The organism is Niveispirillum irakense DSM 11586 (genome assembly GCF_000429645.1).
In the GTDB taxonomy this organism is placed as follows: domain Bacteria; phylum Pseudomonadota; class Alphaproteobacteria; order Azospirillales; family Azospirillaceae; genus Niveispirillum; species Niveispirillum irakense.
Window position 1 is genome coordinate 287,141 of sequence record NZ_KE386934.1, and the last position, 112,995, is coordinate 400,135.

Annotated in this window: 113 protein-coding genes and 5 tRNA genes (2 of these 118 only partly in view); 41 read left to right on the top strand and 77 right to left on the bottom strand. The window is 62.8% G+C overall.

The window, feature by feature from the left end:
* Together zapE and G473_RS0120265 are read left to right on the top strand one after the other, a co-directional pair.
* Positions 1-638, top strand: the 3' portion of a protein-coding gene (gene zapE / locus G473_RS0120260; RefSeq protein ID WP_029014599.1) for a cell division protein ZapE. The gene continues 487 nt to the left of window position 1, outside the view; only the last 638 of its 1,125 coding nucleotides appear in the window; its start codon lies beyond the left edge, outside the window; the stop codon is at positions 636-638.
* A gap of 11 nt (positions 639-649) precedes the next feature.
* Positions 650-862: a ribbon-helix-helix domain-containing protein gene (locus G473_RS0120265; RefSeq protein WP_029014600.1), complete on the top strand. Its 213-nt coding sequence runs from the start codon at positions 650-652 to the stop codon at positions 860-862.
* 6 nt (positions 863-868) lie between these two features.
* On the opposite strand, the gene G473_RS0120270 is transcribed toward G473_RS0120265, so the two are convergent.
* Positions 869-1,057 (bottom strand): DUF1192 domain-containing protein, encoded by a 189-nt coding sequence (locus G473_RS0120270; RefSeq protein ID WP_029014601.1) that lies wholly within the window; start codon positions 1,055-1,057, stop codon positions 869-871.
* A gap of 111 nt (positions 1,058-1,168) precedes the next feature.
* Between G473_RS0120270 and G473_RS0120275 the strand changes: the two genes are divergently transcribed.
* From G473_RS0120275 to G473_RS0120290, 4 genes are all read left to right on the top strand, one after another.
* Complete coding sequence (locus G473_RS0120275; RefSeq protein ID WP_029014602.1) at positions 1,169-2,170, top strand: NAD(P)H-quinone oxidoreductase; 1,002 nt, start codon at positions 1,169-1,171, stop codon at positions 2,168-2,170.
* A gap of 210 nt (positions 2,171-2,380) precedes the next feature.
* Entirely contained in the window at positions 2,381-2,992 is a 612-nt protein-coding gene (locus tag G473_RS28105) for a DUF1013 domain-containing protein (protein WP_051330520.1), read from the top strand.
* A 163-nt stretch (positions 2,993-3,155) separates the two neighbouring features.
* The gene (locus G473_RS0120285; RefSeq protein WP_051330521.1) at positions 3,156-3,848 is read left to right on the top strand and encodes a tellurite resistance TerB family protein; all 693 of its coding nucleotides are present in this window, start codon (positions 3,156-3,158) and stop codon (positions 3,846-3,848) included.
* A gap of 45 nt (positions 3,849-3,893) precedes the next feature.
* Positions 3,894-4,907, top strand: coding sequence for a TIGR00266 family protein (locus tag G473_RS0120290; RefSeq protein ID WP_029014604.1), 1,014 nt, complete (start codon positions 3,894-3,896; stop codon positions 4,905-4,907).
* Between the two features lie 55 nt (positions 4,908-4,962).
* Here the strand turns inward: G473_RS0120290 and G473_RS29595 are convergent, their stop codons facing one another.
* The 12 genes from G473_RS29595 to G473_RS0120350 all read right to left on the bottom strand — a co-directional run bounded on the left by G473_RS29595 (position 4,963) and on the right by G473_RS0120350 (position 19,414).
* Positions 4,963-5,394 carry a hypothetical protein gene (locus G473_RS29595; RefSeq protein ID WP_051330522.1) on the bottom strand — a complete coding sequence of 144 codons (432 nt, stop codon included), beginning with the start codon at positions 5,392-5,394 and terminating at the stop codon, positions 4,963-4,965.
* Positions 5,395-5,429: 35 nt separating this feature from the next.
* Complete coding sequence (locus G473_RS0120300; protein WP_029014605.1) at positions 5,430-8,567, bottom strand: efflux RND transporter permease subunit; 3,138 nt, start codon at positions 8,565-8,567, stop codon at positions 5,430-5,432.
* A gap of 12 nt (positions 8,568-8,579) precedes the next feature.
* Complete coding sequence (locus tag G473_RS28115) at positions 8,580-10,235, bottom strand: efflux RND transporter periplasmic adaptor subunit (RefSeq protein ID WP_051330523.1); 1,656 nt, start codon at positions 10,233-10,235, stop codon at positions 8,580-8,582.
* 93 nt (positions 10,236-10,328) lie between these two features.
* Positions 10,329-10,781: a hypothetical protein gene (locus tag G473_RS0120310; protein ID WP_029014606.1), complete on the bottom strand. Its 453-nt coding sequence runs from the start codon at positions 10,779-10,781 to the stop codon at positions 10,329-10,331.
* A gap of 146 nt (positions 10,782-10,927) precedes the next feature.
* On the bottom strand, positions 10,928-11,131 hold the full coding sequence (locus G473_RS0120315) for a hypothetical protein (RefSeq protein WP_029014607.1): 204 nt from the start codon (positions 11,129-11,131) through the stop codon (positions 10,928-10,930).
* 144 nt (positions 11,132-11,275) lie between these two features.
* Positions 11,276-11,351: transfer RNA gene (locus G473_RS0120320), tRNA-Glu, on the bottom strand.
* Positions 11,352-11,468: 117 nt separating this feature from the next.
* The gene (locus G473_RS0120325) at positions 11,469-12,998 is read right to left on the bottom strand and encodes a hypothetical protein (protein ID WP_029014608.1); all 1,530 of its coding nucleotides are present in this window, start codon (positions 12,996-12,998) and stop codon (positions 11,469-11,471) included.
* 190 nt (positions 12,999-13,188) lie between these two features.
* Positions 13,189-14,982 (bottom strand): single-stranded-DNA-specific exonuclease RecJ, encoded by a 1,794-nt coding sequence (gene recJ, locus G473_RS0120330; protein WP_029014609.1) that lies wholly within the window; start codon positions 14,980-14,982, stop codon positions 13,189-13,191.
* Positions 14,983-15,190: 208 nt separating this feature from the next.
* Positions 15,191-16,165, bottom strand: coding sequence for a class II fructose-bisphosphatase (gene glpX / locus G473_RS0120335; protein WP_035708792.1), 975 nt, complete (start codon positions 16,163-16,165; stop codon positions 15,191-15,193).
* Positions 16,166-16,256: 91 nt separating this feature from the next.
* A complete protein-coding gene (locus tag G473_RS0120340; RefSeq protein WP_035708795.1) occupies positions 16,257-17,555 on the bottom strand; it encodes a homoserine dehydrogenase in 1,299 nt (432 codons plus the stop codon).
* An 11-nt stretch (positions 17,556-17,566) separates the two neighbouring features.
* Positions 17,567-18,796 carry an LL-diaminopimelate aminotransferase gene (locus G473_RS28120; RefSeq protein ID WP_035708466.1) on the bottom strand — a complete coding sequence of 410 codons (1,230 nt, stop codon included), beginning with the start codon at positions 18,794-18,796 and terminating at the stop codon, positions 17,567-17,569.
* Positions 18,797-18,958: 162 nt separating this feature from the next.
* Positions 18,959-19,414 (bottom strand): hypothetical protein, encoded by a 456-nt coding sequence (locus tag G473_RS0120350; protein ID WP_029014612.1) that lies wholly within the window; start codon positions 19,412-19,414, stop codon positions 18,959-18,961.
* A 131-nt stretch (positions 19,415-19,545) separates the two neighbouring features.
* On the opposite strand from G473_RS0120350, the gene G473_RS0120355 reads away from it, so the two are divergent.
* Entirely contained in the window at positions 19,546-21,342 is a 1,797-nt protein-coding gene (locus tag G473_RS0120355) for a PHA/PHB synthase family protein (RefSeq protein ID WP_029014613.1), read from the top strand.
* Between the two features lie 67 nt (positions 21,343-21,409).
* Here the strand turns inward: G473_RS0120355 and G473_RS0120360 are convergent, their stop codons facing one another.
* The 10 genes from G473_RS0120360 to G473_RS30030 form a co-directional block, all read right to left on the bottom strand.
* Positions 21,410-23,155, bottom strand: a complete 1,746-nt coding sequence (locus G473_RS0120360; RefSeq protein WP_029014614.1) for a cation:proton antiporter domain-containing protein — start codon at positions 23,153-23,155, stop codon at positions 21,410-21,412.
* A gap of 98 nt (positions 23,156-23,253) precedes the next feature.
* Positions 23,254-23,688: a hypothetical protein gene (locus G473_RS29600; RefSeq protein WP_051330524.1), complete on the bottom strand. Its 435-nt coding sequence runs from the start codon at positions 23,686-23,688 to the stop codon at positions 23,254-23,256.
* Between the two features lie 13 nt (positions 23,689-23,701).
* Positions 23,702-24,541 carry a TIGR02587 family membrane protein gene (locus G473_RS0120370; protein ID WP_029014615.1) on the bottom strand — a complete coding sequence of 280 codons (840 nt, stop codon included), beginning with the start codon at positions 24,539-24,541 and terminating at the stop codon, positions 23,702-23,704.
* Between the two features lie 46 nt (positions 24,542-24,587).
* A complete protein-coding gene (locus G473_RS0120375; RefSeq protein WP_161631022.1) occupies positions 24,588-25,421 on the bottom strand; it encodes a tetratricopeptide repeat protein in 834 nt (277 codons plus the stop codon).
* Between the two features lie 359 nt (positions 25,422-25,780).
* Positions 25,781-27,484 (bottom strand): ArnT family glycosyltransferase, encoded by a 1,704-nt coding sequence (locus G473_RS0120380; RefSeq protein WP_051330525.1) that lies wholly within the window; start codon positions 27,482-27,484, stop codon positions 25,781-25,783.
* The gene (locus G473_RS0120385) at positions 27,481-27,819 is read right to left on the bottom strand and encodes a lipid-A-disaccharide synthase N-terminal domain-containing protein (RefSeq protein WP_029014618.1); all 339 of its coding nucleotides are present in this window, start codon (positions 27,817-27,819) and stop codon (positions 27,481-27,483) included. Before G473_RS0120385 ends, G473_RS0120380 begins: the two co-directional genes overlap by 4 nt.
* Positions 27,816-28,550 (bottom strand): glycosyltransferase family 2 protein, encoded by a 735-nt coding sequence (locus tag G473_RS0120390; RefSeq protein ID WP_029014619.1) that lies wholly within the window; start codon positions 28,548-28,550, stop codon positions 27,816-27,818. Before G473_RS0120390 ends, G473_RS0120385 begins: the two co-directional genes overlap by 4 nt.
* A gap of 104 nt (positions 28,551-28,654) precedes the next feature.
* Complete coding sequence (gene pncA / locus G473_RS0120395; protein WP_035708470.1) at positions 28,655-29,299, bottom strand: bifunctional nicotinamidase/pyrazinamidase; 645 nt, start codon at positions 29,297-29,299, stop codon at positions 28,655-28,657.
* Between the two features lie 36 nt (positions 29,300-29,335).
* Positions 29,336-29,836, bottom strand: coding sequence for a nucleoside deaminase (locus G473_RS0120400; RefSeq protein ID WP_084438419.1), 501 nt, complete (start codon positions 29,834-29,836; stop codon positions 29,336-29,338).
* 102 nt (positions 29,837-29,938) lie between these two features.
* Entirely contained in the window at positions 29,939-30,091 is a 153-nt protein-coding gene (locus tag G473_RS30030) for a DUF3309 family protein (protein WP_035708472.1), read from the bottom strand.
* Positions 30,092-30,329: 238 nt separating this feature from the next.
* Here G473_RS30030 and G473_RS0120410 point away from each other — a divergent pair, with 238 nt between their 5' ends.
* Entirely contained in the window at positions 30,330-30,734 is a 405-nt protein-coding gene (locus G473_RS0120410) for a GreA/GreB family elongation factor (RefSeq protein WP_029014622.1), read from the top strand.
* A 55-nt stretch (positions 30,735-30,789) separates the two neighbouring features.
* On the opposite strand, the gene G473_RS0120415 is transcribed toward G473_RS0120410, so the two are convergent.
* Positions 30,790-31,293, bottom strand: coding sequence for a hypothetical protein (locus tag G473_RS0120415; protein WP_029014623.1), 504 nt, complete (start codon positions 31,291-31,293; stop codon positions 30,790-30,792).
* 221 nt (positions 31,294-31,514) lie between these two features.
* Between G473_RS0120415 and G473_RS0120420 the strand changes: the two genes are divergently transcribed.
* The 5 genes from G473_RS0120420 to G473_RS0120440 all read left to right on the top strand — a co-directional run bounded on the left by G473_RS0120420 (position 31,515) and on the right by G473_RS0120440 (position 36,099).
* Positions 31,515-33,074: a helicase HerA domain-containing protein gene (locus G473_RS0120420; protein ID WP_029014624.1), complete on the top strand. Its 1,560-nt coding sequence runs from the start codon at positions 31,515-31,517 to the stop codon at positions 33,072-33,074.
* Positions 33,075-33,174: 100 nt separating this feature from the next.
* Positions 33,175-34,869, top strand: a complete 1,695-nt coding sequence (locus tag G473_RS0120425) for an AMP-binding protein (RefSeq protein WP_029014625.1) — start codon at positions 33,175-33,177, stop codon at positions 34,867-34,869.
* A gap of 149 nt (positions 34,870-35,018) precedes the next feature.
* Positions 35,019-35,225 (top strand): cold-shock protein, encoded by a 207-nt coding sequence (locus G473_RS0120430; RefSeq protein WP_029014626.1) that lies wholly within the window; start codon positions 35,019-35,021, stop codon positions 35,223-35,225.
* Positions 35,226-35,357: 132 nt separating this feature from the next.
* Entirely contained in the window at positions 35,358-35,642 is a 285-nt protein-coding gene (gene infA / locus G473_RS0120435) for a translation initiation factor IF-1 (protein WP_029014627.1), read from the top strand.
* Between the two features lie 193 nt (positions 35,643-35,835).
* On the top strand, positions 35,836-36,099 hold the full coding sequence (locus G473_RS0120440; RefSeq protein ID WP_029014628.1) for a hypothetical protein: 264 nt from the start codon (positions 35,836-35,838) through the stop codon (positions 36,097-36,099).
* Positions 36,100-36,121: 22 nt separating this feature from the next.
* Here the strand turns inward: G473_RS0120440 and G473_RS0120445 are convergent, their stop codons facing one another.
* The gene (locus tag G473_RS0120445; protein WP_029014629.1) at positions 36,122-36,439 is read right to left on the bottom strand and encodes a hypothetical protein; all 318 of its coding nucleotides are present in this window, start codon (positions 36,437-36,439) and stop codon (positions 36,122-36,124) included.
* Positions 36,440-36,653: 214 nt separating this feature from the next.
* Between G473_RS0120445 and G473_RS0120450 the strand changes: the two genes are divergently transcribed.
* On the top strand, positions 36,654-37,109 hold the full coding sequence (locus G473_RS0120450; protein WP_029014630.1) for a type III secretion system chaperone: 456 nt from the start codon (positions 36,654-36,656) through the stop codon (positions 37,107-37,109).
* A gap of 197 nt (positions 37,110-37,306) precedes the next feature.
* Here G473_RS0120450 and G473_RS0120455 read toward each other — a convergent pair whose 3' ends face one another.
* From G473_RS0120455 to G473_RS28135, 3 genes are all read right to left on the bottom strand, one after another.
* Positions 37,307-38,290, bottom strand: coding sequence for a LysM peptidoglycan-binding domain-containing protein (locus G473_RS0120455; protein WP_029014631.1), 984 nt, complete (start codon positions 38,288-38,290; stop codon positions 37,307-37,309).
* A 48-nt stretch (positions 38,291-38,338) separates the two neighbouring features.
* A complete protein-coding gene (locus G473_RS0120460; RefSeq protein WP_051330526.1) occupies positions 38,339-39,037 on the bottom strand; it encodes a cytochrome b/b6 domain-containing protein in 699 nt (232 codons plus the stop codon).
* 74 nt (positions 39,038-39,111) lie between these two features.
* The gene (locus tag G473_RS28135) at positions 39,112-39,576 is read right to left on the bottom strand and encodes a c-type cytochrome (protein WP_084438421.1); all 465 of its coding nucleotides are present in this window, start codon (positions 39,574-39,576) and stop codon (positions 39,112-39,114) included.
* A 247-nt stretch (positions 39,577-39,823) separates the two neighbouring features.
* On the opposite strand from G473_RS28135, the gene G473_RS0120470 reads away from it, so the two are divergent.
* On the top strand, positions 39,824-40,423 hold the full coding sequence (locus G473_RS0120470; RefSeq protein ID WP_029014633.1) for an LOG family protein: 600 nt from the start codon (positions 39,824-39,826) through the stop codon (positions 40,421-40,423).
* Positions 40,424-40,569: 146 nt separating this feature from the next.
* Complete coding sequence (locus tag G473_RS0120475; protein WP_029014634.1) at positions 40,570-41,787, top strand: NADP-dependent isocitrate dehydrogenase; 1,218 nt, start codon at positions 40,570-40,572, stop codon at positions 41,785-41,787.
* 93 nt (positions 41,788-41,880) lie between these two features.
* Here the strand turns inward: G473_RS0120475 and G473_RS29605 are convergent, their stop codons facing one another.
* The 3 genes from G473_RS29605 to G473_RS0120490 all read right to left on the bottom strand — a co-directional run bounded on the left by G473_RS29605 (position 41,881) and on the right by G473_RS0120490 (position 46,153).
* Complete coding sequence (locus G473_RS29605) at positions 41,881-43,845, bottom strand: methyl-accepting chemotaxis protein (RefSeq protein ID WP_161631023.1); 1,965 nt, start codon at positions 43,843-43,845, stop codon at positions 41,881-41,883.
* 222 nt (positions 43,846-44,067) lie between these two features.
* Positions 44,068-44,442: a GcrA family cell cycle regulator gene (locus G473_RS0120485; RefSeq protein WP_029014635.1), complete on the bottom strand. Its 375-nt coding sequence runs from the start codon at positions 44,440-44,442 to the stop codon at positions 44,068-44,070.
* A gap of 262 nt (positions 44,443-44,704) precedes the next feature.
* Complete coding sequence (locus G473_RS0120490) at positions 44,705-46,153, bottom strand: NADP-dependent isocitrate dehydrogenase (RefSeq protein ID WP_029014636.1); 1,449 nt, start codon at positions 46,151-46,153, stop codon at positions 44,705-44,707.
* A gap of 493 nt (positions 46,154-46,646) precedes the next feature.
* Between G473_RS0120490 and G473_RS28145 the strand changes: the two genes are divergently transcribed.
* The gene (locus G473_RS28145) at positions 46,647-48,041 is read left to right on the top strand and encodes a methyl-accepting chemotaxis protein (RefSeq protein WP_161631024.1); all 1,395 of its coding nucleotides are present in this window, start codon (positions 46,647-46,649) and stop codon (positions 48,039-48,041) included.
* Positions 48,042-48,076: 35 nt separating this feature from the next.
* Here G473_RS28145 and G473_RS0120500 read toward each other — a convergent pair whose 3' ends face one another.
* Complete coding sequence (locus G473_RS0120500) at positions 48,077-49,303, bottom strand: bifunctional alpha/beta hydrolase/OsmC family protein (RefSeq protein WP_029014637.1); 1,227 nt, start codon at positions 49,301-49,303, stop codon at positions 48,077-48,079.
* A 114-nt stretch (positions 49,304-49,417) separates the two neighbouring features.
* Between G473_RS0120500 and G473_RS28150 the strand changes: the two genes are divergently transcribed.
* The 3 genes from G473_RS28150 (at position 49,418) to G473_RS0120515 (ending at position 51,966) form a co-directional block, all read left to right on the top strand.
* Positions 49,418-50,074, top strand: coding sequence for an NUDIX domain-containing protein (locus tag G473_RS28150; protein ID WP_051330530.1), 657 nt, complete (start codon positions 49,418-49,420; stop codon positions 50,072-50,074).
* Between the two features lie 95 nt (positions 50,075-50,169).
* Positions 50,170-51,171, top strand: coding sequence for a cysteine synthase A (locus tag G473_RS0120510; protein WP_029014638.1), 1,002 nt, complete (start codon positions 50,170-50,172; stop codon positions 51,169-51,171).
* Positions 51,172-51,237: 66 nt separating this feature from the next.
* Positions 51,238-51,966, top strand: coding sequence for an alanyl-tRNA editing protein (locus G473_RS0120515; protein WP_029014639.1), 729 nt, complete (start codon positions 51,238-51,240; stop codon positions 51,964-51,966).
* A gap of 65 nt (positions 51,967-52,031) precedes the next feature.
* On the opposite strand, the gene G473_RS0120520 is transcribed toward G473_RS0120515, so the two are convergent.
* The 5 genes from G473_RS0120520 to G473_RS0120540 form a co-directional block, all read right to left on the bottom strand.
* Positions 52,032-54,716, bottom strand: coding sequence for a valine--tRNA ligase (locus G473_RS0120520; RefSeq protein ID WP_029014640.1), 2,685 nt, complete (start codon positions 54,714-54,716; stop codon positions 52,032-52,034).
* A gap of 102 nt (positions 54,717-54,818) precedes the next feature.
* A complete protein-coding gene (locus G473_RS30035) occupies positions 54,819-55,388 on the bottom strand; it encodes a DUF2497 domain-containing protein (protein ID WP_245580211.1) in 570 nt (189 codons plus the stop codon).
* Between the two features lie 162 nt (positions 55,389-55,550).
* Positions 55,551-56,957, bottom strand: a complete 1,407-nt coding sequence (locus G473_RS0120530) for a TolC family outer membrane protein (RefSeq protein ID WP_035708478.1) — start codon at positions 56,955-56,957, stop codon at positions 55,551-55,553.
* Positions 56,958-56,959: 2 nt separating this feature from the next.
* Positions 56,960-57,271, bottom strand: coding sequence for a rhodanese-like domain-containing protein (locus G473_RS0120535; RefSeq protein WP_035708481.1), 312 nt, complete (start codon positions 57,269-57,271; stop codon positions 56,960-56,962).
* A 39-nt stretch (positions 57,272-57,310) separates the two neighbouring features.
* A complete protein-coding gene (locus G473_RS0120540) occupies positions 57,311-57,976 on the bottom strand; it encodes a protein-L-isoaspartate O-methyltransferase family protein (RefSeq protein WP_029014644.1) in 666 nt (221 codons plus the stop codon).
* A 214-nt stretch (positions 57,977-58,190) separates the two neighbouring features.
* Here G473_RS0120540 and G473_RS0120545 point away from each other — a divergent pair.
* Positions 58,191-58,264, top strand: a tRNA-Cys gene (locus tag G473_RS0120545).
* A gap of 61 nt (positions 58,265-58,325) precedes the next feature.
* On the opposite strand, the gene G473_RS0120550 is transcribed toward G473_RS0120545, so the two are convergent.
* Positions 58,326-58,949: an NUDIX domain-containing protein gene (locus G473_RS0120550; RefSeq protein ID WP_029014645.1), complete on the bottom strand. Its 624-nt coding sequence runs from the start codon at positions 58,947-58,949 to the stop codon at positions 58,326-58,328.
* A gap of 183 nt (positions 58,950-59,132) precedes the next feature.
* On the opposite strand from G473_RS0120550, the gene G473_RS0120555 reads away from it, so the two are divergent.
* Together G473_RS0120555 and G473_RS0120560 are read left to right on the top strand one after the other, a co-directional pair.
* A tRNA-Asn gene (locus G473_RS0120555) sits at positions 59,133-59,207 on the top strand.
* 75 nt (positions 59,208-59,282) lie between these two features.
* Positions 59,283-59,357, top strand: a tRNA-Asn gene (locus G473_RS0120560).
* Positions 59,358-59,445: 88 nt separating this feature from the next.
* Here the strand turns inward: G473_RS0120560 and G473_RS0120565 are convergent.
* The 6 genes from G473_RS0120565 to G473_RS0120590 form a co-directional block, all read right to left on the bottom strand.
* Positions 59,446-60,636: a vWA domain-containing protein gene (locus G473_RS0120565; protein ID WP_029014646.1), complete on the bottom strand. Its 1,191-nt coding sequence runs from the start codon at positions 60,634-60,636 to the stop codon at positions 59,446-59,448.
* A gap of 69 nt (positions 60,637-60,705) precedes the next feature.
* A complete protein-coding gene (locus G473_RS0120570) occupies positions 60,706-62,415 on the bottom strand; it encodes a hypothetical protein (protein WP_029014647.1) in 1,710 nt (569 codons plus the stop codon).
* A 210-nt stretch (positions 62,416-62,625) separates the two neighbouring features.
* A complete protein-coding gene (locus G473_RS0120575; RefSeq protein ID WP_084438427.1) occupies positions 62,626-63,261 on the bottom strand; it encodes a LysE family translocator in 636 nt (211 codons plus the stop codon).
* Positions 63,254-64,036: a PhzF family phenazine biosynthesis protein gene (locus G473_RS0120580; protein ID WP_029014649.1), complete on the bottom strand. Its 783-nt coding sequence runs from the start codon at positions 64,034-64,036 to the stop codon at positions 63,254-63,256. The genes G473_RS0120575 and G473_RS0120580 overlap by 8 nt, the downstream gene beginning before the upstream one ends.
* Positions 64,037-64,048: 12 nt before the next feature.
* Entirely contained in the window at positions 64,049-64,480 is a 432-nt protein-coding gene (locus G473_RS0120585) for a GNAT family N-acetyltransferase (protein WP_035708484.1), read from the bottom strand.
* Between the two features lie 13 nt (positions 64,481-64,493).
* The gene (locus G473_RS0120590) at positions 64,494-65,108 is read right to left on the bottom strand and encodes a LysE family translocator (RefSeq protein ID WP_035708487.1); all 615 of its coding nucleotides are present in this window, start codon (positions 65,106-65,108) and stop codon (positions 64,494-64,496) included.
* A gap of 179 nt (positions 65,109-65,287) precedes the next feature.
* On the opposite strand from G473_RS0120590, the gene G473_RS0120595 reads away from it, so the two are divergent.
* Positions 65,288-66,703, top strand: coding sequence for an aminotransferase-like domain-containing protein (locus tag G473_RS0120595; protein ID WP_029014652.1), 1,416 nt, complete (start codon positions 65,288-65,290; stop codon positions 66,701-66,703).
* Between the two features lie 17 nt (positions 66,704-66,720).
* Here G473_RS0120595 and G473_RS0120600 read toward each other — a convergent pair whose 3' ends face one another.
* From G473_RS0120600 to fabI, 21 genes are all read right to left on the bottom strand, one after another.
* Positions 66,721-67,155: a DUF3293 domain-containing protein gene (locus tag G473_RS0120600; RefSeq protein WP_029014653.1), complete on the bottom strand. Its 435-nt coding sequence runs from the start codon at positions 67,153-67,155 to the stop codon at positions 66,721-66,723.
* Positions 67,152-67,952: a bifunctional hydroxymethylpyrimidine kinase/phosphomethylpyrimidine kinase gene (thiD, locus tag G473_RS0120605; protein WP_029014654.1), complete on the bottom strand. Its 801-nt coding sequence runs from the start codon at positions 67,950-67,952 to the stop codon at positions 67,152-67,154. Before thiD ends, G473_RS0120600 begins: the two co-directional genes overlap by 4 nt.
* Before the next feature lie 5 nt (positions 67,953-67,957).
* Entirely contained in the window at positions 67,958-69,328 is a 1,371-nt protein-coding gene (gene glmM / locus G473_RS0120610; protein WP_029014655.1) for a phosphoglucosamine mutase, read from the bottom strand.
* 78 nt (positions 69,329-69,406) lie between these two features.
* Positions 69,407-70,462: a dihydropteroate synthase gene (gene folP, locus G473_RS28155; protein WP_051330532.1), complete on the bottom strand. Its 1,056-nt coding sequence runs from the start codon at positions 70,460-70,462 to the stop codon at positions 69,407-69,409.
* Positions 70,463-70,549: 87 nt separating this feature from the next.
* Positions 70,550-71,077, bottom strand: coding sequence for a hypothetical protein (locus G473_RS28160; protein ID WP_051330533.1), 528 nt, complete (start codon positions 71,075-71,077; stop codon positions 70,550-70,552).
* A gap of 145 nt (positions 71,078-71,222) precedes the next feature.
* Entirely contained in the window at positions 71,223-73,148 is a 1,926-nt protein-coding gene (gene ftsH, locus G473_RS0120625) for an ATP-dependent zinc metalloprotease FtsH (protein ID WP_029014656.1), read from the bottom strand.
* 105 nt (positions 73,149-73,253) lie between these two features.
* Entirely contained in the window at positions 73,254-74,594 is a 1,341-nt protein-coding gene (gene tilS / locus G473_RS28165; protein WP_084438429.1) for a tRNA lysidine(34) synthetase TilS, read from the bottom strand.
* Positions 74,585-75,523: a tol-pal system protein YbgF gene (ybgF, locus tag G473_RS28170; protein WP_051330535.1), complete on the bottom strand. Its 939-nt coding sequence runs from the start codon at positions 75,521-75,523 to the stop codon at positions 74,585-74,587. The genes tilS and ybgF overlap by 10 nt, the downstream gene beginning before the upstream one ends.
* A gap of 173 nt (positions 75,524-75,696) precedes the next feature.
* Positions 75,697-76,197 carry a peptidoglycan-associated lipoprotein Pal gene (gene pal, locus G473_RS0120640; RefSeq protein ID WP_029014657.1) on the bottom strand — a complete coding sequence of 167 codons (501 nt, stop codon included), beginning with the start codon at positions 76,195-76,197 and terminating at the stop codon, positions 75,697-75,699.
* A gap of 157 nt (positions 76,198-76,354) precedes the next feature.
* Positions 76,355-77,671 (bottom strand): Tol-Pal system beta propeller repeat protein TolB, encoded by a 1,317-nt coding sequence (gene tolB, locus G473_RS0120645; protein ID WP_051330590.1) that lies wholly within the window; start codon positions 77,669-77,671, stop codon positions 76,355-76,357.
* A 41-nt stretch (positions 77,672-77,712) separates the two neighbouring features.
* Entirely contained in the window at positions 77,713-78,684 is a 972-nt protein-coding gene (locus tag G473_RS28175) for an energy transducer TonB (RefSeq protein WP_051330536.1), read from the bottom strand.
* 25 nt (positions 78,685-78,709) lie between these two features.
* Positions 78,710-79,168 carry an ExbD/TolR family protein gene (locus tag G473_RS0120655; RefSeq protein WP_029014659.1) on the bottom strand — a complete coding sequence of 153 codons (459 nt, stop codon included), beginning with the start codon at positions 79,166-79,168 and terminating at the stop codon, positions 78,710-78,712.
* A gap of 1 nt (position 79,169) precedes the next feature.
* Complete coding sequence (gene tolQ / locus G473_RS0120660) at positions 79,170-79,901, bottom strand: protein TolQ (RefSeq protein WP_029014660.1); 732 nt, start codon at positions 79,899-79,901, stop codon at positions 79,170-79,172.
* 5 nt (positions 79,902-79,906) lie between these two features.
* A complete protein-coding gene (locus tag G473_RS0120665; protein WP_084438513.1) occupies positions 79,907-80,422 on the bottom strand; it encodes a YbgC/FadM family acyl-CoA thioesterase in 516 nt (171 codons plus the stop codon).
* Positions 80,415-81,479: a Holliday junction branch migration DNA helicase RuvB gene (gene ruvB, locus G473_RS0120670; RefSeq protein ID WP_029014662.1), complete on the bottom strand. Its 1,065-nt coding sequence runs from the start codon at positions 81,477-81,479 to the stop codon at positions 80,415-80,417. The genes G473_RS0120665 and ruvB overlap by 8 nt, the downstream gene beginning before the upstream one ends.
* 47 nt (positions 81,480-81,526) lie before the next feature.
* Positions 81,527-82,144 carry a Holliday junction branch migration protein RuvA gene (gene ruvA, locus G473_RS0120675; RefSeq protein WP_029014663.1) on the bottom strand — a complete coding sequence of 206 codons (618 nt, stop codon included), beginning with the start codon at positions 82,142-82,144 and terminating at the stop codon, positions 81,527-81,529.
* A gap of 112 nt (positions 82,145-82,256) precedes the next feature.
* On the bottom strand, positions 82,257-82,784 hold the full coding sequence (gene ruvC / locus G473_RS0120680; RefSeq protein WP_029014664.1) for a crossover junction endodeoxyribonuclease RuvC: 528 nt from the start codon (positions 82,782-82,784) through the stop codon (positions 82,257-82,259).
* A gap of 192 nt (positions 82,785-82,976) precedes the next feature.
* Complete coding sequence (locus G473_RS0120685; protein ID WP_029014665.1) at positions 82,977-83,729, bottom strand: YebC/PmpR family DNA-binding transcriptional regulator; 753 nt, start codon at positions 83,727-83,729, stop codon at positions 82,977-82,979.
* Between the two features lie 123 nt (positions 83,730-83,852).
* Entirely contained in the window at positions 83,853-84,836 is a 984-nt protein-coding gene (locus G473_RS0120690) for an NAD-dependent epimerase/dehydratase family protein (RefSeq protein ID WP_029014666.1), read from the bottom strand.
* 91 nt (positions 84,837-84,927) lie between these two features.
* Complete coding sequence (locus G473_RS0120695; protein ID WP_035708833.1) at positions 84,928-85,473, bottom strand: helix-turn-helix domain-containing protein; 546 nt, start codon at positions 85,471-85,473, stop codon at positions 84,928-84,930.
* Positions 85,474-85,480: 7 nt separating this feature from the next.
* Positions 85,481-86,251, bottom strand: coding sequence for an enoyl-ACP reductase FabI (fabI, locus tag G473_RS0120700; RefSeq protein WP_154667497.1), 771 nt, complete (start codon positions 86,249-86,251; stop codon positions 85,481-85,483).
* 187 nt (positions 86,252-86,438) lie between these two features.
* On the opposite strand from fabI, the gene G473_RS0120705 reads away from it, so the two are divergent.
* On the top strand, positions 86,439-87,554 hold the full coding sequence (locus G473_RS0120705; protein ID WP_029014669.1) for a polymer-forming cytoskeletal protein: 1,116 nt from the start codon (positions 86,439-86,441) through the stop codon (positions 87,552-87,554).
* Between the two features lie 61 nt (positions 87,555-87,615).
* Here G473_RS0120705 and G473_RS0120710 read toward each other — a convergent pair whose 3' ends face one another.
* Both G473_RS0120710 and G473_RS0120715 read right to left on the bottom strand, forming a co-directional pair.
* The gene (locus G473_RS0120710; protein ID WP_029014670.1) at positions 87,616-88,107 is read right to left on the bottom strand and encodes a YajQ family cyclic di-GMP-binding protein; all 492 of its coding nucleotides are present in this window, start codon (positions 88,105-88,107) and stop codon (positions 87,616-87,618) included.
* 118 nt (positions 88,108-88,225) lie between these two features.
* Positions 88,226-88,441: a hypothetical protein gene (locus G473_RS0120715; protein WP_029014671.1), complete on the bottom strand. Its 216-nt coding sequence runs from the start codon at positions 88,439-88,441 to the stop codon at positions 88,226-88,228.
* Between the two features lie 254 nt (positions 88,442-88,695).
* Between G473_RS0120715 and G473_RS0120720 the strand changes: the two genes are divergently transcribed.
* Positions 88,696-90,048, top strand: coding sequence for a TldD/PmbA family protein (locus tag G473_RS0120720; RefSeq protein WP_029014672.1), 1,353 nt, complete (start codon positions 88,696-88,698; stop codon positions 90,046-90,048).
* Between the two features lie 19 nt (positions 90,049-90,067).
* Here G473_RS0120720 and G473_RS0120725 read toward each other — a convergent pair whose 3' ends face one another.
* A complete protein-coding gene (locus G473_RS0120725; protein ID WP_029014673.1) occupies positions 90,068-90,469 on the bottom strand; it encodes a DUF1465 family protein in 402 nt (133 codons plus the stop codon).
* Between the two features lie 323 nt (positions 90,470-90,792).
* On the opposite strand from G473_RS0120725, the gene G473_RS0120730 reads away from it, so the two are divergent.
* Positions 90,793-91,251, top strand: coding sequence for an Hsp20 family protein (locus G473_RS0120730; RefSeq protein WP_029014674.1), 459 nt, complete (start codon positions 90,793-90,795; stop codon positions 91,249-91,251).
* 203 nt (positions 91,252-91,454) lie between these two features.
* Here the strand turns inward: G473_RS0120730 and G473_RS0120735 are convergent, their stop codons facing one another.
* Entirely contained in the window at positions 91,455-93,392 is a 1,938-nt protein-coding gene (locus G473_RS0120735) for a propionyl-CoA synthetase (protein ID WP_029014675.1), read from the bottom strand.
* 201 nt (positions 93,393-93,593) lie between these two features.
* Here G473_RS0120735 and G473_RS0120740 point away from each other — a divergent pair, with 201 nt between their 5' ends.
* Positions 93,594-93,941 (top strand): hypothetical protein, encoded by a 348-nt coding sequence (locus tag G473_RS0120740; protein WP_029014676.1) that lies wholly within the window; start codon positions 93,594-93,596, stop codon positions 93,939-93,941.
* Between the two features lie 64 nt (positions 93,942-94,005).
* On the opposite strand, the gene G473_RS0120745 is transcribed toward G473_RS0120740, so the two are convergent.
* Positions 94,006-94,743 (bottom strand): hypothetical protein, encoded by a 738-nt coding sequence (locus tag G473_RS0120745; protein ID WP_029014677.1) that lies wholly within the window; start codon positions 94,741-94,743, stop codon positions 94,006-94,008.
* 130 nt (positions 94,744-94,873) lie between these two features.
* On the opposite strand from G473_RS0120745, the gene G473_RS0120750 reads away from it, so the two are divergent.
* Positions 94,874-95,524, top strand: a complete 651-nt coding sequence (locus G473_RS0120750; RefSeq protein ID WP_029014678.1) for a DsbA family oxidoreductase — start codon at positions 94,874-94,876, stop codon at positions 95,522-95,524.
* 196 nt (positions 95,525-95,720) lie between these two features.
* Here the strand turns inward: G473_RS0120750 and G473_RS0120755 are convergent, their stop codons facing one another.
* Entirely contained in the window at positions 95,721-97,130 is a 1,410-nt protein-coding gene (locus tag G473_RS0120755; protein ID WP_210163373.1) for a class II 3-deoxy-7-phosphoheptulonate synthase, read from the bottom strand.
* Between the two features lie 241 nt (positions 97,131-97,371).
* Between G473_RS0120755 and G473_RS0120760 the strand changes: the two genes are divergently transcribed.
* On the top strand, positions 97,372-98,733 hold the full coding sequence (locus G473_RS0120760) for an AmpG family muropeptide MFS transporter (protein ID WP_029014680.1): 1,362 nt from the start codon (positions 97,372-97,374) through the stop codon (positions 98,731-98,733).
* Between the two features lie 8 nt (positions 98,734-98,741).
* Here G473_RS0120760 and G473_RS30905 read toward each other — a convergent pair whose 3' ends face one another.
* Positions 98,742-99,968, bottom strand: a complete 1,227-nt coding sequence (locus G473_RS30905; protein WP_210163374.1) for a hypothetical protein — start codon at positions 99,966-99,968, stop codon at positions 98,742-98,744.
* A gap of 179 nt (positions 99,969-100,147) precedes the next feature.
* Here G473_RS30905 and G473_RS0120770 point away from each other — a divergent pair, with 179 nt between their 5' ends.
* The 4 genes from G473_RS0120770 (at position 100,148) to G473_RS0120785 (ending at position 101,620) form a co-directional block, all read left to right on the top strand.
* On the top strand, positions 100,148-100,354 hold the full coding sequence (locus G473_RS0120770) for a hypothetical protein (protein WP_029014682.1): 207 nt from the start codon (positions 100,148-100,150) through the stop codon (positions 100,352-100,354).
* A 66-nt stretch (positions 100,355-100,420) separates the two neighbouring features.
* Positions 100,421-100,495: transfer RNA gene (locus tag G473_RS0120775), tRNA-Met, on the top strand.
* A gap of 156 nt (positions 100,496-100,651) precedes the next feature.
* Entirely contained in the window at positions 100,652-101,296 is a 645-nt protein-coding gene (locus G473_RS0120780) for a pyridoxamine 5'-phosphate oxidase family protein (RefSeq protein WP_245580213.1), read from the top strand.
* Between the two features lie 15 nt (positions 101,297-101,311).
* Positions 101,312-101,620: a hypothetical protein gene (locus tag G473_RS0120785; protein WP_029014684.1), complete on the top strand. Its 309-nt coding sequence runs from the start codon at positions 101,312-101,314 to the stop codon at positions 101,618-101,620.
* Here the strand turns inward: G473_RS0120785 and mnmA are convergent.
* Positions 101,580-102,734, bottom strand: a complete 1,155-nt coding sequence (gene mnmA / locus G473_RS0120790; RefSeq protein WP_029014685.1) for a tRNA 2-thiouridine(34) synthase MnmA — start codon at positions 102,732-102,734, stop codon at positions 101,580-101,582. The two genes, G473_RS0120785 and mnmA, sit on opposite strands and share 41 nt — an antisense overlap.
* 93 nt (positions 102,735-102,827) lie before the next feature.
* On the opposite strand from mnmA, the gene G473_RS0120795 reads away from it, so the two are divergent.
* On the top strand, positions 102,828-103,610 hold the full coding sequence (locus G473_RS0120795) for an MOSC domain-containing protein (RefSeq protein ID WP_245580217.1): 783 nt from the start codon (positions 102,828-102,830) through the stop codon (positions 103,608-103,610).
* Positions 103,611-103,640: 30 nt separating this feature from the next.
* Here the strand turns inward: G473_RS0120795 and G473_RS28180 are convergent, their stop codons facing one another.
* Positions 103,641-103,916: a succinate dehydrogenase assembly factor 2 gene (locus tag G473_RS28180; RefSeq protein WP_035708494.1), complete on the bottom strand. Its 276-nt coding sequence runs from the start codon at positions 103,914-103,916 to the stop codon at positions 103,641-103,643.
* Positions 103,917-104,009: 93 nt separating this feature from the next.
* On the opposite strand from G473_RS28180, the gene recG reads away from it, so the two are divergent.
* The 5 genes from recG (at position 104,010) to G473_RS0120820 (ending at position 109,781) form a co-directional block, all read left to right on the top strand.
* Positions 104,010-106,094, top strand: a complete 2,085-nt coding sequence (gene recG, locus G473_RS0120805) for an ATP-dependent DNA helicase RecG (RefSeq protein WP_029014687.1) — start codon at positions 104,010-104,012, stop codon at positions 106,092-106,094.
* A gap of 98 nt (positions 106,095-106,192) precedes the next feature.
* Positions 106,193-107,191, top strand: a complete 999-nt coding sequence (locus G473_RS30040) for a ParA family protein (RefSeq protein WP_035708495.1) — start codon at positions 106,193-106,195, stop codon at positions 107,189-107,191.
* Positions 107,192-107,252: 61 nt separating this feature from the next.
* Positions 107,253-108,041 carry an SIR2 family NAD-dependent protein deacylase gene (locus G473_RS30045; protein ID WP_084438434.1) on the top strand — a complete coding sequence of 263 codons (789 nt, stop codon included), beginning with the start codon at positions 107,253-107,255 and terminating at the stop codon, positions 108,039-108,041.
* Between the two features lie 72 nt (positions 108,042-108,113).
* Positions 108,114-108,404, top strand: a complete 291-nt coding sequence (locus tag G473_RS0120815; protein WP_029014689.1) for an XRE family transcriptional regulator — start codon at positions 108,114-108,116, stop codon at positions 108,402-108,404.
* Positions 108,405-108,512: 108 nt separating this feature from the next.
* Positions 108,513-109,781, top strand: coding sequence for an NAD(P)/FAD-dependent oxidoreductase (locus G473_RS0120820; RefSeq protein WP_029014690.1), 1,269 nt, complete (start codon positions 108,513-108,515; stop codon positions 109,779-109,781).
* Between the two features lie 98 nt (positions 109,782-109,879).
* Here the strand turns inward: G473_RS0120820 and G473_RS28190 are convergent, their stop codons facing one another.
* The 3 genes from G473_RS28190 to G473_RS0120835 form a co-directional block, all read right to left on the bottom strand.
* Complete coding sequence (locus tag G473_RS28190; protein WP_051330537.1) at positions 109,880-110,434, bottom strand: FKBP-type peptidyl-prolyl cis-trans isomerase; 555 nt, start codon at positions 110,432-110,434, stop codon at positions 109,880-109,882.
* Between the two features lie 120 nt (positions 110,435-110,554).
* Positions 110,555-111,049, bottom strand: a complete 495-nt coding sequence (locus G473_RS28195) for an FKBP-type peptidyl-prolyl cis-trans isomerase (RefSeq protein WP_084438436.1) — start codon at positions 111,047-111,049, stop codon at positions 110,555-110,557.
* Positions 111,050-111,069: 20 nt separating this feature from the next.
* Positions 111,070-111,699 (bottom strand): hypothetical protein, encoded by a 630-nt coding sequence (locus tag G473_RS0120835; RefSeq protein WP_029014691.1) that lies wholly within the window; start codon positions 111,697-111,699, stop codon positions 111,070-111,072.
* A 189-nt stretch (positions 111,700-111,888) separates the two neighbouring features.
* On the opposite strand from G473_RS0120835, the gene G473_RS0120840 reads away from it, so the two are divergent.
* Positions 111,889-112,995, top strand: the 5' portion of a protein-coding gene (locus G473_RS0120840; RefSeq protein ID WP_029014692.1) for an NAD+ synthase. It continues 564 nt past the right edge of the window; only the first 1,107 of its 1,671 coding nucleotides appear in the window; the start codon lies at positions 111,889-111,891; its stop codon lies off the right edge, out of view.

Sequence of the window (112,995 nt, forward strand, 5' to 3'; positions counted from 1 at the left end):
TGTTCGATCTGGGCATCGTGATGGTGGCAACCAGCAACTGGGCGCCGGACGATCTTTATAAGGACGGCTTGAACCGCCAGCTTTTCCTGCCCTTCATCGCTTTGCTGAAGGAAAAGCTGGATGTGCTGCATCTGGCATCGGAGCGGGATTACCGCCTGGCCCGGCTGATGGGCGCCAAGGTCTATCATTACCCGTTGGGACCAGCCAGTGCCGCTGCCATGCAGCGCACCTTCGATGACGTGACCGACAGGGCCCCGCCGGAAGCGGTGGAACTGACCGTACAGGGCCGCAAGGTGGAGGTGCCGCGCGCCGCCCGTGGTGTGGCCTGGTTCACCTTTGATGAATTATGCGCCCGCCCGCTGGGGGCGGGTGATTATCTGGCCATCGCCACCCATTTCCACACGGTGCTGATCGACAGGGTACCGAGATTGTCGGAGGCGCAGCGCAATGAGGCCAAGCGCTTCATGACCCTGATTGATGCGCTGTATGAGCATAAGGTGAACACGATCATTGCGGCTGAGACGGCACCAGAACGCATCTATGCCGAAGGCACGCATGCTTTCGAGTTTCAGCGTACCGTCAGCCGCATGATGGAAATGCAGGCCCAGGATTACCTGGAACGCCCGCACCTGACCTGAGGGCGCACCGCATGAGCGAGGTCAAGAAACGGTCCTTATTGATCGCCGGCCATCCGACCAGCGTGACATTGGAGGAACCGTTCTGGGCGGCCTTGAAAGAACTGGCGGCGAAGGAGGACATCGCCGTCAACGCCCTGGTGGAACGGATTGATGCTGAGCGGACGGGCAACCTCTCAAGCGCCATCCGGGTTTTCGTGCTGGAAGCCTTCCGTACGCGCGCCTGACGACCGTCACCGCTTGAAAAACGCCTGCGCCGCAGCGTGGACATCCTGCTTTTCCTGGATCATGGCCCGCGCCCGCGCGATTTCCGCTTCCAGTGTCACGATATAATCCTGCAGATCGCCCACCGACAGGCTGTCGAGATCGACCGGCTTTTTCACCGGTTTGCTGGGTAGCAACTCATCCAGATCGAATGCCATGTCCTCTCCCCCTTCCCGGATGCTGTTCCAGGGTGTTCTATGCGCATGCGCACATGAGCGACCGGTATTTTGCGTTAAGCGGAAGACCGGCGCAATCGCCCGAAGGAGAGGATGGAAATGGATTTGCCCCAAACCATGCGCGTGGTGGAGATCACGGAACCCGGCGGCCCGGACGTGCTGGTCGCGGCAACACGGCCCCTGCCCGTCCCTGGTCCGGGTGAGGTGCTGATCCGTGTCGAGGCCGCTGGCGTGAACCGGCCGGACGTTTTCCAGCGCCAGGGCGGCTACCCGCCGCCACCGGGTGCATCCGACCTGCCGGGGCTGGAAGTGGCGGGCACCATCGCGGCTTTGGGGCCGGATGTCACCGGCTGGCGGGTCGGCGATGCTGTCTGCGCCCTGCTGGCCGGCGGCGGTTATGCCGACTATGCCACTGCTCCTGCACCGCAATGCCTGCCCCTGCCGGAAGGGCTGGATATGGTGCAGGCAGCCTCCCTGCCGGAGACCGTCTTCACCGTCTGGACCAATGTGTTTGAGCGGGGCGGCCTGCTGCCGGGTGAAAGCCTGCTGGTGCATGGCGGCACATCGGGCATCGGCTCCATCGCCATCCAGTTGGCGAAGGCTTTGGGCAGCATCGTTTACGCCACCGCTGGCGGGCCGGAAAAGGCCAAGGCCTGTGAAGCACTTGGGGCTGATCGCGGCATCGATTACCGGAATGAGGATTTTGTCGCCGTCATCAAGGAGGTGACGGGCAAGCGCGGCGTCAATGTCGTGCTGGACATGGTGGGCGGAGATTACCTGCCGCGCAATATCGACTGTCTGGCACCGGATGGGCGGCACGTCACCATCGCGTTCCTGCGCGGACCGAAGGCGGAGATCAATCTCACGCCCATCATGCTGAAGCGCCTGACCCTGACCGGCTCCACCCTGCGTGCCCGGTCGGTGGCCCAGAAAGGGGCACTGGCCCAGGCCATCCAGCAGCATGTCTGGCCGTTGATCGCGGTGGGCAAGGTGCGACCGGTGATCCATGCGACCTTCCCGCTGGAACAGGCAGCATCGGCCCACCGGCTGATGGAGTCGTCCGGCCATATCGGCAAGATCGTGCTGACACTCTGACAGACATCCCGATGGAATTGATCGGGCGGGATGAAAAAATCCCGTGGCTTGTCGCCCGCTCTGACGCTATAGCTGAAGCGCAGTCTGTTTGTCCGTCCGATTGGCTGCGCGGGGCCCCTCCCGCGCGCGACGGGCGGCTTTTGCGTTTTTGCGTTGTTGGTCCCGTGACGATGGCCGGTCCGCATCCGGCGTCGCGTTTTAGGAGGAAGCATGGCACTGCCCCTGATGCCCAAGGCCACTGCCGTTTGGCTGGTTGAGAATACCGGTCTCAGCTTCGAGCAGATCGCCGAATTCTGCGGCATGCATGAGCTGGAAGTGCAGGCCATCGCGGATGGCGAGGTTGCGGTGGGCATGGTTGGTCGCGATCCGGTCGCCGGTGGCGAACTGACCGCCGAAGAGATCGTCCGCGCGGAAGGCAACCCCGACGCCAAGCTGCGCCTGCGCCAACAGGACCTGCCCCAGCCGGTCGCCCGCTCCAAGGGCCCGCGCTATACGCCGGTGACCAAGCGTGGCGACAAGCCGGACGCCATCGCCTACCTGCTGAAGGCCCATCCGGAATTGTCGGATGCCCAGCTTTGCAAGCTGATCGGCACCACCAAGCCGACCATCGCCGCCGTGCGCGACAAAACCCATTGGAACGCTGCCAATATCAAGGCGCGCAACCCGGTTCTGCTGGGCCTGTGCAGCCAGCGTGAGCTGGACGGCGCGCTGGAACGCGCCCGCCGTGGCCGCCCGCCGGGTGAAGAATCGGTCGAGAACCCCGTTCCCGATTATGAAAGCGATGAACCGCTTTACACCCCGCCCGCCTCGGACGAGGATTGATCGGAAAGAAGCCCGGCCGGTACCAACCGCCGGGCTTTTTCTTTACCGCCTATCCGGAATGGCGGGGGCGACAGCGCCATTTCCCCTCCCCATCTTAGCAGTCAGGGACCCCCTTGTCGGCGCGGACAGGGCCCCTCCCTTCAATCGCCAAGGATGATGCGCGATGAATCTGGAAAAGCTGCTGGGCACCTTGATGCAGTCCGGACTGTCCGGCCATGTACTGGGCAAGCATGGAATCGGGAAAAAGAAAAAGCATAAGGGCGGGCTTGGTGGTCTGGCCGGGCGGGCCGCCCTGTCCAAGGGTGGCTTGTCGCTGCTGGCGGGAATCGGTATCGCTGCTTATGAACATTATCGGCAGCGGCAACAGCAGGCCGGCACACCTTCCCCCTGGTCCGGCGCCGGCGGTACAGGCAACGCTGGGTCGCCCACGCCACCGCCCTTTCAGCGGCCAGCCACGCCCCCACCCTTCAGCGTTGATGGCAGCAATGGCAGCCCCGCCACCCCGCTGCCCGATCCTGACCTGATCCTGACCGCCATGGTGGCCGCCGCGCGCGCCGATGGTGTGCTGGATGCGGAGGAGCGGGCCACGCTGGAACGTTATCTGATGGATAGCGGTGCCGATGCCCAGGATTGGGCGCATCTGGACCGGCTGATGCGGGAGCCGGTGGACCTGGACGCCCTGATCGCGCGGGTGAAAGATCCCGTCACAGCGGCGGAGGTTTATGGCGCCTCCTATCTGGCGATCGACCCGGATATGGCGGCGGAACGGGCTTGGCTTTCCATGCTGGCCGCCCGCCTGGGTCTGGACCCGGAAGCGGCACGGGAAATTGAAAGCCGCCTGGATGCGGCAGGCTGAGCCAATTTCTGCTTTGCGCATGAATGGGACGAATGGGGGAATGTGATGACGCAATGGTTTTTCCATGATGGCGACCAGCAGGCAGGTCCGCTGGACGGACAGGCGGCGCTGGATTTCGTGCGCAAACATCCCAATGCTTTCTGCTGGCGCCAGGGGATGGCGGAATGGCTGCCGGTGCGGGCCGTTGCCGAACTGTCGGGCCAGCCCAGCCCCTGGGGCGGGCGCCCCAACACCCCGCCACCGCCCAGCATGGGCATCAAGCGCGGCCGCACCGACGAGATCGACTTCAAGATCTACGGCCATGAAATGCAGTTCGTGGAAGTGGAACTGGACCCCGGCGAAAGCGCCATCGCCGAAGCCGGGGGCATGGTCTACAAGGACCAGAGCGTGGAGATGACCACCATCTTCGGCGATGGATCGGAAGCCGGGGGTGGCGGCTTTCTGGATAAGCTGATCGGCGCCGGCAAGCGCGTCATTACCGGGGAAAGCCTGTTCACCACCATCTTCACCCATCAGGGATCGGGCAAGGCGCGTGTCGCCTTTTCCGCGCCCTATCCGGGTACCATCATCCCGCTGAAACTGTCCGATATTGGCGGCGCCCTGATCTGTCAGAAGGATAGTTTCCTGGCGGCTGCCAAGGGTGTCTCCATCGGCATCCATTTCCAGCGCCGCATCCTGACCGGGCTGTTCGGCGGGGAAGGTTTTATCATGCAGCGGCTGGAAGGTGATGGCTGGGTCTTCGCCCATGTCGGCGGCACGGTGGTTGAACGCCAACTGGCACCGGGTGAGGTGCTGCATGTTGATACCGGCTGTATCGCCGCCTTCACGCCCGATGTGGATTTCAACCTTGTGCAGGTCGGGGGCGTGAAGTCCGTTCTGTTCGGTGGCGAAGGGCTGTTCTTTGCCACGCTGCGCGGCCCCGGCCGGGTCTGGATCCAAAGCCTGCCCTTCTCCCGTCTGGCAGGCCGCATGCTGGCCGCCACGGTGCCGGGACAAAGCAAGGGGGAAGGCAGCGTGCTGGGCCCCTTGGGCGATATTGTGATGGGCAACCGGAAGTAACCCCGCCGGCCCGCTGCCCCGGCCATTGTCCGGGGCAGCGGGCGACGGTCATAGATCAGTGATCATGCCCCTCATGGCCATGGCCGTCATGATCGCCATGGGTCAGGTCATAGCGGGCCTGGACGGGTGCCTTGCCCGGCAGGGTCAGCACCGTCACAACCTTGCCCTCCGCCCCATGCGGCAGGTCCAGATTGGCGCCCAGGCTGTTGGCGCCAACCGGTTTCAAAGCTACCTGCCGGGGCGCGCCGCCGATCAATACCGTGGCGCTGCCGGTCGCACCTTCCACCGCCACCGGCTGATTGTCGGGGGTGTAGAGATGGATGGTCAGCCCCGTCTCTGTCACCACCAGTTCCTGGTGATAGGGGCCGGCATCGGCCAGCAGGCCCCCTTTCGGCCCCTTCTCGTCACCATGTCCCCAGGCCGCCGGTGCCAGGGTCAGCGTTGCCAGGGCGGCCAGCGCCGCCATCTTGCGCATCATTGCGATCATGTTCTTTCTCCTTCAGGAAACAGGTTTGGGAATGGTCAGAAAAGGTCGGCCGGCTGCCCGGCGGGTGCGGGGCTGCTGTCCCGCAAGGCGGCGAGCCGCTCTACGGAAGCCCGTCCAAAACGGTGGAACAGAACGGGGGTCAGCACCGTGTCCAGCAGGGTGGCGCTGACCAGCCCGCCAAAGATGGTGACCGCCACCGGGTGCAGGATTTCCTTGCCCGGCGTTTCCGCGCCGATCAGCAGCGGCACCAGGGCCAAACCAGCCGACAGGGCCGTCATCAACACCGGCACCAGCCGTTCCTGGCTGCCGCGCAGGATCATCGCCCGGTCGAACCGTTCCCCTTCATGCAGGCAGAGATTGATGTAATGGCTGACTTTCAGGATGCCGTTGCGGGTGCTGATGCCGGCCAGGGTGATGAAGCCCACCATGCTGGCGACCGATAAAGGCTGCCCCGCAATCCAGAGCGCAGCGACGGAGCCGACCAGTGCCAGGGGCACGGTGCCCATGATGATCAGCACCGGCACCGCCGACCTGTACCGCCCATACAGCACCAGGAAAATCAGCGCGAAGGAGATGGTGGACAGGCCGGCCATGGTGCGGGCCGCCTCTTCCTGCGCCTGGAAGGTGCCTTCCAGGCTGGCATGGGTGCCTGCCGGCATCGGCTGATCTTCAAGGATGGCGCGGATGTCCGCCACGATGGCGGCCATGTCGCGGCTGCCATCGCCATTGCCCAGCACGGCGATGCGCCGCCTGCCATCCTCGCGCAGCACCTCGTTCGGGCCATCACCCTCCGTCACCATCGCCAGACGGGACAGCGGCACGGGGCCGGAAGGTGTGTCGATCAGCAGGGCGGCCAACTGGTCCGGCTGACGCCCGGGCTCCGCCAGCCGCAGCACCAGATCGGTCCGCCGGTCGCCTTCCACGATCTCCGTGACCGTCTGGCCGTTGGACAGGGTGCTGACGGCTGCCAGCACGGCAGCCGGGGTCACGCCATGGGCCGATGCTTGCGCTGCATCCACCTCCACCCGCAATTGCGGGATCAACACCTGCCGTTCGATCTGCAGGTCAACCAGCCCCGGCACACTGGCCAACCGGTCGCGCAGGCCGCCGGCCAGGGCGCGCAAAGCCCCCATATCCTCGCCATAGAGCTTGACCGCAATCTGGGCCCGCACGCCGGACAGCATATGGTCCAGCCGGTGGGAAATGGGCTGGCCGATATTGACCGACACCGGCAGCACGGCCAGCCGCTGGCGCACATCAGCCAGGATTTCGGATTTGCTGCGATCCGACGGGCGCAGCCTGGCATCCACCTCGCTGACATTCACCCCCATGGCATGTTCATCCAGTTCCGCGCGCCCGGTGCGGCGGCTGACCATCACCACTTCCGGCACATCGGCCAGCAATTCCTCTGCCATGCGGCCCACCCGCGCGCTTTCATCCAGCGACATGCCGGGGTTCAGCGTCAGGGCAATGGTCAGGGTGCCTTCATTAAACTCCGGCAGAAAGGCGCGGGGCAGAAAGGGCACGGCAGCGAAAGCCGCCACCACTGCCGCCACAATGGCACCGAACAACAGCGACCGATGATCAAAGGCCCAACCCAGAAGCCGGGCATTGCCGGCCTTCAGGCGCCGAACCAGCCAGCCATCCTTCTCCTCATGCAGTTTCATGCGGGGAAGCAGGTAATAGGCCAGCACCGGCGTGACGGTCAGCGCCGTCACCAGACTGGCCAGGATGGAGACGATATAAGCTACGCCCAGCGGTGCAAACAGTCGCCCCTCGATCCCCGACAGGGCGAAAAGCGGCACGAAGACCAGCACGATGATCGCCGTGGCATAGACGATGCCCGACCGCACCTCCGCACTGGCCGACAAGACCACGGACAGGGTGGGCACCGGGTTGGCTTTGGCGGCATTTTCCCGCAGGCGGCGGAAAATATTCTCCACATCCACCACCGCATCATCCACCAGTTCGCCGATGGCAATGGCCAGCCCGCCAAGCGTCATGGTGTTGATGGTCATGCCCAGGGCCTTGAACACCAGCACCGCCACCAGCAGCGACAGCGGAATTGCCGTCAGGCTGATGAAGGTGGTGCGCATATTGCCCAGAAACATGAACAGGATGATGGTGACGACGATCCCCGCCTCCAGCAGCACCTGTTTTACATTGTCGACGCTGGACTGGATGAAATCAGCCTGACGGAACATGATGACGGGGGCCGCAACATCGGCAGGGAAACCGGCGGCAATTTCCTGTAACGCCGCTTCCACGGCGTGGGTCACCGTCACCGTGTCCGCATCAGGCTGCTTCTGCACGCCCACCAGGACCGCCGGGCCGCCATCCAGCCCGGCATCACCCCGACGGGGGCGGGCGGCATGATCCACATCCGCCACCTGGGACAGGATGATGGGCCGGCCCTGTTGCCACGCCACCGGCAGGTCGCGCAGCACGGAAAGATCGGCCGTGCGGCCAATGCCGCGCACCATCAGTTCCGATCCGCGCTGATCGACGAAGCCGCCGCCGACATTGCCGCCAAAGGATTGCAACGCGGTCTGAATATCGGTCAGCGTGACGCCCAGCAGCGCCATGCGGCCCGGATCGGGCGCCACCCGCACCTGCCGTACCTCCCCCCCCATGGGGATCACCTGCGATACGCCGGGCACGGCCAGCAGGCGGGGGCGCAGGGTCCAGTCCGCCACACCGCGCAAAGCCATGGGGGCCAGCGCTGCCCCCTCTTTCGGGGTGAGCGCCACCACCATGATCTCCCCCATCAGGGAGGAGATTGGCCCCATCTGCGGCTGCACATCGGGTGGCAACTGCCCGGTCAACAATCCCAGCCGTTCTGCCACCTGCTGCCGGTTGCGATAAATATCGGTGTTCCAGGCAAATTCCACCGTGATGACGGACAGGCCTGCCGAGGAGGTGGAGCGCACCCGCTCCACGCCCGGCATGCCGTTCATCGCTGTTTCGATGGGGAATGTGACCAGCCGCTCCACCTCTTCCGGCGCCATGCCGGGGGCTTCCGACATCAAGGTGATGGTCGGGCGGTTCAGGTCGGGGAACACATCAACCGGGATACGCCCCAGGGTGATGAAGCCATAAGCACAGAGCAGAAAGGCGGCAACCAGCACGAACATCCGGTTACGGAGGCTGATGCCGACAATATGGGTAAACATCGGCGTCCCCCCTCAGCGGATCTGGTTCAACAGTTCGGCGCCCTGGACGACGACCCGTTCCCCCGCCCCCACCCCATCCAGGATCTGGACATGGGTGGGACCTGCCGGCGCAACACGCACCGCATGGGGAATGAACTGCTGTGGCGCCTGATGCACGAACAGGGTGGGCAGCCCGTCGCTACCCCGCACCACCGCCTCACGCGGGACAAGAAGCCCTTCCCGCCCCACCGCCATGGGAACCGCGACGGTAACGATATCGCCCGCGACCACCGGCAAGGCACCTTCCGGCCGGAACAGAAGCGGGATGGCCCCGCCCTGCCGGGCCGGACCCCGGCCAACCGGTGCCAGCGTCACATCTTGCCCCTCCACCCGGATCATCGCCGGTTGAAGGGGGCCCGACGCGAATCCGCCCTCAAAAGCCAGGGCTTCCACCATCAGGGACTGGGGATCGACAATCTCGAACAGGATCGTCACATCGCGATCCTCCACCATCAACCCGGCCACGGCATTGCTGGCGGCAACAATCCCATCCACAGGCGCCGTCAGGGGGATGCGGGAAACCAGGGCCCGCTCCAGCGCAGTCCGCTGGCGCTGCAGACCAGCAAGTGTCGTCCGGGCATCGTCGATGCTTTTCTGGGTGACGGCGCCGACAAGCTGTTCCAGCCGGGCCACGTCCTGGCGGGCCAGGCTGATTTCCTTCTCAAGCCCGGCCAGTTGTTCTGCCACGCTGCCCCGGTCTGTGGCCTGAAGGCTCAGTTCCACATAGCCCAGCACCTGCCCCGCGGCCACCTTGTCGCCCAGGCGGGGGAAGCCGTCCTCAGGCGGCATGATCCGGCCACTTTGCGGCGCCTGGACCCGGCCGCTGCGGTTGGGATCGGCGATGACACGACCCGGCAGGGTGTGGGTCGGCGATACAGCCCCCACCTCCAGCATCATGGTCCGGACCTGAAGCAGGCGCTGTGTCGGCTTGGGCACAAACAGGCTGCCATCGGGCAGACGGCGCGGCGCATCACCGGACGCCGGGGCCGGCGCCTCATCATGCCCTTCATGGGCGCGCGCGCCTCCCTGCGGGATCAGCGGCAAGCACAGGGCCAGCGCCAGCGCTATAACGGCTGGGCCACCGGGCCGACGCCGCGCGAGCAGCCAGCCACCGGCCAGCCCGACCAGCAAGGCCGCCAGCGGCAGGGCGATATCCGACACATGCCCGTGGCCATCTTCGGTCGGGCCTGCTTCTGCTTCATCATGCACATCCAGCGTGCCGATCAGCAGATCGGCGACTGTATCGCCGGTGACGGTGAAGGTCAGGGCATGTTCCCCCGCCGTCGCCCAAGGGGCTTCGATCGTGTAGGTGCCATCCGATGCCGCCTGCATCGGCTGGGGGTTCCCGCCGCCCACGGACAGGGTAACCGCCGCATCCGTTACCGGCACATTGTTCAGCAGGCGATCAACATAAACGACCAGGGTGCCATCACGCAGGGTCGCCACCAGTTCAACATCCCCCCCTGTGGCTTCCAGGCTGGGATGGGCGGGAGCCGGCGTTGCGGCGGCTGGCGCGCCATGGTCATGACCGGGGCCGGCAAGGCTGGGGGATGTAAGTGCCAGGGTGGCGGCAAGCGCCAGCCCGGCAAGGGCAAGGCCCGGCCGCGCGGCAGCAGACAAGTAAGACATGGGACATGTTTTCCGTCGACGGAAGGGGCGTCACGGGACAGCACACAAGGCGTCCCGGGGCGGATACCGATGGAACCGACGGGCGGTTCCGCGTCAGACGGAAAGGGGTGGTCGCGGCAAGGGGGCCGGTGTACGGCCTGCCATGGCATCGCTGGCGATGCGTAAAGTTTCCCCGTCAATGACAGGAAGCGGCGGCAGCCCGTCCAATGCCGCCGGCAGCGCCGTCAGCAAATGGGCAGCGCACACCTTGACGCAGCCGCAATTACCAGCGCAGAGACAATCATCCCCGCACAGGCACATCATACCCGGCGGATGATGCGGCGCATTGCGCAGCTCCGCCAGAGCCATGCTGCCATCCTGGCAGACAGAGGCATCCTGGGCCGACGTAAACAAAGGCTGGGTGGGATCACCCTGGCTGGCCGTGACCAGCGTATGTTCAGCCGCCGGTCCATCATGGGCGGCAGCCGTACCGACGCCAAGGAACAGCAGCAGCAGTGCAACCGCACCTGCCCGCAGCAATCCCCAGAATGGCATCCCGATACGCATCTGCACTTCCACACTGATCTGGATCGAAAATGGCGGCTCCCCCCGCCTACCGCAAGCCCCAAATGTGCTGGGTCTATTCTGGGCAAAGAAAAAGGGCACCCGCCAGCCGCTGGTGCCCCCTCTCATTGCCAGACCCTATTACGCGATCAACGCGTCGGCTTGGTCCCGCCATCGGCGATTTCCGCCTTCAACTCACGGATACGCTTCTCCATCGTATCCCGAAGGCCCGGCGTCGGCTTCGGACCCAGGGCGGCCAGGGCGGCTTCAAGCTGCAGCAGAGCTTTGCGCTTTTCCGCGTCATTGCGCTTCAAGGGCCGGTTGTCGCTGCGCTGTCCATCCATCGCACGCATGGTTCAATCCTTGTCGGTCAAAGTGGCAATTTTCCAAACGAAAAAGCCCCGGCCAAAGGCACGGGGCTTTTTTCCGTTCACCAAATGACGATGAAGTAACCGTCTTGGTTAAACCCGCTCTGAATGAAGTCATTCAAGAGAGGGTGGCGTCCCCAACGGGATTCGAACCCGTGTTACCAACGTGAAAGGCTGGTGTCCTAGGCCTCTAGACGATGGGGACGTCGTCGGTGGGCGGTTAATTAGCCGTCCCGACCGGTCAGATCAAGCGTTTTTTTTCATATATTTGCATAACGCCTATTCGTGACCTTTTCACACACGGCCCCTTCGGAACGATTGATTAGGATCGGTGGCGCTCCAGCACCCGCTCCACCCGGTATTCCAGATCCCGGATGATGTTCAGCGGCGGCAGGCCGCGCAACACGCGATACACCCCGGCCAACTGCGCCAAGGCAACGGGGTGTTTCGGCCGGGCCCGCAAGAACTCGACCCGGAATTTCAAGCCAATCTCCAGCCGCTGTTCCAGGTCCGCTTCCTTGGACCGCAAATGCCGATCCTGCCCTTCCTGCTCCATCAATTTCTTCACGGCGCTGAACAACAGGGCAGCGGCGCTGGCGGTCCCCACCTCCTCCTCCGTCGGAGCGTGGGTCATGTCCGGTTCCAGCCGGACATCGCTACCCCTGCGGTCGCGCATCTCCCGGACCGGTAGAACCAGCAGGCAATCCTGCATGGCCGCGTGGAGGAAACCATCCACGGCAGACAGAACGCGCGCCCGCGCCTCCATCAGCAGTTTTTGCCATTCGGGATTGGGTTCAATCTGGATTTCCTCCGCCAGGCCTTTGATCATCAATGCCGCATCAGAGACCAGGCGGGCCGATGTCATCAGCCAGACGCGCCGTTCCGCCCCCTGGACGCCACCGGCGGCCCGCGCGATCTCACCCAAAGTACGGGTGAGATCAGAGAAAAGGCGGGCTGGAATCAGCCGGGCCGAACTGGATCCTGCTGCATGGGACATGTCATTCGACAAGACCCGCACCAGACGCAGGGCGTGGAAGGGCTGGGCCAGCATGGCCATCAAGCCCAGGAAGAAATACTCAACCAGTTCGCTGCCAATATCATGCAAGTTCAGATAGGCGGTACGGGCCGCGATCACGATGGGGGGCGTGAATTCAGTAATCCGTTCTCCGGCAATGATACCGGCAGTGCGCCGCACCCGATCAAAAGCGGGAGAGAGGTGCGGGTGCAAGCGCAGCAGCAACCCGATCTCCCGCATATCGGCCAGCGCGCGGTCACCACCCAGGATCGCCGCCAACTCCCCCCGTCGGCCACAGGACCGTTCCGCGTCGGCCAGAATCGTCAGCGTGACCTCTCCTGCCGCGACTGCCCCCCGACTGGCAATATCGTCCAGGTCTGCCCAGCGCTGCTCCTGAAGAGCGGAGCCATATTCCCCTTCCAGCAGGGTCAGGCGGGCACGGTGCGGCGAAGCGTTCAAAACCCGCCACCACGGCGTCAAAATAAGGCGCGGCAAAGCGCCGTTACGTTTGTCGGCGGCGGCTTCCCCATCATAAAGGAAGGTTTCCACCGCGCGGCAAACCGCACGCTGAAAGGTCAATATCCGTTCCGGCCGCAATTCCCGCAAACGTGGGCGCATGCTGTCCAGAATCTGCTCGTCCGCAGGGTCCCGCTGTTCCGCCGCACGGGCCATTTCCAGCGCCCTGGCCACCCGCAGCAAAGCGCCTTCATCCAAACTGTTGAAATGGTTTTGGAGTTTCTGCACAGCAGGAGAGGTGCCGGGCGCAGCGGATGCGCCGGTTTCCGCCTTGTCGCTTCCAGTGCTGTCCAGCGGCGTACCCGCTGACCGCGCATTCATGGCAGCACCGCCCTTCCAAAAGGCCTGAACTCAGGGATTTACCTACTGTTAATATAACCGGAGTTGCAGAACCTGTCTGTATCGATTTGATCGAATATAGGCATGATAAACGATTAAATTCGAAGGAAGGTCCGATTAATCGTTGATGAAGTTTTCATGTTGTTTCCGAAACAACACGTTCGCAACCCCCTCAGCCGTTGAACCCGGCAGGCGCCGCATCGTCGATCAGAAGCTGGACACCGTCATTCCCGTTCCACCGGTCAGGGCGCAGCGTGCCGGCCAAGTGCATGGGCCTGCCGCCCGTTTGCAGCAGGGCCGGTCCCATATCGCTATCCATGGCACGAAAGGCGATGGCTTTCAGCCGGCTGCCATCATTTCCCGTCAGGATACAGCGCACATGGTTTGCCCCCACCACATCCGCCTTCACGACGCGGGCATCGGTGACAGCGAAACGGGGTTCCGCATTGCCAGTGCCATAGGGGGCCAGCCGTTCCAGATGGCGCATCAATTCCGGATTGGCAGCGCGCACGGACAGGGCGCCATCCAGGGACAGGCTGGGCACCAGCGGCCCCAGATCGTCCAACTGTTTGGCAATCCGTTCCCGCAGGAAGGCGCGCAAATCCTCCACCAGTTCCCGCGCCACGGTGAAGCCCGCCGCCATAGCATGGCCGCCGCCGGCGACCAGCAATCCTGCCTGCCGGGCTGCAATGATGGCCGCCCCCAGATCGACCCCGCGCACCGACCGGCCCGACGCCTTGCCAAAGCCGCCATCCAGCGCCACCACGCAGGCGGGACGGTTGAACTTCTCCTTCAAGCGGGACGCGACGATGCCGATCACGCCGGGATGCCACCCTTCCCCGACCGCCAGCACCAGCTCAGGTGATCCATCGGTCGCCTCCACCTGGGCCATCGCCTCTTCCAGCACCACCGCTTCGATGGTGCGACGCTCAGCATTGAACTCATGCAGTTCACGGGCAAGCTGGGTTGCCTCCGCCGCATCCTCCGTACAGAGGATACGGCTGCCCAGATCGGCGCGCCCCACCCGGCCCCCGGCATTGACGCGCGGGCCGATAATATAGCCGGAATGGTAGGCGTCCATAGCCTCCTTCACCCCGGCCACATCGGCCAGGGCGCTGATCCCGGCATTGCCGCGCCGCCCCATGACCCGCAGCCCCTGGGCCACAAAGGCCCGGTTCAGCCCGACCAGGGGCACCACATCGCAGACCGTACCCAGGGCCACGATATCCAGCCAGCCCATCAGGTCCGGCGGGGCGATGCCGGTCTGGGCATAAAAGCCGCTGTCGCGCAGGGCGCGGTTGATGGCCACGATCAGCAGGAAGGTCACCCCCACCGCCGCCAGGGTGGAAAGCGGGCCGCCCGCCGGCTCATCCAGCCGGTTGGGATTGACCACGGCGGTGACGTCGGGCAGGCGCGGCTCCGCCTTATGATGATCGACGACAATCACTTCCAGACCAGCCGCCACCGCCCCATGCAGCGGATCAAAGCTGGTGACACCGCAATCGACCGTCACCACCAGTTGGATGCCTTCTTCCTTCAGCCGCAGCAGGGCGGGCAGGTTCGGGCCATAGCCTTCCTGGATTCGGTCGGGGATATAGACGCGCAATGGCCGGTCCAGGGCCTGGAAAAAGCGAAACAGCAGGGCGGTGGATGTCGCGCCATCCACGTCATAATCGCCAAAGACCGCAACCTTCTCCCCATCCCGAATGGCACGGGCGATCCGGTCGGCAGCGATATCCATATGTTTCAGGCTGGACGGGTCCGGCATGAAGGCGCGCAGGGTGGGCGACAGGAAATGTTCCGCCTCCTCCAGCCCGACACCACGCGCAGCCAGAAGCCGCCCCACCAGTTCCGGCAATCCATAGGACTGGGCCAATGCCAGGGCCATACAGTCATCGCCCCCCCGGATGCGCCAGCGACGGCCGCAGATGGAGGATTCGACGCCCAGGAAAGCCGGTTCAAGCATGGATCACTGTCACTTTTCATCAACGGTACGGCAAGGCGCCGATGCGCCACGCTTCACATCCCCCGTTGATAGCGCCAATCCCCTGCCCTGACCAAGAGGCCCTGAACGCAAAGGCGCAAAAACACCAACGGCCTTTGATCGGTCTACGATCAAAGGCCGTTGGACAACCGGGAAAGGTCGGCCCGCAAGGGCCGCCCCTTCAGCGATCTTACTTCTTGGCTTCCGGGATCATGCTGGTCTTGGTCCGGAAATTATGGTGCGCCTCGACATAGCGCACCGTGCCGGACTTGGAGCGCATCACCACGGAATGGGTGATGGCGCCGCCGGCGAAGCGGCGGACGCCGCCCAGCATCGGGCCCGTGGTCACGCCGGTGGCGCAGAACATCACGTCGCCCTTGGCCAGATCATGCAGGCCATACTTCTTGTCCAGATCCGTCACGCCCCAGCGCTTGGCACGTTCCCGCTCGGCGTCGTTGCGGAAAATCAGGCGGCCCTGGAACTGACCACCGATGCAGCGCAGGGCGGCGGCAGCCAGCACGCCTTCCGGCGCACCGCCGGAGCCCATATACAGGTCGATGCCGGCCGCGGGCTGGGCGGTGGCGATCACGCCCGACACGTCGCCGTCACCGATCAGCATGATGCGCGCACCGGCCTCACGGACCTTGGCGATCAGGTCGGAATGGCGCGGACGGTCCAGAATGCAGACCACCAGTTCCGAGACGTCAGCACCCTTGGCCTTGGCCAGGTTCTTCAGGTTGTTCTCAACCGTCTCGTCCAGATCGACCACGCCTTCCGGCAGGCCGCCGCCGACGGCGATCTTGTCCATATAGACGTCAGGCGCGTTCAGGAAGCCGCCGGCCTCCGCCATCGCGATCACGGCCAGGGCGTTGGGGCCGCCCTTGGCGCAGATGGTGGTGCCTTCCAGCGGGTCCAGCGCGATGTCGATCTTGGGACCGTTGCCGGTGCCGACCTTCTCGCCGATATAGAGCATCGGCGCCTCGTCGCGCTCACCCTCACCGATCACGACGGTGCCGTCGATCGACAGGGCGTTCAGCGCCTTGCGCATGGCGTCCACGGCAGCCTGGTCGGCCGCCTTCTCGTCGCCGCGCCCCATCAGCAACGACGCGCTGAGGGCGGCCGCTTCCGTGACGCGGACCACTTCCAGCGCCAGGTTGCGATCCATCACCAGCGAGATGTCGCCCTTCGGGTTGGAATTGCTCATCTTATGCTTTCCTCCAAGGGATGGCAGTGCCGGTGTCCGGTGCCGGCACCGTTCAGAAATCCTCAATGCGGATCATGCGCGGCGGTTCCAGCACGGCGTCCAGCGCCATGATCTGGTCCAGGGCCTGCTGCATGGCCGCTTCATCCGTATCGTGCGTGGTCAAGACGACGGGAACCGCCTCGCCCGGCGCACGCCCGCGCTGCAGGAATGCCTCCATGGAAACATCATGGTCGCGCAGGGTGGCGGCAATATCGGCGATCACGCCCGGCCGGTCCACTACCATCAGACGCACATAATAGCGACCCTGACGACCGCTGATCGGCGATGGCACCAGCGGTGCCAGATCGGCAGCCGGCAGACCAAAGGTCGGCGTGGAATGGCCACGGGCAATATCGATCAAATCGGCCACCACGGCGGACGCTGTGGGGCCGGCACCGGCGCCCCGGCCAACCAGCACAACCTTGTCCACGAAGTCGCCATCCGCCACCACGGCGTTGAACACGCCATCGGTAGCACCGATGGGGCTGTTGATCGGCACCATGCAGGGATGGACACGCTGTTCGATCCCCGTCTCCGTCCGCCGGGCGATGCCCAGCAGGCGAATCCGGTAACCCAGTTCCTGCGCATAGTCGATATCAACGGCGGAGACATGGCGGATGCCTTCGACATGCACTGATTTGAAATCGACATGGGTGCCGAAAGCCACCGCCGTCAGCACGGCCAGCTTATGCGCAGCGTCAACCCCGTCCACATCGAAGGAGGGGTCGGCCTCGGCATAACCCAGCCGCTGGGCATCGGCCAGCACATCAGCGAAGTCGCGGCCCGTGGTCCGCATCTCCGTCAGGATGTAATTGCAGGTACCGTTCAGGATACCGTGAATTTCACGGATATCATTGCCGGCCAGACCTTCCCGCAGGCCCTTGATGGCGGGGATGCCACCAGCTACCGCCGCCTCGAACGCCAGGGTCAGCCCGGCTGTTTCCGCCGCATCGGCCAGGGCTGAGCCATGATGGGCCAGCAGCGCCTTATTGGCGGTAACCACATGCTTGCCAGCGGCCAGAGCCGCCTCCACCGTATGTTTGGCGATCCCGTCGGACCCGCCGATCAGTTCCACCACCACATCGACATTATCATCCACCGCCAGATCGGCGGCATTGTCGTACCAGCGGACGGAAGACAGATCGACACCCCGGTCGCGGGTGCGGTCACGGGCGGAAACCGCCGTGACCTGTACCGCGCGGCCGCAGCGCTTGGCCAATAATTCACCATGGCTGGACAGCAGCTTCAGCACGCCGCCGCCAACCGTGCCCAGCCCGGCAATCCCGATGCGAAGAGGTTTGGCATCTTTCATGGCGGTCATCCTTAATCCACGGAAACAGTGCTGACGGCGATCGGCGCATTGGCCTTGCGGACCTTGTCCAGGAATATCTTGATATTGTTAGTGGCCTGCCGGATGCGCTGCGTATTTTCCACCAGGCCAAACCGCACATGGGTATCGCCATACTCGCCGAAACCGATACCGGGGCTGACGGCAACCTTGGCCTCCTGCATCAGCACCTTGGCGAATTCCAGGCTGCCCAGATGCTTGAACGGCTCGGGGATTTCAGCCCAGACGAACATCGACGCATTGGGGCTGGGAACCATCCAGCCGGCCTGGTGCAGACCCTTGACCAACACATCGCGGCGCTGGCGATACAACTCGCGAATTTCCAGCACACAATCCTGCGGCCCGTTCAGCGCGGCGGTGGCCGCCACCTGGATGGGGGTAAAGGCGCCGTAATCGACATAGGATTTGAACTTGGCCAGCGCGCCGACCAGCTTTTTGGAGCCGACACCAAAGCCCACGCGCCAGCCCGGCATGTTGTAGGTCTTGGACAGGCTGTTGAATTCCACCGTGATGTCGCGGGCTTCCGGGATCTGGAGAACCGACGGCGGCGGGTTGCCGTCGAAATAGATCTCGGCATAGGCGATATCGGACAGGATATAGATGCCGTGCTTCAGGCACAGATCCACAATCGGCCGGTAGAAATCCAGCGTCACGGTCTGCCCGGTCGGGTTGGCCGGGAAGCTGACGATCAGGGCCGTCGGCTTGGGCACGGAATGCTTGATCGCCCGCTCCAGCGCGGGGACGAAATCATCCAGACCGGCAGAAACCGGGATATGGCGCAAGGCGGCGCCGGCCAGCATGAAGCCGAACGGATGGATCGGGTAGCTGGGATTGGGCACCAGGATCACGTCACCAGGGCTGGTGATGGCCTGGGCCAGATTGGCCAGACCTTCCTTGGAGCCGATGGTGACAATCGCTTCGGTTTCGGGGTCGATATCGACATCGAAACGGCGCTTGTAATAGGCGGAGATTGCCTTGCGCAGGCCGGGGATGCCACGGCTCTGGCTATAGCGGTGCGTCTTGGGGTTCTGCACCGCTTCCACCAGCTTCGCCACGATATGCGGCGGCGTCGGCTGGTCGGGATTGCCCATCCCCAGATCGATAATATCCTCCGCGGCGGCCCTAGCTCGCGCCTTCATCGCATTCACTTCTGCGAAGACATAGGGCGGAAGCCGCTTGATGCGGTGGAATTCAGCGTCGCTCATGGGACCTGGGCACCGGGTTTGAGAAAGTAGGGGCGAAATATGTAGCGCACCGGCTTCCCCAATCGCGACATGATTTTACAGAAATCCATCGCCTTGCTGCCATGAACGAAAGGGATGGCGGCATGAACGATGTTCTCACCCTCCCCCCAGGCTTGTCCCGGATTAGGGGCTGGCATCCGGCGGGCGGGGCAGCGCATCGGGCAGCGGCGGCGGGGCTTCCGGCAAGGTGGGGATATCCACGGTTGGCGCCTGCGGGGCAGTACCCTGCGCACGCAACCCTTCCCCCGTGGTCGTCCCTTCGTCCCGATCCACCTGCAACCGGTCCAGCAGGGCCTGCCGCTCAATAGGGGACGAGAAGGATTCCGGCCGGGGCGGCACACTGGCGAGGTTCGCCTCCCCCGGCATACGGGGATCGGCGCGGCGAATCGGTCGGGCGCCGGTCAGGGCGCGAACCGGGTCGGTATCCCCCAGATCAGATGCGACAGCGGGCGCCGGCCCATCATCAAACACGATGTCAGGCAGCGGTATTCTGGCGCAGCCGCCAAGGCCAGCCAAGGCCAGCAGGGCAACCAGGGGGACCACCTTGCGGCGGCGTGATGATGTGTCGGTGAAAATCATGGCCGGATCGTGTATGAAAAAGTGTCTTGCGGCAACAACCGCCGCATCCTCCCGATCCCGGCGGAATAATCAAGATAACCGGGGCCTGCTTGGCGCGCCGTTCCAACGCATCCGTCAGAGGAAATGTCAGAATGCCTGATCCGCAAACGCCTGAAATCAAAATTCCCGATCCGGTGGAGATGTCGCGCCATATGGCGACCATCGCGGAGCAGAGCCAGCGGCTGGTGACGGAATTTTTGCAGCGACAGGATATGTCGGGCACAGGCGCGCAGGATGCGATGCATATCGGCGCCGCCTTCATGGAAATGACGGCCCGCATGATGGCCGATCCGGCCAAGCTGATGCAGGCGCAATGGTCGCTGTGGCAGGACTACATGGCCCTGTGGCAGCACACGACCCAGCGCATGATGGGGCAGGTCACGACCCCGCTGGTGACCCCGGCGAAGGAAGACAAACGCTTCAAGGACAGCGCGTGGGATGAGAACACGCTGTTCGACTATATCAAGCAATCCTACCTGCTGACGGCCCGCTGGCTGCAATCCACCGTGCATGAAGTGCAGGGGCTGGACGAGAAGACGGCCAAGAAGGTCGATTTCTATACCCGCCAGTTCGTGGATGCGATGGCGCCGTCCAACTTCGTCATGACCAACCCGCAGGTGCTGCGCGCGACGCTGGAATCGGGTGGCGAAAATCTGGTCAAGGGGCTGGAGCATCTGCTGGGCGACCTGGAGCGGGGCAAGGGCCAGCTCGCCATTTCAATGACCGATTACGACAAATTCAAGGTCGGGGAGAATATCGCCGTTACCCCCGGTCAGGTCATCTACCAGAATGAGCTGATGCAGCTCATCCAGTACAACCCGACGACGGAGCAGCAGTTCAAGCGGCCACTGCTGATCGTGCCGCCCTGGATCAACAAATTCTACATCCTGGACCTGCGCCCCGCTAACAGCCTGGTGAAGTGGCTGACGGATCAGGGCCATACGGTCTTCATCGTTTCCTGGGTTAACCCGGACGAGGCGCTGGCCACCAAGACCTGGGAAGATTACATGGATGCCGGCCCCCTCGCCGCCCTGGATGCCATTGAGCAGGCGACCGGCGAGAAGGAGATCAACGCCATCGGCTATTGCATCGGCGGTACGCTGATGGCCTCCACCCTGGCCTATATGGCGGTCAAGGGTGACGACCGGATCAAGAGCATCCTGTATCTGGTGACGCTGACAGACTTCACCGAGCCGGGTGAGCTTTCCGTCTTTATCGACGAGGAGCAGTTGGCGGCCCTGGAAGAGAAGATGAACAGCCAGGGCTATCTGAATGGCCAGTCCATGGCGACCACCTTCAACATGCTGCGCGCCAACGACCTGATCTGGTCCTTTGTCGTCAATAATTACCTGCTGGGCAAAGACCCCTTCCCCTTCGACCTGCTGTACTGGAATTCCGATTCCACCCGCATGCCGGCGGCCATGCACAGCTTCTATCTGCGCAACATGTATCAGCGGAACCTGCTGGTGCAGCCGGGTGGCCTGACATTGAAGGGCGTGCCCATTGATCTCGGCCAGATCAAGGTGCCAACCTTCATGCTGTCCACGCGGGAAGACCATATCACCCCGTGGAAATCCACCTATGCCGCCACCCAGCTTTATGGCGGGCCGGTCAAGTTCGTGCTGGCCTCCTCCGGCCATATTGCCGGTGTGGTCAACCCGCCCTCGGCCAACAAATACGGCCATTTCCTGAATACGAAGCTGCCCAAAGACCCCGATCAGTGGCTGGCCGGCGCCAAGCAGGTGGAAGGAAGCTGGTGGCCGGAATATGCCAAATGGGTGCAGCGCCATGGCGGTGGCAAGGTGCCGGCCCGCACCCCCGGTGACGGCAAGCTGAAGCCCATCGAGCCGGCACCCGGCGCCTATGTGAAAGTCCGTGTCCTGGACTAGCAGGTTATCCCTCTGCCACACCCATCCCCCTATTGATAACAACAGGGGGATGGGCCCGGCGTGGACATCAGTTTGTAGCAATGGCCGTGGTGGTGCCGCTGTTCATCTTGCGACGCTGGTTCGCCAGTTCCATCACAGCGGCACGCAAGCCCGGATGACGGGCCATGAACTGGTGGAAATCACGCCGGTCCAGCATCAGGAATTCACAATAATCCAGGGCGGTGACGTCGGCACTGCGGCGCCGGCCGCTCAGCAGCGCCATCTCCCCGAAGAAGGTGCCCCGCTCCAGCTTGATCGTGTGGCCGGCAGCCTGGACGCTGACGCTCCCGGACGAGATGAAATACATGCCATCCGCCCGATCCCCCCGGCGGATAACCTTCTCACCCGGTGCCGCCGTGCGTGGACGGAACATCAAGAGCAGCCGCTCCAGCTCCTCCCGATCCAGGCGTGACAGTACAGGGAAGGTCTGCTCCAGTCCCTGGACCTGCAGGCTGTGGGTGCGTTCCTTTTCCTCCATCCGCTGGCGTGCCCGCTCAATCTCCTGCTCCAGGGCAAGGAATTTTGGCAGCCCCTGCACATCCCCGGCAGGGGCACGCGCTTTCATCCCCTTTTCGATCCGCCCCACAATGTAGAAGCTCAGCGGGTTGAGTGTGATGGAGAGAAGGGCCCCGGCCAGCACCAGATCGCGCCCTTCCGGCGGCAGCAAACCCAAGGCCATGCCGAGCCCGACCAGGATGAAGGAGAATTCCCCGATCTGCGCCAGACTGGCGGAAACCATCAGGCCGGTGGAGGTTGGGTAACCCAGCATCCTGACGATGCCGAAAGCGAAAATCGACTTGCCGACGATAATGGTCAGCAGCACCGCCGCAACGGCAACCGGCTCCCGCACCAGGATCGAAGGGTCGAACAGCATGCCGACCGATACAAAGAAAATGACGGAGAAGGCATCCTGCAACGGCATCGAATCCGCCGCTGCCTTATGGCTGAAACGCGATTCGCTCAACACAACGCCGGCAAAGAAAGCGCCCAGGGCAAAAGACACTCCGAACAGTTTGGCTGAGCCATAGGCGATGCCCAATGCCACAGCCAGAACGGCAAGGGTGAACAGCTCCCGCGAGCCTGTGCGGGCAACCTGGGCCAGCAGCCAGGGCACCACACGGGGGCCCAGGGCCAAGGCCAAAGTGGCAAAGATCGCCACCTTGCCCAGAGTAAGCGCAAGTGTCAGCAGAACCGACCCGTCGCTGCCACCACCGCCATGCCCATCAGCACCGGCGAGCGGGTGCCCGCCCAACAATTCCGCCGCCGCCGGCAGCAGAACCAGGGCAACCACCATGGCAAGATCTTCCACAATCAGCCATCCGACAGCGATACGGCCATTGGATGTGTTGAGGAGATTGCGCTCCTCCAGCGCCTTCAACAGCACCACGGTACTGGCAACAGACAGGCTGAGCCCCAGGACCAGCCCTGCCCCCAGGCCCCAGTCCCAAAGGCTTGCCAACCCCACACCAAGGCCTGTCGCCGCGAGGATCTGGACAATGGCGCCCGGGATTGCCACCCCCTTCACCGCCATCATGTCGGAGGCCGAAAAATGGAGGCCGACCCCGAACATCAGCAGGATGACGCCCATTTCCGCCAGTTCGGTGGCCAGTTCACCATCCGCAACAAAGCCAGGCGTGAAAGGACCAACCAGCACCCCTGCCATAAGATAGCCAACCAATGGCGGCAATCGCAGACGGTCGGCCAGCATGCCCCCGGCAAAGGCGAGAACGAACGCCACCGACAGGGTCGCAATCAGATTGGCTTCATGGGGCACAGATGGTTTTCCCAAAAAACGGGATACGGGTGCCGATAATTAATGGATTTATTCAATAACGAAAAGGCCGCCCCTTCAGGGATTTCAGGTTTTATTCATCAGGGCTCTGCATATCCCAGCACGCGCAAACGCAATTCATACTGGCCGGGGTCGCGGGTGAAAAACAGACCACCATCCTGTTCCGATCCTGCCGGCACATAGTCAAAGACCGTGTAGGAACGCTCCACCATCTGGCCGTCACGCATCAAAATGCCTTCCACTGTCACCTGCGCCCCCGTGGTCCCGCCGGTGTTGAAGGCAGTGATACGTGCATGCCATTGGCCGCCCATAGCGGCGACAGTTTCCACACGCGCCCTGATCACCGGATCGCCACCGGACCGGAACAGCCCTTCATATCCCAGCACGCCGACCGCCCCCAGGAAGAGGCATAGACCCAGCAAGGACATGGCCCGCGCAAGCCATGACAAGGCAGCCGAGCTTTCGCGGTCCTGATCCTGCCCTTCTTCATCGTCCCGATGATCAGCGATCGCCATGGCCCGCGCCCCCCTACACAATCAGCCGCGCAGTGGCGGCGCCCAGCGTACAGGGAAAGCCCAGCACGACGATGACAGTCACCATTTCCATGGCCGAAAGGCCGACCGTACGCTCAAACGTCCAGAGCAGATAGGTGCCGATCAGCAGGGCGATGCCATAGCCGGCCAGGGTGAACTGCATGAACAGGCTGCGGAAGCCGAGATTGCCGGCATTTTCCTGCCCCTGGAACCCAAGCTGGTAGACGAAGACATGCAGCATCGCCACGGACAGGCAGGCCAGGGCCAGCGTGTGCCAAGGGGTCATCTTATAGGCGATCAGCACCATTTCCTCCGTCGGCGCCACGTTGAAGCCGACAAACAGCGCCCCTGCCATCATCAAAAACAGTTCACCCGCATAAGAGGAACGCTGCCGCTGTTCCTGACGCGGATTATCGTCCTGGCCTAATTGCTTGCGCGCCAGCATGGCGCCGATACTGGCAGGCACCGATTGCAGCGCGATCTTGCCGACGATCTGGGTGAATGGCTGGTCAGGCGTGATGATCCCGAGCAGGCCCAGCATCAGGGCCGATACGATGAAACCAACAGCAAATGCCGCCAGCGCGTCTGTCAGGTCATCCTGCCAGGAGAAGGTTTCTTCAAATCCGGAGAAATAGGACAGGCCGAACAGAAGCGGCACTGTCAAAGCCAGGAACAGAGCCAGACGAAACCGGTCGATGTAGAAGCCCAGCTCCCACATCTCCATCGTCATCATCAATGGCAGTGCAAAAATAATGGCCCCAGCCGCCGCCCGCGCCAACGCGCGGGCGAAATCGGCATCATTGTGAAGAAGGGCGCGCTGACGGGTGATCTCCATGCCATCAGAATGGCATGGAGAGGATGAAGGTTCCCGTCAGCGGGTATCAGGCGCCCAGCTTCTCGTAAAGTTGCGGAACGATGGGATGGTCGGGATGGGCGGCCTTCCACCGGTCGGCCAGGGCAACGGCCTTTTCGCGGTCCTGTTCAGCAATCACCAGTACAAGCTGGGCGAACTGCACATGGGCCACCTGGGCCTGCGGGGCCAGGGTGATGGCGGAGAGATATTGTTCAACCGCGCCATCCAGATCGCCCAGCGCCTCCAGGGTGCGGCCCAGCGCATAGACAGCTTCCGGGAAGGACGGGCGCAGGGCCAGTGCCTGGGCAAAAGCATCGCGCGCCTCGGCAAAGGCACCCTGGCGGAACAGGACATTACCCATGCTGAAATGCGGTTCCACCGCCTGCGGCGTCGCAGCGGCGGCAGCGCGATAGGCTTCCACGGCCAGCGGCAGATCACCCATCTGTTCGCGCACCAGGGCCAGACCCATCCAGGCATTGGTGAATTTGGGGTCCAGTTCCACGGCGCGGGTCAGGCTTTCCACCGCTTCTTCCAGCTTGCCCTGCTGGGCCAGGGCCATGCCCAGGTTGTGGTGCGGCGGCGGATGGTCCGGCTTCAGCGCCCGTGCCTTCTTCAGCGCGGGGATGGCATCGTCCAGCTTGCCCAGCCCCTGCAGGGTGGCGCCAAGGTTGGACCAGGCGACGCGCACGTCCGGATGGTCGGCATAGACCTTGGTGATCTTGCGGTAGGTGTCAGCGGCTTCCTTCAGGCGGCCCTGCCGATGCAGTTCCGTCGCGGCGCGCATATCGGCGGGAAAGGCGGTCCAGATAGCGTCCGACTTGGCGATATCGGCGATCTTGCGGCGGCGGTCTTGGCGATTCATCGAGAAAGGCACCCGGTATTCTTGATTACGCACCATCATGGCTCGGGCCTTGATAGCAGCGTCCCGCCGAAAACGGAACATGCTGAAAGTGCCCGGCCTGCGGATAAGAAACAGGGCCGGTCCCTTTTGGGGGCCGACCCTGCCTTCTACGGTAGCCGTAGACGTCCGCTTTGGCGGTGGACCCCGCCGACGGACCGTTCCGTTAGCCGGCAATAATCCCGGCGACGGAGAGATCCTGGCGGGTCCGCAAAGGGGAACGAGACATAGGATCACCTCCTTTCAGTTGGTTGACAACAAAAGGGAGAATGGGGTCGTCCTGGGTCTTCGTCAAGAGGATTCATCCGATGGCGGAAGATTTCTTATGAAGGGTCAGTTGCCGTCGGTAGGGTCGCACCCGGTGTCAGGGTGTAAAAATGCAGATCGACCTTCTTGCCGCGGGAATAGTTGAAGCCGCTCAACCGCTCCACCAGACGCGGTGTTGCGCCTGCGGCCCCGATCGCGGCCAGGAAGGCATCCTCTTCCCGCCCCACCGTGACGAGGCCCAGCCCGCAGGTGGAGTCGGCCAGCAGGTCGGCAGCCACCTGTTCACCCCCGCCCAGTTTGGTGGCGGTACCCAGCAGGAACACCATGCTGGGTTCATTGTAACCACCCGCCGACAGCACCGTCTGGGCGCAGGGCCGATGTCGGGCCACCACATCCACCACCTGCGGGCTGAGCCACATCGGCGTCAAGGCCGGCAGAGCCAGACCGAACAGCAGGGCATATGTGGCCACGGCGCCCACCATGCCAGTCAAGAGCAGATGGTCACCGTCCCGCTGACGTTCATACCAGATCAACCCCGCCCCGGTGATGAGAATGACCAGCGCCGCCAGGATGGCCGCCAGCGGCATGCCCCCGTCCAGTTGAAGCGGAAAGGCGATGGTCCCAGCGGCAAAGCCAAACCCGATCAACCCGGCAACAGCCAGCCCCGCCCAGCGCCACCAGCGCGATGGCAAGGCATCCGCCCGCTCGTACCGGTCCAAGGCGGCAGCAGCCGCCAGCAGGGCCAGGGCCGGGAAGACCGGCAATGTGTAATGCGGCAGCTTGGTCACCACCGCTTCATGGATGATCCAGGTCGGGATGATCCAGGCGGCGCAGAATCGCACCGGCGCCACATGCCGGTGCCGCCATGCCCAGGGCAGTGCCAACAGGCCCAGCAGCCCCCAGGGCCAGAAGGTGATCCAAAAGGTGGCCAGGAAATAGCCGGGCGGCGCGCCATGGCTTTCCTGCCCTGCCGCCGCCTTGCCCAGAAATTCATGCCCGATGGCATAGGTGAAGAAAGCGCCTTTGGTTGCAAGACCAATGGCCACCAGCCAGGGCAGCACCACAGCCAGCATCACCGGCACCCCGATGGCCGGGCGCAGACGGCGCAGCCAGCGCATATCACGGTCCATGGCCCAGAGCGCCAGACAGGCCGTGCCCACCACCATCAGGATGATGGGGCCCTTGACCAGGATGCCCAGCCCCAGTGACAGCCAGAACAGCAGCACCAGCCCCAACGGGGCGGCAAAGGGCTTTTCCCGGTCCAGATAGAGATGGGCCAGCGCCCCCATCGCCCCCAGGATGGTGGCAAGCTGCACGGCATCGGTCTTGGCCATGCGCGCTTCCACCCCCAGAATGACCGTGGTTGCCATCATGCAGGCACCGGCCAGCCCCACCGTGGCGCCGAACAGCCGGGCGCCGATCCAGCCCGTCAGCAGCACGGAGAGAACGGCCCCGATCAGGGACGGCAACCGGTAAATCCAGATCGGCGCATCATCGGCACCGCCAGCCAGCAGCTTCACCGCCGTGACCTGCGCCCAATAGATGCCGACCGGCTTCTTGTGTCGCGCCTCGTCCTGGAAGCGGATATCGACATAATCGCCGGTTTCCAGCATCTGCCGGCTGGCCTGGACATAGCGGGATTCGTCCCGATCAAACGGGGGGATGGTGGCAAAACCGGGCAGGAAGGCGGCCAGCGATACCAGCACCAGCAAACACCAATGGACCGGCCGCAACACGGTCAAACGGCTGGGCATGGTCATTGCGCAGCCATCCCTGCCACACGCCCCCGGACGATGGCTTTTTCCCGCCGGATCAGCACGATGTTGCGGCTATAGATCACCATCGCGGGGATCTGCCCGGCGATGATCACCACATCCGGCCGCAACAGGCCGTAGATGATCAGCATCAGCCCACCACCCAGGGAAAAGTACCAGAAGGCTTCCGGCATGACGCTGCGACCGGCGCGTTCGGAACTGATCCACTGCACGACAAAGCGCATCATGAACATGATCTGCGCCGACAGGCCAAACAGGACCAGCCAGCCCTTGTCATCCACCGCCGCGTGCCACCAGGCCTCAATATGGGTCCAGATCATGGCCGCCCCTCCTCCACCACCTTCACCGGCACTGTCGTCCGGCGCAGCAGCCACATCACGCCCAGCAGGTCGAACAGCCCCACAGCGGCTCGCCCGAGATTGGTATATTTCGACCGGCCCGCCCCCCGCGCCCGGTCATTGATGGGCAGGTTGGCATAACTGCAGCCGCGCCCTTGGACAAGGGCGGGCAGGAACCGGTGCAGACTGTCGAAAATGGGCAGGTCCAGAAACAGATCACGGCGGATCAGTTTCAACCCGCACGCCGTATCCGGGCAGGCGTCCCGCAGGAAAGCCCGGCGGATGCCATTCCCCAGACGGGAGGTGATGCGCTTGGCCAGCGTATCATCCCGCCGCCTGCGGTTGCCGGCCACCATGGCAAGGTCTGGCTGGGCCTGCGCCAGGGCAAGCAGTCGGGGAATATCAGCGGGATCGTTTTGCCGATCACCATCTATGGTCACCAGCCAGGGGGCCGTGGCGGCCGTGGCCCCTGTGCGCAAGGCAACGCTTTTGCCACAGCGCGCGGGATGACGGATCAGGCGCAAGCCCGGATATACCGCCAGAACGGATCGGGCACGTTCAACAGTGGCATCATCAGATCCATCATCGATCACCAGCACCTCGAACGGCGGACCGTCCCGCAGGGTGGCGTAAAGCTCCTCCAGCAAGGGCAGGATATTATCCTGCTCGTTCAATACCGGGATCAGCACGGAGAACAGCACCCGACCCTCCACCCCGGCCTCCTGGCGCGGGTCAACGAAACCTGTCCAGGCGGGATAATACCAACCGGCAAAAAGGAGAAGTGACGCTTTGATGGAAGTGACCGTCCGGTCGCGCCTTACCCGGCGACAGTGAAGCCCACACCTGCCTGCCCCAGCCGCGCCATCGCCTGATTAAGCGATCCGTTCAGGTCAATGGCCCGGCAGGCATCCTGTATCAGGATCGACTCAAAGCCATTGCGGACCGCATCCTCAGCGGAAAAGGCGACGCAGTAATCCTGCGCCAGTCCGGCGAAAAACAGGCGCTGAAATCCCCGTTCCCGGCAATAACCGACCAGACCGGTGGGTGTGCGGCGGTCATTTTCGAAAAAGGCGGAATAGCTGTCGATCTGCGGGCGGAAACCCTTGCGGATCACCGCCTGCACCATGGGCAGGTCAAGACCCGGATGGAAGGCGGCCCCGTGCGTGCCCTGGATACAATGATCCGGCCACAGGGTCTGCGGTCCATAGGGCATGGAAATAGTATCAAAAGGCTGGCGGCCGGGATGGCTGCTGGCGAAGGAAGAATGGCCCGGCGGGTGCCAGTCCTGGGCCTGAACAATGCCGGCCCCGGCCAACAGGAAATGCCGGGCCAGCCGGTTAACCAGGGGAACAATACTGTCCGCATCCGGCACGGCCAGCGCACCGCCGGCACAGAAATCATTCTGGATATCGATCAGAACCAACAGGTCCGTCGGGCGGACCTCCAGCTTGGTCGGCGTCATGATGGTCGCGCTCTCCCCTGATCCGGATGCTATTGCTCAATAGGGTATCCGGTCAGCCTTCATCTTCCAGGCCTCGAATACGGCCAGTGCCGCTTGGCTCGGCCGATGCTCACAGGGGATGATACGCGCTTCGGCTGGCAGCGCCACCTGCTCGTACAGCAGTGCGTCATCAAAGCCGATGGAAGCCGCCTCGTCGCGTGTATTGGCGAAAACGATCCGGTCGACCCGCGCCCAGAGGGAGGAGGCAAGGCACATCGGGCACGGTTCGCAACTGGCATATAGTGTCGCGCCACGGAGATCGAAGCGGCCCAGCGTGCGACAAGCATCGCGGATGGCCACCACTTCGGCATGGGCCGTGGGATCGTTGGTGGATGTGACCTGATTCCAGCCCCTTCCCACAACCTTGCCATCCATGACAATCACGCAGCCAAACGGGCCGCCAGAACCATTTTCCATACCCTGGCGCGACAGATCAGCGGCCAGTGATAGAAAATGCTGATCCTGCTCTTGGGCGAGGGGGCCATGTGTAACGGTCATGGGCGATTGAGTTCCGCTATGGGGCCATCCGTCAGGACGGCGACCCCATAGGGATAGCGCTGCCATGGCGACGCTGTCACGGGAGAATGACTTGGAACCCCGTCAGATCCGGCCCATCAGCAGCAGGATCAGAAGGATGATCACGACCAGACCCAGGCCGCCGGACGGGCCATATCCCCAGGTGCGGCTATGCGGCCAGGCCGGCAGGGCACCGATCAGGATCAAGATCAGGATGATCAGCAGGATGGTTGTCATCAACGGGCTCCCCTTTGTTGTCCACGCGAATGCGATGAAGGGGGAACGTCTGACGCGCACAGGTGGCCATAGGTCCGGTAGGGGTAAGCCCTTGCGGTACCACCCCTTGGCGCCACGCCTTAGCGCCACGCCTTAGCGCCACTCCTTAGCGATAGTCATTGACGCCAGCCCCACAATGCGGGCTGACTGGCACCATCCGCGCTTTGCGGATGTTTTAATCGACATCAAGGACTGAAAAATGAACCGGAAGGTACAGATCGGCGACCCGCCCATCAGGATTCTGCGTAATGATCTGGAAAAGATTGAGAATCTTCTCGACAGCCTCCATCGCTCCTATGCGCGCATCTCACTTTTCCTCCAGAATGAGGTGATGCGGGCCGATATCGTGGATGGCACCGTCAAAGGACAGTTCGTCCAACTCGGCTCCCATGTCAGCTTCACTGACGAGGCGGGGCGCGTCCATGCCGGCACCCTGTTCATGCCGGAGGAAAGCCAGCCCAATCCGCCGGATGGCATCTCCATCCTGACGCCGGTGGGCTGTGCCTTGCTGGGCCTGTCGCCCGGCCAGACCATCTCCTACGACACGATCGACAGCCGCACCAAACAGATCACGGTTCAGGCGGTGCAAAATCCCGGCGACTGACCATGCTGGGCCCAGGTCCGGTCGCGCGCAAAGCGACCGGACCCCGGAGAGGTGATCAGCCGAATTGCAGGAGGCGGGGCGCCTTGTGGATGATCTCTTCCAGGATCATTTCCGCCGTTTCCAGATCACCCTTCAGCTTTTCGCCCATGCTGTTCTGATATTCCGGGCGGCGCAGCTTCTCTGCCGCGTCATAAAGGCTGTGCAGTTCGGCAACGAAAATATCCCGTGCGCCCATCGGCAGCATCGTCTTGGCAGACAAGACGAAAAAGAATCGCATGGATGCCCGCACCAGCAGGCCCAGCATCAGCGTATCCAGCCGGGCATATTCCTCTTTCAGGTCATCAATCCGCGAACTGTCGATCGCTTTCATCCGGCCTTCAATCAGGATGCACAGCGCCCTGAACTCCCCAACCTTAGCTCGGAATTCGTTATAGGTCTGGAAACTGTCCTTTGCCGCTTCCTCCTCGGCCAGCTTGGCCAGACGGATCGCATCGCGCGCCTGACGTTCCAGCGCGGCCAGCAGGTCCTGGACTTCCTTGCGGGTATAAGTACGTTTCATCGGGTGTGGAAACCGGGATGGTTAAGCGGCGGAACCGGCCCCTGTATAGGGCACGCAACGCGCGATGGAAAGGCGGCACAACCGCCCCTTCGTCAGAGCCCGATTGCAAGGGGCACCAGACCAATGGCATGGCCGGGCCGCCTTTCCGCGCTATCGACCAGCAGGGCCGATGCGCTATAGAACGCCGCTTCGGAAGATCGAAGCCAGGGAGTACAGCGCGGATGCAGGTCGGCATCGACATGGGTTTGACGGCGGAAAACCGCGCCGCACTGCTCGACCTGGAGGAATTGCTGGCCACCCGTCTGCTGGTGCAGGGCAATTCCGGCTCCGGCAAATCCCACTTGCTGCGCCGCCTGCTGGAACAGAGCGCGCCCTGGGTGCAGCAATGCGTGATCGACCCGGAAGGGGATTTCGTTACCCTGGCCGACAAGTACGGCCATGTGGTGGTGGAAGCGGCCGACCATACTGAAACCTCGCTTCAGCGGGTGGCATCCCGCGTCCGCCAGCATCGCGTTTCCGTGGTGTTAAGCCTGGAGGGGGCCGATATCGAGGCGCAGATGCGCCTTGCCGCCGCCTTTCTGGGTGGGCTGTTCGATGCGGAGCGGGACTACTGGTATCCGATGCTGGTCGTGGTGGACGAGGCGCAGCTTTTTGCCCCCGCCGCCGCTGGCGAAGTGTCGGACGAAGCGCGCAAGATCAGCCTGGGCGCCATGACCAATCTGATGTGCCGAGGCCGCAAGCGGGGCCTTGCCGGCATCATCGCCACGCAACGTCTGGCCAAACTGGCCAAGAATGTCGCGGCGGAGGCCAGCAATTTCCTGATGGGCCGCACCTTCCTGGATATCGACATGGCGCGTGCTGCCGACCTGCTGGGCATGGAACGCCGGCAGGCGGAGATGTTCCGCGATTTGCAGCGTGGTCATTTCGTGGCTTTGGGGCCGGCCTTGTCGCGCCGGCCGCTGCCGGTGCGGATCGGGACCGTGGAAACTGCCGGGCGCGGTGGCAGCCCGAAATTAATGCCCCTGCCCGACCAGCCCCAAGCCGATGCGCGCGACCTGATCCTGACGCCCACGGCAGATGAGCTCTTCGCGCCGACACCGATGCAAGCGGTCAAGCGGCCGCCGCCCCAGGCAGCCCCAGACATCAACGCCGCCCTGCGGCTGGCCGGCCAGCGCCAGGCGGAAATCGCTGCCAACGCTGCCGCCAACCCGGAGCCGCCCGCCCTGTCGGCGGAGGAGATGGAGCAGAAGCTGGATGAAGTGCTGCGTGAGGTGCTGGCCGATCCCGAAGCCGCCTTCCGCACCGATGCCGTGCTGTATCAGGATTTTCTGGTCCGCTGCCGTATCCACCGGCTGAGGGGCGAGGCGTTGGACATGCCGGCCTTCCGCCGGCGCCTGTCCGTGATCCGCGCCGGGGTGGAAGCCGGCGGCACCGACCAGCCGGAATGGGCACAGGCCGAACAGGCCGCCTCTGGCCTGCCGGAGGATATGCAGGGCGTGTTCCTGCTGCTGGCGCGGGCGGCCCTGGCCAATGCCCCCTGCCCGTCTGATGCGGAAGTGGCGCGCGCCTGCGGCAGCCGGTCGCCCGGTCGGGCGCGGCGCCTGCTTTCCTATATGGAACAGCGCGGCGTGATCGTGCAGCGCACCCTGCTGGGGGGGATGCGGGCCATCGCCCTGCCCCACCTGTCCTGCCAGACGGCGGCGGGCGACCCCAATGCACCCGACCCGGCGGAAAGCCAGACCCCTGGTCCCGCGACAGGCGATCTGTTCGCCGGATTGTAAAGGCGGCACGACCAAAGGCCCGCTTGGCGACGGGCACCCGCATACCCATGCTCTCCTTCGATAAGCCGCAGCCCAAGCGGCAACAACGGAGGAAACGACCATGTCCACTGCCGCCGACGCCTTCATCCAGGCCCGCGACACCCTGTTGACGCTGCGTGAGGATTACGGGGCTGCGCGGCTGGCCTTCCAATGGCCCCGCTTCAGCCATTTCAACTGGGCGCTGGATTATTTCGACCGGATGGCGGCGGGCAATCAGACGCCGGCCCTGCATGTTGTGCAGGAGGATGGACAGGCGGAAATCCTGTCCTATTCCGCCCTTTCCGCGCGGTCCAATCAGGTAGCCAACTGGCTGCGCGCCCAGGGCGTGCAGCGGGGCGATCATCTGCTGCTGATGCTGCCCAATATCGTCCCTTTATGGGAAGTGATGCTGGCTGCCATCAAGCTGGGCGCCGTCACCATCCCCGCCACCACCCTGCTGGCAGGAGAGGATCTGGCCGACCGCATCGCACGAGGCGGTGCCCGTTTCATCATCGCGGCGGCGGACCAGTGCGGGAAATTCACCGCCATGGATCATCTGACCCGCATTGCGGTGGGCGAAGCGCCAGAGGGATGGCTGTCACTGGCCGACGCGGCCATGGCGGAAACCAGCTTCACACCCGACGGGCCAACACCGGCGGATTCGCCGATGCTGCTTTATTTCACATCGGGCACCACAGCCAAGCCCAAGCTGGTGCTGCATACGCACCGGTCATACCCGGTCGGGCATCTTTCCACGATGTACTGGATTGGCCTGAAGCCCGGTGACAAGCATTGGAACATTTCCAGCCCCGGCTGGGCCAAACATGCCTGGTCCAACATCTTTGCCCCGCTCAATGCCGGGGCCTGCGTCTTTGTCTATAATTTCAGCCGCTTCCAGGCGGGGCCGGTGCTGGATGCCATTCAGCAGCATAGCGTCACCACGCTCTGCGCCCCGCCCACCGTCTGGCGGATGCTGATCCAGGAAGATTTGCACAGCCGCCGGACCAGCCTGCGCGAACTGGTCGGAGCCGGCGAACCGCTGAACCCGGAAGTGATTGAACGGGTACGTGATGCCTGGGGCCTGACCATCCGCGATGGATTCGGCCAGACAGAAACCACGGCCCTGATCGCCAACAGCCCCGGCCAGCCGGTGAAGGAAGGCAGCATGGGCCGCCCCCTTCCCGGTTATGAGGTCGTGCTGCTGGACGCCGATGGGCACGAGGCGGAGGAAGGCGAAGTGGCGCTGCGCCTGACGCCCGACCGGCCAGCCGGCCTGATGGCAGGATATCGCGCCGCGGCCGATGCGCCCCTGCAGGCACCCGATGGTGCCTATTACCGCACGGGCGACGTGGCCAGCCGCGATGCCGATGGCTACCTGACCTATGTCGGGCGGGCCGATGATGTGTTCAAAGCCAGCGACTACCGTATCAGCCCGTTTGAACTGGAAAGTGCCCTGATCGAACATGAAGCTGTGGCCGAGGCCGCCGTGGTGCCCAGCCCCGACCCCGTGCGGCTGGCCGTGCCCAAGGCCTTCATCCATCTGACAGGGCGGCATCAGCCGGACAAAGCCCTGGCGCTGGATATTTTCCGCCACGTGCGGGCGGTCTTGCCGCCCTACAAGCGCGTCCGGCGAATCGAATTTGCGGAATTGCCGAAGACCATCTCCGGCAAGATCCGGCGGGTGGAGCTGCGCCGGGCCGAACTGGCGCGGCCGATGCCGGCCGAACGCGGGGAATGGGAGTTCTGGGAAGAAGACTTCCCCGAACTGAAGGGCTGATGCGCCTTCACTCGCCTTGCATTCCAGGCCGTCAAGCGCCATCTTGCCGTTGCGATTCTGGAATTGACGATTTCGGGCCGGCAAAGTTCCCCGCCGCCGGCTATTCCCGTCGCTGACTTGATCGATGGCGGGAATAACGGAGCGCGTTCATGCCCACGGGCACTGTCAAATGGTTCAATAGCGCCAAGGGTTACGGCTTCATTACACCGGAAGATGGTAGCCCCGACGTGTTTGTCCATATCTCCACTGTTCAGCGGGTCGGCATGCCGACACTGAAAGAGGGGCAATGGCTGCGCTTTGACGTGGAAAAGGACCGCCGGACGGGGAAACTGGTCGCCCTTAATCTTCAGAACTGAGGCCACGGCATCGGTTCCGACCAACAGGACAGGCGGGCGCCAGGGCCAGCATGGGCCCCGCGCCCGCTTTCGTTTTATCTTTATCATCATGGCAGGAACGGGGCAGCCGCCCCTGCCCCAAGGAGAAGGCCGATGGCCAAAGAAGAATTCATTGAGTTTGATGGCACTGTGCAGGAAGCATTGCCCGACGGGCGCTTTCGCGTAACCCTGGAAAACGGGCACGAGATCATTGCCTATACCGCTGGCCGTATGCGTAAAAGCCGCATCCGTACCCTGGCCGGTGACCGGGTGACGGTGGAAATGACGCCGTATGACCTGAACAAGGGCCGCATCACCTATCGTCACAAGGATGAACGGCAGGGCCCCGCCCCCACCGGCGCACCGCGTCGCCCCGGCGGCCCGCCGCGTCGCCACTAAGGCGGGTTTACGGTCCGCCACGACATGTGACGCATGCGCCTAGCAGCACTGCCAAGGCGTGTGCGGTCAGTGCGGGCGGGAATTGGTATGACATGCAACATGCGGCCGGCATGGCACCGCACCTTTACGGGTGCGGCCCGTCCGGCCCTTGTTGTTTTCTTGACCGTCATTTCCGTCTATAGGAACAGAAGCCATGTCCACCCTTCACAAGCAGGCGATGGAAGCCGTCCTGAAGGCCGCCGAGATGGATATTCTTGGTGCGCTGGAAGAGCAGGACATCAAGGATCGCTATAGCGAAGAAGGCGACGAGACCGCACTGGATGTCGCCATCCTCCACGCCTATCGCGTCTTCATGCGCATCTGCGAAGCAAACGGCCTGCAGGCCGACGCTGATCTTTTTGCGGAGATGGCCGGCGAACTGGCCGACGATATCGCCCAGGATCCCGGCGAGGAATAAGCTGCGGAGAAACCGCCGCCTCTCACCCGCCCTGCTTTGGGGATGGGGAGGGGCGGCGACGGATCGTCTCCTCCCGCCCATCCCGCTCTTGCGTGCCCAGCGTCTCCAGTAACTGACGCCCGTCCCAGGGGCTGAGCATCAGCTCAAAGTCGCGGCATTGCTGTTCCACAAGACGGCAGACAATCACGGCCGCGCGCAGATCCGTCTCATTTTCCACCGACAGGGCAAACCGATCCAGGTCCGGATGCCGCAACCGCATCTGGTTGACCAGCCTGACCAGCCGCACGACGGCCCGGGCCACATCGTCCGGCAGGCTGGAAAGATCGGGATAAGGCAGCATCGGGAAACAGCAATCACAGAAAAATAGACGGGGCCGGCGCCATCATGGCGCGGCGTCCTATCGTAAGGCCAGTGATTTGAAACCGGATAAACAATGGCCCTGTTCCCATCGGTAAATTGAGATAACGGTGAATTTACTGGACCGAAACCTTCCTCCCCTATATCGAAATGCGGAGATTGCATTCCCCCATGGGGTCGTCCGAGGGAGACAAGCTGTGTCGCAGGCGCTTGAAACCGTCGCCCGCCTGGCCCGGCAGGCCGAGAACGGGCTGCCGCTTGGCCGGGGTTCGGTTGGGATGGACGATGCCGGCGACGTCACGGTGACGTTGCCGACCGACGTCTCCCACCACCATTTCTTCCTGGATGGGTTGCTGTTCAATGTCAGCATCACCCCATCGGGGGATGAGACGGTTTTCCACATCTGGGCCGAAGTGGGCTATATGCCCTATTCCATCGAATCGCCGCATAAACGCGCCCGGCTCCAGACCGTGCTGCGCGCGACAGCGGGGCTGCAACAGGCCCGTTTCGTGGTGGATGAGAAGCAGAAGATCATCGTGCTGGGCAAGCGACACGTACCCGGCCACCTGACCCTGACCGACCTGATGTATGAGATTATCCAGTTCGTCCAGGAGGCCCGCCCCTATCTGCGCGTCTTCGGGGAATGCCTGTAATACCTGTGTCCGTAAATTCTGACTCGCCAGAATTTACGGACTTCGGCGGCACGGGCCGCCGCCGCGCCAGTCGGCGCAGATACCAAGGTCAAGATTTTTGACCTTGGTATAATTCAGCCTTCCCAGAGCATGCGGCAAAATAAAAAGGGCGCCCAGCGATATGGCCAGGGCGCCCTTTTTATTTCAGCGCGCAGGGCTCAGCCGCCCTGGGGCATCATGAAGATCTGGCCAGGATAGATCAGGTCCGGATCGCGGATCTGCTTCTGATTGGCTTCATAGATCACGGTATATTGCAGGCCCTCGCCATAGGAGCGGCGGGCGATTGCCCAGAGATTGTTGCCGGGCAGGACCACCACGGCACGGTCGGACAGGGACTGATCGGGGATGGGCTTCTTGTCGAATTCCACCTCGGCACGGCTGACGACCTTGCCGTCATTCCCCACCTGATCGGCCCGCAGGTCGTAACGGCCATTTTCCAGACCCCGGTCCGGGGTCAGCGACCAGCGGCCATCGCTGCCCGCCTTGGTGCGGCCGATCAGGCTGTTCTCCACATACAGCATGATCTCGGCATCAGGTTTGGCAACACCGCCGACGGTGACCTTGCCGCCCCGATCATAATCAATGGCATCGATGCCCACTTCGCCCGCCGGACGCGGGGCGCCATTGGCCCCCGTGGCGCGCGGGGCCTGCAGCACACGGCTGCCGCCGTCAGGGCCGGTCAGCACGGCCAAAGCCTCGCCACTCCCATCCTGACGCCGGCCCGCAAGATCGCGGTTCGCCTCTGGCACGGCCAGCACAACGGTGCCAGCACTGGCCAGCACAGTGCCATCCGGCCCCACCGCTTCCAGCCGTAATTGGCGGGAACCGGGCGGCAGCGCCTCGCCGGGCAGGAACACCCATTCGCCACGCCCGTCCGCCGTCACCGTGCCCAATATCCGGTCACCATCCAGGATGCTGACCTTGGCGCCGGGGATCGCACGGCCGGCAATCACCGCGTTGCCACCCGGTTCCACCCGGACAACATCAAAACTGGGCAAGGATGGCTGACTGGTCGCAGCGGTGGAGGCGGCCGGTTTGCCAGCCTCCCTCCCCTCCTGATGGCGATCCTGGATCAGGAAGGCGGCAGCACCGATGGCAGCCACGCCGGCAATGGCAAGGGGGATAAGGATCGTGCGATTCACGGGTGCGGAGACCTTTCTCGCCGTATCGGAAGCGTCAAGTGAAGGGCGTCAGGCAAAGCTGACCAGGGCCCAGATCGAAGCGATAGATATCCCTGCTACCACAATTGCCCGCCATAACGAAACCATCCTGGGAGGCACCTCTCCCGGCGGCAGGGTTGCCCGACCGGTCACCATCGGCCGTACCAAATCCAGCCGCTTCAAGGCAGCATAGACCAGAATGGCGGCCACATGCAGGCCCACCAGCCCCAGCAGGATGTTGAAATTGGTGAAATGAATAGAGCGCAGCAGCCGGCCCGTTCCACTGCTGACGCTGGCCGCCAGCGGACCTTCCGTCATGATCCCGTCGCTGGTGAAAAGGCCAGTAACAGCCTGAATGGCCACCGCGGTCAGTAAGGCCAGCACCGCGACCGCCCCCAGCGCATTATGCCCCTTATGCATCCCCATCCGGCCGGGACGGGCCAGTTCACGCACATGATGCAGAATGGCGGCCGGCCCGCGGACAAACTGGGTGAACCGGGCCGTCTCGCTGCCCACGACACCCCAGATCAGGCGGAACAGCACCAGGGTCAGAACCGCATAGCCACAGCGCATATGCCAGTCCATTGCATCATTTTCAGCCGTCCACCAGGCCGCAGCGATCAACAGCACCAGCAACCAATGGAACAAACGCACGGGAAGGTCCCAGACCCGTACCGGCGGCCCCTTGACGCGCAGCCCCGTCCCATCATGCCCCGTTCCTATTCCCATCCTGCCCGCTCCCTGGTTAGCGCTGCCCGGCTCCGGCCCCATTATCAGAACAGGAGCCGGAGCCTTTCAGACCGTCAGTCGCGGAAGCCTTCATGGCAGGCCTTGCAGGTGCCCGCCGTCTTGCCGAACTGGGCCGTGATGGCCGCACGGTCACCACCGGCGGCCGCTTCCACCAGCTTGGCCGATTCCGTCTGGAAGGCGGCGATCCGGGCCTTGAACTCATCCGGCTTGTCCCAGATGGCCGGCAGAGCGTCGCTCTTGCCCACGCCCTTGGCGGTACCAGCCGGCCACCAGCCGGGGATGGCCTGGGCCACGGCTGCGATGGTGGCAGCGTGCGCTTTCACCTCATCGGCGGTCAGATCGCCGCCCTTCGCATAGCCGCCCAAGGCCTTGGTCGCATCCCCGGCCTTTTTCAATTCGGCCTGGCGGGCAGCAATCACCGCGGCGGGGTCCTGGGCCATGGCGACGCCGCCAGCAATCGTGGCGCCAGCAACGGCCATGGTCAGCGCGAACAGCAAGCCCTGGGTACGCTTCATCATCTTCTCCTTGAGGCATTGGGCGCCGGCTGTGCGGGGGCATCAGCCAGGCGGCGACCACCCTTTGCGGGCTGGTCGACTTGTTTCGTGTCGGCAGATAGTGTAGGGCCGAATGCAAAGACGATATGATAAAGGCCCCTCTGCCGTCATGTACCAGAGTGCCCGCACAGATCGTCATGTGCAAGAAGGTGACAACCGCCCTTGCCGCCCCCATGTTGTGAAGTCTGTCTGTCAGGAAAGCGTGTCGATTATGTCCATCATCCGGTCCGTTTGTGTTTATTGCGGTTCTTCGAACTATGTCGATGAGGTCTATAAGCAAGCGGCGAAAGAGACCGGTCATCTTCTGGCGGCTGCCGGTCTGGACATCGTTTATGGCGGTGGCCGCGTCGGATTGATGGGAATCGTGGCAGACGCGGCGCTGGCCCTGGGCGGTCGGGTCGTTGGCATCATTCCCGATCATATCCAGAAGTTTGAGGTCGACCATGCCGGCCTGACCGAGTTGCATGTGGTCGACAGCATGCACACCCGCAAGCGCATGATGGTGGAGCGCTCCGACGCTTTCGTCGTGCTGCCCGGCGGGATCGGCACGCTGGACGAAATGTTTGAGATCATCACCTGGCGCCAGCTCCAGCTTCACGACAAGCCGGTGATCATCGTCAACACCAATGGTTTCTGGGATCCGCTGATCGCCTTGCTGGACCATATGCAGGATACGGGCTTCATGCGGAAGCCCAACTTGCCGGGCGCCAGCCAGCAGCTTTATCATATCGTCCAGAATGTGGAAGATATCCTGCCGGCGCTGGCGCTGCAGCCAGCCCCCACGCAGAAGGTTGAAACCGAAAGGCTCTGAAAGATGCGCAGGCCAGCCCCGCCCGATGATGGAAATTACCGGGACCAGGGGCGGTTGCGACCTTATTGCAAATAGGCTTTATTGACACCGCCGGACGGGCCGCTGGAATAGCCCCCGGCACCCCTTACCCCTGGGAGAGCGCCTCCATGTCGAAGATCAAAGTCGTCAACCCCATCGTGGAACTTGATGGCGACGAAATGACCCGCGTGATCTGGCAGTTCATCAAGGACCGCCTGATCCTTCCGTACCTGGACGTGGACCTGAAATATTACGACCTGGGCGTCGAGCATCGTGATGCGACCGATGACAAGGTCACGGTCGAAGCCGCCGAGGCCATCAAGCATTACGGCGTGGGCGTGAAGTGCGCCACCATCACCCCCGATGAAGACCGGGTGAAGGAATTCAACCTGAAGCAGATGTGGCGGTCGCCGAACGGCACCATCCGCAACATCCTGGGCGGCACCGTCTTCCGCGAGCCGATCATCTGCAAGAACGTGCCGCGCCTGGTGCCGGGCTGGACCCAGCCGATCGTCATCGGCCGTCATGCCTTCGGTGATCAGTACAAGGCCACCGACTTCCTGATCCCCGGCCCCGGCCGCCTGTCCATCACCTTCACCAGCAAGGATGGCACCAGCAACATCCGCCACACCGTCTTCGATTTTGACGGGCCGGGCGTTGCCATGGGCATGTACAATGTTGACGAATCCATCCGTGGCTTCGCCCGCGCCTGCATGAATTACGGTCTGCTGCGCGGTTATCCGGTGTACCTGTCCACCAAGAACACGATCCTGAAGGCCTATGACGGCCGCTTCAAGGACCTGTTCGAAGAGGTGTTCCAGGCTGAATTTGCCGACAAGTTCAAGGCCGCCGGCATCACCTATGAACATCGCCTGATCGACGACATGGTGGCGTCCGCCCTGAAGTGGAGCGGCAACTTCCTGTGGGCCGCCAAGAACTATGACGGCGACGTGCAGTCCGATCTGGTGGCGCAGGGCTTCGGCTCGCTGGGCCTGATGACCTCCGTGCTGATGACCCCCGATGGCAAGACGGTGGAAGCGGAAGCCGCCCACGGCACCGTGACCCGTCACTATCGTGAGCATCAGAAGGGCAAGCCGACCAGCACCAACCCGATCGCCAGCATCTTCGCCTGGACGCAGGGTCTGACCTATCGCGGCAAGTTCGACAACACCCCTGAGGTGGTCGAGTTCGCCAAGACGCTGGAGCGCGTCTGCGTGGATACGGTTGAATCCGGCTTCATGACCAAGGATCTGGCGACCCTGATCGGTCCTGAGCAGAAGTGGCTGACCACCCAGGACTTCCTGGCCAAGCTGGACGAGAACCTGAAGGCCGCTCGCGGCGCCTGATCAGGAACCCATCCGGTTCAGTAAAATGAAAACCCCGGCTGCCATGGCTTGGCAGCCGGGGTTTTCTTTTCCATCCGGGACTGTCGGGCGATTTTACACCGCCCGGGCTTCCCGCAGGTAGCGGTCCACCTGGTTCGCCAGCTTATGGGCGCTGCCGCTCAATTCACTGGCTGTACCGCGGACCTGGGTTGCGGCCGCACCGGTTTCATTGGTTGACTGATTGACGCCGGTGATATTGGCCGTCACATCCCGGGCACCGGCCGCCGCCTGGGCAATATTGGAAGCGATCTCCCGTGTGGCGGCCTGCTGCTGCTCCACGGCGGCAGAGATGGCGGCGGAAATGCCGTGCATGTCACGCACCAGTTCCGTAATCCCGCGCAGGGCATCGCCCGCCCGTCCGCTGGCACCCTGGATCTCCTGCACCTTGTTGCGGATACGGTCAGTGGCGGTTGCCGTCTGGTTGGCCAGGCTCTTCACCTCTGTCGCGACAACGGCAAAGCCCTTTCCGGCTTCCCCGGCCCGCGCCGCCTCAATGGTCGCATTCAGGGCCAACAGGTTGGTCTGATGGGCGATGGCATTGATCAGATCGACAACTTCTCCCACTTCCCGTGCGGCACCGGCAAGCTGTTCCATCAATATGTCGGCATGACCAGCATCTTCCACCGCCCGGCTGGTCCGGACATTGGAGGCTTCAGCCTGCCGCCCGATTTCCTGGATGGAGGCTGCCAGCTCTTCCGTGGCGCTGGCCACAGTGGCAACATTTGTGCTGGCCTCCTCCGCAGCGGCCGCCACAGCGGTGGACTGGCCATTGGCCCGATCCGCCGTATGGCTCAAAGCATTGGCAGCCTGGGACATTTCCTCAGCAGCCTGGCTGACCAGATCGACGATGCTTTTGACATTCTGCTCAAAGTCGTCGGTCATCCGTACCTGCTGGGTTACCAGCGACCATGTCAGCATGGGACCCACATAATTACCGGCACGGTCATTGATGGCACTGACCCGCAGATCCATCACCTCACCGCCGACCTTGATCTTGGCCCGATGAGGCAGATTGGCGGGGTTGGAGAGGATACGGCGCTGATGTTCGGGATGGCGATGCAGAATATCAATGGACTTGCCCTTCAACTCCTCGACCTTGCATGGAAGCAGCGATTCTATCGTCTGCAGCACTTCGTTGCTGCGCTTGTTCATGAAGGTGATCCTGAAATCATCCTTGGGATCACAGGTCATGACGCCCAGCGGCAGATCTTCGATCATCTGTGCCTGGGCAAAGGCGCGTTCGGTCGCGTGACGAAGCTTGGTGAAAGCGCCTGCCATCTGGCCGATTTCATCCTCGCGCTGGATGGTAATCTCATCCACCGGCTGCCCATCGGCCAATTGCGCCATGGCCTTGGACAGCGACCGGACCGGCCTGATCAGCAGGATGTTCAGCAGGATCGCCATGGCAAGGGCGATGGCCACGCCCAGAATGATGCCGCCGATCAATACCGCCTGCATGTTGATGGCGTTGTCATCGACCATTTTGTCGAACACCATCAGGCGGGCCGTTTCCGCCGCTTCTGCTTGATCCAGAAGCGTATCGATCTCTGTCATCAGAGGTGCGCCGACGCGCTGGGCAACCATATCTTGGGCTTGGGCAAGCCCACCTGACGTAGCGGCCAAGGCAATCTGCTTGCGGGCGATTTCCTCTTCCCAGCGGACCGCATTGGCAAGAATGGCTTCCAGCCGGCTGCGCTGGGCGCTGTCCATCGCCAGATGCACAGCCTCCTGGCCTGCCTCTGTCATCTCGCTCGTCGCTTTGTCGAAGGGGACAAGAAAGGTCCGGTCACCCGCAATCAAAAAGCCGCGTAAGGCTGACTCACGGATGTGCTGGGTGTTTTCAACCTGTTTGATCAGACGCAGCGTATCGCTGACCTGATGGCCGTCTTCAACGGTCGCCGCCGCGTTGCGCATATACATGCTTGCACCGATACCGGCCGCACCATTCACAACAATGACAAGACCGAACGCGGCCAGAAGCTTTTTGAACGCAGTGCTCTTGGTGACAGACCGGGACATGATTTCCCCCATATCGGGCCAGCTGATATGGAAGATCATAGAAAACCCAGCCAATAGTCGTAACTCTCGATCCGATACCCCTTCGGTTAGGATAGCCTTTTGCGCCCAAAGCAGAGTGATCCAATTTGGAATCACAGGCAGACAGCGGGCACTGACAAAGAAAAAGGCCCCGGCTGATTTATTCAGCCAGGGCCTTTTCATTACCAGATGTTCTGCGCGCGATCAGGCGACCCCCAGCTTACGCTCCTCGTCCCGCTTGCGGGCGGGCTGATAAGCAATAGCCGCATGTTCGGCGCAATAGGGCAGGCCGTTCAGCGACGGCTTGCCGCAGAAATGGAAGTCCGGCGACTTGGGATCGCCCACCGGCCATTTGCACATCCGCTCCGTCAGCGACAGGATGGTGGCACCCTTGGTCGGCTTCTTCTTGATCGGCGACGGCCGGCCAGAAAGGCCCAACCGGTGCGCCTTACCGATCACCGCGTTGCGGGTGACATTGCCCAGGAGATCGGCGATTTCGCTGGCGCTCATCCCCTGACCCCAGAGCTGGCGCAGCTTTTCCACGCGTTCGTCGCTCCAGGTGCTCTCGGTCGCTTCCACGCTGCAATTCCCTTTCCGTAAAGGCAAACCAACGGCCAGGATCGGACATGATCCAGCCCCGAAAGGCCCTTGAGTGAAAATGTCCGATGATAGCTTTTGGGCCACAAAATATTGTGTCCCGACGGATGCCAACCTACCAAATTTGAGTCGCTTTGGATAGGGGGCCCCATGCTGAATCTTGTGGGTAACTCCCCTGCTACCAACCAGATGCAGCAGGGGGAGGCTGCCCTGCGCCGGCTGCACCGGCACAGGGCATGCCCTATTACTGGCCAGCGGCGGCAGAGAAGCCGTTGGCACCATCGAAGCTGTAGAGGCTGGCGGTCTGCACAACATCCAGCGCCGCTTCGTCCAGGCGACCCAGCAGCGCGATGATGTCACCGTGGGTCACACCCTCGCCCTGCAGGCGCAAGCGCCAATGGTCGGTGCAGAAAGTTTCCGGCGCGCCTTCCGGCCACACTTTTTGGCCGCGGTTGGAAATCATGACCAGCTTCAGCTTGTCGCCGATCAGGCCGGACACGCGGGCCGCCATATCGTCACCGGTGCCGCCCTTGTGATCCAGGAACACATCGACACCGATCAGCTTCTTCTCGACCTTTGCCACGTCCTTCAGGGCGATACCGCCGAAAGAGGACTTCTCTTCCACCTGATAAGAGGCGGGGATCAGATGGGTCGGACGCTCGCCCAGACGGTCAATCAGATTGGCCGCAAAGTCACGGGTCCCGACCCGCGCCTTGGAGACGCCACGCTTGAAGATGTCGACGGTGTGGATACCGTCTTCGATCATCTTCAGCCACGCATTATGGATCTTCTCGGCAGCTTCCGCCTGGCCGATATGGACCAGCATCATCACCGACGCCAGGATCAGACCCGACGGGTTGGCAATGCCCTTGCCAGCGATGGTCGGCGCGGAACCATGGATGGCCTCAAACATGGCGCACTGGTCACCAATGTTGGACGAACCGGCCAGGCCGACCGAACCTGTGATCTGGGCCGCGATGTCGGAAATGATATCGCCATAGAGGTTTAGCGTGACGATCACGTCGAACTGTTCCGGCGTATCGGCCAGACGGGCCGCACCGATATCGACGATCATCGTCTCATGTTCGATCTCGGGATATTCCGCCGCGATCTCGTCGAACACGCGATGGAACAGGCCATCGCTGATCTTCATGATATTGTCCTTCACGAAGGCCGTCACCTTGCGGCGGTGGTTCGCACGGGCATATTCAAACGCGTAGCGGATGATCTTTTCCGACCCCGGACGGGTGATCAGCTTGACAGCCTGGGTCACTTCCTGGGTCTGGCGATATTCGATACCGGCGTAAAGATCTTCCTCATTCTCGCGCACAATGACCACATCCATGGTCGGGTGCTTGGTCGAGACATAGGGGTGATAAGAAACGCAGGGGCGGATATTGGCGAACAGTCCCAGCGCACCGCGGATGGTGACGTTCAGCGACTTGTAGCCGCCCCCTTGCGGCGTGGTGATCGGGGCCTTCAGGAAGACCTTGGTCCGGCGCAGGCTTTCCCAGGCCGACGGCTCCATGCCGTTCATGATGCCGCGCTTATAAACGCTCTCGCCGATCTGGATCTCTTCAAAGGCGAGGTTGGCGCCCGATGCCTGAAGGATTTCCAGGGTGGCGTCCATGATCTCGGGCCCGATACCGTCGCCACGGGCGATGGTGATCGGGGTGGGTGCTGTCGTCGTCATGATAATCGTCCTTCTTTCGGCCCGTTCCCTTCAGCGGGATTTACCGGGCACGGTGGGGAAGCTAACCCCAGCCGCTGCATCACGCAATCGACCGAAGGTCGGGGCGGACTTGCCCCGTTTGGACAGATTATTACGCAGAAAGCATTTTTCTGTCCCTACACGGGACAAGAAAGAACAATCCCAACGATGAAGGCACTTCCAGCCTGATTCCGTGGCCCCTGACCGGCATAGTCGTATTGGCTGAACGAGAGGTGGAGCAACCCTGCCAATAGGCAGATTTGAATAACAAAGCCGCAGCGCAGATATCGATTTAATACAGATTATTTACCAATAAAATACGTAGAAAATTGCCCGCACCAACCTAATTTAGGATCACGAACCACGGTGTCATCGGCTTTCCGGTGCATCCTGGTACTTCCCCTTTATTGCTCCCTGTCTCGGACATTTCTCGCGTGGCGGCGGGCATTTCTCCCTTATGGACCACCAATACGTCATGACAACCAACGCAATCGCCCAAGACACTGACACACGCCGCCTGAAGGCCTTCGCCGTTACAGAACTGGATCTGGCTCAAATGCGGGCGCAGGCCGATTTCGCCCGTAACCATTTGCCCCGCCTTTTGGAAGCAAGCCATGCACATTTCGGTGACTGGCCAGAAATTGCCAAGGCCCTGGCCAGCCCCCAGGTGCATGAGGCGCGGCTTGGGCACTGGATCCGTCTGATATCAGGCCAGTTGGGGGATGGGTTCATCGCCTCGGCTCGTCGGCTGGCCCAGGCATTCTACGACAATGGGGTACCCGGCTATGCTGTCGCCATCTGCCACAGCACCGTGGTCAATGCTATCATCCGGGAACTGGGGGTGAACGGCCAGAGTTCCCCTCTCTCAGCCCTGCTCAACCCCACCGCAACACAGCAGCGCAATGCGCTGCGCGACACGTTGCAGCGGCTGGCATGGTATGATCTGGAACTGTTGCTGGAAACCTATGCGGAGGCTGAACAGGTCAGCCGTGTACAGGCCTTGACCACGATGGCTGACACCGTGGAACGCGAGGCTGGTGACGCCGTAGCCCAGGTCGCCCAACGCACAGGCCACATGGCCCAGGAAGCCGAGGATATGGCCAGCGCCGCCGGTCGGGTAGGTGAGAATGCCCGGAATGTGACCAACTCCGCTGAACGGGCACTGGAAAATGCCCAGACAGTGGCCAGCGCCACCACCCAATTGGTGGGCGCCATCCAGGAGATCGCTTCCCAGGTCAATCATTCCGGACGCCTGACCCGACAGGCCGTGGAAACCGGCACCCGGACCGAAGCAACGATCGACAGCCTGACCGAAGCGGTCAGCCGCATTGGTGAAGTCGCGCAGATGATCGCGGATATTGCTGCCCAGACAAACCTTCTGGCGCTCAATGCCACCATCGAGGCGGCGCGTGCTGGAGAGGCCGGGAAAGGTTTCGCTGTTGTCGCCAATGAAGTGAAGGCCCTGGCCAACCAGACGGCGCGCTCAACGGAGGAAATCAGCCGACATATCAGTGCCATCCAGCAAGTCACCACCGCCGCGGTCAGCGCCGTATCGGACATGGGCGCCACCATCCATGAAATCGACAGCGTCTCCAGCGCCATTGCCGCTGCAATTGAGGAACAGTCCGCCGCGACGCAGGAAATCAGCCGCAATGTCGCTGCGACCTCCGAAGCGGTAAGCGATGTCGCGCAGCGGATCGCACAGGTATCCGGAGAGGTCAGTCACACAGGCCAGCAGGCGGCCCACGTCAAAAGTGGTTCCGGCGCGGTTGCAACAAGTGTGGAGGAACTGCGCCGCGTGCTGGTGGACGTTGTGCGCAGTGCCGCCAACGCCCAGGCGAATACAGCAGGCAAAGGCCAGGTCACCTGAAGCGGATAACCGCTTCAGGCCCCGGATCGGGAATATCACACCAGCAGCGTATTAATGGCTGACCGGCTGCGCAGGGTCCGGTGAACCGGGCAGCTATTGGCAATATCCAGCAGCCGCTTGCGCTGATCCTCGTCCAACGCTCCTTCAATGCTGATATGGCGGGTGAACTGGTCCACCTTGCCGCCGGCATTCTCCGTCTTCTCGTCCGGCAGCGGATCACGCTTGGCATGTTCCACCCGGACGCTGACGCGCGCCAGGGGCCAGCCCTTGCGGTTGGCATACATCCGCAGGGTCATCGAGGTGCAAGCGCCCAGCGCAGCCTGCAACAGCTCGTAAGGATTGGGGCCCGTCCCGGTGCCGCCATCTGCCGTGGGTTCATCGGCGGTGAAGCGGATGCCAGCGGCCGTGACCAGATTGGTATAAGCCGCCTCCCCCGTCTCCATCACCGTCACCGGGCCAGCATGTTCTACCCCCACAGGGCGGGCAGCCGGCAGGTCAAGCTTCAGTGCCCGTTTGGCCCAGGTGGCAATCATGTCAGCGACATAGGTGGTGGTCCGGGGATCGGCCACCAGATGGCCGGCACCGTCAAGGGCAATGAAGCTCTTGGGATGCTTCGCCGCCGCCAGGATACGGTCGGACTCTTCAATCGACACGACAGGATCGCGCGGGTCATGCAGGACCAGCAGCGGTCGTGCCAGGGCCGCAATATGCGATGTCATGTCGTGGGACTGGGCATCGGCAACGAAATCGGCGGTGATCGGCATTTCGCGGTCGCCAACATTCAGCGGCACTCGCCCGTCCCGTGCCATCTCCGCATCGCGGCCCGCGATTTTCGCCAGAAGCGTATGGGGGCCGGACGGGCTGTTGATCGTCACCACAGCGCCCACGCTGGGCAGGTCGATTGCCGCCCGCATCACCGCCGTGCCACCCAGACTATGGCCGATCATCAGGCGGGGGGCCTCAATCTCCTGCGTCAATGCGGCCGCTGCTGACAGCAGGTCGGCGACGTTGGTGGAAAAATTGGTCTCGTCGAATGCCCCTTCAGAGGCACCCAGGCCGGTGAAATCGAACCGCAGCACGGCAAACCCGCGCTCCGCCAGCCCCCGGCTGATGCGGGCGGAAGCGTGATAATCCTTGGAGCAGGTGAAGCAATGGGCGAAAATCGCCGTTGCCAGCGGCTTTCCGGTTGGCAGGTCCAGCCGTCCCGACAGGGTGGCCCCGGTCGATCCGGCAAAGTTGAATTCCTGCGTTACCCGCGCCATCGTGCCATCTCCTTGATATGTATCCGGTGTGCGGCCCTTGGGACCGTTCATGGCGCACAGGCTGGAGATGCCGCACGCCGGGCGCAAGTCTCTTAAACGGCAAACGGCTTTTCCATGTCGAAATCGTTCAACCGAACCCTCCCCCTTCTGCCCGGCGTCCAAAGCCCCTCACGGGTGACGGAACTGTCCTGCGAGACCATCCATGAAGGTTTCATGGATTTCCGCCGTCTGCGCCTGACGCATGAACGGTTCGATGGCAGCATGACCCCGGTTATCGAGCGGGAAGTATGCTACCGCACCTATGCGGTTGCCCTGATCCTTTATGATCCCGCCACCGACCGGCTGGTGATGATCGAACAGTTCCGCGCCGCGCCCTATGCCGCCGGTCGCGACCCCTGGATGCTGGAATTCGTGGCCGGGATGGTGAAGGATGGAGAAAACCCGGTCGACGTGGCCATCCGCGAGGCGGAGGAGGAAGCTGCCTGCACCCCTTACGACGTCCGCCATGTCTATACAATGATGCCCAGCCCCGGTGGCTGCACCGAAGTGGTGGAAATCCTGTTCGGCCTTGTCGACAGCGCGCATCTGGGCGGCGTGCACGGGCTGGAAGAAGAGGCGGAAGATATCCGCGTCCATCTGGTGCCGGCGGATGAGGCCATCGCCCTGATGGATGCCAACCGGATTGTGAGCGGTTTCACCCTGCTGGGGTTGAACTGGTTTGCCCGCCATCGCCATATGTTCCGGACCGATGCAGCGGCGCCTTGCACATAAAGCGCTGCATCAATGCCGCCGCGGGCGGTAGCATTTCCACAATCGCGACCCCAGATGGTCGCCCATGATCTACACAAAAGATAAGGTCCATCATCGTGGATGTGCGCAACGGATTTCTCGACAGCATCGGCCGTACCCCGCTGATCCGGTTGAAGGGCCCATCGGAAGCGACGGGCTGCACCATTCTGGGCAAGGCGGAATTTCTCAATCCCGGCGGATCGGTCAAGGATCGGGCGGCCCTGGCCATTGTGCAGGATGCGATTGAGCGCGGGGCCCTGCGCCCCGGCGGCACCATCGTGGAAGGCACCGCCGGCAATACCGGCATCGGCCTGGCCCTGGTGGGCAATGCGATGGGTTTCCGCACCGTGATCGTGATGCCGGAAACCCAGAGCCAGGAGAAAAAGGACATGCTGCGCTTGTGCGGCGCAGATTTGCGGCTGGTGCCCGCCGTGCCCTTCAAGGACCCTGGCAATTACGTCCATGTCTCCCGCCGGATTGCCGAGGAACTGGCCGCCACGGAGCCGAACGGCGCGATCTGGGCCAACCAGTTCGACAATCTGGCCAACCGCGAAGGCCATCGCCGCACCACCGGCCCGGAAATCTGGGACCAGACCGGCGGCAAGGTGGATGCCTTCACCTGCGCCACCGGCACCGGCGGCACGCTGGCCGGTGTGGCGCTGGCGTTGAAGGAACGTAACCCGGATATCCGCATCGTTCTGGCCGACCCGATGGGGTCCGCCCTTTATAACTGGAAAAAGAGCGGCGAGCTGAAATCGGAAGGCAATTCCATCACTGAAGGCATTGGCCAGGGCCGTGTCACCGCCAATCTGGCCGATGCGCCGCTGGATGATGCCGTGCAGGTCAGCGACGAGGAAGCGCTGCCGGTGATCTTCGACCTGCTGAAGCAGGAAGGTCTGGTGCTGGGCGGGTCCAGCGGCGTGAATGTCGCCGCCGCGATGAAAGTGGCGCGGCAGATGGGACCGGGCCACACCATCGTGACGATCCTGTGCGATTACGGCACCCGCTACCAGTCCAAGCTGTTCAATCCTGATTTCCTGCGGGAAAAGGGTTTGCCAATTCCCGATTGGCTGGTCTGATAGGGCCCGTCCCGCGTTCCCCTATGCGGGACGGTGAACCGAACCAGACACCGGGAGATGGATGCCATGACATTGCTGTTCCGCGACGATGCCTATTTGCAGGAGGCGGAAGCCACGGTCATCAGCAGCGATACAGATGGCATCCGCCTGGACCAGACCCTGTTCTATCCCAATGGTGGCGGGCAGCCCGGTGATACCGGCACCCTCACCTGGGAGGGCGGGCAGATCACCATCACCGATGCCCGCAAGGCTGTCCCCCTGCCCGAACAGGGAAGCGATGTGCAGCATGTCGTGGCGGAGGGCAGCGCCCTGCCCCCGCCCGGCACGCGCGTGAAGCTGGTCCTGGATTGGCCACGCCGGCACCGCCATATGCGTATGCATACGGCCTTGCACCTGCTCTGCGCCGTGGTGCCCGGCGCGGTGACGGGTGGACAGGTCTCCGCCGACCGCTCGCGGCTGGATTTCGATGTGCCTTCCGCCAGCCTGGATAAAGAACAGATTGAAGCCCGGCTGAACGAGTTGATCGCCGCAGACCATCCGGTCCGGGAACGCTTGATCAGCGACGCTGATCTGGAAGAGCGGCCGGAACTGGTCCGCACCATGTCCGTCAAGCCGCCGACCGGAGGCGGCAGTGTCCGCCTGCTTCAGATCGGGCCGGATGATGCGCTGGTGGACCTCCAGCCCTGCGGCGGCACCCATGTTGCCAGAACAGGGGAAATCGGCCCGATCAGCATCGTAAAAATCGAGAATAAGGGAAAGCAGAACCGTCGCGTCATCCTGGCCTTCAAGGAATAATTCCTGTCAGCCACAGACATGACGTGAAAAGGGCGGCACCTTTCAAGGATGCCGCCCTTTCCCTATCAGCCCAACTGGGCCAACGCTGCGGCCAGCTTGGCGCGGACGGTATCGGCCTCCGCCCGGCGCTCCCGCTGTTCCTCGATCACCTCTTCCGGGGCCTTGTCGACGAAGTTCTTGTTGGCCAGCTTGGCGTCGATCTTGCCGATTTCCTGCTCCAGCTTGCCAATTTCCTTCGCCAAACGGGCCTTCTCCTTCTCAATGTCGATGAAGTCGGCCAGCGGCAGCACCAGGGTGGCCTCGTCCAGCACGGCCTGGGCGGAACCCTTGGCTGCCGCCTCATTCGTCGCATCCACGCCGGACAGGCGGGCCAGACGCAGGATCAGGTCGCGGTGGGTGGCCAGCCGCCGTTCCGTCTCCGCATTCGCCCCCTTCAGCAGCAGCGGCAGTTGGGCTGACGGCGGCACATTCATTTCCGACCGCACGGTGCGGATGGTGGAAATCAGCTTCACCACCCATTCCATCTCGGCCGAAGCCGCGGCATCCACCAGGGCTTCATTGGCCAGCGGCCATTCGGCACTGATCAGGGTCTTGGTCAGGCCGCCGGTCTTCTCATTCAGCTCTTCGGTGATAAAGGGCATCACCGGGTGCAGCAGATGCAGGATACGGTCGAACACCCAGGCCGTGGTGGCGCGGGTTTCGGCCTTGGCAGCCTCATCCTCGCCATTCAGGATCGGCTTGGTGAATTCCAGATACCAGTCGCAGAAGCTGTTCCAGGCGAACTGATAGATACCAGCCGCCGCCTCGTTGAACTTATAGGCGTCCAGCGCCTCCGTCACCCGGGCCGATGCCTGCTGGAAGGCGGCGATGATCCATTTATTGACCGTCAGCCCCACCTTGGCCGGATCGAACCCGGCCACCGGCGCGACCTGATTCATTTCCGCATAGCGGGCGGCATTCCACAGCTTGGTGGCGAAGTTGCGATAGCCTTCGACACGGTTGACCGCCAGCTTGATATCGCGGCCCTGCGCTGCCATGGCCGTCAGGGTGAAACGCAGCGCGTCGCAGCCATATTGGTCGATCACATCCAGCGGGTCGATGACGTTGCCTTTCGACTTCGACATCTTCTGGCCCTTCTCATCGCGGACCAGGGCGTGGATGTAGACGGTCTTGAACGGCACATCGCCCATGAAATGGATGCCCATCATCATCATCCGGGCAACCCAGAAGAAGATGATGTCGAAGCCGGTCACCAGCACGTCGCCGGGATAATAGCGGCCTAGCTCCGGCGTCTGTTCCGGCCAGCCCAGCGTGCTGAACGGCCACAGCGCGGAGGAGAACCACGTATCCAGCACGTCGCTGTCGCGGGTCAGCGCCACGCCGGCCCCAGCCTGAGCCTGCGCTTCCTCCTCGGTCTCGGCAACGAAGACGTTGCCGTCGGCATCATACCAAGCGGGGATCTGGTGGCCCCACCAGAGCTGGCGGGAAATGCACCAGGGCTGGATGTTGCGCATCCATTCGAAATAGGTGTTTTCCCACTGGCGCGGCACGAAGACGGTCTTGCCGGTCTCCACCGCCTCGATGGCGGGCTTGGCCAGCGTGGCGGCATCGCAATACCATTGATCGGTCAGCCAGGGCTCGATCACCACGCCGGAGCGGTCGCCATGGGGCACCGTCATCTTGTGCGGCACGATCTGTTCCAGCAGTTCCAGCGCTTCCAGATCGGCGACCACCTGCTTGCGCGCCGCGAACCGGTCCAGCCCGCGATAGGCTTCCGGCACCGGCTCGCTGAAGGCTTCCAGGCGGCCATTGGCGCCGGGCTTGTAGCCTTCGAACGTCTCCACGATGCGGGCATCGCGGTCCAGCAGGTTGATCAGCGGCAAATTATGCCGGCGACCGACCTCGAAATCGTTGAAGTCATGGGCGGGGGTGATCTTCACCGCACCGGACCCCGTCTCCGGGTCGGCATATTCATCGCCGACAATGGGGATCAGGCGGCCGACCAGCGGCAGGCGCACGAACTTGCCGATAATGTCCTTGTAGCGCTCATCCTCGGGATGCACGGCAACGGCGGTATCGGCTAGCATGGTTTCCGGCCGGGTGGTGGCGACCACGATGTAACGGCCCGGCTCCCCCTCGATCGGGTAGCGGAAGTGCCAGAGATTGCCGGCAACCTCCTTCTGCTCCACCTCGAGGTCGGAAATGGCGGTGTGCAGCTTAGGATCCCAGTTCACCAGTCGCTTGTCGCGATAGATCAGGCCCTGGCGGTGCAGTTCCACGAAGACCTTGCGCACGGCCTTATTCAGGCCCTCATCCATCGTGAAGCGCTCACGGCTCCAGTCGGTGGAAGCACCGAGGCGGCGCAACTGGTTGGTGATGGTGCCACCGGATTCGGCCTTCCATTCCCAGACCTTCTCCAGGAACTTTTCGCGGCCCAACTGCTGGCGGGTGATGCCTTCCTTGCCCAGATTACGCTCCACCACCATCTGGGTGGCGATGCCGGCATGGTCGGTGCCGGGCTGCCACAGGGCATCCTTGCCGCGCATCCGCTGATAGCGAATCAGGATGTCCTGCAGGGTGAAGGTCAGCGCATGCCCCATATGCAGGCTGCCCGTCACATTGGGCGGCGGCATCATGATGGTGTAGGGCACCTGATTGCTGTCTACATGGGCGGCGAAGGCGCCGTCCTTCTCCCAGCGTTGGTAGTGATTCGATTCCACATCGGCGGGGGAAAAGGTCTTTTCCAGCATGACCGGGCCTTCAGGTGACAGGGTTGGCACAGTTGATAAATGGAAAGGGGCGGCACCGTCCAGGCGCCGCCCCCTAACTTTCGTGCAATGCGGGCAGGCGCGTCAGTCGAGGCCGCGCCGTACTACCCGCTCAATCTCGCGCTTGACCAGACGCTCCACCATGGTGGGCAGGTTATCGTCCAGCCATTCGCGAATCATCGGGCGCACCAGATCATAGACGATCTGTTCGACCGTGGTGTCGGAACGACCGACCGGTCCTTCGCCATGGATGCTGGGCCCGCCCCGGCGGAACCCGGCCAGCCCGGAAGCAAAGGCACGGCTGGCAGCGTCGGCAGCCTGATCAGAGATCAGCCCATCATCCATGGGCGGCAGCGGGCGCCGCACCGGCGGCGGCGGGGGTGCCGGTTCAAAGAAGGGAGGCTCCTCCGGCTCATCCACCATCTGGGTCAATTCCAGAGGCGGCTCCTCCTCCGGCTCATCCATCGGCAGCTCGAACGGCTCCTCTTCCATCACCAGCGGTGGCGGAGGGGGGGGCGGCGGCGGTGGCGGGGGGGGAGGAGGTGGAGGTGGCGGCGGCGGAGGTGGAGGCGCAAGCGGCGGCTCCTCCACGGGCGGCGGCGCGTCACTATCCTCGGAAATGATCCTGCGGATGGAAGCCAGGATCTCTTCCATCGACGGTTCTTGAGGCGACCCTTTATCGACCATTTCGCGCTTAACCCGACCTTCCACGAATTTGGTCGTCAGCCTAGGGCAGAAACGAACAAATTTCCATGTGCTTAATGAAAATGGGGGGCAAAAGCCCCCCATTTAGCGAACCGGAATGATCCGGACGCCTCAATCGACGGAGACGCCCCACAGCTTATCGCGATTTTCGTTGTAATAAGCCTCGTAATCATAGGTCTGGACTGGCAGGGCCAGACGGCTGGCCGTCAACTGACCGGTCGCCGACAGAACCTGGAATATAGCCACGACCTCATCACGCTGGGCGCGGACCAGTTCCACCTGGGCATTCAGATATTCCTGCTCGGCATCCAGCGTATCCAGCACGGTGCGCGAACCGACGGTCGCTTCCTGGCGCACGCCTTCCAAAGCGATATTGGCGGCGCGAACCTGCTCCTGACGGGACTTGATGGAGGCGCGGGATGTCACCAGGGCTTCCCACGAACGGATACCGCTTTCACGCGCCTGACGAAGCTGCTCGTCCAGCTCGTTCCGGCGCTGCTGCTGTACCTGCTTGGCCTGACGAACGCGCGACGTGGTTGCACCCGCTTCGTAAATCGGGATCGTCACGCGGGCAACGATGGCGCCTTCATCGATATTCGAATCGATGGAGCGGCCGTCCAGGCCCGTACCCGTGGGCCGGTCCCACGTGCGGTTATAGCTGCCGACCAGGGAAACGCTGGGCAGCAATTCACCCGTCGTCTGGTCAACCGCCGCTTCAGCCGCCCGCTGAGAGAAGCGGGCCGCCAGAACGGCGGGGTTATTCTGTTCCGCCAGGGCGACAGTTGCTTCCAGGGAACTGGGCAGTTCAACCGCCGGAACCGGCTGCACCAGCTTCTCCGGAGCCTGACCGATCAGGCGGGCGAAGATGGCGCGGCTGGCGTTCAACTGACCTTCCGCCGCAATGCGGTTGGAGGTCGACAGGGCCAGACGCGATTCGGATTGGCTGACGTCGGTGCGGGTGATTTCCCCCACGCGGAACCGGTCGTTGGAGGCTTCCAACTGGCGGCGCAGGACCTGCTCGTTATTGACGGTCAGATCAACCACGGCCTGATCACGGACCACGTCGCTGTAAGCGGTCACCGCCGACAGCAGGACATTCTGTTCGGTCGCAGACAGGGCCGCACGCTGGGCGCGGACCAGGGCCTCGGCGCGGGACAGGGCGGCAACGGTGCGGCCACCGCGGTAAAGCGGCTGGACCAGTTCAACACCGGCAGACTGCTGGTTCCAGTTGGCGGAACCGTTGGTGCCCAGCGTCTTCTGGTGATAGCGACCGGCATCGGCGCTGGCATTCAGGGTCGGCAGGAAGCCGGACCGGGCCTGGGGCACGTTTTCATCGACCGCGCGCAATTCCGCGCGGGCCGCTTCCAGCGCCGGATTGGTCTGATAGGCCTGGGCCAGCGCATCCGTAAGGGACTGTGCCTGGGCGGGGGAGAAACCAAGCCCGACGGCAAGAGCCGCGAACGGAAGGGCGGAGCGCGCCAGACGGCGCAGGATCGGCGACAAACGAGAGGCTGCCATGTTCAATACACCTTCATCGAGGGGTCGATCCGCCGGGCCCAAGCGTCGATCCCGCCCGCTATATTCACGGCCCGGTCAAATCCCTGTGCACGCAGCCATGCGGTTGCATGCGCACTGCGCATTCCATGGTGGCAAAGGACCGCCAGATCGCGGTCCCTCGGCAGCGACGACACAGAGGCCAGCAACTGTCCGAGCGGAATATGCAGGCTGCCATCAATGGCACAAAGCTCCACTTCCCACCCTTCGCGCACGTCCAACAGGGTAATGTCACCCTGTTCAACGCGCACTGCCAAATCCTCCACCTGGATATCCATGTCAGTGACGCCGCGCACAGAAGTTGAACCGGTCGGAAATCAGAAGCGGAAATCGGGCTTTGCTTCCAGCCCCGGCAGGAGATGGGCCGACGCATCAAACAGGTTGCGGCTGGACAGAACGCCGCCCAGCTTCTCGTACAGGCGGGCAACACCCATTCCGCTTTCCGGCAGCACGACAGTGAGCAGACGACCACCCTCGGCCAGTTGGTCCAACAGGGCCTGCGGCACAGCCGTGACGGCGCCCTGCAGCACGATCACATTATAGGGCCCCTGCTTCGCCCAGCCGGCGCCGAGCGGCCCCTGCATGATCGCGGCATTGTCCACACCGTGGCTCTGCATCGCCTGATTGGCCTGGGCTGCCAGATCGGCATCGGATTCCAGGGCGACGACAGTGGCCGCAAGACGGCCGATAATCGCGGCGGAATAGCCAGTGGCCGTGCCCACATCCAGCACCAGATCACCCGCACCGACGCGCGCCGCCTGCAGCAGGCGGGCCAGCACCATCGGTTCCAGCAGATAGCGGCCATTGCCGACCGGGATCGCCTTGTCGACATAGGCAACACCCCGCAGGGCCGCCGGAACAAACTGGTCGCGCGGAACGGCGAGGAAGGCATCGACCAGACGGGGATCGGTAACCTTGTTCGGCCGAAGCTGGCTCTCGACCATGTTGAAGCGGGCGGTGCCGTATTCGGTGGTGGCCATCATGGGGGAGTTCTGTCGCTGGGATAAGGAGAGGATGAGGGGGATTTCGCAGGAAATCCCTGGCTGTATATATCCGCCCTGTCACGGGAACACAATGTTGCGCCTGCGCCTATGCAGGAACTTGCCGTTCTTTTGCGAGAGACGCTTGACCTGCCCCGGCAAGCCCGTCTATATACCGGCCCCACGCTGAAGGGCCCTGGCCTGGAAGCGCACCGTTGGCGCGGTGGCAGAATGGTGATGCAACGGACTGCAAATCCGTGAATCCGGGTTCGATTCCCGGCCGTGCCTCCAGAATTCCTGTAGCGATACAGAATGTGAAAAGCCCGCCCATCCCAGGCGGGCTTTTCCTTTATCAGCCTATTGCCCGGCCTGACAGACCAAGCCCCTGATCAAGGGCGGCCCGCAGATCGGCCGGCAGGTCAGGCTGCGCCGCCAGAATCGGCAGACGCAGCAGCGCAATCAGGCTCAGGCTGTCTGTGATTTGCCCCGTCAGGGCCATGTCCAGCGCTGCGCGCAAGGGCAGCCGCCGGACATGGAGCTGTTCCGTCTCCTCCGGCATCGCCTCCCCTTCCGCCAGGTTCCAGGCGATGAACAGGGTGCCCTGTTCATCGCAGACACTGTTGGACATATCCACGGCCTGGATCGGCATCAGATTGGCGGCGATCAGGCCTGTTTCCTCCCGCAATTCACGCAACGCGGTATCCGCGGGCGCTGTCCCCAGGGGGCAGCCCCCTTCCGGTATCTCCCAGCTATAACGGTCAAGGGCGTAGCGATATTGCCCGACCAGCCACGTATCCCCATTGGCCGACACGGGCAACACGCCCACCGCATGGTTACGGAACCGCACCACCCCATAGATGCCCGGCGAGCCCGCCGGGGTCAGAACCTCGTTATGCTGCAGTTCAATCCAGGGATTAGTGTAAATGCTGCGGGTGGAGAGGGTGCGCCACGGGTTGGCTTGCGTATCGTCGGTCATGGCCGGTGGAGATCCATCGTCAAAGGCTGCCGATTATGAGCCTGGATTTTCATGCTTTTTCCACCCTGCAGAAGAAAAACGGAAAAAGCACGAAACAGGGGTTTACAAACCCGATCGCAGTTGGCTATAAGCCCGCCCACCGCAGGACGCGGCACCGGAAACGGTGTGCGGCCCTGATGTTGTTCCCAGGTAGCTCAGAGGTAGAGCAGGCGGCTGTTAACCGCCCGGTCGGGGGTTCGAATCCCTCCCTGGGAGCCATTTCGCGAAAGACCGCGTGTTTCGGCATATGGTCTTCTCCGGACGGAAGAAAAAGTATAGAGTTTTCAGTGCTGATCCCAGGTAGCTCAGAGGTAGAGCAGGCGGCTGTTAACCGCCCGGTCGGGGGTTCGAATCCCTCCCTGGGAGCCAATATCAAGGCCGGATACCGCAAGGTATCCGGCCTTGTTTGTTTCAGGCCCGTTGATACGTGCTTTCTGGCGACGCCCGAATCGACCCGCTACCGGTTCAAGCCCCGCATCGCAGCATCCAGCCCTTCCAGCGTCATCGGGTACATGCGCCCTTCCATGATCCGGCCCATCAGGCCGATGGACTGGGTATAGGGCCAATAGCGCTCATCGGTGGGGTTCAACCACGCGGCATGCCGGTACTTTTCCAGCAGGCGCTGCATCCAGGCAATCCCCGGCTCCGGGTTGAAATGCTCCACACTGCCGCCGGGCTGGGTGATCTCATACGGGCTCATCGCCGCATCGCCGACAAAGACAAGTTTATAGTCCGGCCCATAGGTATGGATCACGTCCAGCGTGTCCATCCGCTCCGCATGGCGGCGTCGGTTATCCTTCCACACGCCTTCATAGACGCAATTATGGAAGTAAAAATATTCCAGATGCTTGAATTCGCTGCGGGCGGCGCTGAACAATTCCTCGCACAGGCGGATATGGTCGTCCATCGAGCCGCCAATATCCAAAAACAGCAGAACCTTGACGGCATTATGCCGTTCCGGCACCAGTTTCAGGTCCAGATATCCGGCATTGCGGGCGGTTGAGCGGATCGTGTCCGGCAAGTCCAGCGTTTCCGCCGCCCCGGTGCGGGCGAATTTGCGCAGACGGCGCAGCGCCACCTTGATGTTGCGGGTGCCGATCTCAACCTGATCATCCAGATTGCGGAAGTCCCGCTTGTCCCACACCTTCACCGCCCGCCGGTGACGGCTTTCATGCTGACCGATGCGCACCCCTTCCGGATTGTAGCCATAGGCCCCGAACGGGCTGGTTCCGGCGGTGCCGATCCATTTATTGCCACCCTGGTGACGGTCTTTCTGTTCAGCCAGCCGCTGGGCAAGCGTCTCCATCAGCTTGTCCCAGCCGCCCAGGGCTTCGATCTGGGCCTTCTCCTCCTCGGTCAGAAATTTCTCCGCCAGACGGCGCAGCCACTCCTCCGGGATCGTGGCGGTCAATTCATCGCCGGTTATGGCGCCCCCCGCCTCCAGCCCCTTGAACAGGCTGGCGAATACGCGGTCAAACTTGTCCAGATTGCGCTCATCCTTCACCAGGATAGCGCGGGAGAGATAATAGAAATCATCCACGGCGTAGCCGGCGATGCCGGCTTTCATCGCCTCCATCAGCGCCAGATATTCATTCAGGCTGACAGGCAGCCCGGCCTTGCGCAGATCATAAAAGAAGCTGATGAACATGGCCGCCCTTCCCTTACCAGCACCGCCGGGAACACAGGCGCGCAGGATGAACCCCGCCGATGCCGCCAATCAAGCGTGGGGCACCAGGGAACGATCCACCAGCCCCGATTCAAGCATCGCGTCGCACAGCTTGAAATAGGCATCCCGCCGTTCCTGCGCACCGGGGAACCGCTCCAGATAATTCAGGATGAATTCCGGCCGGCGCAGGGCCTGGGTCAGTTGATCGGCCGCCAGTTGCCGGGCCCGCCCTTCCGGCAGGCCGGTGCAGAGACGGACGATGGCCAGGATGCGGTCGGTATAGTTCAGGGTCTGGTTGGCCAGGATTTCAGTCCGGATCGCATCAAAAATCGCGGCGTCCAGAATATCGGCCATTTCCCGCTTCGGCCCTATGGGCATGCCGGATTGCATGATGCGCCGCGCCATGCTGCCCAATGTCTTAATCGCTTCCAGCCGGCTGCTCTGTTCCCGGATGATGTCCTCCGGGACGATCAGGCTGCGCAGATATGTGGCGATTTTGGCCTTGGGCGCGTCGCCCGGCGCCTCTTCCGCCAGGGAGAGGACGGTTTCCGCCCGCACGACAGTGCTGCGAATGGGACCGATCAGTTCCGACATCGATTCCGGCTGGATCAGCCTGTCGGCACGCTGGGCCAGCGCCTCCAGCACCTCTTCATCGCGCGCCAGCATAGGCGCGCGGCGGCGGAGGTGGGCCAGCACTTCCACTGTCGCCTGCATCTCGTCCCGAATACCGCCATCGCCACGCAAGGGAAGCCGGGCGTGGAGATGGCGCAACAGGCCCAGGCGCAATTCCGCGAGCGTCCGGGGCAGCACGCCTGCGGCCAGCAGGGTGGAGAGGGCCCCCACCCCCACCGGCCGCTGCACCTTGCTGCCAGCCCCCAGATTGCCGACATAAAGGTCAATCGCGTTCAGGACCAGATCCAGGCGCGTTCTCTCCTCCCCTGCCAATTCCTTCAGGGCCAGGGGAGATGCCAGGATTTCGGCTGCCAGGCCGTCCAGAATCCGCATCTCCCGCACGGTCATGTCCGGCGTGGCAAGCTGGAACAGACGGTCCAACTTCTCCACCCAGCTTTTGGCGTCAAACAGGGTGGCGGCGACGGCACGATAGAGGTGGCGATCCAGATCCGCTGCCGGCCCTTTCCAGGCATCTGCCAGGGCGATCAGCCCGCCCGGCCCGATGGGCGGCGGCGGGTTGCCCTTGGCCTGTTTCACCAGGCGGGACAAGCCTTCATCGGCAATCGCCATCAACTCTTTCATCCGGGCGACAGCCGTCTGCTTCGTCCCGCGCACCTGGATGGAGGCAAGCCGCTGCAAGGCGCCCTGCACCACGGTACCGGCCCCGTCCAGGGCCTTTGCCGGGCGTTCATAGGTCAGCACTTCCAGGGGGGTCAGGCGGTTCTCATCCAGATATTTGGCAAAGAAGGTGCGGATCATCTGCCGCTGTACGTCGCCCAGCAAATCCTCCGGCCGGTCGCACCAGGAGGCATCGCGGCCAGGGTTGGCGCGGGCCAGCGGGTCCGTTTCCTGCACGCCGGCACGCAGACGCTTGACCAGGGTCACCGTGGTGGAAAAATCATGCACCTTGTAGTCGGCACGGCGGACAAGACGGATGCCATCCACCTCATTGCGCTGCACCAGCATGGCGGCAGACGGTTCCAACTGGCGCAGATCGGGAGAATCCCGAACCAGAAGCCAGGTGTCGCCATGGAAACTGTGCAGTTCGTAGACCGTCGAAACGGCGCCAATGAGTTTGTCTTTATCCACGGGCCAAGGCTCAAAAGAAACGACGACCCCAAGCACCGCGCCGCCGGCCGGCCATCCATTGGGGGGAAGAGGGCTGGCGGTCCTTATTCTGGCCTAATTACTAAGGTTCGGTAAACAGAGTAATATGCGCTTCACATTCCCGGAAAATCAGAAAATGGCATGGCTGTTCCCAAAGTCATAAATATTCAGCATTATTGCTGGAAATTATAATTAACGAACAATTGCCAAGCGCATCGCCAGTCCACCAAGGACAGAGCCCATTAAAAAACGCTGCGCCCGGGCCCAGGCGGGATGACGGGACAGAAAGCCGGCAATCGAGCCGGCGATCACAATAAACACCGTATTGACGGACAGGCTGACCACCATTTGCGTCAAACCCAGCATGATGCCCTGGAGCAGGGCCGATCCGCGCGCAGGGTCGATGAATTGCGGCAGCAAGGACAAATAAAGCAGCGCCGCCTTCGGGTTCAGCAGGTTGGTGAACAGGCCCATGGCGAACAGGCGCCCCGCCCCGTCTGGCGGCAGATCCCGTACCTGAAAGGGCGATCGGCCACCGGGCCGCAACGCCCCCCAGGCCAGCCACGCCAGATAGGCCGCCCCAGCCCAGCGCATCAGATCAAAGGCCACCGGGTAGGTGGCCAACACGGCGGCAATGCCGAAGACCGTCAGCAGCAGATAAATCCAGAAGCCCAGGGCCACCCCTGCCAGCGACACCAGCCCCGCCGCCCGGCCCTGGCAGATGGAGCGGGAGACGAGATAAGCCATGTTCGGCCCCGGCGTCAGCACCATGCCCAGGCACAGGGCGGCAAAGCCGGCCAGAACCGGCAGGGGCAGCAGGTCAGACATGGATCACGCCTTCCAGATACAGCACTGCCCGGCCAGCAATATGGACCCGATCGCCCAGCAAGCGGCAGTGCAGCCGCCCGCCACGGGGGGAAATCTGCCGTGCTTCCAGCCTGTCGCGGCCCAGCCGGGCGGCCCAATAGGGGATCAGGGTGCAGTGGGCCGATCCGGTCACGGGGTCTTCTGGTATCCCTTCCGACGGCCCGAAGAAGCGGGAGACGAAATCCACATCCACCCCCGGCGCCGTGACGCACACCATGCGCCTGGTGTGCCCCAGGGCGACAAAATCCGGTGTGAGGGCACGAACCTGATCGGCGCTCTCATAAACCAGCATCGTATCGCGCGACTGGAAGGCGGCCTGGGGCACCGGTCCCCCCAGCGCTGCCACCACATCGGCCGGGATTTCCACCGGCTTGGCGGGGCGGTTGGGAAAATCCAGCGTGAACAGGTCGCCATCAACGGTAACGGTCAACGCCCCTGCCATCTTGGTGGCAAAACACAGCGCTGTGCTGCCCGGCGCAATAAAACGGCTGATCACGAAAGCCGATGCCAGGGTGGCATGGCCACAGAGATCAATTTCCACCGTGGGCGTGAACCAGCGGATGGCCCAATCCGCCCCCTCCCGCACGATAAAGGCGGTTTCCGCCAGATTATTTTCTGCGGCGATGGCCTGCATCACCTCTTCGGGCAACCATGTCTCCAGCGGTACGATGGCGGCCGGGTTGCCGGTGAACAGACGGTCGGTAAAGGCATCAACCTGATAGATCGGCAGGCGCATCGGCCCCCTCCCCTAGAGTGTGGTGAAGTCGAAGGCATTATCCAGACGGGTCAGGCCGGCCTGGGGGTAATAGCTCATGGCGCCGGGGGCGGCGAGCAGCAGGCAGCGCAGGGGGCGCCCACCATCCTCCCCAAGATCGCGGCTGGCCGCATCGCGCGTTTCCACCATCAGGCGGCGCCCGATGCCCTTGCCCTGCCACGCCTTGTCCACCGCCAGGTCGGACAGGTAGCAGCAGAAGGCGAAATCGGTGACGGATCTGGCGATGCCGACCAGTTGTCCCCCCACGCGTGCGGTGACAATCAGATTGGCGTGGCGGAGCATGGCGTCGATGCGGGCCGGATCATCGACTGGCCGCCGCTCCGCCAGACCGGAGCGGCGCAGCACATCGATAAACTCTGCGGTCCGCAGCTTTGTCTCAACGGCATAAATAATCGCAGGCGCCATAAGCCGTACCCCCTTACAGAACAAGCAACAGGGCCGATGCCGCCGTTGCCAGACCCAACCCGCCATTGAACAGGCGCAGGCGGCGATCATCATGCAGCCAGCGCCCAACGCCCTGGCCGAACAGGGTCCAGATCAGGGTGCAGGGCATCCCGACGACCAGGAACATGCCGGTCACGGTCAGGATGCTGCCCCAATGGCCGAATTCGGGAAAACGGAAGGTGGCATGGGCGGATACAGCCATTGCCAAGCCCTTGGGATTGATGAACTGAAAGGCGGCGGCCTGCCAGAAACCAAGCGGTCGGGCACGGGACCCCGCCTCAGGCCGGCCAGCCGTGCCGATCTTCCAGGCCAGATAGAGCAGATAGGCGACACCGCCGATCTTAAGCCCCATTTCCAGCGAGGGCACCGCCCGCAGCAATGCCTCACCCCCCATGCCCGCCAGCAGCAACAGCGTACCGAAACCAGCAACAATCCCCAGCATGTTGGGCACCGTGCGGCGGAAGCCGAAGGTGGCGCCGCTGGCCGCCAGAATCATATTGTTAGGACCCGGCGTTACCGATGTGGCGATGCAATAGGCAGCCAGTGCAAGGAGATGTTCCAGCGCCGCTTCCGTCGGTAACCCATCCATGATTTCCCCCAAATGTGTGGGTACAAAGAATACATAGACCGGGTTATTGTCACAGTATCAACGACGCATTCCAGGGATACACCCGTTGCAATACGAATGTTTCGGGCTTATCCTGGCCGGAATAACAGATCACCCGTCCATTGTGACCGTGACAATTGGAATTGCACGCAGGCTTTGCCATGAACCAGCCCGCCACCATCGCCTGGCGTCCGGATCTGACCGGACGTCCCGGCCCGCTATACCGCGCCATTGCCACCGCGCTTGCCGATGACATTGCCGCCGGCACCCTGGCACCCGGCACGCGACTGCCCACGCATCGCGATCTGGCCTGGGAGTTGAAGGTGACGGTCGGCACCATCACCCGCGCCTATCAGGAAGCGGAGCGGCTGGGCCTGATCGGGGGAGAGGTCGGGCGCGGCACTTTCGTGCGCGACCCCAAACGGCTGGTGGACTCGGCCCATGACAGCGCCGGCCTGCTGGCCATGGGCGGGCTGATCGACCTGTCGGTCAATGCCACGGCGCTGTGGCCTGATGCCAGTGCCCTGTCGGCCGCAACCATGAATGTGGCACAGCAGCCCGACCTGCCGTTGCTGATGTCCTATCAGACGCCCATGGGCCATCCCAGATTGCGGGCCAGCATCGCCGACTGGCTGGACCAGAGCGCCGGGCTGGAAGCCGATCCCGACCGTATCCTGCTGGCCGCCGGGGGCCAGGGCGCCATGCATGCCGCCATCGCCGCCGTCACCCGACCCGGCGATGCGCTGCTGGTGGAGCAATTAACCTATCCGGGCCTGCGATCCCTGGCGCTGCATCTGGGCCTGCGGCTGATCCCGGTGGCCATGGATGGCGACGGCCTGATCCCCGATGCGGTGGAACAGGCGGCGCGCAGCCATGGCGCCCACGTGCTTTATTGTATGCCGACGCTGCACAACCCGACCACGGCGACCATGCCGCTGGAGCGGCGGCAGGCGCTGGTCGATATCGCCCGCCGCATCGGCCTGACGCTGGTGGAGGATGATGTTTACGGGTTCCTGAAATCGCCGCCGCCGCCGCCCCTGGCAGTGCTGGGGCCCGATGTGACGCTTTATATCAGCAGCCTGTCCAAAAGCCTGTTTCCCGGCCTGCGAACGGGGTATGTCATCGCCCCCCGCCCCTTGCTGGACCGGCTGGCGACCGTGCTGCGGGCCAGCCTGCTGACCCCGGCCCATCTGGGCATGGTGGTCGCGGCTGAACTGATTGACAGCGGAGAGGCCACCCTGATCGCCCAGCGCCGCCGCCAGATGCTGGCAGAACGGCAGGCCAGGGCGCGCACCATCCTGGGGCCAGCGGGGCTGGAAGGGTCGGACCCAGCCGTCACCCATCTCTGGCGCCGGCTGCCAGACCATATCCGCCGGGATGATCTTGTGCGCGTGGCCCTGGAACGGGGCGTGAAAATCACGCCCGCCGATGCCTTTTCCGCCGGCAAGGGGGAGATCGCCAATGCCGTTCGCATCTGCCTGATGGGTGTCGACAAGCAGGAAGGTCTGGAACAGGGCCTGGATATCCTGGCCGGGCTGATGGAACATCCCGTCGCCAGCAGTGCTGCCCTGGTATAGGGCCGCGCTCCCGTGCCTTAAACGGCCAGGGGCGTGTAAAGCACCTGCGCGGGCTGCCCCTGCCCCTGCCAGACAATGGCGAACTGGCCCAGCATTTCAGCCAGTTGCAGCGCATCGAACGGGGCCAGGTCGAAAATGGCAAAGCCCTTTTCCACCGGCCAATCCTTGGTCGCCGGCCGCATCTCCGCCGGGACGTAGTCCAGATCCTCTTCCTCGAGGATATCCTTCAACCGCACCGTTGCCGCATCGTTTTCAGCGGGCGACGCCTGCTGTGACCGGGGATTCCAGGCCGTCACGAAGACAATCTCCGCTGCCCCGCGCCGTTCCAGCAAGGCGTCGATCTCCGGATTCAGTGACAGGACCGTGGCGGTCGCAGTGCGCTTGCCGTCCAGCACCACATAGGCCGTGCTGTTATAGGCGGGGACCAGCTTGGTCAGGTCGGGCTTGCTCATACGAAAGGACCAACGGTGTGGGTATGGTTCAGGGGGCCGTGCCCATGACCATAGCCGGGCGCGGTGCGGATGGCGATATCAACATAGCGGCGGGCGCGGGCGACAGCGGCGACCACATCCAGCCCCTGGGCCAGCCCGGTGGCAATCGCAGATGCCAGGGTGCAGCCGGTACCATGGGTATGGCGTGTCTCCAGCCGCTCCCCCGTGAAAGGATATTCCCCGTCCGGCGTCAACAGCAGGTCGGTCAAGACCGGGCCTTCCATATGCCCGCCCTTCATCAGCACGGCAGAGGCGCCGCGCGCCAGCAGGTCGCGCCCGGCGCGGCGCATGCCGTCAATATCCTTGATCTCGATCCCGGTCAGGGCTTCCGCCTCCGGCACATTGGGGGTCAGGATGGCGGCCAGCGGGAGCAGCCGGGACAGGACGGCATCCGTAGCATCGGCATCCAGCAACCGGTGACCGCCCTTGGCCACCATCACCGGGTCAGCCACCAGCGGCACGCCCGGCGCCTTGGCCGCCAGCGTATCGGCCACGGCATGGATCACCTCCGCCGTGGCCAGCATGCCGGTTTTCACCGCATCCGCGCCCAGATCATCCAGCACCAGTTCCATCTGCTGCACAAGGAAGGGCACCGGCACCGTATGAATACCGTGGACACCCCTTGTATCCTGCGCCGTCAGCGCCGTGATCGCGGTCATGGCATAGCCGTCCAGAGCGCTGATCGCCTTGATATCAGCCTGGATACCGGCCCCGCCCCCACTATCGGACCCGGCAATGATCAGGACACGCCCCTTCATCTCACTTACTCCGCAGCGACGCTGCGGGTGGCTACCCGCACTGCATCGCAAATATCATCGACAACGCCGTTCACCAGCGCGTCATCCTCGCCTTCCGCCATGACGCGGATCAGCGGTTCGGTGCCCGATTTGCGGATCAGCACCCGGCCCCGATCCTCCAGCTTGGCCTCACCCGCCGCAATGGCGGCCTTCACAGCACCGTCTTCCAGCGGACGTACGCCGGAAGCGGCATCATAGCGGACATTCTTCAGCACCTGCGGCAAAGGCTGGAAAACACGCAGCACCTCTGATGCCGGCCGGCCCGCCTTGCGGATGCAGGCCAACACCTGCAAGGCGGCCAGCAAGCCATCACCCGTGGTCGCGAAATCTGACAGCACGACATGGCCGGACTGTTCCCCGCCAACATTGAAGCCATGCTCGCGCATATGCTCCACCACATAGCGGTCGCCCACGGCGGTGCGGGCAAGCGTCAGGCCCAACCCTTTCAGGTAAAGCTCCATGCCCATATTGGACATGACCGTGGCGACAACGCCGCCACCGCGCAGCCGGCCGCTTTCCGCCCAGCTCGCCCCGATCAGAGCCATGATCTGGTCGCCATCAATCTGGGTGCCGGTTTCATCGGCCAGGATCAGCCGGTCGGCATCGCCATCCAGGGAGATGCCGATATCGGCCTGATGCTCCACCACGGCGGCGCGCATGGCAGCCGGGGCGGTGGCGCCGCATTTGTCATTGATGTTGAAGCCATTGGGCTGGTTGAACAGGGTGACGACCTCCGCCCCCAATTCATACAGCACGCGCGGTGCCACCTTATAGGCAGCCCCATGGGCACAATCGATAACGATCTTCAGCCCATCCAGCCGCAGGCCCCGGGGGAAGCTGCTCTTCACCACCTCGATATAGCGGCCGGACGCATCATCCATCCGCTGGGCACGGCCCAGATCACGCGGACCGGCCAGATCTTCCACGAAGGGCTGGGCAACCCGCGCCTCAATCTCCTTCTCGATCTCGTCCGATAATTTGTAGCCATCAGGGCCGAACAGCTTGATGCCATTATCCTGGAACGGGTTATGGCTGGCCGAGATCATAACCCCCAGATCGGCCCGCATGGAGCGGGTGAGCATCGCCACACCAGGCGTCGGCAACGGCCCCACCAGAATCACATCCATACCCATGGAAATGAAGCCCGCCGTCAAAGCCGGCTCCAGCATATAGCCGGACAGGCGGGTATCCTTGGCAATGACAACGGTATGGCGATGATCACCCCGGCGGAACTGCAAAGCCGCCGACATGGCGACCTTGAGCGCGATTTCCGCCGTCATCGGCTCGGTATTGGCGGTGCCGCGAATACCATCCGTGCCGAACATCCTACGCGCCATGCTGCACTACCTCTCCACACCCGCCAGGGGTCTGTAACGGAATATCTGGGGGAAACCTACCATGCGGGAGCGCGCCCGTCAGGCCATCTGCAAGGCCATCCAGACGGCACGGGCCTGCACGGTGGCCGCCACATCATGTACGCGCACTATCTGCGCGCCCTGCCCCATCGTGTAAAGCCCTGCCGCCAGCGACCCGGCCACCCGGTCCTTCGGCAGCTCATTCCGCGACAGGGCCGCAATGAACCGCTTACGGCTGACCCCGATCAGGATCGGGCAGCCCAAGCCGTGGAAGACAGCCGTATCGGCCAGCAGATCGACATTATGATCCAGTCCCTTGCCAAAGCCGATACCGGGGTCCAGCGCAATCAGCCGGCGCGGGATACCAGCGGCCTCTGCCCTGGCGATCAGGGTTGCCAAATGGCGATAGACATCCATCGTCACATCATCATAGCAGGGATCATCCTGCATGGTGCGGGGGTCACCCTGCATATGCATCAGCACCACCGGCACCCCAGCCGACGCCGCGACGGACAGGCTGTCTGGATCCCCGGTCAGGCCCGTTACATCATTGATGATATGAGCCCCGGCTTCCAAGGCAGCCTGCATGACCAGGGCGTGGCGGGTATCAATGGAAATCACCGCACCTGCCGCCGCCAGCGCACGGATCACCGGCGCCACCCTTGCGGCTTCTTCCGCTGGGGGAACCGGGGCGGCGCCGGGCCTTGTCGACTCACCGCCAACATCCAGGATGTCGGCGCCCGCCGCCATCAGCGCCTTGCCATGGGCAATGGCCGCCTCAGCATTGGCATGATCGCCCCCGTCGGAAAAACTGTCCGGCGTGACATTGACGATGCCCATCACCAGGGGCTGTGTCAGGTCAAACCCGGCCCATCTCGGCAAAGCTGTCGTGAAAGGAGAGGAGGCTGCGGACATCCCAAAATCCGCAAGCCCCACCGGATGGCGCGTCACCCTGCCATCCCCCTGACGGTCCAGCCGTTCCACACCCATGAAGGCGATACCCTCCCCCTGTAGCGGCAGGGCATGTCCCGCTGCCACCGCCCGGCGCGCGGCCTTTCCATGGATCAGGCCCAGCGGTCGGAAACAATGGTTGGGTAGCAGACGATCACTGGGCATGGGGAAAACCTGACAGCAACAGAGACGAAAAAGGGGGCCGCGATCACCACGGCCCCCGATTCCATTCGCACGATCAGAAGGGGTTTCTCAACCCTTGTCGCGAAGTCCCTGGGCGGTGCGATTGTCGTGCGGCGACCGGTCAAATTCGCCTTCGCGGATGAAGGCGTCCTCCGGTTCCGACGGGACCGGGTTCATCCCCTGCCCTGCCGTCGGTTCCGCCGGCGGGTGGTGGGGCTTTTCCGCCTTCGCTTTCAAGGCCAGGGCGCGCTGGGCGATGGCAACCTGACCGCGACGGGCAGGACGGCGAATATCCTCCAGCCGGCCAGCGGCACGCTTGGCACGTTGCAGGGCCGCCGCCAGCACCTGGAGTTTTTCCTTGCTGCCGCTATTGTCGCTGGGGGTCCGCTGTCCCTTCGGTTCTGCCTTGCCGCGAATCTCCCGCCGCTGACGATGGCTATGGGAACGGGCCTTGTTGCGCATTTCCCGCAGCCGACGGATCGTATCGGCTAATTCCTTCTCCGACAGTTCCGCCAGCTTCGGATAATGGGTGGTGCTGACGGTTTCAAACTCATCGGCAGCCAGAAGACGGCGTTCAGTTCGTAGGTTCCGGGCCAATTCAGCCTCCTTGTCTGTCGGTTGCGTTCTTATTGAAAACGCACGAGAGGGCCGAAGCGCCCGAAATAAAACGGCATGCACGAAGAAAAACCCCCTGGTCGCAGGACCAGGGGGCTGAAAAGCGTGTGAACTTGTAAGGGCAGCATCAGACGCCGGGCTGCGGCTCCGGCTCCCCGCCACCCGTGGTGGGAACGGAGGATCGGCGACCACCAGCGCTCTTCGGCGGCTCTGCCACCGGCGGACGCGGGGCCGGCGGGTCGGTGCGAACAATATCGTCACCGCGCATCAGCGCCCGGACTTCGTCACCCGACAGGGTTTCATATTCCAGGAGTGCTTCGGACACCTTGTGCAGGTCGTCCAGATGCGTGGTCAGCAGATGACGGGCCTGCGCTTCGCCTTCTTCGATCAGACGACGGATTTCCTCGTCGATGAGCTGCGATGTCGCTTCAGACACGTTCTGCTGCTGCGCCACGGAATGGCCCAGGAAGACTTCCTGTTCATTCGCATTGTAGCGGACACGGCCCAGCTTATCGCTCATGCCATATTCCGCCACCATGGCGCGGGCCCAGCGGGTAGCCTGCTGGATGTCGCTGGCGGCACCCGTGGTCACGTTCTCCGGCCCGAAGATGATCTCCTCAGCCACACGACCGCCGAACAGCACCGCCAGACGCGATTCCATCTCGCGCTTGGTATAGTTCGTCCGGTCGCGCTCCGGCAGGTTCATGGTCACGCCCAGGGCGCGGCCACGCGGGATGATCGTGACCTTATGCAGTGGATCATATTCCGGCACCATCAGGGAAACCAGCGCATGGCCGGCCTCATGATAGGCGGTCAGCTTCTTTTCCTTCTCGGTCATGACCATGGAACGGCGCTCCGCCCCCATCATGACCTTGTCCTTCGCAGCTTCGAAATCAGCCATACCGACGACGCGCTTGCCGGCACGGGCCGCCAGCAGGGCCGCTTCATTGACCAGATTGGCCAGATCAGCACCGGAGAAGCCGGGGGTGCCACGGGCGATGATCTTCGGGTCCACGTCGGGTGCCAGCGGCACCTTGCGCATATGGACCTTCACGATCTTCTCGCGGCCCAACACGTCGGGATTGGGCACCACGACCTGACGGTCGAAACGACCGGGACGCAGCAGAGCCGGGTCCAGCACGTCAGGACGGTTGGTGGCGGCGATCAGGATCACGCCCTCATTCGCCTCAAAACCATCCATCTCGACCAGAAGCTGGTTCAGCGTCTGCTCACGCTCATCATTGCCACCGCCCAGGCCGGCGCCGCGATGGCGACCCACCGCGTCAATTTCGTCGATGAAGATGATGCAGGGGGCGTTCTTCTTGCCCTGCTCGAACATGTCGCGCACGCGGGATGCACCGACACCAACGAACATTTCCACGAAGTCAGAGCCGGAAATGGTGAAGAAGGGCACATTGGCTTCGCCGGCGACCGCACGGGCGGTCAGGGTCTTACCCGTACCCGGCGGGCCCACCAGCAGCACGCCCTTCGGGATTTTACCGCCCAGACGCTGGAACTTCTGCGGGTCCTTCAGGAAGTCAACGACCTCCTCCAGTTCCTGCTTGGCCTCGTCGATACCCGCCACATCGTCAAAGGTGACGCGACCGACCTTTTCCGTCAGCAGGCGGGCACGGGACTTGCCGAAGCCCATGGCCTTGCCGCCACCACCCTGCATCTGGCGCATGAAGAAAATCCAGACGCCGATCAGCAGCAACATGGGGAACCAGCTCAGCAGGATGCTGAACAGGGAGGGGTTATTATCCTCCTGGACGACATTGACCCGGACATTCTTATCGACCAGCCGGTCCGCCACGTTGCTGCCCTGCGGCGCAATCGTGGTGAAGCCGCGCCCGTCGGACGTCGTACCGGAAATCTGATCGCCCTTGATCGTCACGGCCGTGACCGCGCCGCGATCGACCTCTGCCAAGAGTTCGCTATAGGCCAGACCCGATTGGGTCGAGCGGGTGGACGAGGTCTGGAACAGGTTGAACAGGGCGATCAACAGCACCCCGATCACCAGCCACAGCGCCAGATTTTTACCGAAATTGTTCACGTCACACGCCTTTCATCCACCGCACCCCGGTTCAGGTGGCTGGCGCCGCGATGGCTTCTCCCTAAAGAGCCTCCGTCAGGCGCCCCCCAACCAGGGAACATCCCATTAGATAATGTCATCCGCCGCCATGACAACAGCGAAGCGTGCGGCGATTGCAGGAACCGACACCAGCGGAAACACATGACAGGATAAATCCGCCCGTTCCAGCCCCTTGCAGCTTAGATGGGGTATCGCATGAATTTGTCCATGTTCGGTTAATGCCGGCAATGTTCGCCGTACCGATGCCGGCAGGCCAAGGCGTTCCCAGGCGGGCCTGCGGGCCAGCGCCCGGCGCCACAGCACATCGTCCAGCGCCTGAAGGCAGAGCCCGGCCAACCCCTTGCCGGATAAACGGAAACGATTATCCCAGGTCACCGGCCCGTCACTTTCTAGCAGGTGCGGCGCTGGCAAATTGCGGTCTTCCCGCATCAATCGCCAACCACCCGCAATGGCCTCCAGTCGGCATCCGCCCAGGGTTGCCCCCGTCCGCCTATCCGTCAGCATACGCTGCAAGAGCCGCAAAACAGATGCGGGGGATGGCGGATAGGGGGCCCCACCCACAGCCCTTAGCAAGGCGGACATCATGGCCGGGCCCGTCTCAGCATCGCAGCTTTCCAAAAGCGCGCCGTCGATCAGGGCCCATCCCTCCGCCTGGAAACGCACATGGGATGCGGCGATCTGTGCCAGAATCGCATCCAGATGCGCGCGCACCGCATCGCCCTGCCCCCGCTCCGCCGGCACATCCCCCCGGTCGGCACCCCGGCCGGCCTTATCCAGCCGCAAACGGGCCCGGGCGAAACGGGGATCGTAATTGGAGGGGTCCTCTACCCAGGACTGCCCCGCATGGCGACAGGTTTCCAGCAGAGCCGCCTTTGGCACGGGCAGCAGCGGCCGGATGATCCGCAGGCCGGGCATCTCCCGAATCGCTGGCATTCCCGCCAGCCCGGCAGCACCACTACCCCGTTCCTGGCGCAGAAGCCGCGTTTCGGCCTGATCATCGGCATGATGGGCAAGGGCCAGATGCAGGATGCCCGCCGCTGTCGCCGCGCCAGCCAGCAAATCCAGACGGGCGGCCCGTGCGCCGGCCTGGATGCCAGCCGATGGCTTGGGCCCTACCCAGGGCAGAACCTGATGTTCCACCCCCAGCGCGGAAACCCAGCGGCCAACCTGCTGCGCCTCCACCGTGCTTTCCGCACGCAAGCAATGATCCACCGTCAACGCCAGCAGCCGGCCGCCCCGCGCCCGTACCCAATCCCGCAGCAGCAGCAACAACGCCATGCTGTCTGCCCCGCCAGAGACACCAATGGCAATATGAGGGGTTGGCTCGAACGGACCGACAGCGGCCATTAAACGGGCGAATCCGCCAGCGGTAATGCCAGCGGCACCCGATGGTACGCTTACCGGCATTTCAGGCGATTCTTCTCCTGCTCACCCCGGCGCTTGATCGTGGCCGGCGCGTCCTTGTACTTGGTCTGCAATTCACCCAGGGCGGCGCAGGCATCCTCGTTCGCCTTCATGGCGGACAAGGCCAGCGCCAGCTTCAGCAAACTGTCCGGCGCCTTGTTGCTCTTGGGATATTTCTGATAACCCTCGGCAAAGGCGACCGCCGCTTCCTTGAACTTATTGCGGACATACAGTGTCTCACCCATCCAATATTGGGCATTGGCAGACAAGGTATGGTCCGGGTTTGCCTTCAGGAACTGGGCGAATGCCGTCTCCGCGTTGGCATAATCCGCCTGACGCAGCAGGTTGAAAGCATAGTCATATTGCTCCTGCGCCGATCCGCTGGGGAGCGATCCGACGCGCGGGTCGGCAGGGGGAGAAGTTTCCGCCGGGCGGGCAGCGCTATCCCCCGCCGGCTTGGAAGCCCCAGCATCGGACTTCGGCGCGTCACCGGTACTGGCGCCCAAGCCCCCGGTCTGCCCCTGTTCCAGCCGGCTCAGTCGGAAGTCGATATCGGCCTGCATCTTGGTCAACTGGTCGCGAAGCTGGCCAATCTGGAAACCAGCCTCTTCATACCGGCCCGTCAGCGTCTGCATTTCCGATTCCAGGCGCTGGAGGCGCACCTCGAAATCCGCAGCCACATTGTTACCCGGCGCACCAGAACCCATGGCGGCACCCGCCGTGGCACCCGTGCGGTTGCCACCGCCACGGTAGACCTGCTGATTAAGCGTCTGGATCTCCGTCTCCAGACGCTGGATTCGATTCTGCATTTCACGCAGATCACTCTGCCCCCAGGCCGGCATCGCGGCACCGGCAAGGGCCGACAGGGCAACAGCCGCGACAGCAAGGCGGCGGCGCAGGAAAATCGGATGCTGGGGGCGATAGCGCATCATCAGACCAGATATTGGTGAAGGTCGGCTCAAGCGGCCAACCTAGCGTGTCGCCGGTCCTGGCGAAAGGTCCAGCGGATGGAAAAAATGGGGAATAAGAACGCAAAAGGCGCCGCCGGTTGCCCGGCGACGCCCTTCACATCGGCATGACACCGATCATCGTCCATAGACAGTGATCAGTTGATCACGGTCACGCCACGACGGTTCTGGGTCCAGGCGGCTTCATTGGAACCGATAACAGCCGGGCGCTCCTTACCGTAGGAGATGGTGTTGACGCGGGCAGCGTCCACACCCATGGCGGTCAGGTAGTTCTTGACCGAGGTCGCACGACGCTCACCCAGGGCGAGGTTGTACTCGCGGGTGCCGCGCTCGTCGGCGTGACCTTCAACGGTCACGGTGACGGCCGGGTACTGCTTCAGCCAAGCGGCCTGACGGTCCAGCGTAGCGGTCGCTTCCGGGGTCAGGTCCGACTTGTCGAAGCCGAAGAAGACGCGGTCGCCGACATTGACGACGAAGTCTTCGGCGGAGCCCGGGACCGGACCGGTCGGGGCGGCCGGAGCCGGGGCGGCCGGAGCCGTGGTGCCGGCGGTGCTGGCCGTAGCGGCCTGCTCCGGCTTGCTGCTGCAGGCGGTGGCCAGCAGGGCAACCGCGACGAGGCTGACGATCTTGAAGTTCATTTGAGAGACCCCCTAATAGGAACTCAGTGGATTACGTTACGTGCATTTGCCCCACGAGCGACGCAGTCGCAGCCAGCCGCCGCGTTTCATTTACGATCTTAGTGACTGGGAGGATTTGAGCGTCGTTCTTTGCGATGCGGAAGGTAGTGTGACGCACTCACGGAATCAAGGGCGACCAAGCCGGGTCCGAAGCGTCCGTGGGCGTCAAGATCTGCCTCTCGTTGAACCCTGTCAGGTCAATTGAGTATAGCTTCGCTTGACGCTGCTTGCCACCCTGCCCGGAAGGACGTTCCTTAAAGAACATTAATACACGTCCGTTCGGCGCCCAAGTCGGACCTTCGACATGGTAAGCCTCGGTCAAAAGTCGTTCACCGGTCCCGTCGGGGCGAATAACACCGATATAGAATTTGCCATCGGCCAAACGGGTAAACGCAATCAAGTCACCACGCGGCGACCAGACGGGCGTAGCATAGCGCCCGGACCCGAAAGTAATCCGCTTCACGTCGCTGCCATCGGCGTTCATCGTATACAGCTGTTGCGTACCGCCACGATCGCTTTCGAACACGATCTTGCTGCCATCAGGCGCGTAGGACGGGGCGGTATCAATGGCCGGATGGTTGGTGAGCTGCACCTGACGACGGGTCCGCAGGTCCAGCGTATAGATGTCGGTGTTGCCGCCCTGGGCCAGCGACATGATCACCTTGTTGCCGTCGGGCGAGAAGCGCGGGGCGAACGTCATGCCGGGGAAATCACCCAGCACTTCCTGACGACCGGTGTCGATATTGAACAGATATACCCGAGGCCTGTTGTTGAAGTAGCTCAGATATGTAATTTCCTGGGTGCTCGGAGAAAAACGCGGCGTCAGTACAAGGACTCGGCCATCCGTCAGGAAACGATGGTTCTGTCCATCCTGGTCCATGATCGCCAATTGCTTGACGCGCTGCAACGCAGGGCCAGACTCGGCGATGTAAACCACGCGCGTATCGAAATAGCCCTCTTCCCCGGTAATGCGCTTATAGATCGCGTCGGAGATGATATGGGCGACTCGCCGCCAGCCATCGGCCTGTACCGTATAGGCCAGACCAGTGAGCTGCTGGTCCGTGGTCACGTCCCATAAACGGAATTCGATGCGGGTCCGCCCATCCGGCGACTGGGTAACCGTGCCCGTCACCAGGCCCTGGGCCTGGATTAGGCGCCAATCGGCAAAGCGCGGACCGGCGCGGAGCTGTTCCGGCGTCTGGATGAACTTGGACTGTTCAATCGGCCGGAACAGGCCCGACCGTTCCAGATTGGCGGAGATGACGGCCGAAATATTCTGGCCCGTCTGCTGCGCCTGCGGATTGTCGCCGGCAAAATTCGTCACCGCGATGGGAATCGGCTGCGGATTGCCCGAGGTGATGTCGATCTGGAGCTCGGCATGGGCCGGGGCGGCGGACATCGCCGCCACCACGCCCACCATGGCGATGAACCGCATCACGGTCCGCCGCCCCAAGGAAATAACGGCGTTTGCTGGCATCAGAACATATCCTTCGGGCTGAACTTCATCAGGATGGACCCCTTGTCCGCATACTTATCCCGCGGGATGTTGAGCGTACTGCACCCGGGAAGCAGGGGAGCGCGCAGCGCCGACTCAACAAAGGCACGGTAATGCGGATCGGTGTTCGGATTTCCGCTTCCCCCAACGTACTGAACATTTGTGACACGCAGATTGGCATCGAACAGCACGCGGATTTCCGCGGTCATCTGCTCTACCCCTTTTGCGCCGGTCGGAACGTTCCAGCAATTGCGGATCTGACGGCGCAAGGCGTCTTCCTCGCTGATCGTCAGCCGCTCGCCGGTCTTGGCGTTCAACGGTTGCGGCGCATCGGCGCTGTCCGTCTTCGCTGTTTCCTTGGACGGCGGGGTATCGGGTTTCAGCTTGGCCACATTCTTGAGGACACTGTCGAAGGACTTTTTCGGTTCCTCCTTCTTCGTCTCCTCTTTCTTGGGCTCAGGCTTTTTCTCTTCCTTTTTCGGCTCCGGCGGCTTCGGCTTTGGTTCCTCTTTTTTGGGAGGTTCCGGCTTCGGCTCTTCCTTCTTCGGCGGCTCCGGCTTGGGCTCGGGTTTCGGCTCAGGCTTTGGTTCCGGCTTGGGAGGTTCCGGGGGTTTGGGCGGTTCCGGCTCAGGCGGCTTCTCCGCCACCTGGGGGGGCGGTGGTTCCGGCGTCTTCACCTGCGGCGGCGGCGGTTCCTGCCGGGGCGGCTCAGGCTTCGGCGGCTCCGGCTTTGGTTCCGGTGGCTTGGGCGGCGCCGGGCGTGGCGGCTGGGGCTTAGGCGGGTTGGGTTGTTCCAGTTTCGCAATGGTCATGGGGCCGACTTCGACGACGTCGACCGGCACCTCTTGCAACTGGATGACCTCCCGCTCCCGCAGGAACTGCGGCAGCCCCAGCAGCGCCAGCACAATAAGTGCCAGATGCAGCAGGCCGGAGAGGATCAGGGGTGTGCGCATGGTTGGCTCTGGCCCATCCCTGTGATCAGCGACGGCCGTCGGATTCGATGACCAGCTTGGCCTCCGACAGACCGGCGCGGCGCGCCTCGCTCAGCACATCGACAATGCTGGCATAGGTAGCCTCGCGGTCCCCACGAACCAGAACCTTGCGGTCCGGGGTTTCCTGCGCCACCACCGCCAGACGCGGTGCCAACTCCTCCAGCGTGAACATTTCGTTATCGAAAACACGCTTATCCTTGAAGGAGATGCGGCGGTCCGATGTTACGGTCACCCAGAGCGGGTCCTCTTCCGACTGAAGCGCCTGGGCCGCTCCCTTCGGCAGGTTGACCGGAATGCCCGAGGTGAGAAGCGGGGCCGCGACCATGAACACGATCAACAGCACCAGCATCACGTCCACCAGCGGCGTGACATTGATATCCGACATGGCAGCGCGGCTGCGGCGCCGGCTGCGACCGGATGATTTGCCGGGAAGGCTTGCCCCCATCTCAGCCCCGCTCCTCAAGGTGACGCTGAAGAATCGCGGAGAATTCTGTCACAAATGAGTCGAGCCGGTCGCCGAAGCGGCCCAGTTCAGCGGAAAAATAGTTATAGGCCAGCACCGCCGGGATCGCGGCGACCAGACCGATGGCGGTGGCGAACAGCGCTTCCGCGATACCCGGTGCCACAACGGCCAGCGACGTATTCTGCTGGGCGGCAATGTTGGTGAAGGCGCCCATGATGCCCCACACCGTGCCGAACAGGCCGATGAAGGGGCCGGCAGAACCAACGGAGGCCAGCACGGTCATGTATTTTTCCGCCGTCGCCAGCTCGCGGTTGACGGTCACAGACATGACCCGCTCGATCCGCTGGGACAGGTTGGCGCGCATGGCGCCCGTGCTGGTCAGGCCGCGTTCGGTGGCGTGGCGCCATTCGCGCATGCCGGCAGCAAAAACAGCCGCGAACGGATCGGACGGATTGGCCTGAACCTGGTCATAGAGCTGATCCAGCGAGCCGCCGGACCAGAATTGCTCTTCAAAGTCCGCAGCGGCGGCCTTCAGCCGGCGCAGCTTGGTCGCCTTGTCATAGACAATGGCCCAGGTCCAGACCGAGGCGGCGACAAGGCCGAGCATCACCAGCTTGACGACCAGATCAGCCTGCAAAAACAGGCCCAAAATGGTGATGTCGTGCGCCGGAACCGCGCCGCCCATGGCGGCTGCTTGCAACAAGGTGGGATACATTCCGATCAGTCCTGACTTTGCCTCAACTGCACCCGTTCCAACACCTGCCGCAGGGATAAGGGCAGGCGGACCGGTCGTCCATTCTGGTTGATCGCCGCCAGACGCAGCGTGACGCGGACCAGCACCGTTCCGGTATCCGGTTCCCCGTTCTTTCTGGTGCCGGCCATCCGACACACAATTTGTTCAGCATCCAATGTCGCAGCGCCGATATCGACAATCCGCGTCACGACCGCAAGCGGGTCATCCAGCCGGGCAGGTGCGCGAAAATCGATTTCGCAGCGCCGTACCGCCAGCGCCACACCTGTCTGCGCCACCATGGCGGCGTGGGGATAACCTGCCAGCCGCAGCATCTCGTTCCGGGCACGCTCGCAGAAGCGAAGATAATTGGCGTGATAGACGATGCCGCCGGCATCCGTATCCTCGTAATAGACACGGGTCGGCCAGACATGATCCTGCCCGTCCATCCAGCCCGCAGGGGGCCCCTGGCGGGCATCCGGCACGGCAAACGTCGCATCAGCCATCGGCATCCCCGCCGAAAAGATCAGGGCCGACAGCACCGGCACCGCCCAGCAGATCAAGCTGGCGGGCCGGGGTGGCCGGCACCGGCAGGCCCAGATAGCGATAGCCGGTATCCGTCAGCATGCGCCCGCGCGGTGTGCGCTGCAACAATCCCTGCTGGATAAGATAAGGCTCGATGGTTTCCTCCAGCACGTCGCGCTGCTCGCCCAGTGCGGCGCCCAGCGTCTCCACCCCCACAGGACCGCCGCCATAATGGTCGGCGATACAGGAGAGATAACGCCTGTCCATCGCATCAAATCCCAAACGATCCACTTCCAGCCGGGTCAAAGCCCGGTCGGCAGCCCCGGCATCAACGATATCAATGGCCTGGACAGCGCAGATATCGCGGACACGGCGCAGCAGGCGGCCAGCGACGCGCGGCGTGCCCCGCGACCGGCGCGCCACTTCCAGCGCACCTTCATCCGTCAGGTCCATGCCCAGGATGCGGGAGCCCCGCTTGACGATGAGCTGCAGCTCCTCCGGCTCGTAAAACTGCATGCGCAGCGGAATACCAAACCGTTCCCGCAGTGGCCGGGTGATCAGGCCGGACCGGGTGGTGGCGCCGACGAGGGTAAAAGGCGGCAGATCGATCCGCACACTGCGTGCCGCCGGCCCCTCACCGATGATCAGATCAAGCTGGAAATCCTCCATCGCGGGATAAAGGATTTCCTCCACCGCCGGGGACAGGCGATGGATCTCGTCGATGAACAGCACATCATGGGGCTGAAGATTGGTCAGCAGCGCCGCCAGATCGCCGGCCCGCGCAATGACGGGGCCGGACGTGGCACGGAAACCGACATTCAGTTCCTTGGCGACGATCTGGGCCAGCGTGGTCTTGCCCAGGCCAGGAGGGCCGAACAGCAGCACATGGTCCAGCGCCTCCCCCCGCCCCTTGGCGGCCTGGATGAACAGGGCGAGATTCTCCCGCACCTGCCGCTGGCCGATAAATTCACCAAGGGACAACGGGCGGATGGAGTTTTCCGCCGCCGCATCGCCACCGATCCGGTCTTGTTCCACCATGCGCTCGGGCCGGGGTGCCGCTTCCGGCTTGTTCTTCGGCGCGCGGCTCACTGGCTCAATTCCTTCAACCCGGCGCGAATCAATGCGGACACATCGGCATCAGCGCCCAGCACCTGCGCCGCCTTGTTGACGGCAGTGAACGCATCGATCCGCTTATATCCAAGATTGACCAGGGCCGACACCGCATCTCCCACCGCACCACTGGGCGCGGCCGGTTGCGGCGCACCCTTTGCCGCCGGCGCCCCCACGGGCGCAACGGCAAGCGACGCGACCTTATCCTTCAATTCGTTCAAAATTCGGGCGGCCAGTTTCGGCCCTACCCCATCGGCCTCGCACAGGCTGGTCTTGTCCTGTGCGGCAATCGCGCTGGTCAGACGGTCGGGCGCCAGGGCGGACAGAAGGTTCAGCGCCACACGCGCCCCCACCCCCTGCACTGTCGTCAACAGGCGGAACCAGTCCCGCTCCGTCGCATCGACGAATCCGTAAAGCGCGATCTTGTCTTCCGACACCCACATGTCGGTCAGGACCGATGCCCTGTCCCCCGGCATCCCCAGCCGGCGCAAGGTGCGCGAGGAAGCGGAAAACAAATAGCCGACGCCATTGACATCGATAATGGCCCAGTCGAGCCCTGTTGAGTCGAGCAGGCCGGAAAGTTTGGCGATCATCGGCTTAAATCACTCCTGCTTCCGGCACCAGCAGAGGCAGGGCCATGCCGCACGCCGTCATTATCTTCCCCAAGAGGAAGAGTTTTACACCATACGAACAAAACAGCAACGACTAGCGCCGGATCCCCAGGATGGCGTTATCCACCTTGCGACGGGTCTGGGCATGATGGGCATGGCAGATGGCAACGGCCAGCGCGTCGGCGGCGTCCGCCGTGGAGCGCTGGAAGCCCGGCAACAGCATCTTCACCATGTGCTGCACCTGCTTCTTGTCGGCATGACCGGTGCCGACCACGGACTTCTTCACCGCCATCGGCAGATATTGTTCAACCGGCAGTCCGGCCTTGGCAGCGCTGAACAGGGCAATGCCGCGCGCCATGCCCAGCTTCAGGGTGGAGGCGGGATTGACGTTGGCAAGGGTTTCTTCCACCGCCGCCTCGTCCGGCTGCCAGGCGGCGATCACCTCGGCAATGCCTTCGTGCAGATCCAGCAGCCGGGTGGCCAGATCATCATCGCTGTCGGTGTGGATCGTGCCGTCGGCAATATGGCTCAGCCGATTGCCGCACGCATCAATCACACCCCAGCCGAGATGCCGCAAGCCGGGGTCGAGCCCCAGGATACGGGTCGTCACCTGCCCCGCCATTCCCGTCCCTCCCCGGCCTGCAATAACGTCATACCAATCTCCCTTGATCGTGACCGATCCAGGGAGATTGTGCGCTCCCTCATGCGCCGGGCGGGCGCATCCGCGCCCTCGACTTACGCGCCATGTGGCGCGGGTCGGCGGTCGCCGACCTCCAATCCGCCAAGGGCCAAACCCTCGGCGGATTGGTATCACTTAACCCAGCTTTTCCAGGATTTCCGCCGGAATGTCGAAATTACCCAGCACGGTCTGGACATCGTCATTATCTTCCAGCACGTCCAGCAGCTTCAGCAGCGTCTGGGCCGTATCTTCGGCGGCGACCGGGACCAGATTCATCGGCGTCCAGGTCAGCTTGGCGCTTTCCGGTGCGCCGAACTTGGCTTCCAGCACGTCGCGGACTTCGCCCAGCGTATCGGTGCCGGTGGTGACGGCGTGCCCGCTCTCGTCGGACTGCACATCCTCCGCCCCCGCCTCAATGGCGGCTTCCAGCATGGTATCGGCATCCGCCGTGGCAGCCGGATAGGTGATCTGGCCGATGCGGTTGAACATGAAGGAAACCGAATTGGTTTCCCCCAGCGAGCCGCCATGCTTGGTAAAGGCCGAACGCACTTCCGAGGCAGTGCGGTTGCGGTTGTCGGTCAGCGCTTCCACGATCAGCGCGACGCCGCCGGGGCCATACCCCTCGTACCGGACTTCATCATAATTGGTATCATCGGCGCCGCCAGGGATGCCCTGCTTGATGGCGCGGTCGATGCGATCCTTGGGCAGGTTCTGCGACCGTGCCGCCTGGATGGCAGCACGCAGACGCGGGTTCATGGCCGGGTCGGGCAGGCCCGACTTGGCGGCCACGGTGATTTCGCGCGCCAGCTTGTTGAAGATCTTCGACCGCTTGGCGTCCTGCGCGCCCTTGCGATGCATGATGTTCTTGAATTGGCTATGACCGGCCATGGGACCCCAGACGCCTATAGATGATATCGTTCAGATATATGGGCTGAATCTGGGGCTATGTACCATATCTTGACCGGCTTTGGCACCCGTCACGCGCGGTGCCCCGGCCATGCGCGGGATGCCTTATTCCACCGGATAAGGACCGTCGGTGAAGATGCGGTCATGATACCCTTTCGATCCGACCGCCAGCGCGAGATCGGAACGGAAATCCCTGCCCGCGCGCAGGCAGGACAGGACATGGCTGAAATCGTGACGGGGCTGCCAACCCAGTTCCCGTCGGGCCAGCCCGCTATCATAAAAACGGTCGATTCCGGGAAACAGCGACCAGCCGCGCGATGTGAACAACCCTTCGGCATCCGGATAATGGCGACGGAGAATTGCGGGCATATCCACGCGCAAAGTCGCAGCCTCTTCCGGATGGAAGGGTGTTGGCGCAGATATGATGTAGCGGCCAAAGCCGATGGACCGCACCCGTTCCATCGCCCTCTCATGCGCGGTGACAACATCCGACAGATCGACCCGGCGATAAAGCAACTCCACCGCCTGGGCATTTTCCAAACCATAAAGGCGGCGCTTCTCCGCATCATCATCGGCTTCAGGGAAGAACCGCGATGTCCGCAGCACAATCACGGGCAGCCCATATTTGCGGGCATAAAGTTCACACAGCCCCTCCGCTGCGAATTTGGTAACGCCGTAGATATTGCGGGGGACGGGCACCACATCCTCCCGCACCCAGGTTGCCGGCTCCCCTTCTGCCGGGGTCATGGCCGCGCCGAAGACACTGGTGGTGCTGGTGAAGATCAACCCCTCCACACCTGCTGCGCGGGCCGCTTCCAGCAAGGCAAGCGTCCCGCTGACATTGGTATTCACGAAATCCTGGTGAGTGTGGGTGGCGACGTGGGGCTTGTGCAGGGTCGCCGTATGCAGCACGTAGCTTACCCCCGGCAAAAGGCGGGACAGCAAGACCCGATCGGTCAATGTGCCGACATGGTCGGTAAAGGCGGATGGCTTGATATCCAGCCCTATCGCCGGGCGCCCGGCGGAGCGCAGACACCGCATCAACGCCTCACCCAGATGGCCGGCACTGCCCGTGACCAGAATTGTCATCCGCTTCCTCCCTTATCTGTCGCGGCAGAAAGCTAGACGGGGGATCGCTGCCCCGGCCACGCCTAAAATATGCGTCAGAAGGAGGGGAGAATCAGGTCAGTGTCGTCACCAGCCGCGCCGGCGTGCCATCGGAAAGCAATAGCCGCTCCCAAAGCACCCGACCGGGGCGGATCGGCACGGTGCAATCCTGGTTGGCGCCCGTTTGCAGTTCCAGACTGTCTGCCCCGCCCTCCCCCCAGCCATGGCGGGCAAGCGTGGCCTCCATCGCCAGGATTTCCGGAGAGGCAAAACCAATCATCGGCCGCCCGGCCAGATCCCGAAAGGACACACGCCATTCCGCCTCCCGCGAGGGGGAGACGGCCAGCAGCCGATGCGTGCGGTCGCAGATCAGGTGCAGCTTCCGGAACGAGCTTTCCACAAGCCCGCGCAAGACCCGGTCGCCGGCGGGGTCGGGCCTACCAAGCACGGCGCGAATGGCACTGGCCTGCTGTGGCGTTACACAAAGCAGGCCACGTTCCCAGCGCGACACGGTCGTCTGGTTGACCCCCAGACGCGCCGCCAGATCCCCCTGTTTGACGCCGCGCAACAGGCGCAACCGCCGCAGCGCCCGTCCTTCTGCCTTTTCCTGATCTGTCATGACCAACTCAGCCCAGGATGTTGTAACCACCATCAATATAGGGGACGGAGCCGGTTACGGCACGCGCGGCATCGCTGGCCAGGAAGGCGGCATAGGCACCGACATCCTCCACGCTGACCTGCTGGCGCATCGGCGCGCGTTCTGCCGCGCGGGCCAGCAGCTCGTCAAACCGGTTGATACCACTGGCCGCACGGGTCTTCAGCGGGCCGGGTGACAGGCAATGGACGCGGATATCCTTCGGCCCCAGTTCCGCCGCCAGATATCGGGTTACCGATTCCAGTGCCGCCTTGACCGGGCCCATCAGATTGTAATGTTCGACCACCTTTTCCGAGCCATAGAAGCTGACGGTCTGAAGGCAGCCGCCCTGGGTCATCAGCGGTTCCGCCAGATGGGCCATGCGGATGAAGGAATGGACCGACACGTCCATGGCCGTCAGGAACCCGTCGCGCGAACAATCGGTGACGCGGGCGTGCAGATCATCCCGCGGCGCAAAAGCGATGGAATGCAGCACGAAATCCAGCCGCCCCCATTCCTGCGCGATCTTGTCGAAAACGGCTTCCAACTGCCCCGGCTCCCGCACATCACACGGCAGAATCAGGGATGCCTGCAGCGCCTCCGCCAGGGGGCGGACATAAGGGTCGGCCTTGGCGTTGAGATAGGTAACTGCCAATTCCGCCCCCAGGGCACGGAAGGCTTGGGCACAACCGTGGGCAATGGAGCCTTCGTTGGCGATGCCGACCACAAGGCCGCGCTTTCCTTCCAATGAAATCAAAGACATATTGCTTTTTCTCCGACCGGGGACTGCAACCAATATCACCTATTGCACTGCACAAGTCACCATTCTCGCACACAGGTGTTACAGCACTGTATCGGGGTGGCCTGAGAGATGCCGGATGCGGTGGACCTTGCCAAGCCGGGACCATGCCCTGACAGTGCACTGCCCTTACGCGACAAATCTGATGCCAATGCCCCGCCTTTTCACGCTTCTGACGATTCTATTTGGCTTCTGGTCGGTGTCCGCCGCCAGCGCTGCCGAGTTCCAGGCCGGCGAACAGGTGCGGATACAAAGACCGGTCGAGGGGGCCCTGTTCGCTGCCGGAAAACATGTCGTGGTAACAGCCCCTGTCGATGGCGATCTTTTTGCCGCCGGGTTCGACCTGCGTGTTCCGGGGCCTGTTACGGGGGATGCCCTGCTTATCGGCTTCACCCTTGACCTGTCCGCCCCGATCGCAGGCGATCTGCTGCTCGTCGCGGGGCGGGCGACGGTGAATGGCCCCGTAAGCGGTGATGTGGAAGCCAATGGCGCCAATATCACCATCGCCCCTTCGTCCCGGATCGGCGGGGATTTCGTGGCCTCCGGCACCCAGATCACGATGGAAGGGGTGATTGCCGGCGATGCCAGACTGGTGGGGGAAAAGGTTACCCTGGCAGGCACCATCGCCGGCAACGTCGATGTCGCCGCCGACGAATTGCTGCTGCTGCCCGGCGCCAGGATTGTTGGCAATTTGCGCCATAGCGGCCCGGCACCGGTCACCGTGCCGGACGGCGCCTCAGTCGCCGGTACGGTGCGCTACCGGGAAGATGGGGGCAGCGGGGATGGCTGGCTGGTCTCCATGGTCGGGCGGGCGCTGGCCCTGTTCCTGACCGGTTTGGCCGTGCGGTGGCTGTTTCCCGACCTGCTGGCTGGCGTGTCCGCCGCCGTGCGCGCCCACCCGGTGCGCCATGGATTGACCGGTATTGCCGTCATGATGGTAACGCCGCTGCTGATCCTGCTGCTGGTGATCAGCATGATCGGCATCCCCTTGGGCATGCTGATGGGCGGTCTTTATCTGTTGGCCTACCCGCTGGGCTTGGCACTTGCAGCCTTCGCTGTGGGTGACATGTGGGTGCGCCGGGGCGGCGACACGGTGCGGGGGCGTCTGGCCCGCTTTGGTGGCGCCACGCTGGTACTGGCGCTGTTATCGCTGGTGCCCTGGATTGGCTGGCCGATCCTGGCCGGGCTGACCGCGCTGGGCGTCGGGGCCCTGGCAGCAGCGCTGGTGCGCCGCGCGCCCGTCCACAGCCCCACTGGGCCTGAATGACAAAGGGGCGGGCCGCCATCACGCGACCCGCCCCTCATGCCCATGATCCGGTTTTACCCGATCAATCGCGGAAATTATTATACTGGAGCGGCTGTTCGATCTTCAGCCCCTTCACCAGGGCGATGGCTGCCTGAAGGTCGTCCAGCTTCTTGCCGGACACGCGCAGCTCATCCCCCTGGATGGCGGCCTGCACCTTCATCTTGCTGTCCTTCAACGCTTTGACGATCTGCTTGGCCAGCGCCTGCTCGATCCCCTGCTTGACCTTGACAACCTGGCGCTTGGTGCTGCCGCCAGCATCCTCTTCCCGGCCCCAGTCCAGACAGCCGGGGTCCAGCTTGCGACGCACGAAATAGGCTTTCAGCATTTCCTGAAGCTGCGCCAGCTTGGTGTCATCCTCGGTATGGATGTGGATCTCGTTTTCCTTCTCCTTCAGTTCCATCGTGGATTTGGAACCTTTGAAGTCGAAACGGGTCTGAACCTCGCGCAGCACACCCTGCACGGCGTTGTTGACCTCGGCGAGATCGGTCTTGGAAACAATGTCAAAGGAAGGCATGGCGGGGACTTGTCTGTTACGGTCAATGAGTTGACAGACAGTTTAACACCGCCGGCCCGCCGCGTCACACAAAAGCCCATCACCAGAGCGGCCGCGGGCGCCCATCAGGCCCACGCCGTCAGGCCCGGATCATTCCGCCGGCTGTTGCCCCTTCATCGCCTGCCTGCGGCGGCGTGGCGGGGTTGGCCATACCGGGCGCCGCCCCGGCAGCGCGCACAGCATTGGCAGGGGTGGGGCGATCGGCAGCCGCCATGGCCGCGATCAGCGCCAGCCCCATCAATAACAGAGCCTGAAGGGCCAAAGCAGTCCGTGGCGACAATTTCATGATACGCATGATCTTCTCCCTCGGCTGGCCCCTGGACGGTGGCTTCCGGACAACAACTTGGCCGGTGCATATATTCAGATATGCCTCATCACCCTTTCGCAAACATGACAGGCATCACAGAGTTCATGTCTGTTCCGTAACAAATGTGCGCTGTGATGAAGAAAACACACCGGATTCGATCCTTTTCACCCTCGCCGCTTCATTCATCGGGATCGGGGTGCTAGATGTGACCGACCTGCCTTCGCCACTTGCCGGGAACAGAGATGACGAACCCCGCCTTCGACACCGACGCCGCCAATCTGCTGGAGGATCTGATCGCCCGCGCCCGCCGCGCCGGGGCCGATGCCGCCGACGCGCTTCTGGTGGATGCGGCGTCCCTGTCGCTGTCCACGCGCCTGGGCAAGCCGGAAGGGATTGAGCGGTCGGAAGGCGGCGATCTGGGTCTGCGGGTCTTTGTCGGCCAGCAGATGGCCATGGTGTCCAGTTCCGACCGCAGCCCGAACGCCCTGGCGGAACTGGTTGAACGGGCGGTCGCCATGGCCCGCGCCGTGCCGCCGGACCCGTTCTGCGGCATTGCCAGCCCTGACCAGATCACCCGCACCTGGTCGGAACTGGACCTGTTCGATCCGGAAGAACCATCGGCGGACATCCTGATTGAGGGCGCCCGCCGGACGGAAGAGGCGGCCATGGCCATCAACGGCGTGACCAATTCCGAAGGGGCGGATGCAAGCTGGGGGCGCAGTCAGGTGACCCTGGTGGCCAGTAACGGCTTTGCCGGGGGGTATCGCGTCTCCCGCCGGTCTTTATCCGTCTCCGTCCTGGCCGGCCAGGATACGGATATGCAGACCGATTACGCCTATCACAGCACCGTCTATGGCAGCGACCTGGAAAGCCCGGAACAGATCGGCCGCCGCGCCGGTGAACGGGTGGTAGCCAAGCTGAACCCGCGCAAGGTGAAAAGCCAGTCCGTCCCGGTGATTTTCGATCCCCGCCTGTCCGGCGGGCTGATCGGCAGCCTCTGCGGGGCGATTTCCGGTTCCGCCATCGCACGCGGCACCAGCTTCCTGAAGGATAAGCTGGGACAGGCGATTTTCGCGCCCGGCGTCACGATTGTGGAAGATCCGCATATGCAGCGCGGCCTTCGGTCCAAGCCGTTCGATGCGGAAGGCATTGCCAATCACCGCCGCGACCTGATCGCTGATGGCGTCTTGACCACCTGGCTGATGGATCTGCGCTCAGCCAGGCAACTGGGCCTGAAGACGACGGGCCACGCGGCGCGCGGCACTGGCGGCCCGCCCTCCCCCAGCCCGACCAATATCTACATGAAGCCGGGCACGCTCTCCCCCCAGGCGTTGATGGCCGACATCAAGGACGGGTTGTATCTGACATCGCTGATGGGCCAGGGCGTGAATGGCGTGACGGGTGATTATTCCCGCGGGGCCGCCGGCTTCTGGATCGAGAATGGCCAGATCGCCTATCCGGTGAGTGAGATCACCATTGCCGGCAACCTGAAGGACATGTTTGCCCGGCTGGTCCCGGCCGACGATCTGGAAATGCGCCACGGGATGGATGCACCAACCATCCGGATCGACGGCATGACCGTGGCCGGCACCTGATCCGGGAAAGACCTGGGCATCAGGCCACCGACTGGCGGACCATCTCCTCCAGCCGGGTGGTCCGCATGTAAAGGCTGTGGCTGCGTTCCAGCAGGGAGCGCAGCCCGGCTGGCAATTCCAGATTGTCAGGACCAGACGGGTCAGAACAGATGCGTCCGCCGGACAGGGCGAAATCATCCCCCACGGCCTGCTCCTGCGTCATCTCCCCCACATGCACGGCCTTCTGCGCCAGCATCCAGGCCATCACCTGGGTCAACCGACTGGTGACGCGCATCGATTCATAGGAAATCTGCAGGCGGGTGCCGGGCGGCAGGCCGCGCTGATCAACCGCTTCCTGATAGGCGACGTAGTTACGTGCCTCTACCAGAAGCGCCATCGTCTCGTCATAGGCGCGATCAAAAAAGCGGGTCGGACCATTCACCCTGACACCCTCCCGGTGCCGCTGCCCTGGGGCACGACACCCTGCTCAGTTTCACTACTGTAGGGGTGAACACCCGAAACTGGCAACCGATCCCAAAGGGCAGGTTTCGATCTCTGGTGGCAGATTTCAAGGCGCCATCCCCCTGCCCCGCCGCTGTGAGAGCGGCTGAAAATTTTTCAGTGCCCCCTCTTGAAGCCAGGGGGGAGGCTAAATAGATCAAGGACGTGGCAGCGACGCCCGTTTCGGGGTCGCCAGCGCCACAAAGGAACGGGCCGCCCGATGTCGGGGGTCCGGGATCAACGTATCGCTCTTGGAGGATACTTATGCGTACCTATGACCTTTCGCCGCTGTTCCGCTCCACCGTCGGCTTTGACCGTGTGACCCGCCTTCTGGAATCTGCCTTGAATGGCGAAGATGGCGGCAACAGCGCCTATCCCCCGTACAATATTGAAAAGCTGGGCGACGACCAGTACCGCATCACCATGGCGGTGGCCGGTTTCGCGCTGGATGATCTGGAGATCACTGCGCACCCCAACCTGCTGATCGTGCAGGGCAAGGCCAAGGAAACCGACAATGGCGCCGTGTTCCTGCATCGCGGGATCGCTGGCCGCGCCTTTGAGCGGCGCTTCCAGTTGGCCGACCATATCCGCGTCAGCAATGCGACGCTGGAGAACGGCCTGCTGCATGTCGAACTGGTGCGTGAAGTGCCGGAGACGATGAAGCCCCGGACCATTCAGATCAGCGGCAATACGGCCCCGGCCAGCCTCTCCCACGCCGCCTGATCGGTTTGCGTCACCCTGAAATTAGTGAGGGCCGCTGCGGTGCAGCGGCCCTTCATTTTTTTACCCGTTTCCCTGAAGCCCCGCCCGTTCAACCCGGAACGAACGACTGCGACGGTATGCATCGGGCACATTGCGGTCAACCCTTCTTGACGGTCTTGTGACAAAACCATGGGTAGTTCGAAGGGCATTGTTGCCATTTTAACTCAGTTTGCCTGCCCCGCAGGCAACTTTTGTTCGTTTTGAGGCAGTTGGGCATAGCCAGCCTCGCGGAAGGCCGCCTTGATCTCTTCCAGAATGATCGGATCATCAATGGTGGCAGGCATGCGCCATTGCTCACTGTCGGCAATCTTCTGCATCGTCCCACGCAGGATTTTGCCGGACCGGGTTTTGGGTAAACGGTCCACGACAATGGCCTGTTTGAACGCCGCAACGGGGCCGATCTCATCCCGAACCTTGGCGATGACATCGGCGATGATCTCCGCATGGGACCGGGTCACACCATTTTTCAGCACGATCAAACCAAAGGGCAACTGGCCTTTCAGGGAATCGGCAACCCCGATCACGGCGCATTCCGCAACGTCGGGATGGCCGGACAGCACCTCCTCCATCGCGCCGGTGGACAGGCGGTGGCCTGCGACATTGATGATGTCATCCGTCCGCGCCATGACGAAGATATAACCGTCGCTATCGATGAAGCCGGCATCCGATGTCTGATAATAACCGGGATAATCAGCAAGATAGCTTTTTACGAATCGATCATCCGCATTCCAGAGCGTTGGTAGCGTACCCGGCGGCAGCGGCAACCGGGCGACGATGGCACCGATATCGCCGGCCCGAACCGGCTGCCCATCGGCGGCCAGCACCCTTATGTCCCAGCCCGGCAGCGGCTTGGCCGTGCTGCCATATTTCACCGGGAACAAGCCCAGCCCCATCGGGTTGCCGGCGATGGGCCAGCCGGTTTCGGTCTGCCACCAATGGTCAATCACTGGCACCTGCAGATTGCTTTCCGCCCATTGCAGCGTATCCGGGTCCGACCGCTCCCCGGCCAGGAACAGCACGCGCAGGCTGGACAGATCATAATCCTTGATCTTAGTCCCCTGCGGGTCTTCCCGCTTGATGGCGCGGAAGGCGGTGGGGGCCGTGAACAAAGCCACGGCCTTATGCTCCGCAATCACCCGCCAGAAGGCGCCGGCATCGGGCGTGCCCACGGGCTTGCCTTCATAAACAACGCTGGTGCAGCCCTGCAGCAGCGGGCCGTAAACAATATAGGAATGGCCGACCACCCAGCCGACATCGCTGGCGGTCCAGAACACCTCGCCGGGCCGGATGCCATAGAAATGGTCCATGGTCCATTTCAGCGCGACGGCATAACCGCCCGTGTCGCGCACCACACCCTTGGGCTGACCCGTCGTGCCCGATGTGTAGAGGATGTAAAGCGGGTGGGTTGCCTCCACCATCTCGCACTCAACCGGTGCAGCATCTGCCATCGCGGCATCCCAAACCACGTCCCGGCCCGGCAGCAGCGTCGCAATCTGCTGCGGGCGCTGGAACAGGATGCAGCGGGAAGGCTTGTGGGACGCGTGCTCAATCGCGGCATCCAGCATCGGCTTATAGGCAATGACCCGGCTGCCCTCGATCCCGCAGCTTGCGGAGACGATCACCTTGGGCTGGGCGTCATTGATCCGGGTGGCCAGCTCATGCGGTGCGAATCCGCCAAAGACGACGGAATGGATGGCGCCGATCCGGGCACAGGCCAGCATGGCCACCGCGGCTTCCGGCACCATTGGCATATAGATGATGACCCGGTCACCCTTGGCCACCCCGGCATCCCGCAGCACGCCGCCAAAGCGCGACACCTGATCCAGCAGGTCCGCATAGGTGATGGTGCGCTTGGTGCCGGTGACCGGGCTGTCATGGATCAGCGCCGCCTGATCACCGCGACCCGCGGCAACATGGCGATCCACCGCATTCCAGCACATGTTCAGCCGGCCATCCGTAAACCAGCGATAAAATGGTTTGGCGCTATCATCCAGGATAGTGGACGGCGGTACGGCCCAATCCACCGCCCGGGCGGCATCGGCCCAGAAACCAGTTGGGTCAGCTAATGATTGTGCATGAAGGTCTTCATACCGTGCCGTCATGATGCTTCCTCCCCCTTTTATTCGCGCGTAAAGGAAAGTCGTGCGACAAGTCTCCCGTCATCTGCGTGAATCGTTTACAACCCTTGTCGTCGGACCTTTGTCTTTCCTTCTCCAAACATCGCGAACCGAAGAACCGTTTCATCCCCTACCTTGGTCTGATCAAATATTCGCCGGCCGCCAAAGCAGGACGCATCCGATAAAATGATTGTCGATAGCCGCCACATCCTGTTCTCGCCCTCGGCCCTTCGCGCCGCCCTGTCCACATATCGGGAACTGTTTCCCCAGAAGCAGCCGCCTGGACATCTGGGGCCGATCATCATCCGCCGGCAGAGCCCGATCATGCTGGGAATCCAGGTTCAGGCCTATGGCGCCTCGGCTTACCGTGAGTTGGAGATGGCGGAGAGCGAGGTGGCGGCCATGCTGATCGTCTATTGCCGGAAGCTGAAAATCCCCCTGCCCCGCACTGCCGAGAAGGCAATTAAGGTTGAGGGCGACAACATCGCGCTGATCGTCTCCAAGACACTGGCGCTCGCCACCGCGACACCGTGACGCGTACCAGGGGGACGCGCACCAGGGGAACGCACATCGGAGGAACGCGCATCCGGCGCTGTCGTTACGGCTCCACTGGCACGGGCTTGGGCCGCAAGGTGGCGACCAGCGCCTTCACATCCTCGCCGCGCAGCAGCGGATAGCGTGTGCGGACAAGATCAGCCAATTCCGCCGGGTCCCAATCACGCAGCGCGCCAGGATCGAAATGGAGCGCCAGATATTCCCCCGCCAGCAGCGAGCCTTCACTGGCGAAGAAGCGGATTCGGTGGATCACATCCGTGGATGGCAGGTCCGACGGTTCCCCCGCAGCGGCATCGCAACAGGCCAGCAGGCGCAGCAGCGCATCACGTCCCGGTTCGGCCTGCCAATGCCGAACGGCATCAATAATGGCCTGCATCGCAGTTACATCACGGATTGGCGCTGTCTGGCGGGCAAGCTGTTCCAAAAGCGTGCCGGCATCGTCCAGCGCCTCTTCCAACTCGAAGATTGCCGGCGTGTCGCGCCGCTCCTCAAGTTCCCGCAGGATCAGGGGATGCAGCGGCTGGTGATCATCCAGCCCGAACCAGACATTGTCGAACCACTGGATCGCGCGCTCCACCCGCACATCGCCCCGCGGCGCCCGGATCACCTGATCAATCAGCACCTGTTCATCCAGAAGCGCGTCGGGGACCGGCACCTGGTCCGGCAGCATACCGGCCAGGACAGGGTCTATCTCATGCGTCAGGTTCACTGCCAGCAGCACGGTCACATGGGTGACAAAGGCACTGGCGATCTGCCGTGCCGCCATCATGTCCATGTCCATGGCTCTATCCTCCCCTTGGACGCCGTTCATCGCCGCCATTGCCATGATGGGCCGAAAAGGGCCAGAACGGCAATGCGCTTGGCGCCGGCTTCGTCACAGGCCGCCACAGCCCTTGCGGGGAGGATTGCCCATGCTGATCGAGATCTATGCCGACCTTGTCTGTCCCTGGTGCTATATCGGCAAGGTCCGGCTGGAACAGGCATTGTCCAACCGGCCGCAGGCCCGGGTGGACTTGCGCTGGCTGCCTTTCCAGCTCAATCCCGAACTCCCGCCCGAGGGGGTGGACCGGGCCACCTACCTCACCGTCAAGTTCGGCGGTGTGGAACGGGCGCGCCAGCTCAGCGCATCGCTGGAGCAGGCAGCGGAACGGGAAGGACTCTCCCTGCGCCTGGATCGGATTCGGCGCACGCCCAACACGACCCAGGCTCATCGGCTGGTGCGTCTGGCCGATGGATTCGGCCAGGGCACGGCCATGGCAGGCCGGCTGTTCAAAGCCTATTTCGAAGAAGGCAAGGATATTGGCGACCTGGATGCGCTGACGGACCTTGCGGGTGAGATCGGGCTGTCCCAGGAAGAAACCAGAACCTATCTGGAAGGCGACGCCGACCGCGCTGCCATCCGCGCCGCCGACCAGACCGCGCGCCAACTGGGGGTGCAGGCCGTGCCCTGCTTCGTGTTTGACCGCCGCTACGCCCTGTCCGGTGCCCAGGAATGGACGGCCTTCTTGCCCATGCTGGATCTGGCACGCGGTAACGATCCCGCCAATCGCGCCCGATCCTGATCGACAGGCCCCCATCATCCGACGGGCATAAAAAAAGCGGACCGGTCTGATCCGGCCCGCTTTCTTCGTGTCTCATACCAATCTCCCGTGATCGTGGCCGATCACAGGAGATTTCGTGCTCCCTCACTCGCCGGGCGGGCGCATCCGCGCCCTTGGCTCACGCCGCACGAGCGGCGGGTCGGCAGCCGGCACCCGATCACTCTGCCGCCACGCGCACGCGCGGCTGGCTGTCGCGGGTGGCCTTCAGCCCCTCCGCCACCAGGAAGGCCAGTTCCAGCGACTGGCTGGCATTCAGGCGCGGATCGCAGGCGGTGTGGTAACGCAGGGCCAGCGCATGATCGGTGATGGCCTGGGCGCCACCGGTGCATTCGGTCACGTCCTGGCCCGTCATCTCGAAATGCACGCCACCCGGATAGGCCCCTTCGGCGCGGCAGACATCCATGAAGCCCCGCACTTCGGTCAGCACCCGGTCAAACGGCCGGGTCTTGTAGCCGGTGGAGGATTTGACGGTGTTGCCATGCATGGGGTCACATGACCAGACGACCTGGCGGCCCTCGCGCAGCACGCGGCGGACCAGCGGGGCCAGCTTGTCGCCGACCTTGTCCGAACCCATGCGGACGATGAGCGTAAGGCGACCAGCCTCATCCTCCGGGTTCAGGATGTCGATCAGACGGATCAGGTCATCCGGGTCCATGGTGGGGCCGCATTTCAGGCCGATGGGGTTCTTCACCCCGCGCAGGAATTCCACATGCGCACCATCATGCTGGCGGGTGCGGTCACCGATCCACAGCATATGGGCGGAGACGTCGTACCAATCGCCGCTGGTGCTGTCGATGCGGGTCATCGCCTGCTCATAGGGCAGCAGCAGCGCCTCATGGCTGGTGAACAGTTCCGTCTCGCGGATCTGCGGCGTGGTAGCGCCATTGATGCCGCAGGCCGCCATGAAGGACAAAGCCTCGTCCAGCCGGTTGGCCAGGTCCTGGTACCGTTCGCCCTGCGGGCTCTTCTCCACAAAGCCCAGATTCCACTGATGCACCTTATGCAGGTCGGCATAGCCGCCCTGGGCAAAGGCGCGCAGCAGGTTCAGGGTTGCGGCAGACTGGTTATAGGCCTGGACCATCCGCTCCGGATCGGGAATGCGCGCTTCGGGCGTGAAATCGAAGCCGTTGATGATATCCCCACGGTAGGAGGGCAGTTCCACATCGCCCACCATTTCCGTGTCGGCGGAACGCGGCTTGGCGAACTGGCCGGCCAGACGGCCCACCTTCACCACCGGCGTGGCGGAACCGAAGGTCAGCACCACGGCCATCTGCAACAGCACGCGGAACGTGTCGCGGATATTGTTGGGGTGGAACTCGGCAAAGCTCTCGGCGCAATCACCGCCCTGCAACAGGAAGGCCTCGCCCCGGGCGACCTTGCCCAGATGATCCTTCAGGCGGCGCGCTTCACCCGCAAAAACCAGGGGTGGATATGTCGCCAATCTTGTTTCCACCGCCTTCAACTTGTCGGCGTCGGGATAAAACGGGACCTGCCGGATCGGCTTGGCGCGCCAGCTGTCGGGCGTCCAGCGCCCAGCGGTCCCCACCTTCTGCATATCCGTCGGCATGGTCCTACCTCATCCTTTTCATCAGCACCGCCTGGCCTCTCTCTACTGCCGGCGGGTCCGTCAAGTTACCCATCGCTGATCCGTGCGACCAGTGGGTCGATCTTTGTATGCGAGTCGAAGGGGTATTTTCCAGTCCCATCAACCTGCATTTTGCGCAATGTTCGTGCGCATTTAGACCGCACGCCTGTGCAGACCGACGCTATACTGCCGACAAATCCCGGTATGCGGACATCAGGACACCATGGCCACAGCACATCAGGCAGCGGAAGAGACAGCACCGAAGAAGCAGGCCAAGGGCTGGCGGGATGTGATGCGGGCACTGCGGCGGCCCAAGGTTCTGGTCATGCTGCTGCTGGGCTTCTCCTCTGGCCTGCCCTTCCTGCTCACCGGGAACACGCTGGGTTTCTGGCTGCGCGAAGGCGGCAGCGATCTGGCCGCCATTGGCTTCCTGTCCTGGATCGGCATTGTTTATTCGCTGAAAATGCTGTGGGCGCCGCTGGTGGACCGGCTGGATGTGCCGGGCCTGGGCTGGCTGGGGCGCCGGCGGGGCTGGATGCTGGTCTCCCAGATTATTATCGGCGCCGGCCTGCTGGGCATGGCGGCAGTGGGGCCGGCTGGCGGTGAAGGGCTGTGGGCGTTGGGCGGTTTTGCCCTGATGGCGGCCTTCGCCTCGGCCACACAGGATATCGTGGTCGATGCCTGGCGCATTGAAAGTGCGGCCGATGGGGAAGAACAGGGCCTGCTCTCCGCCGCTTATCAGATCGGCTACCGCGCGGCGATGCTGGCGACGGACAGTCTGATCCTGCTGCTGGCCGCCGGCATTGGCTGGCAGATGTCCTATGGCGTGGCCGGGCTGACGATGGTGATCGGCATCGGTGCGACACTGGCGGCGACGGAACCCGTACGCGCCGCGCTGACTGGCAGTGCCGTCAAACCACTATGGAGCGCATCGGGCCTGTTTGATGCCTATGTCGGCCCGCTGCTGGTGTTCCTGCGCAGCCATGGGCAACTTGCGCTGTTGATGCTGCTGGTGGTCTGCCTCTACCGGCTGGGTGATTTCATGATCGGCCCCATGATCAACCCTTTCTATGTCGATCTGGGATTGACGAAGGAAGTGGTGGGCACCGTGCGCGCCTCTGTCGGGCTATGGGCTTCTGTGGCGGGAATCGCGCTGGGCGGGCTTTGCTCGGTCAAGCTGGGATTCGGGAAGACACTCATTCTGGGGGCGATTCTCGGCCCGTTCTCCAACCTCGCCTTCAGTGCCATGGCACTGGCCGGCCCGGATATCGGCGTGTTCACAGCCGCCATCATCGTGGACAATATCTCCACCGGATTCGCGGGCGTGGCCCTGACCGCCTATATGTCCAGCCTGACCAGCATCGGCTATACGGCCACACAATATGCCCTGCTCACCTCCTTCTATGCCCTGCTGGGCAAGGTGCTGAAGGGCTTTTCCGGCGGGATCGTGGATGCGTTGACCCCTGCCTGGGGCCTGCTGCACGCCTATGGGCTGTTCTTTGCCGGGACCGCCCTGGTTGGCGTGCCGGTGGTGATCCTCTGCATCATCCTGAATAGGGCCACCGCCGCCCACCGGCAGCCCTGACAGCGCCACTAGAAGCCGCAAGGGCAGGTACACATGGCCGGCGGACCACCGGAACCGCCGCTCCCGGACCCCGATCCTGGACCCACAGGCGTGTAGCCACCGCCCGGCACCGATGGCCCGACTGGTGCGCCCCCACCACCGCCACCCGGCGGCACCGAACCGCCGGAACCACCCGGAACCGGCGCACCACCTCCTCCCGGACCCGATCCCGGATCCACAGGCGTATAACCCCCGCCCGGCACCGATGGCCCGACCGGTGCGACCCCACCACCGCCACCCGGCGGCACCGAACCGCCGGAACCACCCGGAACCGGCGCACCACCACCTCCCGGACCCGACCCCGGACCCACAGGCGTATAGTCGCCGCCCGGCCCCGATGGCCCGACCGGCCCCCCCCCACCGCCGCCGCCCGGCGGCACCTGGCCGCCGGAACCAGCCGGAACGAGCACACCCCCAGGGTCCGGCCCCAGAGGCGTATAGCCGCCGGGTGTGATCGGGGGCGATGTCGGAACAGAGGGAACACCTGTCGGTATATTGACGACCGGCACCGATGGTCCGCTGCCCGTGCCACCACCATTCGCAGGCATACCCGGCGATGGGGCCGCACCAGGGCCCGCAGTTGCGCCGGGTAATGGCACGCCGGTCGGGTTTCCTGGGACCATGCCCGTCCCGCTATCTGCCACCGCCATCCCCGGCAAGCCGGGCACACCCGGCATCATGACCGGCGGCACCATGATCAGGGAACTGCCCAGCGCCACCATGGTACCGCTGACGGGATTGATCAGTTCACCCCCGATCAACATTATATGAAAGGGAAAGCCCGTGCTTTCGGTCACCGCTGTTGAAATCGCCCCCAAATCCAACGGTTGATCCGCATAGATGACCGGATTGTCGATCCGGGCCGCCATCACGACCTGCCGCTGGGTGAGGCTTTGCAGAATATCAACACCCACCGTGGCACCGGCTGCGGCCAGCGCAGTGGCGCCGTTTGCCCCGTTCGTGATGCGCAGATCACGGAAACGGACCATCGGTGGATAGGTGGTGCCGCCCGCCGGCTCCATCTGGATATGCATATTACGGAGACCGCCCGCGTTCAGTGCCGCCAGCACCTGCGATGCCTGCACCGGCAGGTCGAACATGAAAGGCAAAAGCCCCAGGAGAAGCAGGACCGCCGCGATGACATAGAGCAGCAGACGCAACACCCAGCGCAGGGGCTTCAGCAGAATGGACAGCATGGACACAACCAGCGACGGCAAGCAGGGCCCCCATCCTATCGCCTTTGCTTGAAAGCCCACAGTCTCACCGCACGCATAGGCAGCGGGTCCAGGATCAGACCGATGGACAGCAGCGGGAACTGCACGCATCTTAAGCGAAATCAGCACCCCGATGGCCTTACCCCTTGCAGTCTGTCCCCATGCCCCCTTTCCCCGCCCCGACCCTGTTCACCTTCCGCTGGCGCAATGAGGCCGGCAAATGGACAGAGCTGAATTGCTGGGCCGCCACCCAGACGGAGGCGGAGGATTCCGCCCGCCGGGCCGGCTGGCCCGGCCATGACGGCACCCGGCTGGGGCGCTATCGGGCATGGCTGAAAGAGGCGGTAATGGGTGATGAAAAAATCTGAACAAGTTGCTTGACACACCCCCCGGATTTTTCTAAATAGCGGCTCCCGATCGGAACGACGGTCGACGGCACTGTAGCTCAGCGGTAGAGCAGGGGACTCATAAGCCCTTGGTCGCGTGTTCAAATCACGCCAGTGCCACCATCCAATTCGCAAAGGGCGCCGAAGCGATGCTTCCGGCGCCCTTTGTCATTTCGGGCTATTTTCCATCTTTCGTCCCACGCTGGTTGTCGGGCTGCGCCCGCTCGCCTAGGATTGGGGATGCGGGGATGATCCCTGCCAAGAAAGGTCTGAAGGATCATGCCTGACAGCCCCCTTCCCGCCCCCCCTTCCATCCCCGGTGCCGTCACCAGCATGGAAGCCCTTGAAGCGCTGTATGGGGAGCCGGGGAAACCATCCCTGGTGAAAGAGACAGCACGGCTGACACCAGGCTATCGAGTGTTGATCGAATCCTCGCCGTTCTGCGCGCTGGCCACTGCCGGGCCGGAAGGGCTGGATGTGTCGCCGCGTGGCGATGCGGCGGGATTCGTCCATATCCTGGATGATCGCACATTGCTGCTGCCCGACCGGCGCGGCAATAACCGCATCGACAGCCTGCGCAATGTGATGCGCGATCCCCGCGTCGCCCTGCTATTCCTGATACCCGGCCTGAATGAGACCCTGCGGGTGAATGGCCGCGCCGCCATCAGCGCCGATCCCGACCTGTGCGCCCGCTTCACCACGGATGGGCATCCGCCGCGCAGCGTGCTGTGGATCGCCATCGACAGTGTCTATTTCCAATGTGCCCGCGCCCTGCTCCGCTCCGGCTTGTGGCAAGGAGGGAGGGCGCGGCCGGAAGGCCTGCCGACACCCGGCACCTTGATTGCCGAGGCGAGTTCCGGTGCCTATGGCGGCCCGGATTATGATGCGCTGCTGGCAGAACGTCTGCCCACATCACTCTATTAAGGGGAAGGGATAGCCATGGCCCGGCGGCGCCCATCGCTTTATCTGGTTCCGGCGATCCTGCTGGCTTTGCTGTTCGTGGCCATTCCAGGCCTGCCCCTGGGGCTGCCGCCGGAAATTCTCGGCTTCTGGGATGGGCTGGTGGCACCCCTCCGCACCCCTGTCACCGCTTTCTGGTGGCACTATGTGCGCGGCGGCGACCAGCAGCCGCTTTTCAACGCGCTGACCTATCTCACCATGGTGGCGATTCTGGTCCTGCCCTGGGTGCTGGTCCGCTGGCTGTGGATCAGGCGGCGACGGGCTGGCGGCGCTGGTCTGTTCCACTGATCCAGCCGCCGCCCAGCATCCGCTCCCCATCATAGAAAACGGCGGCTTGGCCGGGAGAAATGCCGAACTGCGGCTGTTCCAGGTCCAACGTGGCCTTGCCGTCGCCCAGCAGCATCAGCACCGCCAGCGCCGGCTGCTGGGCCGAGCGCAGCTTGACGAAGACCGGCATCGGCACACCAATGGCAGCCGTGCCCAGCCAGTTCACCTCCCGCACCATCACCCGGTCACGGGCGAGCGCAGCGCGGGGGCCGACAATCACCTGATTAGCGATGGGATCGACCCGCACGACGTAAAGCGGATCAGCCTCGTCCCCGCCATCGCCCTTGCGCCCACCGATCCCCAGGCCGCGCCGCTGGCCGACGGTGTAATGGATCACCCCGTCATGCCGGCCCATGATGGTGCCATCGACATGCACAATCTCCCCCGGCCGCACGGCACCGGGGCGCAGCGTTTCCACCACCTTGGCGTAACCACCGGTGGGCACGAAGCAGATATCCTGGCTGTCCGGCTTGTCGGCCACGGGCAGGCCCAGATCGTCGGCGATGGCACGGGTTTCCGTCTTGGGCTTGGTGCCCAGGGGGAAGCGCAGGAAATCAAGCTGCTCCTGCGTGGTGGCGAACAGGAAATAGGACTGGTCGCGGCCATGGTCGGCCCCGCGCAGCATCTGCGCCTTGCCATCGGCCCCGACCACACGCTGGGCGTAATGGCCCGTCGCCATGCAATCGGCCCCCAGTTCGCGCGCCTGATCCAGCAGATCCTTGAACTTGACCGTCTGGTTGCAGCGCACGCAGGGGATCGGCGTTTCGCCCTTCAGATAGGTATCGACGAAATCGTCCATCACCGATTGTTTGAACCGGCTTTCATAATCCAGCACATAATGCGGGATGTCGATCTGGTCGGCCACGCGACGGGCATCATAAATGTCCTGTCCGGCGCAGCAGGCCCCCTTCTTGCCGACCGTCATGCCATAATCATAAAGCTGAAGGGTGATGCCGACGACATCATAGCCCTCCCGCTTCAGCATGGCGGCAGCGACGGAGCTGTCCACGCCGCCAGACATGGCGACGACGACACGGGTTTCGGCCGGGGCCTTATCGATTCCAAGCGAGTTCATGGCCGCAAATATAAGCCGCAATGCCACGGCCTGCCATGGGGCGGGCAAGCATTGCCGCTATGAAGCGCCGGCCTGCTTTATTGTCGCCACGACATGTCCGCCGCTGCCATTGGCGTACCAGCCCCCTATGCTGGGCCGGCCCCGTCATTGCGCAAGAAGGCCGCCATCATGACCGCCGCCACCATCGCCCATGTTGATACCCTGTTGATCGGCACCCCCCAGCCCCTGGGCCCCAGGTCCGTGCCCAGCAGCATCGCCACCCGCCAGCCCGTCACCGGACCGGTGCAGGTGGGGGAGAACGGGCTGATCGGTGATCAGGTGGGGGATACCAAGATCCATGGCGGGCCGGAAAAGGCCATCCACCTTTACCCGCATGATCATTATGCCGCCTGGGCCGCCGAACAGCCTGCCATGGCCCCCTTACTGGCCCAACCCGGCGCGTTTGGGGAAAACCTGTCGGTCAGCGGGTTGGTGGAAGCGGATGTCTGCCTGGGCGATGTGGTGGAAATTGGCAGCACCCGGCTTCAGCTTGCCCAGGGCCGGCAGCCCTGCTGGAAGCTGGGTGTGCGGTTCGGCCTGCCCGTCCTGCCGCGTCTGGTGCAGAAGACGGGGCGCATTGGCTGGTATTACCGGGTGCTGACGCCCGGCACGATCCGTCAGGGTGACCCGATCCGCCTGCTGGACCGGCCGAATCCGGCCTGGGATCTCGCCAGCACGCTGCGCCTGCTTTATGTCGACACGCTGGACCGCGACCGGCTGGAGGTTCTGGCCGAACTGCCGGGCGCCAGCCCCGGCCTGCGGCGGCTGGCGGCCAACCGGCTGGCCAATGCAGCGGTGGAGGATTGGGGCCGCCGCCTGGACGGCATGCCCTCCTGACCCGCTTTCAAAAAGGCGCGAAAGCCTTGATCACACAGCCTGATGGACCTGCAACCGGTCCATCAGCGGGCCCTGCCATTCTGCCGGCACCGGCTCCACCTTGGTGATCCAGTTATAAAGGTCGGGGTCGTTATTCTCCATCAACGCCTCATAGGCATCGACTTCCGCTTCAGTCATGGTCGCCAGATATTTGCGGGCGAAGCTGCCCATCAGCAGGTCCATTTCCTTGGTGCCCCGATGTTCGCTGCGGAAAATCAAGCGCTTGCGACGATTATCCAGTTCCATCTCGCTCATCTCTGCCATCATCGGGGTTCCGGTTTGAATTGATGGTAGGATATAGAGCGGTAGCGGCTCTCTGTCAGCCATCCCGCTTCGTTTCGCCCCACCGGAGCCTGCCCTTTGCGTCCCGCCATCCTGTTCCCCCTTTTCGCCCCCATCACCAGCCTGCCGGGCCTGGGGCCGCGTCTTGGCAAGCTGGCGGAACGGCTGGCCGGCCCCCATGTGGTGGATTTGCTGTGGCACAAGCCGGTGGGCATCGTTGACCGCATCGCCGTACCGTCGATCAGCGAGGCGCCGGAGGGGCGCAATGTGGTGCTGACTGTCCGGGTGGATGGGCATATGCCGCCGCACATGCCCAACCGGCCCTACCGCATCCGCTGTGTGGACCATACCGGCCTGATGGATCTGGTCTATTTCCACATCAAGGGGGACTGGCTGGAAAAGAAGCTGCCCGTCGGCAGCCTGATAACCGTGTCCGGCAAGGCGGAATATTATAATAACCAGCTCCAGATCGCCCACCCGGACCATGCCGCCCCGGTGGAGGATGGCGCGCCCGCCACCTCTGCCGTTGAACCCACATATCCCCTGACCGGCGGCCTGAACCCCAAGCCGCTGCGCAATGCCATCCAGGCGGCCCTGGCCCGCGCCCCGCAATTGCCGGAATGGCAGGATGCGGCGTGGCTGAAGCGGCGCGACTGGCCGGATTGGCACAGCGCCCTGACCCGCCTGCACAACCCGGTGGATGAGGCGGACATCAATCCCCTCGGCCCCGTGCGCCAGCGTCTGGCCTATGATGAGTTGCTGGCCAACCAGTTGGCCCTGGCCCTGGTACGGGCGGGGCAGAAGAAGCTGGCGGGCCGCGTGGTGGTGGGTAATGGACGTTTACGCGCCCAGATCACAGCCGCCCTGCCCTATCAACTGACCCACGCCCAGGCCCGCTCCCTTGAGGAGATTTACGCCGACATGGCCCAGCCCGCGCGCATGTTGCGGCTGTTGCAGGGTGATGTGGGCAGCGGCAAGACCGTGGTGGCGTTGATGGCGCTGTTGAACGCGGTGGAAACCGGGGCGCAAGGGGCGCTGATGGCCCCCACCGAAATCCTGGCCCGCCAGCACGCCGAAACCCTGGCGCCTTTGTGCGCAGCCGCCGGCGTTCGGCTGGCCGTGCTGACCGGGCGGGACAAGGGCAAGGCGCGGGCAGCATTGCTGGAAAGGCTGGCGGCGGGGGAGATCGACATCCTGATCGGCACCCATGCTTTGTTTCAGGACGAGGTGGCCTTTGCCGATCTGGCGCTGGCGGTGATCGACGAACAGCATAAGTTCGGCGTTCACCAGCGCCTGCAACTGGCGGCCAAGGGGCGCGGGGTGGATACGCTGGTGATGACGGCCACGCCGATCCCCCGCACCCTGACCCTGACCGCCTATGGCGATATGGATGTCTCCCGCCTGGATGAAAAGCCGCCGGGCCGCCAGCCGGTGAAAACCGTGGTGATGCATTCCGACCGGCTGGAAGAGGTGGTATCCGGCCTGCCCCGCGCCATCGGGTCCGGCCAGCGCATCTATTGGGTGTGCCCGCTGGTGGATGAAAGCGAACAGGTCGATCTGGCCGCCGCCACCCACCGCCACGCCACCCTGCTGGAACGGTTCGGCGACCGGGTGGGCCTGATCCATGGCAAGATGAAGGGGCCGGAAAAGGATGCTGTGATGGCCGCCTTTGCCGAGGGGCGGCTGGATATTCTGGTGGCCACCACGGTGATTGAGGTCGGCGTAAATGTGCCGGAAGCCACCATCATGATCATCGAACATGCCGAACGATTCGGCCTGGCGCAGTTGCACCAGTTGCGCGGCCGGGTGGGCCGTGGATCGGGTGCCTCCACCTGCCTGCTGCTCTATTACCAGCCGCTGGGCGAGGTGGCACGCCAGCGCCTGCAGGTGATGAAGGAGACGGAAGACGGCTTCCTGATCGCCGAAAAAGACCTGGAACTGCGCGGGGCCGGCGAAATGCTGGGCACCAAACAATCCGGCATCCCGGAATTCCGGCTGGCCGATCTGGCCGTGCATGGGGAATTGCTGGCGGTGGCGCGCGATGACGCCAAGCTGATCATCGAGCGCGACCCGGACCTAGCGTCCGAACGCGGTGTGGCGCTGCGGACGCTGCTTTATCTGTTTGAGCGGGATGCGGCGGTGAAGTATCTTAGATCAGGATGATTTAACCTTAGAATCGCGATATATTCTTGTTGATCGAAGACGAACATAGGAGAAAATTTTCTGGTTTTCCCAAAACCTCAACCTAAAATGTGAGACCCATGAAATCTGTAGCATTCTTTACGAACAAAGGCGGCGTCGGCAAGACTACATTAGTCTGCAACCTCGCCGCACATCTTTCGATTTTCCACGGAAAAAAAATTCTTATCGTAGATGCCGACCCACAAACAAATGCCACCCAATATATGTTTAATGACAATACATTAGAAGAAGTTTACGAAAAGAAAACGGCTTATACTATATACAGTATGGCTCGCCCTCTATCTCAAGGAAAAGGCTATTCTGCTGAGAACTCTTACAGACGTTCTCCAAATTTTGAAGTTGACGTCTTGCTCGGAGATCCAAGATTAGCTCTAATTGAAGACACCCTCGCCACCGATTGGAACACATCCGGAGTAAGAGGCCTAAGAACTACTTTTATGTTTAGAGAGTTTTTACTTGGATGCCTCCAATATGATTTTGTTTTTTTTGATATGGGCCCCTCTTTGGGATCAATAAATAGATCTGTACTTATTGGTTGTGACTATTTTATACTTCCGTTATCAATAGATCTTTTTAGCATTCGAGCTACTGAAAACATATCTACCTGGCTGAAAGAATGGAAAAAAAGACTATCTCTTCAGATAAGCTCCATTTCAGATGTATCTGAAATAGAAGTTTCTGATCTGGAATTCAGACTCAGACTACTCGGATATGTAAACCAACAGTATACAGCAAAACGAGATTCGTCTGGTGAACGACGCGCAGTGAAGGCTTATGAAAAGGTTATGCGCGCAATACCAGATGCCATACAGCAAACCATCATTAGTGACCACCAACAAGAACCCGATGATATAGATTATAAACTGGGATCAATACCGAATTTACATAGCCTGATTCCAATGTCACAGAGCAGTAGGAAACCTGTATTTAAACTCAAAAGCGGAGACGGCATAGTCGGCGCTCATTTTGCCAAAGTGACTGAATCATTGGAAATATTTAATAACATTTCTATGAAATTTCTGGAGAACATGGAGGCTTTAAGTGATTACGTGGCCTGAAGATCTAATTTCCTCAATAGCAAGAAGAAAAGCTATCTTCTTCTTGGGAGCAGGAACGTCAATGAATTCTATTAATGCAAAAGGGCAACGCCCGCCATCGTGGCGTGATTTTCTAGAGTCAGGAATTGAACGCTGCCAATCCAACAAATCTGAGATGAGTAAGATTCTTCGATCTGGAGACTATTTAACTTGTTGTCAAATTATAAAATATAAACTTGCGCACGATTGGGTTCCATTTGTCGAAGAAAAGTTTCTTCAGCCAATGTTTAAACACAATAAAACACACGAATTAATATTTAAATTAGACTCTCCTATAGTTTTAACTCCAAATTTTGATAAAATATATGACAATTATGCAGTGTCTCAGACGAGTAACTTGATAAAAATAAAAAAATATCATGATGATGACTTGGCTAGATCCCTACGTGGAGGAGAAAAACAAAGATTAATATTAAAAATACATGGATGCATAGATACGCCTGATAGACTAGTATTTACCAGAGAGGACTATGCAGATATAAGGAATAAATTCGCTAATTTCTATAGAGCAATGGACGCCCTTGTTCTCACTCATACCTTCCTTTTTATAGGATGCGGAATGAACGATCCAGATTTAAGTCTTATTCTCGAACAGTACGCACGCTCATTTGGTAGCGCCCCACCCCATTACATTACATTTTCAGGAAAAGTAACAGAGGAGTATAAAAACATGATAGAAAAGAATTACAATTTAAGGTTATTAAAATATTCTTCAAATGATGACCACAAAGAACTTCAAGACTCACTCGAAAGTTTAGTGAAAGCGGTAAACTCTAAACGGGACGATTTATCAACATCTCAGCTATGGTAAATCGTTAATTAAAATACAAAAATATTTAAATAAATTACTGAAAAACACCTTTAATGAGAGAACGAAACTGCCATGACCGACACCAACCTTGATCCGCTGGGTGACAGCTTCGAGTCTTTTCTGGAGAGCGAAGGCATCAAGGAAGAGGTCTATGGTACCGCCATCAAGCGCATTATCGCCTTTCAACTGGAAGCGGCACGCGATGCCGCCGATATCTCCAAAACCGCCATGGCCCAGACCATGGAAACAAGCCGCACCCAGGTTAACCGGGTGCTGGACCCGGAAAATGTCGCCATCTCTCTGGAACTGTTGGATCGGGCGGCCAAGGCGGTCGGCAAACGGCTCCGGGTGGAATTGATCTGACGCCGCACCCGGCGGATACTGAAGGCAAAAAGCGGCCCGCCATTGACCCCCAGGGCCGGGATACATTAGGCCAGTGCTATCCCTTTCACGGCAGCGGACACCGCCCCCATGCCCCATGCCCCTTCCTGGTACGCTGATACGGCCCATCCCGCCCCCAACCGACCGATGCTGGTGGGCGATGTCACCGCCGATGTCTGTATTGTCGGGGCCGGTTATACGGGGCTGGTGACAGCGATTGAGCTGGCGCAGCGCGGCCTGTCCGTTGTGGTGCTGGAGGCGGAGAAGGTTGGCTGGGGGGCGTCGGGCCGCAATGGCGGGCAGATCGTCACCGGCTTCAACAAATCCATCGCCGAGATTGAAGGCTGGATGGGCAAGGGTGATGCCCGCCAGCTCTGGGATCTGTCGGAAGAGGCCAAGACCATGCTGGCCGGGCTGGTGGAACGGCACCAGATCGAGTGCGACCTGAAATGGGGTTATCTGCTGGCCGCCTTGAAGCCCCGGCACATGACGGCGCTGGCTGAGCATCAGGCGGAACTGGACGGCCTGGCCTATGGCAAATCCCGCATGGTGGCGCGGGATGAGGTGCGGGCCATGGTGGCAACCGACTCCTATATCGGTGGCCTGTATGATGAAGGGTCGGGCCAGTTACACCCGCTGAACTATGCGCTGGGGCTGGCGCGGGCGGCGGAAGGGCTGGGCGTGCGCATCCATGAGGGCAGCCGCGTGGTGCGGGTGGAAACGGGCGACAAGCCCTTTGCCACCACCGCCACCGGCAAGGTTAGCGCCGGCTATCTGGTGCTGGCCGGCAATGCCTATCTGGGCGGCTTGGCCCCGCCCATCCGCAGCCGGGTGATGCCGGCCGGCACCTATATGATCGCCACCGCCCCGATGGAGCCGGAACGGGCTGCCGCCCTGATCCCATCGGGCATCGCGGTGGCCGATATCAATTTCGCGCTGAATTACTATCGCCGGTCGCCGGATCACCGGTTCCTGTTCGGCGGCGGGGTCAGCTATTCCGGCTTTGATGCGCCGGGGCTGAAAACCAGCCTGCGCCGCACCATGCTGCGCTATTTCCCGCAACTGGCCGATGTGCCGGTGGAGTATCTGTGGGGTGGGCATGTCGCCATCACCATGAACCGGCTGCCGCATCTGGGTCGGATCAGCCCGACCACATATTTCGCCCAGGGCTATAGCGGCCATGGCGTGGCACTGACGGCCATTGCCGGGCGGGTGATTGCAGAGGCCATCGGCCATCAGGCCGAACGGTTCGATATTTTCGCCCGCATCCCGCACCGCCCCTTCCCCGGCGGGCAGACCTTCCGCATGCCGGCCCTGGTGCTGGCCATGATGTGGTACCGGCTGCGAGACCTGCTGTAAGCGGGTCGGGCGCAGGCACCTGGATAAAAACAGGGGCGGCACCCTGCGGCACCGCCCCTGTTCATTGATTGATCAGGCTGCCCGTCTGGTTGCCCACCTCAGCGGATCATGGAGGGGTTGGCCAGCAGGTTGGTATTGTCCGGCTTGCGGATGCTCAGCAATTCAATGGTGAACAGCAGGGTGGAACCACCGGGGATGCGCGGCGGCTGCCCCCGCGCGCCATAGCCCAGTTCCGACGGCACAGCCAGTTCCCAGGTCTCCCCCACCTTCATCATGGGGATGGCTTCCTGCCACCCACGGATAAGCCCGCCCAGCGGGAAGCTGGCCGGACGGCCGCGATTATAGGAGCTGTCGAACTCCGACCCGTCGATCAGGATGCCGCGATAATGCACCGTCACCTCATCCGACAGCAGCGGCCGCTGGGCATTACCCACAGCCGGCTTGACGATGCGGTATTGCAGACCGCTGGGCGTGGTGCGCCAACCGGCCTTCTTGGCATTTTCGATCAGATATTGCTTCTGCGGGTCGATGCGCGGCAGGGCCAATGCGGCATCCCCCTGCCCCGCCGGCTTCTGCTGTGCCCCCGCCGGCAGGGCGGTGACCATCAGGGTGGCGCCAAGGAAAAGGGCGGCAAACGTGGCGGAACCGGACATGCAACACTCCCATGTCAACAAACTGAAACCGGCTGTGGGGTAACACAGGCGAAAGGGGGGTGCCACCCCCGTGAATAGTCGCAGGGCGAATATAGCCGGTCACCGCGCGTTTGCGTGGCTTCACTGTCCGCTGAGATAGGGTTTGGTGATGCCCAGCAGTTCAAGGGTGAACAGCAACGTGGCGTCGGGCGGTACCTTGCCACTGGCAGAGCCGCGCGCGCCGTAGCCCAGCGCAGCCGGCACCGCGATTTCCCAGGTATCACCGATGCGCATCATCGGCACCACCTCCCGCCAGCCGGCGATCACGCGGGTCAGTTGCAGCTTGGCCGGCTTGCCCTTGCGCCCCGTTGTATCGTCAAACACGGTGCCATCGAGCAGGGTGCCACGATAATTCAGGGTCGCATGGTCGATCGGCGCTGGCACCGGCCCGGTGCCCGGCCCCGCCTTAACCACCCGGTAGCGCACGCCGCCGGGTGTGGATTTCCAGCCCTTCGCATCCAGGCTTGCCAGATATTCCGCCTCCGCCGGCGGGGCGGCACGGGCCAGCCCCGGCACCAGCGGCACCAGCACCAATGCCAGGGCGGTCCCCAGCATCCGCAACAACCTGCCCATCATGTATCCTCCCCTATTTATGTTTACTTTTTCCCTTCCTCCTGGAAAGCCGGCGGCACGCGGCCTTCCAGCGGTTCCATCGTCATCATGCGCAGACCCGGCGGCGGGGTGAACAGGGCCGCGTCCTGCGGTCCGCGCTTGATCTCGGTTAGTTTCATGGACACGTCAATCGGCTCCCCGCCATCCGTGGCCGTGCCCTCAATCCGGACATAGATGCCATCGGCGCTGGCCCAGACATGGCCGTCAAAGCCACCGCCAGCCGGAAACGTATCCTGCACGCGGTACTTCACCACCTTTTCCCCGGCGATGGTTTCCGTGCCTTCCCGCGTCGCGTTCAGGGTGGCCAGCGCCGTGGGCACCACGCCCACTTCCGGATCGGCGGCATCAATCTCCATCGCCATTTTGCTTTCCGGCTGGATCACGATAGCCTTGGGCTGGTCGGGCCGGATGATCAAAAGGTTGGTCAAGCCATCCACCCGGCTTTCCCGACGTTCCTTGCCACGATCATGATGGATCGTCGCCTCCAGCACGGCGCCATTCACCGTCAGCACCTGACGCGCCTGATATTGGGCCGCCGGGGTCGGCAATTGGTCGGCCAAAGCCGGCGACACCACCAGAACGGTCAGCAGAAGGGCGGGAAGGAGAGGCTTCACGGGATTGATACTCCAGAACAGGGATCCACCCTGGGGAATAGGGTAAGGGTACGACTGCTCAACCGACGCGGCAAGCTGAACGGACGGCTTGACCCCTTATACTCAGCAAGAGCATAACAAAATCGACATGTCCGCCGGACGGGCCCCGGCCAGGGGCGGCGGCGGGCAAGGCCTGTCATGGAAGCCGCAATGACCGATCATTTGACCATCGCCCTGGCGCAGATCAACCCGACCGTGGGCAAGCTGGACCATAATGCGGCCCTGATCCGCCAGGCCCGGCGCGAGGCGGCCGATGCCGGTGCCGATCTTGTTTTGTATCCGGAACTGTCGGTCTGCGGCTATCCGCCTGAAGATCTGGTGCTGAAACCCTTTTTCCTGGATCAGGTGGAAGCGACGGTTCGGGCGTTGGCCGCCGATACCGCCGATGGCGGCCCGGCGCTGCTGGTCGGCGCACCCTGGCGGGTGGAGGGGCGGCGGCACAATGCCGCCCTGCTGCTGGATGGCGGCAAGATCCAGGCCGTGCGCCTGAAGCATGACCTGCCCAATTACGGCCCGTTTGACGAAAAGCGCGTGTTTGAGGCCGGCCCCCTGCCCGGCCCGATCAACTTCCGCGGCGTGCGGCTGGGCGTGGTGATCTGCGAGGATATGTGGACGCCGGACGTCTGCGAAACCCTGGCCGAAACCGGGGCAGAGCTGTTGCTGGTGCCCAATGGCAGCCCGTTTGAACTGGACAAGGTGGACCGCCGCCTCTCCCTGGCTGTGTCGCGCGTGACGGAGACCGGCCTGCCGCTGATCTATCTCAACCAGGTAGGCGGACAGGATGAACTGGTGTTTGACGGTGCCAGCTTCGCGCTTAATCCTGATCGGGAACTGGTCGCCCAACTGCCCGCCTTTGTGGAGCGGCTGGCCATCACCCGCTGGTCCCGCACAGCGGATGGCTGGACGGGCCAATCCAAGGAAATGGTGCCGCCGCCGGAATCGCTGTCGGCCATCTATGGCGCCATGATTCTGGGCCTGCGCGACTATGTGGGCAAAAATGGATTTCCCGGCGTGCTGCTGGGCATGTCCGGCGGCATTGATTCGGCCATTTCCGCTGCCGTCGCCGTGGATGCGCTGGGACCGGACAAGGTTCATTGCGTGATGATGCCCAGCCCCTATACCAGCCAGGACAGCCTGGATGATGCCGCGCAATGCGCCGGCCTGCTGGGGTGCCGCATTGATACGATCTCCATTGCCCCTGCCATGGACGCCTTCGCAGCAATGCTGGCCCCCAGCTTCGCCGGCACCCAGCCCGAC

Bases quoted from the DNA above. Each gene is read 5' to 3' on its own strand.
- G473_RS0120690 (WP_029014666.1), bottom strand. From the start codon at position 84,836: ATGACAATTCTGGTCACGGGCAGTGCCGGCCATCTGGGTGAGGCGTTG.
- tolQ (WP_029014660.1), bottom strand. From the start codon at position 79,901: ATGTATCCCACCTTGTTGCAAGCAGCCGCCATGGGCGGCGCGGTTCCG.
- G473_RS0120380 (WP_051330525.1), bottom strand. From the start codon at position 27,484: ATGACCATGCCCAGCCGTTTGACCGTGTTGCGGCCGGTCCATTGGTGT.
- G473_RS0120520 (WP_029014640.1), bottom strand. From the start codon at position 54,716: ATGCTGGAAAAGACCTTTTCCCCCGCCGATGTGGAATCGAATCACTAC.
- G473_RS0120815 (WP_029014689.1), top strand. From the start codon at position 108,114: ATGACCGACACCAACCTTGATCCGCTGGGTGACAGCTTCGAGTCTTTT.
- G473_RS0120340 (WP_035708795.1), bottom strand. From the start codon at position 17,555: ATGAAAGATGCCAAACCTCTTCGCATCGGGATTGCCGGGCTGGGCACG.
- G473_RS30040 (WP_035708495.1), top strand. From the start codon at position 106,193: ATGAAATCTGTAGCATTCTTTACGAACAAAGGCGGCGTCGGCAAGACT.
- G473_RS0120285 (WP_051330521.1), top strand. From the start codon at position 3,156: ATGAATCTGGAAAAGCTGCTGGGCACCTTGATGCAGTCCGGACTGTCC.
- G473_RS0120720 (WP_029014672.1), top strand. From the start codon at position 88,696: ATGACGAACCCCGCCTTCGACACCGACGCCGCCAATCTGCTGGAGGAT.
- G473_RS28115 (WP_051330523.1), bottom strand. From the start codon at position 10,235: ATGTCTTACTTGTCTGCTGCCGCGCGGCCGGGCCTTGCCCTTGCCGGG.
- G473_RS28145 (WP_161631024.1), top strand. From the start codon at position 46,647: ATGACAACCAACGCAATCGCCCAAGACACTGACACACGCCGCCTGAAG.
- G473_RS0120590 (WP_035708487.1), bottom strand. From the start codon at position 65,108: ATGGATGGGTTACCGACGGAAGCGGCGCTGGAACATCTCCTTGCACTG.
- G473_RS0120795 (WP_245580217.1), top strand. From the start codon at position 102,828: ATGTCCGCCGCTGCCATTGGCGTACCAGCCCCCTATGCTGGGCCGGCC.
- G473_RS0120580 (WP_029014649.1), bottom strand. From the start codon at position 64,036: ATGCGCCTGCCGATCTATCAGGTTGATGCCTTTACCGACCGTCTGTTC.
- G473_RS0120735 (WP_029014675.1), bottom strand. From the start codon at position 93,392: ATGACGGCACGGTATGAAGACCTTCATGCACAATCATTAGCTGACCCA.
- G473_RS0120370 (WP_029014615.1), bottom strand. From the start codon at position 24,541: ATGGAGATCACCCGTCAGCGCGCCCTTCTTCACAATGATGCCGATTTC.
- G473_RS0120600 (WP_029014653.1), bottom strand. From the start codon at position 67,155: ATGAGCAAGCCCGACCTGACCAAGCTGGTCCCCGCCTATAACAGCACG.
- G473_RS0120715 (WP_029014671.1), bottom strand. From the start codon at position 88,441: ATGCGTATCATGAAATTGTCGCCACGGACTGCTTTGGCCCTTCAGGCT.
- G473_RS0120325 (WP_029014608.1), bottom strand. From the start codon at position 12,998: ATGAATGCGCGGTCAGCGGGTACGCCGCTGGACAGCACTGGAAGCGAC.
- G473_RS0120310 (WP_029014606.1), bottom strand. From the start codon at position 10,781: ATGCGTATCGGGATGCCATTCTGGGGATTGCTGCGGGCAGGTGCGGTT.
- G473_RS0120275 (WP_029014602.1), top strand. From the start codon at position 1,169: ATGGAAATGGATTTGCCCCAAACCATGCGCGTGGTGGAGATCACGGAA.
- G473_RS0120515 (WP_029014639.1), top strand. From the start codon at position 51,238: ATGACATTGCTGTTCCGCGACGATGCCTATTTGCAGGAGGCGGAAGCC.
- G473_RS28190 (WP_051330537.1), bottom strand. From the start codon at position 110,434: ATGTCCGGTTCCGCCACGTTTGCCGCCCTTTTCCTTGGCGCCACCCTG.
- G473_RS0120550 (WP_029014645.1), bottom strand. From the start codon at position 58,949: ATGACCGACGATACGCAAGCCAACCCGTGGCGCACCCTCTCCACCCGC.
- G473_RS0120785 (WP_029014684.1), top strand. From the start codon at position 101,312: ATGGCCCGGCGGCGCCCATCGCTTTATCTGGTTCCGGCGATCCTGCTG.
- pal (WP_029014657.1), bottom strand. From the start codon at position 76,197: ATGAACTTCAAGATCGTCAGCCTCGTCGCGGTTGCCCTGCTGGCCACC.
- G473_RS0120565 (WP_029014646.1), bottom strand. From the start codon at position 60,636: ATGTTCATCAGCTTCTTTTATGATCTGCGCAAGGCCGGGCTGCCTGTC.
- G473_RS0120780 (WP_245580213.1), top strand. From the start codon at position 100,652: ATGCCTGACAGCCCCCTTCCCGCCCCCCCTTCCATCCCCGGTGCCGTC.
- folP (WP_051330532.1), bottom strand. From the start codon at position 70,462: ATGCCCAGTGATCGTCTGCTACCCAACCATTGTTTCCGACCGCTGGGC.
- G473_RS28105 (WP_051330520.1), top strand. From the start codon at position 2,381: ATGGCACTGCCCCTGATGCCCAAGGCCACTGCCGTTTGGCTGGTTGAG.
- tilS (WP_084438429.1), bottom strand. From the start codon at position 74,594: ATGCCGGTAAGCGTACCATCGGGTGCCGCTGGCATTACCGCTGGCGGA.
- G473_RS0120655 (WP_029014659.1), bottom strand. From the start codon at position 79,168: ATGGGGGCAAGCCTTCCCGGCAAATCATCCGGTCGCAGCCGGCGCCGC.
- G473_RS0120410 (WP_029014622.1), top strand. From the start codon at position 30,330: ATGAACCGGAAGGTACAGATCGGCGACCCGCCCATCAGGATTCTGCGT.
- infA (WP_029014627.1), top strand. From the start codon at position 35,358: ATGGCCAAAGAAGAATTCATTGAGTTTGATGGCACTGTGCAGGAAGCA.
- G473_RS0120385 (WP_029014618.1), bottom strand. From the start codon at position 27,819: ATGATCTGGACCCATATTGAGGCCTGGTGGCACGCGGCGGTGGATGAC.
- G473_RS0120745 (WP_029014677.1), bottom strand. From the start codon at position 94,743: ATGGACATGGACATGATGGCGGCACGGCAGATCGCCAGTGCCTTTGTC.
- G473_RS0120740 (WP_029014676.1), top strand. From the start codon at position 93,594: ATGATTGTCGATAGCCGCCACATCCTGTTCTCGCCCTCGGCCCTTCGC.
- G473_RS0120440 (WP_029014628.1), top strand. From the start codon at position 35,836: ATGTCCACCCTTCACAAGCAGGCGATGGAAGCCGTCCTGAAGGCCGCC.
- G473_RS30035 (WP_245580211.1), bottom strand. From the start codon at position 55,388: ATGGAAGAGATCCTGGCTTCCATCCGCAGGATCATTTCCGAGGATAGT.
- G473_RS29605 (WP_161631023.1), bottom strand. From the start codon at position 43,845: ATGTCCCGGTCTGTCACCAAGAGCACTGCGTTCAAAAAGCTTCTGGCC.
- G473_RS0120350 (WP_029014612.1), bottom strand. From the start codon at position 19,414: ATGATTTTCACCGACACATCATCACGCCGCCGCAAGGTGGTCCCCCTG.
- G473_RS0120535 (WP_035708481.1), bottom strand. From the start codon at position 57,271: ATGGATATCCAGGTGGAGGATTTGGCAGTGCGCGTTGAACAGGGTGAC.
- G473_RS0120400 (WP_084438419.1), bottom strand. From the start codon at position 29,836: ATGACCGTTACACATGGCCCCCTCGCCCAAGAGCAGGATCAGCATTTT.
- G473_RS28135 (WP_084438421.1), bottom strand. From the start codon at position 39,576: ATGATGAAGCGTACCCAGGGCTTGCTGTTCGCGCTGACCATGGCCGTT.
- pncA (WP_035708470.1), bottom strand. From the start codon at position 29,299: ATGACGCCGACCAAGCTGGAGGTCCGCCCGACGGACCTGTTGGTTCTG.
- G473_RS28180 (WP_035708494.1), bottom strand. From the start codon at position 103,916: ATGATGGCAGAGATGAGCGAGATGGAACTGGATAATCGTCGCAAGCGC.
- G473_RS0120770 (WP_029014682.1), top strand. From the start codon at position 100,148: ATGCCCCCTTTCCCCGCCCCGACCCTGTTCACCTTCCGCTGGCGCAAT.
- G473_RS0120460 (WP_051330526.1), bottom strand. From the start codon at position 39,037: ATGGGAATAGGAACGGGGCATGATGGGACGGGGCTGCGCGTCAAGGGG.
- recJ (WP_029014609.1), bottom strand. From the start codon at position 14,982: ATGCTTGAACCGGCTTTCCTGGGCGTCGAATCCTCCATCTGCGGCCGT.
- G473_RS0120755 (WP_210163373.1), bottom strand. From the start codon at position 97,130: ATGCCGACGGATATGCAGAAGGTGGGGACCGCTGGGCGCTGGACGCCC.
- G473_RS0120420 (WP_029014624.1), top strand. From the start codon at position 31,515: ATGCAGGTCGGCATCGACATGGGTTTGACGGCGGAAAACCGCGCCGCA.
- G473_RS0120760 (WP_029014680.1), top strand. From the start codon at position 97,372: ATGGCCACAGCACATCAGGCAGCGGAAGAGACAGCACCGAAGAAGCAG.
- G473_RS0120355 (WP_029014613.1), top strand. From the start codon at position 19,546: ATGCCTGATCCGCAAACGCCTGAAATCAAAATTCCCGATCCGGTGGAG.
- G473_RS28120 (WP_035708466.1), bottom strand. From the start codon at position 18,796: ATGAGCGACGCTGAATTCCACCGCATCAAGCGGCTTCCGCCCTATGTC.
- glpX (WP_035708792.1), bottom strand. From the start codon at position 16,165: ATGGATCGCAACCTGGCGCTGGAAGTGGTCCGCGTCACGGAAGCGGCC.
- G473_RS0120265 (WP_029014600.1), top strand. From the start codon at position 650: ATGAGCGAGGTCAAGAAACGGTCCTTATTGATCGCCGGCCATCCGACC.
- G473_RS0120540 (WP_029014644.1), bottom strand. From the start codon at position 57,976: ATGATGGCCACCACCGAATACGGCACCGCCCGCTTCAACATGGTCGAG.
- G473_RS0120270 (WP_029014601.1), bottom strand. From the start codon at position 1,057: ATGGCATTCGATCTGGATGAGTTGCTACCCAGCAAACCGGTGAAAAAG.
- G473_RS0120490 (WP_029014636.1), bottom strand. From the start codon at position 46,153: ATGACGACGACAGCACCCACCCCGATCACCATCGCCCGTGGCGACGGT.
- G473_RS0120710 (WP_029014670.1), bottom strand. From the start codon at position 88,107: ATGCCTTCCTTTGACATTGTTTCCAAGACCGATCTCGCCGAGGTCAAC.
- G473_RS0120500 (WP_029014637.1), bottom strand. From the start codon at position 49,303: ATGGCGCGGGTAACGCAGGAATTCAACTTTGCCGGATCGACCGGGGCC.
- G473_RS0120730 (WP_029014674.1), top strand. From the start codon at position 90,793: ATGCGTACCTATGACCTTTCGCCGCTGTTCCGCTCCACCGTCGGCTTT.
- G473_RS30030 (WP_035708472.1), bottom strand. From the start codon at position 30,091: ATGACAACCATCCTGCTGATCATCCTGATCTTGATCCTGATCGGTGCC.
- G473_RS29600 (WP_051330524.1), bottom strand. From the start codon at position 23,688: ATGGCGATCGCTGATCATCGGGACGATGAAGAAGGGCAGGATCAGGAC.
- glmM (WP_029014655.1), bottom strand. From the start codon at position 69,328: ATGGCGCGTAGGATGTTCGGCACGGATGGTATTCGCGGCACCGCCAAT.
- G473_RS30045 (WP_084438434.1), top strand. From the start codon at position 107,253: ATGAATTCTATTAATGCAAAAGGGCAACGCCCGCCATCGTGGCGTGAT.
- thiD (WP_029014654.1), bottom strand. From the start codon at position 67,952: ATGAAGGGGCGTGTCCTGATCATTGCCGGGTCCGATAGTGGGGGCGGG.
- fabI (WP_154667497.1), bottom strand. From the start codon at position 86,251: ATGTCTTTGATTTCATTGGAAGGAAAGCGCGGCCTTGTGGTCGGCATC.
- ruvC (WP_029014664.1), bottom strand. From the start codon at position 82,784: ATGGCGGGGCAGGTGACGACCCGTATCCTGGGGCTCGACCCCGGCTTG.
- G473_RS0120595 (WP_029014652.1), top strand. From the start codon at position 65,288: ATGAACCAGCCCGCCACCATCGCCTGGCGTCCGGATCTGACCGGACGT.
- G473_RS0120470 (WP_029014633.1), top strand. From the start codon at position 39,824: ATGTCCATCATCCGGTCCGTTTGTGTTTATTGCGGTTCTTCGAACTAT.
- G473_RS0120415 (WP_029014623.1), bottom strand. From the start codon at position 31,293: ATGAAACGTACTTATACCCGCAAGGAAGTCCAGGACCTGCTGGCCGCG.
- G473_RS0120665 (WP_084438513.1), bottom strand. From the start codon at position 80,422: ATGGCTGATGCGACGTTTGCCGTGCCGGATGCCCGCCAGGGGCCCCCT.
- G473_RS0120695 (WP_035708833.1), bottom strand. From the start codon at position 85,473: ATGACAGATCAGGAAAAGGCAGAAGGACGGGCGCTGCGGCGGTTGCGC.
- G473_RS0120475 (WP_029014634.1), top strand. From the start codon at position 40,570: ATGTCGAAGATCAAAGTCGTCAACCCCATCGTGGAACTTGATGGCGAC.
- G473_RS0120430 (WP_029014626.1), top strand. From the start codon at position 35,019: ATGCCCACGGGCACTGTCAAATGGTTCAATAGCGCCAAGGGTTACGGC.
- G473_RS0120575 (WP_084438427.1), bottom strand. From the start codon at position 63,261: ATGTCTGACCTGCTGCCCCTGCCGGTTCTGGCCGGCTTTGCCGCCCTG.
- ybgF (WP_051330535.1), bottom strand. From the start codon at position 75,523: ATGATGCGCTATCGCCCCCAGCATCCGATTTTCCTGCGCCGCCGCCTT.
- G473_RS30905 (WP_210163374.1), bottom strand. From the start codon at position 99,968: ATGCTGTCCATTCTGCTGAAGCCCCTGCGCTGGGTGTTGCGTCTGCTG.
- tolB (WP_051330590.1), bottom strand. From the start codon at position 77,671: ATGCGGTTCATCGCCATGGTGGGCGTGGTGGCGGCGATGTCCGCCGCC.
- G473_RS0120315 (WP_029014607.1), bottom strand. From the start codon at position 11,131: ATGCGTGCGATGGATGGACAGCGCAGCGACAACCGGCCCTTGAAGCGC.
- G473_RS0120750 (WP_029014678.1), top strand. From the start codon at position 94,874: ATGCTGATCGAGATCTATGCCGACCTTGTCTGTCCCTGGTGCTATATC.
- G473_RS0120300 (WP_029014605.1), bottom strand. From the start codon at position 8,567: ATGTTTACCCATATTGTCGGCATCAGCCTCCGTAACCGGATGTTCGTG.
- G473_RS28195 (WP_084438436.1), bottom strand. From the start codon at position 111,049: ATGATGGGCAGGTTGTTGCGGATGCTGGGGACCGCCCTGGCATTGGTG.
- G473_RS0120530 (WP_035708478.1), bottom strand. From the start codon at position 56,957: ATGGCAGCCTCTCGTTTGTCGCCGATCCTGCGCCGTCTGGCGCGCTCC.
- G473_RS0120290 (WP_029014604.1), top strand. From the start codon at position 3,894: ATGACGCAATGGTTTTTCCATGATGGCGACCAGCAGGCAGGTCCGCTG.
- G473_RS28175 (WP_051330536.1), bottom strand. From the start codon at position 78,684: ATGCGCACACCCCTGATCCTCTCCGGCCTGCTGCATCTGGCACTTATT.
- G473_RS0120685 (WP_029014665.1), bottom strand. From the start codon at position 83,729: ATGGCCGGTCATAGCCAATTCAAGAACATCATGCATCGCAAGGGCGCG.
- G473_RS0120375 (WP_161631022.1), bottom strand. From the start codon at position 25,421: ATGAATCGCCAAGACCGCCGCCGCAAGATCGCCGATATCGCCAAGTCG.
- G473_RS29595 (WP_051330522.1), bottom strand. From the start codon at position 5,394: ATGATCGCAATGATGCGCAAGATGGCGGCGCTGGCCGCCCTGGCAACG.
- G473_RS0120820 (WP_029014690.1), top strand. From the start codon at position 108,513: ATGCCCCATGCCCCTTCCTGGTACGCTGATACGGCCCATCCCGCCCCC.
- ruvB (WP_029014662.1), bottom strand. From the start codon at position 81,479: ATGGTGGAACAAGACCGGATCGGTGGCGATGCGGCGGCGGAAAACTCC.
- mnmA (WP_029014685.1), bottom strand. From the start codon at position 102,734: ATGAACTCGCTTGGAATCGATAAGGCCCCGGCCGAAACCCGTGTCGTC.
- G473_RS0120585 (WP_035708484.1), bottom strand. From the start codon at position 64,480: ATGGCGCCTGCGATTATTTATGCCGTTGAGACAAAGCTGCGGACCGCA.
- G473_RS28150 (WP_051330530.1), top strand. From the start codon at position 49,418: ATGTCGAAATCGTTCAACCGAACCCTCCCCCTTCTGCCCGGCGTCCAA.
- G473_RS0120425 (WP_029014625.1), top strand. From the start codon at position 33,175: ATGTCCACTGCCGCCGACGCCTTCATCCAGGCCCGCGACACCCTGTTG.
- G473_RS0120445 (WP_029014629.1), bottom strand. From the start codon at position 36,439: ATGCTGCCTTATCCCGATCTTTCCAGCCTGCCGGACGATGTGGCCCGG.
- G473_RS0120705 (WP_029014669.1), top strand. From the start codon at position 86,439: ATGCCCCGCCTTTTCACGCTTCTGACGATTCTATTTGGCTTCTGGTCG.
- ruvA (WP_029014663.1), bottom strand. From the start codon at position 82,144: ATGATCGCCAAACTTTCCGGCCTGCTCGACTCAACAGGGCTCGACTGG.